General features: G+C 63.3%; 79 protein-coding genes and 4 pseudogenes (1 of these 83 cut by a window edge). 32 read left to right on the forward strand and 51 right to left on the reverse strand.

Annotated features, from left to right (window positions below):
• The 7 genes from NHF53_RS14705 to paaN form a co-directional block, all read right to left on the reverse strand.
• Positions 1-1,146 carry the 5' portion of a 3-hydroxyacyl-CoA dehydrogenase NAD-binding domain-containing protein gene (locus NHF53_RS14705; RefSeq protein ID WP_252834796.1) on the reverse strand. It extends 795 nt beyond the left edge of the window, so only the first 1,146 of its 1,941 coding nucleotides appear in the window; it begins with the start codon at positions 1,144-1,146; its stop codon lies beyond the left edge, outside the window.
• Positions 1,147-1,152: 6 nt separating this feature from the next.
• Positions 1,153-1,854, reverse strand: a complete 702-nt coding sequence (locus NHF53_RS14710; protein WP_252834797.1) for an ABC transporter ATP-binding protein — start codon at positions 1,852-1,854, stop codon at positions 1,153-1,155.
• Entirely contained in the window at positions 1,841-2,626 is a 786-nt protein-coding gene (locus NHF53_RS14715) for an ABC transporter ATP-binding protein (protein ID WP_252834798.1), read from the reverse strand. Before NHF53_RS14715 ends, NHF53_RS14710 begins: the two co-directional genes overlap by 14 nt.
• Positions 2,623-3,579 carry a branched-chain amino acid ABC transporter permease gene (locus NHF53_RS14720; RefSeq protein ID WP_252834799.1) on the reverse strand — a complete coding sequence of 319 codons (957 nt, stop codon included), beginning with the start codon at positions 3,577-3,579 and terminating at the stop codon, positions 2,623-2,625. Before NHF53_RS14720 ends, NHF53_RS14715 begins: the two co-directional genes overlap by 4 nt.
• 2 nt (positions 3,580-3,581) lie before the next feature.
• Positions 3,582-4,454 carry a branched-chain amino acid ABC transporter permease gene (locus NHF53_RS14725; RefSeq protein WP_252834800.1) on the reverse strand — a complete coding sequence of 291 codons (873 nt, stop codon included), beginning with the start codon at positions 4,452-4,454 and terminating at the stop codon, positions 3,582-3,584.
• Positions 4,455-4,554: 100 nt separating this feature from the next.
• Positions 4,555-5,691, reverse strand: a complete 1,137-nt coding sequence (locus NHF53_RS14730; RefSeq protein ID WP_252834801.1) for an ABC transporter substrate-binding protein — start codon at positions 5,689-5,691, stop codon at positions 4,555-4,557.
• A 36-nt stretch (positions 5,692-5,727) separates the two neighbouring features.
• The gene (gene paaN, locus NHF53_RS14735) at positions 5,728-7,380 is read right to left on the reverse strand and encodes a phenylacetic acid degradation protein PaaN (RefSeq protein WP_252834802.1); all 1,653 of its coding nucleotides are present in this window, start codon (positions 7,378-7,380) and stop codon (positions 5,728-5,730) included.
• Between the two features lie 101 nt (positions 7,381-7,481).
• Between paaN and paaG the strand changes: the two genes are divergently transcribed.
• The 5 genes and pseudogenes from paaG to NHF53_RS14760 all read left to right on the forward strand — a co-directional run bounded on the left by paaG (position 7,482) and on the right by NHF53_RS14760 (position 11,675).
• Positions 7,482-8,276 carry a 2-(1,2-epoxy-1,2-dihydrophenyl)acetyl-CoA isomerase PaaG gene (paaG, locus tag NHF53_RS14740; RefSeq protein WP_252834803.1) on the forward strand — a complete coding sequence of 265 codons (795 nt, stop codon included), beginning with the start codon at positions 7,482-7,484 and terminating at the stop codon, positions 8,274-8,276.
• A complete protein-coding gene (gene paaI / locus NHF53_RS14745; RefSeq protein WP_252834804.1) occupies positions 8,273-8,710 on the forward strand; it encodes a hydroxyphenylacetyl-CoA thioesterase PaaI in 438 nt (145 codons plus the stop codon). The genes paaG and paaI overlap by 4 nt, the downstream gene beginning before the upstream one ends.
• 25 nt (positions 8,711-8,735) lie before the next feature.
• Positions 8,736-10,046 (forward strand): phenylacetate--CoA ligase PaaK, encoded by a 1,311-nt coding sequence (gene paaK, locus NHF53_RS14750; RefSeq protein ID WP_252834805.1) that lies wholly within the window; start codon positions 8,736-8,738, stop codon positions 10,044-10,046.
• Between the two features lie 97 nt (positions 10,047-10,143).
• Entirely contained in the window at positions 10,144-10,743 is a 600-nt protein-coding gene (locus NHF53_RS14755) for a TetR/AcrR family transcriptional regulator (protein WP_252834806.1), read from the forward strand.
• 187 nt (positions 10,744-10,930) lie between these two features.
• Positions 10,931-11,675, forward strand: a pseudogene (locus tag NHF53_RS14760) (IS6 family transposase).
• A 55-nt stretch (positions 11,676-11,730) separates the two neighbouring features.
• On the opposite strand, the gene NHF53_RS14765 reads toward NHF53_RS14760, so the two are convergent.
• The 20 genes from NHF53_RS14765 to NHF53_RS14850 all read right to left on the reverse strand — a co-directional run bounded on the left by NHF53_RS14765 (position 11,731) and on the right by NHF53_RS14850 (position 35,029).
• Positions 11,731-12,315 carry a DUF2478 domain-containing protein gene (locus tag NHF53_RS14765; RefSeq protein ID WP_252834807.1) on the reverse strand — a complete coding sequence of 195 codons (585 nt, stop codon included), beginning with the start codon at positions 12,313-12,315 and terminating at the stop codon, positions 11,731-11,733.
• A gap of 61 nt (positions 12,316-12,376) precedes the next feature.
• Positions 12,377-14,914 (reverse strand): arsenate reductase (azurin) large subunit, encoded by a 2,538-nt coding sequence (locus NHF53_RS14770; protein ID WP_252834808.1) that lies wholly within the window; start codon positions 14,912-14,914, stop codon positions 12,377-12,379.
• Positions 14,915-14,926: 12 nt separating this feature from the next.
• Positions 14,927-15,451, reverse strand: coding sequence for an arsenate reductase (azurin) small subunit (locus tag NHF53_RS14775; RefSeq protein ID WP_114364096.1), 525 nt, complete (start codon positions 15,449-15,451; stop codon positions 14,927-14,929).
• Positions 15,452-15,612: 161 nt separating this feature from the next.
• The gene (locus NHF53_RS14780; protein ID WP_252834809.1) at positions 15,613-16,965 is read right to left on the reverse strand and encodes a sigma-54 dependent transcriptional regulator; all 1,353 of its coding nucleotides are present in this window, start codon (positions 16,963-16,965) and stop codon (positions 15,613-15,615) included.
• A complete protein-coding gene (locus tag NHF53_RS14785; protein ID WP_252834810.1) occupies positions 16,955-18,394 on the reverse strand; it encodes a HAMP domain-containing sensor histidine kinase in 1,440 nt (479 codons plus the stop codon). Before NHF53_RS14785 ends, NHF53_RS14780 begins: the two co-directional genes overlap by 11 nt.
• Positions 18,391-19,260: a PhnD/SsuA/transferrin family substrate-binding protein gene (locus tag NHF53_RS14790; protein ID WP_252834811.1), complete on the reverse strand. Its 870-nt coding sequence runs from the start codon at positions 19,258-19,260 to the stop codon at positions 18,391-18,393. Before NHF53_RS14790 ends, NHF53_RS14785 begins: the two co-directional genes overlap by 4 nt.
• Positions 19,261-19,456: 196 nt before the next feature.
• Positions 19,457-20,677: an arsenite efflux MFS transporter ArsK gene (arsK, locus tag NHF53_RS14795; protein WP_252834812.1), complete on the reverse strand. Its 1,221-nt coding sequence runs from the start codon at positions 20,675-20,677 to the stop codon at positions 19,457-19,459.
• A gap of 2 nt (positions 20,678-20,679) precedes the next feature.
• A complete protein-coding gene (locus NHF53_RS14800) occupies positions 20,680-22,083 on the reverse strand; it encodes an NAD(P)-binding domain-containing protein (RefSeq protein ID WP_252834813.1) in 1,404 nt (467 codons plus the stop codon).
• 59 nt (positions 22,084-22,142) lie between these two features.
• Positions 22,143-22,463: a helix-turn-helix transcriptional regulator gene (locus NHF53_RS14805; protein ID WP_252834814.1), complete on the reverse strand. Its 321-nt coding sequence runs from the start codon at positions 22,461-22,463 to the stop codon at positions 22,143-22,145.
• A gap of 99 nt (positions 22,464-22,562) precedes the next feature.
• The gene (locus NHF53_RS24095; RefSeq protein ID WP_256481257.1) at positions 22,563-22,685 is read right to left on the reverse strand and encodes a hypothetical protein; all 123 of its coding nucleotides are present in this window, start codon (positions 22,683-22,685) and stop codon (positions 22,563-22,565) included.
• Positions 22,686-22,853: 168 nt separating this feature from the next.
• Positions 22,854-23,057 (reverse strand): CopG family transcriptional regulator, encoded by a 204-nt coding sequence (locus tag NHF53_RS24185; RefSeq protein WP_374591126.1) that lies wholly within the window; start codon positions 23,055-23,057, stop codon positions 22,854-22,856.
• Between the two features lie 217 nt (positions 23,058-23,274).
• The gene (gene paaZ, locus NHF53_RS14810) at positions 23,275-25,344 is read right to left on the reverse strand and encodes a phenylacetic acid degradation bifunctional protein PaaZ (protein WP_252834815.1); all 2,070 of its coding nucleotides are present in this window, start codon (positions 25,342-25,344) and stop codon (positions 23,275-23,277) included.
• Between the two features lie 71 nt (positions 25,345-25,415).
• A complete protein-coding gene (gene paaE, locus NHF53_RS14815; protein WP_252834816.1) occupies positions 25,416-26,492 on the reverse strand; it encodes a 1,2-phenylacetyl-CoA epoxidase subunit PaaE in 1,077 nt (358 codons plus the stop codon).
• A gap of 20 nt (positions 26,493-26,512) precedes the next feature.
• Positions 26,513-27,034 (reverse strand): 1,2-phenylacetyl-CoA epoxidase subunit PaaD, encoded by a 522-nt coding sequence (gene paaD, locus NHF53_RS14820; protein WP_252834817.1) that lies wholly within the window; start codon positions 27,032-27,034, stop codon positions 26,513-26,515.
• 10 nt (positions 27,035-27,044) lie between these two features.
• Positions 27,045-27,821, reverse strand: a complete 777-nt coding sequence (gene paaC / locus NHF53_RS14825; RefSeq protein ID WP_252834818.1) for a 1,2-phenylacetyl-CoA epoxidase subunit PaaC — start codon at positions 27,819-27,821, stop codon at positions 27,045-27,047.
• A complete protein-coding gene (gene paaB / locus NHF53_RS14830; RefSeq protein ID WP_028737551.1) occupies positions 27,821-28,105 on the reverse strand; it encodes a 1,2-phenylacetyl-CoA epoxidase subunit PaaB in 285 nt (94 codons plus the stop codon). Before paaB ends, paaC begins: the two co-directional genes overlap by 1 nt.
• A gap of 63 nt (positions 28,106-28,168) precedes the next feature.
• On the reverse strand, positions 28,169-29,167 hold the full coding sequence (paaA, locus tag NHF53_RS14835; RefSeq protein WP_252834819.1) for a 1,2-phenylacetyl-CoA epoxidase subunit PaaA: 999 nt from the start codon (positions 29,165-29,167) through the stop codon (positions 28,169-28,171).
• 17 nt (positions 29,168-29,184) lie between these two features.
• Positions 29,185-30,390: a 3-oxoadipyl-CoA thiolase gene (gene pcaF / locus NHF53_RS14840; protein WP_252834820.1), complete on the reverse strand. Its 1,206-nt coding sequence runs from the start codon at positions 30,388-30,390 to the stop codon at positions 29,185-29,187.
• Between the two features lie 171 nt (positions 30,391-30,561).
• Positions 30,562-31,425, reverse strand: a complete 864-nt coding sequence (locus NHF53_RS14845) for a PaaX family transcriptional regulator C-terminal domain-containing protein (protein WP_252834821.1) — start codon at positions 31,423-31,425, stop codon at positions 30,562-30,564.
• A 157-nt stretch (positions 31,426-31,582) separates the two neighbouring features.
• A complete protein-coding gene (locus NHF53_RS14850) occupies positions 31,583-35,029 on the reverse strand; it encodes an indolepyruvate ferredoxin oxidoreductase family protein (RefSeq protein WP_252834822.1) in 3,447 nt (1,148 codons plus the stop codon).
• A 110-nt stretch (positions 35,030-35,139) separates the two neighbouring features.
• Here NHF53_RS14850 and NHF53_RS14855 point away from each other — a divergent pair, with 110 nt between their 5' ends.
• From NHF53_RS14855 to NHF53_RS14900, 10 genes are all read left to right on the forward strand, one after another.
• Entirely contained in the window at positions 35,140-35,634 is a 495-nt protein-coding gene (locus tag NHF53_RS14855; protein WP_252834823.1) for an Lrp/AsnC family transcriptional regulator, read from the forward strand.
• 218 nt (positions 35,635-35,852) lie between these two features.
• Complete coding sequence (gene atpD, locus NHF53_RS14860) at positions 35,853-37,286, forward strand: F0F1 ATP synthase subunit beta (protein ID WP_252834824.1); 1,434 nt, start codon at positions 35,853-35,855, stop codon at positions 37,284-37,286.
• On the forward strand, positions 37,283-37,735 hold the full coding sequence (locus NHF53_RS14865) for a F0F1 ATP synthase subunit epsilon (RefSeq protein ID WP_114364063.1): 453 nt from the start codon (positions 37,283-37,285) through the stop codon (positions 37,733-37,735). The genes atpD and NHF53_RS14865 overlap by 4 nt, the downstream gene beginning before the upstream one ends.
• Positions 37,732-38,022 (forward strand): AtpZ/AtpI family protein, encoded by a 291-nt coding sequence (locus NHF53_RS14870; protein WP_252834825.1) that lies wholly within the window; start codon positions 37,732-37,734, stop codon positions 38,020-38,022. Before NHF53_RS14865 ends, NHF53_RS14870 begins: the two co-directional genes overlap by 4 nt.
• Positions 38,019-38,315: an ATP synthase subunit I gene (locus NHF53_RS14875; protein ID WP_252834826.1), complete on the forward strand. Its 297-nt coding sequence runs from the start codon at positions 38,019-38,021 to the stop codon at positions 38,313-38,315. Before NHF53_RS14870 ends, NHF53_RS14875 begins: the two co-directional genes overlap by 4 nt.
• Entirely contained in the window at positions 38,312-39,010 is a 699-nt protein-coding gene (locus tag NHF53_RS14880) for a F0F1 ATP synthase subunit A (RefSeq protein WP_252834827.1), read from the forward strand. Before NHF53_RS14875 ends, NHF53_RS14880 begins: the two co-directional genes overlap by 4 nt.
• Complete coding sequence (locus tag NHF53_RS14885; RefSeq protein WP_114364070.1) at positions 39,007-39,252, forward strand: F0F1 ATP synthase subunit C; 246 nt, start codon at positions 39,007-39,009, stop codon at positions 39,250-39,252. Before NHF53_RS14880 ends, NHF53_RS14885 begins: the two co-directional genes overlap by 4 nt.
• 13 nt (positions 39,253-39,265) lie before the next feature.
• Positions 39,266-39,997, forward strand: coding sequence for a F0F1 ATP synthase subunit delta (locus NHF53_RS14890; RefSeq protein ID WP_252834828.1), 732 nt, complete (start codon positions 39,266-39,268; stop codon positions 39,995-39,997).
• Positions 39,994-41,532: a F0F1 ATP synthase subunit alpha gene (locus NHF53_RS14895; protein WP_252834829.1), complete on the forward strand. Its 1,539-nt coding sequence runs from the start codon at positions 39,994-39,996 to the stop codon at positions 41,530-41,532. Before NHF53_RS14890 ends, NHF53_RS14895 begins: the two co-directional genes overlap by 4 nt.
• A gap of 3 nt (positions 41,533-41,535) precedes the next feature.
• Entirely contained in the window at positions 41,536-42,459 is a 924-nt protein-coding gene (locus NHF53_RS14900) for a F0F1 ATP synthase subunit gamma (RefSeq protein WP_252834830.1), read from the forward strand.
• A gap of 32 nt (positions 42,460-42,491) precedes the next feature.
• Here the strand turns inward: NHF53_RS14900 and NHF53_RS14905 are convergent, their stop codons facing one another.
• Complete coding sequence (locus tag NHF53_RS14905) at positions 42,492-43,166, reverse strand: GntR family transcriptional regulator (protein ID WP_252834831.1); 675 nt, start codon at positions 43,164-43,166, stop codon at positions 42,492-42,494.
• Positions 43,167-43,292: 126 nt separating this feature from the next.
• On the opposite strand from NHF53_RS14905, the gene dctP reads away from it, so the two are divergent.
• The 5 genes from dctP to NHF53_RS14930 all read left to right on the forward strand — a co-directional run bounded on the left by dctP (position 43,293) and on the right by NHF53_RS14930 (position 49,209).
• Positions 43,293-44,297 (forward strand): TRAP transporter substrate-binding protein DctP, encoded by a 1,005-nt coding sequence (gene dctP, locus NHF53_RS14910; protein ID WP_252834832.1) that lies wholly within the window; start codon positions 43,293-43,295, stop codon positions 44,295-44,297.
• Between the two features lie 67 nt (positions 44,298-44,364).
• Complete coding sequence (locus tag NHF53_RS14915) at positions 44,365-44,928, forward strand: TRAP transporter small permease subunit (protein ID WP_252834833.1); 564 nt, start codon at positions 44,365-44,367, stop codon at positions 44,926-44,928.
• Complete coding sequence (locus NHF53_RS14920; RefSeq protein WP_252834834.1) at positions 44,925-46,241, forward strand: TRAP transporter large permease; 1,317 nt, start codon at positions 44,925-44,927, stop codon at positions 46,239-46,241. Before NHF53_RS14915 ends, NHF53_RS14920 begins: the two co-directional genes overlap by 4 nt.
• On the forward strand, positions 46,238-47,680 hold the full coding sequence (locus NHF53_RS14925) for a malonyl-CoA decarboxylase (RefSeq protein ID WP_252834835.1): 1,443 nt from the start codon (positions 46,238-46,240) through the stop codon (positions 47,678-47,680). The genes NHF53_RS14920 and NHF53_RS14925 overlap by 4 nt, the downstream gene beginning before the upstream one ends.
• Positions 47,677-49,209, forward strand: coding sequence for a malonyl-CoA synthase (locus NHF53_RS14930; protein ID WP_252834836.1), 1,533 nt, complete (start codon positions 47,677-47,679; stop codon positions 49,207-49,209). The genes NHF53_RS14925 and NHF53_RS14930 overlap by 4 nt, the downstream gene beginning before the upstream one ends.
• A 541-nt stretch (positions 49,210-49,750) precedes the next feature.
• On the opposite strand, the gene NHF53_RS14935 is transcribed toward NHF53_RS14930, so the two are convergent.
• The 6 genes and pseudogenes from NHF53_RS14935 to NHF53_RS14960 all read right to left on the reverse strand — a co-directional run bounded on the left by NHF53_RS14935 (position 49,751) and on the right by NHF53_RS14960 (position 55,552).
• A complete protein-coding gene (locus NHF53_RS14935) occupies positions 49,751-50,794 on the reverse strand; it encodes a GlxA family transcriptional regulator (protein WP_252834837.1) in 1,044 nt (347 codons plus the stop codon).
• Positions 50,795-51,001: 207 nt separating this feature from the next.
• Positions 51,002-51,234, reverse strand: a pseudogene (locus NHF53_RS14940) (hypothetical protein); the annotation flags it as partial.
• 24 nt (positions 51,235-51,258) lie between these two features.
• Complete coding sequence (locus tag NHF53_RS14945) at positions 51,259-52,326, reverse strand: glycine betaine/L-proline ABC transporter ATP-binding protein (RefSeq protein WP_252834838.1); 1,068 nt, start codon at positions 52,324-52,326, stop codon at positions 51,259-51,261.
• Positions 52,319-53,206 (reverse strand): proline/glycine betaine ABC transporter permease, encoded by an 888-nt coding sequence (locus NHF53_RS14950; RefSeq protein ID WP_252834839.1) that lies wholly within the window; start codon positions 53,204-53,206, stop codon positions 52,319-52,321. Before NHF53_RS14950 ends, NHF53_RS14945 begins: the two co-directional genes overlap by 8 nt.
• 152 nt (positions 53,207-53,358) lie before the next feature.
• Positions 53,359-54,357: an ABC transporter substrate-binding protein gene (locus NHF53_RS14955; RefSeq protein ID WP_252834840.1), complete on the reverse strand. Its 999-nt coding sequence runs from the start codon at positions 54,355-54,357 to the stop codon at positions 53,359-53,361.
• A 550-nt stretch (positions 54,358-54,907) separates the two neighbouring features.
• Complete coding sequence (locus tag NHF53_RS14960) at positions 54,908-55,552, reverse strand: TetR/AcrR family transcriptional regulator (protein ID WP_252834841.1); 645 nt, start codon at positions 55,550-55,552, stop codon at positions 54,908-54,910.
• Between the two features lie 104 nt (positions 55,553-55,656).
• On the opposite strand from NHF53_RS14960, the gene NHF53_RS14965 reads away from it, so the two are divergent.
• The 4 genes from NHF53_RS14965 (at position 55,657) to NHF53_RS14980 (ending at position 62,153) form a co-directional block, all read left to right on the forward strand.
• The gene (locus NHF53_RS14965; RefSeq protein WP_252834842.1) at positions 55,657-56,784 is read left to right on the forward strand and encodes an efflux RND transporter periplasmic adaptor subunit; all 1,128 of its coding nucleotides are present in this window, start codon (positions 55,657-55,659) and stop codon (positions 56,782-56,784) included.
• A complete protein-coding gene (locus tag NHF53_RS14970) occupies positions 56,781-57,854 on the forward strand; it encodes an efflux RND transporter periplasmic adaptor subunit (protein WP_252834843.1) in 1,074 nt (357 codons plus the stop codon). Before NHF53_RS14965 ends, NHF53_RS14970 begins: the two co-directional genes overlap by 4 nt.
• Entirely contained in the window at positions 57,851-60,919 is a 3,069-nt protein-coding gene (locus NHF53_RS14975; RefSeq protein WP_252834844.1) for an efflux RND transporter permease subunit, read from the forward strand. The genes NHF53_RS14970 and NHF53_RS14975 overlap by 4 nt, the downstream gene beginning before the upstream one ends.
• 130 nt (positions 60,920-61,049) lie before the next feature.
• The gene (locus NHF53_RS14980) at positions 61,050-62,153 is read left to right on the forward strand and encodes an alpha/beta hydrolase (RefSeq protein ID WP_252834845.1); all 1,104 of its coding nucleotides are present in this window, start codon (positions 61,050-61,052) and stop codon (positions 62,151-62,153) included.
• Between the two features lie 174 nt (positions 62,154-62,327).
• On the opposite strand, the gene NHF53_RS14985 is transcribed toward NHF53_RS14980, so the two are convergent.
• The 6 genes from NHF53_RS14985 to NHF53_RS15010 form a co-directional block, all read right to left on the reverse strand.
• Positions 62,328-63,236, reverse strand: coding sequence for a homocysteine S-methyltransferase family protein (locus tag NHF53_RS14985; RefSeq protein WP_256481278.1), 909 nt, complete (start codon positions 63,234-63,236; stop codon positions 62,328-62,330).
• A gap of 21 nt (positions 63,237-63,257) precedes the next feature.
• The gene (locus NHF53_RS14990) at positions 63,258-64,475 is read right to left on the reverse strand and encodes a PLP-dependent aspartate aminotransferase family protein (protein ID WP_252834847.1); all 1,218 of its coding nucleotides are present in this window, start codon (positions 64,473-64,475) and stop codon (positions 63,258-63,260) included.
• Between the two features lie 134 nt (positions 64,476-64,609).
• On the reverse strand, positions 64,610-65,299 hold the full coding sequence (locus tag NHF53_RS14995) for an ABC transporter permease (protein ID WP_252834848.1): 690 nt from the start codon (positions 65,297-65,299) through the stop codon (positions 64,610-64,612).
• Positions 65,296-66,027, reverse strand: coding sequence for an ABC transporter permease (locus NHF53_RS15000; protein ID WP_252834849.1), 732 nt, complete (start codon positions 66,025-66,027; stop codon positions 65,296-65,298). The genes NHF53_RS14995 and NHF53_RS15000 overlap by 4 nt, the downstream gene beginning before the upstream one ends.
• 74 nt (positions 66,028-66,101) lie before the next feature.
• A complete protein-coding gene (locus NHF53_RS15005; RefSeq protein WP_252834850.1) occupies positions 66,102-66,872 on the reverse strand; it encodes a transporter substrate-binding domain-containing protein in 771 nt (256 codons plus the stop codon).
• Between the two features lie 29 nt (positions 66,873-66,901).
• Complete coding sequence (locus NHF53_RS15010) at positions 66,902-67,681, reverse strand: ABC transporter ATP-binding protein (RefSeq protein ID WP_114364119.1); 780 nt, start codon at positions 67,679-67,681, stop codon at positions 66,902-66,904.
• Positions 67,682-67,879: 198 nt separating this feature from the next.
• Here NHF53_RS15010 and NHF53_RS15015 point away from each other — a divergent pair, with 198 nt between their 5' ends.
• Positions 67,880-68,350, forward strand: a complete 471-nt coding sequence (locus tag NHF53_RS15015; protein WP_112687557.1) for an Lrp/AsnC family transcriptional regulator — start codon at positions 67,880-67,882, stop codon at positions 68,348-68,350.
• Between the two features lie 34 nt (positions 68,351-68,384).
• Here NHF53_RS15015 and NHF53_RS15020 read toward each other — a convergent pair.
• From NHF53_RS15020 to NHF53_RS15050, 7 genes and pseudogenes are all read right to left on the reverse strand, one after another.
• Positions 68,385-68,504 (reverse strand): annotated as a pseudogene (locus tag NHF53_RS15020) (GntR family transcriptional regulator); the annotation flags it as partial.
• Positions 68,505-68,517: 13 nt separating this feature from the next.
• On the reverse strand, positions 68,518-69,825 hold the full coding sequence (glnT, locus tag NHF53_RS15025; protein WP_252834851.1) for a type III glutamate--ammonia ligase: 1,308 nt from the start codon (positions 69,823-69,825) through the stop codon (positions 68,518-68,520).
• Positions 69,826-69,912: 87 nt separating this feature from the next.
• Positions 69,913-71,241, reverse strand: a complete 1,329-nt coding sequence (locus NHF53_RS15030; protein ID WP_252834852.1) for an FMN-binding glutamate synthase family protein — start codon at positions 71,239-71,241, stop codon at positions 69,913-69,915.
• Positions 71,242-71,261: 20 nt separating this feature from the next.
• On the reverse strand, positions 71,262-71,948 hold the full coding sequence (locus tag NHF53_RS15035) for a GXGXG domain-containing protein (protein ID WP_252834853.1): 687 nt from the start codon (positions 71,946-71,948) through the stop codon (positions 71,262-71,264).
• Positions 71,949-71,965: 17 nt separating this feature from the next.
• Complete coding sequence (locus tag NHF53_RS15040; protein ID WP_252834854.1) at positions 71,966-72,871, reverse strand: glutamine amidotransferase family protein; 906 nt, start codon at positions 72,869-72,871, stop codon at positions 71,966-71,968.
• 94 nt (positions 72,872-72,965) lie between these two features.
• Complete coding sequence (locus NHF53_RS15045) at positions 72,966-73,619, reverse strand: helix-turn-helix domain-containing protein (protein ID WP_112691800.1); 654 nt, start codon at positions 73,617-73,619, stop codon at positions 72,966-72,968.
• Positions 73,603-74,637, reverse strand: a complete 1,035-nt coding sequence (locus NHF53_RS15050) for a GlxA family transcriptional regulator (RefSeq protein ID WP_252834855.1) — start codon at positions 74,635-74,637, stop codon at positions 73,603-73,605. The genes NHF53_RS15045 and NHF53_RS15050 overlap by 17 nt, the downstream gene beginning before the upstream one ends.
• Positions 74,638-74,729: 92 nt before the next feature.
• Here NHF53_RS15050 and NHF53_RS15055 point away from each other — a divergent pair, with 92 nt between their 5' ends.
• Genes NHF53_RS15055 through NHF53_RS15070 form a run of 4 tightly spaced genes read left to right on the forward strand, consistent with a single transcriptional unit; the run spans position 74,730 to position 79,778 of the window.
• Positions 74,730-75,980 (forward strand): sarcosine oxidase subunit beta family protein, encoded by a 1,251-nt coding sequence (locus NHF53_RS15055; protein ID WP_252834856.1) that lies wholly within the window; start codon positions 74,730-74,732, stop codon positions 75,978-75,980.
• Positions 75,981-75,998: 18 nt separating this feature from the next.
• Positions 75,999-76,271 (forward strand): sarcosine oxidase subunit delta, encoded by a 273-nt coding sequence (locus NHF53_RS15060; RefSeq protein ID WP_252834857.1) that lies wholly within the window; start codon positions 75,999-76,001, stop codon positions 76,269-76,271.
• Positions 76,268-79,237 (forward strand): sarcosine oxidase subunit alpha family protein, encoded by a 2,970-nt coding sequence (locus NHF53_RS15065; RefSeq protein WP_252834858.1) that lies wholly within the window; start codon positions 76,268-76,270, stop codon positions 79,235-79,237. The genes NHF53_RS15060 and NHF53_RS15065 overlap by 4 nt, the downstream gene beginning before the upstream one ends.
• Before the next feature lie 7 nt (positions 79,238-79,244).
• Positions 79,245-79,778, forward strand: coding sequence for a sarcosine oxidase subunit gamma family protein (locus tag NHF53_RS15070; protein ID WP_252834859.1), 534 nt, complete (start codon positions 79,245-79,247; stop codon positions 79,776-79,778).
• A 42-nt stretch (positions 79,779-79,820) separates the two neighbouring features.
• Here the strand turns inward: NHF53_RS15070 and NHF53_RS15075 are convergent, their stop codons facing one another.
• Positions 79,821-80,525: an SMC-Scp complex subunit ScpB gene (locus tag NHF53_RS15075; protein ID WP_252834860.1), complete on the reverse strand. Its 705-nt coding sequence runs from the start codon at positions 80,523-80,525 to the stop codon at positions 79,821-79,823.
• Positions 80,526-80,527: 2 nt separating this feature from the next.
• On the reverse strand, positions 80,528-81,481 hold the full coding sequence (locus tag NHF53_RS15080; protein ID WP_252834861.1) for a DUF1403 family protein: 954 nt from the start codon (positions 81,479-81,481) through the stop codon (positions 80,528-80,530).
• Positions 81,482-81,640: 159 nt separating this feature from the next.
• On the opposite strand from NHF53_RS15080, the gene NHF53_RS15085 reads away from it, so the two are divergent.
• The 3 genes from NHF53_RS15085 (at position 81,641) to NHF53_RS15095 (ending at position 83,842) form a co-directional block, all read left to right on the forward strand.
• Positions 81,641-82,597 carry an integrase gene (locus tag NHF53_RS15085; RefSeq protein ID WP_252834862.1) on the forward strand — a complete coding sequence of 319 codons (957 nt, stop codon included), beginning with the start codon at positions 81,641-81,643 and terminating at the stop codon, positions 82,595-82,597.
• A gap of 217 nt (positions 82,598-82,814) precedes the next feature.
• Positions 82,815-82,958 (forward strand): hypothetical protein, encoded by a 144-nt coding sequence (locus NHF53_RS15090; protein ID WP_252834863.1) that lies wholly within the window; start codon positions 82,815-82,817, stop codon positions 82,956-82,958.
• Positions 82,959-83,101: 143 nt separating this feature from the next.
• A complete protein-coding gene (locus tag NHF53_RS15095) occupies positions 83,102-83,842 on the forward strand; it encodes a YoaK family protein (RefSeq protein WP_252834864.1) in 741 nt (246 codons plus the stop codon).
• Positions 83,843-83,920: 78 nt separating this feature from the next.
• Here the strand turns inward: NHF53_RS15095 and repC are convergent.
• Positions 83,921-85,090 (reverse strand): annotated as a pseudogene (gene repC / locus NHF53_RS15100) (plasmid replication protein RepC); the annotation flags it as partial.
• 153 nt (positions 85,091-85,243) lie between these two features.
• On the reverse strand, positions 85,244-86,230 hold the full coding sequence (gene repB, locus NHF53_RS15105; RefSeq protein ID WP_252834865.1) for a plasmid partitioning protein RepB: 987 nt from the start codon (positions 86,228-86,230) through the stop codon (positions 85,244-85,246).
• Between the last annotated feature and the right edge of the window lie 174 nt (positions 86,231-86,404).

The following is an 86,404-nucleotide window of genomic DNA, read 5'->3' on the forward strand; positions in this document are numbered from 1 at the left end:
CTTAACGGAAAGCTCCTCGAAGACCGCCTCGATCACGAGGTCGCAATCGGCGAGCGCGGCATAGTCGGTCGAACCTATGACCCCGGCAAGCCGAGCCTCGGCGGCCACTTCGGTCAGTCGCCCGCGCTTGACCGCCCCGTCGAAGATCGCCTTCAGGTTGGCAAGACCGCGCTCGACGGCCGCATCGTCCCGCTCGATCAGGATGACCGGGAGACCTGCGTCGCGGAACGCCGCAGCAATCCCCGCCCCCATCGTGCCGCCACCGATCACGGCGGCGTTGCGCAGCGGACGGGTCTCGATGCCTGCAAGGGGCGCCGGCCGTGGGGCTGCCCGTTCGGCGAAAAAGACATGGCGGAGCGCGGCAGCCTGTTTAGAGGCACGCAGGTTCAGGAAAGTGGTCCGCTCGAACGCCATCGCGGAGGCAAAATCGACCTCGGTTGCCCGGCGCAGGCACGCGAGAGCGCGAAGCGGCGCTATCTCACCTCTCACACGTTTGGCAATGGCGCCTTCGGCGTTCTCCCAGAAGGTCTCCGGCATTGACGGCGCCGCTCGTAGAGAGAGTGGAACGGGCAGCTCGTCGGCAAGATTCTCTGCAAAGGTGACGGCACCGGAACGAAGATCGCCCTCGACGATCCGGTCGATGAGCCCGAGTTCGATTGCCCGCAGTGCTCGCACCGGCTTGCCGGTGGTCACCAGATCCACCGCGACCTCGACACCCGCGAGACGCACGGTGCGCACCGTCCCGCCGGCGCCGGGGACGATGCCGAGGGTCACCTCCGGCAGGCCGACCGAGGCCTCCCGCGCAGCCAACCGGAAGCGGCAGCCGAGCGCAACCTCGAAACCACCGCCGAGCGCCGAACCGTGGATTGCTGCAATCCATGGCTTTGCCGCCATTTCGATCGCAGAAATGGCGTCAGGCAGATGCGGCGGTTGCGGCGGCTTGCCGAATTCATTGACGTCGGCGCCGGCGATGAAGGTTCGCCCGGCACAGGTGAGCACCACCGCCGCCACGCCGGGATCAGCGTCGAGGGCGGCGACCGCTTCGCAAAGACCCTGGCGAACGGCCTGGCTCAACGCATTCACGGGCGGATTGTCGACGGTGACGACGGCGATCTTGCCCTCGCGGGCGATGGTGACGACAGTCATATGCTCTCAAATTCCCAGATAAGCTTCTCGAACGCGAGGATCGGCGAGCAGCTCGCCGGCCGGCCCCTCCATGGTGATCCTGCCGGTTTCCATGACGTAGCCCCGATCGGCGACCGACAGCGCGCCGAAGGCGTTTTGCTCGACGAGCAGAACAGTGACCTTCAGGTCCCGCATGCTCCTGACCACATCGAAGATCTGCTGAACCAGAATGGGCGCAAGTCCCATGGAGGGTTCATCGAGCAGCAGGCAGGACGGTCGTCCCATCAGGGCGCGGGCGATCGCGAGCATCTGCTGCTGGCCTCCCGACAGGCCGCCGGCGGCGAGATTGCGCTTCTCCTTCAGGATCGGGAACATCTCGAAGGCATTCTCCATATCCCGATCGACCCGGTCGTCGGTGAAGAGGAAGGCCCCGAGACGCAGGTTTTCTTCGACCGTCAGGTTGGTGAAGATCTGCCGACCCTCGGGAGACTGGGCGAGCCCGCGCTCCAGGCGTTTGAAGGCCGGTGTCGTGGTGAGTGCCTCGCCGCGGAAGATGATCTCGCCGCCGCTCACCGGCTGCAGGCCGGACAGGCAGCGCAAAAGCGTGGTCTTGCCGGCGCCGTTTGCGCCGACGATGGTGACGATCTCGCCGGAATCGATGTGCAGGTCGATGCCGTGCAGCGCTTCGATGCGCCCATAGCGTGATCTCAGTCCCTCAACCGTGAGCATGGGACGGCTCCTGTGCCTTCGTTCCGAGATAGGCCGCAATCACGTTCGGGTCGCGCGAAACGGCGGCAGGCTCGCCCTCGGCGATCTTGACGCCGTGATCGAGGACGACGATGTGGTTGGAGATCCGCATCACCATCTTCATGTCGTGCTCGACAAGAAGAATGGCGACGCCCGAGGCCGCCACCTCGGCGATCAGGTGATCGATCTCCTCTGTTTCTACGGCATTGCAGCCGGCCGCCGGCTCATCGAGCAGCAGGACCTTGGTATCGAGCGCAAGAGCGCGGGCGATTTCGAGCCTCTTCAACGCACCGTAGGAGAGACTGCCGGCCTCGAGTTCGGCCGCATTGGCAAGACCGACGCGCGCCAGGAGTTCGCGCGCACCGGCCTGCGCTTCGCGGGAGCGGCGCCTTGACCCCGGCAGCCCGAGGAGATCGGCAAATACCGAACCTCTTTCCTGCAAATGAAACCCGGCAATGGCGTTTTCCAGCACCGTCATGTTCTGGAAGATCTGCAGGTTCTGGAAGGTGCGCGACATGCCGCGGCGCGCCAGCAGATGCGGCGAGAAGCCGGTCACGTCCTCACCGTTCAGTCTCACCCTCCCCGACCTCGGCATGTAGACGCCCGAGATCATGTTGAACAAGGTGGTCTTGCCGGCACCGTTCGGTCCAATGACGGAGACAATTTCCCCGGAATTGACCGAGAAGCTCACATCATCGACGGCTTTCAGGCCCCCGAAAGCGATTCCCAGTCCTTCGACGCTGAGAAGGCTCATGCTCCCCTCCCAGTGAATTGACGCATCAGCGATGGCAGCAGGCCCTCGCGCAGGAAGATCATCACCAGCATCATCACCAGCCCGAGCACGACCTGCTCGTATTCGGCAAATACGGTCAGCACCTGCGGCAGGAGGGTGAGAATGCCCGCACCGAAGATCGCTCCGAGCACCGATCCGGCGCCACCCAGCACCGCCATGGTGACCAGCTCGATCGAATGCATGTAGCCCGCGACATCCGGCGTGATGAACTTGTTCTGCAGGGCGAGCAGGGAACCCGAGGCCGAGGCATAGACCGCCGAGATGACGAAGGCCTGAAGCTTCGCCCGGGGCACATCGACACCGACCGTGCTCGCGGCGATTTCCGACCCGTGGAGCGCCCGAAGCGCGCGGCCGGTCGGGCTATCGTGCAGATTGAGCGCCAGCCACGCACCGACCAGCAGGCAGAGGCCACAGAAGAAATACCAGAACTCCGGCGCCGAGAGCTCGAGGCCGAGCTTCTTGAGCGCTTGGCGAAGTCCGAGGTCCGCAACCGCAATGCCATCCGGGCCACCGGTCAGCCAGGCCTCGTTCGAGAGCACCATGGAGACCAGGATCCCGAAGCCGAGTGATGCGACGGCGAGATAGTACCCCTTGAGCCGCAGGATCGGCCGGCCGACGACATAGGCGATCACCGCGGAAAGCACGCCACCGAGGATCGCGGCCAAGGCCGGATGAAGGCCGAGATGCACAGGTGCCAACGCCGAGGCATAGGCGCCGATACCGGCAAAACCGGCATGGCCGAGGCTGATCTGTCCGGCGAAGCCGGTCAGGATGACGATGCCGAGCACCGCCACGCCGTTGACGAACACAAGCGAACCGATACGGAAGTAGAATGCGGACGGGAAGAAGAAGGGCGTGGCCGCAATGAGCAGCGCCAGAACGAGAAGTGTGGTCTGTTTTGTCGTGAGCCGCATCGTCACACCCGATTGACCGTGTTGCGCCCGAAGAGGCCTTGCGGCATCGCGAAGAGGACCGCGAGAATGACGATGAAGGCGACCGCGTCCTTATACTGCGAACTGATGAAGCCGGCAGTCAGCGCTTCGAAGAGGCCGAGCAGCAGGCCGCCGACCAGGGCGCCCTTCGGATTGCCCATGCCGCCGAGCATGGCCGCGGCAAAGCCTTTCAGGGCGAGTGCGATGCCGAGATCGTAGCTCGTCAGCGTGATCGGGGTGACGAGCACCCCGGCGAGCGCGCCGATCGCCGCCGACAGTGCGAAGGACAGTGTCATGACCCACTTGGTGTTGATGCCGACGAGCTGGGCTGCCAGGCGATTGTTCGAGGTGGCGAGCACCGCCTTGCCGGTCAGGGTGCGGGTAAAGAAGAGCCAGAGCGCTACGAACACGACAACGGCGCCGGCGATGACCCAAAGGCTCTGCGGCAGGATCGTCGCGGCGAGAATCCTGATCGGCTCGTCGCCGGTGAAAGCCGGGAAGCGGTGCAGCTGCTTGTCGAAGATGAGCTGCGTCACGCCGCGAATGAAGATCGACGCGCCGATGGTGATGATGATCAGCGACACGACGGGGGCGCCACGCGCCGGCTCGATGGCGAGCTTGTTCAGGGCGACGCCGATGGCTGCGGTCGCGGCGATCGCAATCAGCGCCGCCAACGGCAGCGGCAGGCCCGCTTCAAAGGCGAACACCGTGATCATGCCACCCAGCATGACAAATTCGCCCTGGGCGAAATTCACGACATCGGAGGCGTTGTAGATGATGGTGAAGCCCAGCGCCACGAGCGCATAGACCGCACCGACCGTCACGCCGGAAAGGAGAAACTGCATCAGTTCTGGCATCGAAGACCCCGTTGTGGCCGCTTGTTTGCGACGTGGGGCCTGCAGGTGACCTGCGGGCTCCACGCCAGTGCCATGTCCCGCGAGGGGACGGTTCGGGTGCTTACTCGATGATGGTCCAGCCACCGTCCTTGATTTCCAGCATGCGGAATGCCGAGAGATCGAGGCCGAGGTGATTGTCCGCCGACATCGTCACCACGCCGGTGGTACCGACGAGGCCGGACGTGCCTTCGATCGCATCGCGGATCGCTTCGGGTTCTGCCGAACCGGCACGTCCGATGGCATCGACGAGGATGCGCAGGGCGTCGTGGGCATAGCCGCCGAAGGTCGAGACGGCAGAACCCGTCTTCTTCTCGTAGGCTGCCTTGTACTCCGTCACCACGGCCTTCTGGGAATCGCCGTCGGCGAGGATGCCGGCAACCAGCAGCGCGGTGCCTGGAAGGCGAACGCCCTCGGCGGCCTTCGCGCCGGCAAGCTCGATGAAGCCGTCGGAGGCGACACCGTGCGACTGATAGAGCGGCAGGCCGACGGCCAACTGCGAGTAGTTGCGGGTGACGATCGACGGACCCTGTCCGAAGCCTGCATTCAGCACGGCCTGTACGCCGGCCGTGCCCTTGATGTTGGTCAACTGGGGCGTCATGTCGGCATCCTGCGGGCCATAGGTCTCGTCGGCTGCGATTTCGATGCCGTAGTCGCCGGCAACGGCGACGCACTGCTTGTGCATCGAGGCGCCGAAGCCATCGGTGCCGGAAATGACGCCGATCTTGCTGATCGCGTTCTTCTTCATGTCTTCGAAGATCTTCTGGCAGGCCATGCGATCGGTATGGGGGGTCTTGAAGACCCAGTGCTTGACCGGATCGATGATCTCAATGGCGCCGGCGAGCGAGATGAACGGCACCTCGGCGTCCTCGGCGACGGGAATGATCGACATGGTCGTGCCCGTCGTCGTGCCGCCGATGATGGCCACCACCTCGTCGTCCTCGACGAGACGGGTTGCGAAGGTGCGCGCCTTGTTCGGATCGCCGCCATCGTCGTAGAGAACGAGCTTGAGCTGTTCGCCGTTGACCCCGCCCTTCGCATTGATCTCCTCGACCAGCATTTCCAGCGTCTTGGCCTCGGGGTCGCCGAGGAACGAAGCGGGTCCGGTCGCCGATACGGTGGCGCCGATCCTGATCTCGGCCTCGGCCGCCCCTGCGAAACCCATTGCCATCAGTGTGACGAGTGCTGTCGTCGTCTTCATTTGTGTCTCCTCCCTGAGAACATTGAAAGAAAGGCGTTACGCCGCCTTGGGGCGGCGCCACATCGCCAGCCGGAACCGGTTGGCGACGAAGGCGGTGTCAGTCAGGCTGGCATTTCCGGCCGGGTTGGCACCGGTGACGTGAAAATCCGAAAACGCCGCAGACTGGTTGACGAAAATGTTGCCGGTGAGATTGATCGACAGATTGACGCCGGCGCGGGCAAAGACCTTCACCGCGTATGCAATGCGCGCCTCGTCAGTGTCGTAAAGTGCGGCAGTGATCGCGCCCTTGCTGCGGGCGAGGCCGGCCGCCAGGTCGATCGCGGCCTCTGCGCTATCCGCGGCGACGATGAAGGCGATCGGGCCGAAGCACTCTTCCTCATGTGCCTTCGTCCCGCCCGCATCGACGGCAATGATCAACGGGGTTGCGCTGCGACCGCTCGCCAGTGGGGCGGAGTCGCGGATGATGCGTCCGAGACTCCGCGCCTCGTCAAGCCGCGCCAGCGTCGCGGGATTGGCAATTGCACCGCAAACGCCGGAGGCGCGCGCCGGATCGCTCAGAAGCGCGTCGACGGCGGCGGCGATTGCAGTGGCGACCTCATCAAAGCTCTTGTGACCTTCGTTGGTCTCGACGCCGGCGCGCGGAACGAAGATGTCCTGCGGGGCGGTACACATCTGGCCCGAATAGAGCGAGATCGAGAAGGCGATATTGGCGCACATTCCGGCAAAGTCGTCGGTCGCGGCAATCACGATCGAATTGACGCCTGCTTCCTCGGTAAACACCTGAGCCGAACCGGCATTGTCGCGCACCCATTCCCCAAACGCGCTGGAGCCGGTGTAGTCGATGATGGCGATGTCCGGGTGAGTAACGAGATTCTTCGTGATTTCCGCGCCCGCCTCATCGACCGCCAACAGGACGACGTCCGCCGGGAAGCCGGCTTCGACGAGAACCTCGCGCGCCACTCTCACAGTCAGCGCAAGTGGCAGGATCGCGCCGGGATGCGGCTTGACGATCACCGTATTGCCGGTGGCAAGGCTCGCAAAGATGCCGGGATAGCTGTTCCAGGTGGGGAAGGTCTGGCAACCGATCGCAAGAGCAATGCCGCGCGGCACGACCTGCCAGTTCTTTTCGAGGATGATCGCCGGGGCCTTGCCCTGCGGCTTCTCCCAGGTGGCCTGACCCGGCGTGCGGGTCATCTCCACCCAGGCGGTTGCAACCGCTTCGAGGCCGCGGTCCTGTGCATGCGGGCCGCCGGCCTGGAAGGCCATGGGAAAGGCCTGGCCGGTCGTGTGCATGACGGCATTGGCCATCTCGAAGCTCATGCGGTTGAGACGCGTCAGGATTTCGAGACAGACGCCGACCCGTGTCTCCGGCGATGCATCTGCCCAAACTTCACCGGCTGCTTTCGAGGCGGCGACGAGCGTCGCGACATCGCTTGACGGGTAGAGGATGTTCAGATCGAACCCCCAGGGCGAGTTCTCCGACCCGAGCCGTTTGCTCTCCGGATGATCCGGCAGGTCAAACCGGTCGCCAACGAGCGACCGGAAGGCAGCTTCGCCGTCGTCCTTGGCGGTCTCACCATAGATCTTGCCGCTCGGGACTTCCGGAAAGGGTGACCAGAAACCGCGTTCGGACAGGGCCTTGACGGCTGTTTCCAAGAGATCACGATGACGGTTGAACAGGTCAGACATGACAAAATTCTCCTCTGCTGTCGTTTATAATTGACCGTCCGGTCGGTTTATGCAAGAGCTTTTTACGGCCCCGGATTTGGAGTGGGGCAAGGGAGACAGCGATGCACCAATCCGACACTGTTCTGGTGGCGATGGATGGCGGCGTTCTGCGGTTGACGCTGAACCGCCCGGAAAAACTCAATTCGTTCAACGAAGAGATGCACATCGCCTTGCGCGCGGCATTGCAGCGCGCCCACGATGATGCCACCGTGCGGGCGGTGCTGCTGACCGGCGCCGGCCGGGGCTTTTCCGCCGGCCAGGATCTCGGCGATCGCGACCCACGCAAGGGCGAGCCTGCCCCTGATCTCGGGCACACGCTCGAAACCTTCTACAATCCGACACTGCGGTTGATCCGTTCGCTGGAGAAGCCGGTCGTCTGCGCGGTCAACGGGGTCGCCGCAGGGGCCGGCGCCAACATCGCGTTTGCCTGCGATATCGTGCTTGCCGCCCGTTCGGCGAAATTCATCCAGGCCTTTTCCAAGATCGGGCTCATCCCTGATGCCGGCGGCAGCTGGAGCCTCGCCCGCATTCTTGGCGAACCGCGCGCCAAGGCACTCGCCATGACCGCCGAACCGCTGATGGCGGAGCGTGCGGCCGATTGGGGTCTGATCTGGAAGGCGGTCGAAGACGACCAGCTGATGATGGAAGCGGAAACGCTCGCCCGGTCGCTGGCCGAGGGCGCAACCCGCGGGCTCGGCCTCACCAAGCGGCTCATCCAGGCGGCGGCCACCAACAGCCTCGACCAGCAGCTCGACATGGAGCGCGACTGCCAGCGGGAAGCCGGCCGCACAGCGGACTATGCCGAGGGGGTTACCGCCTTCCTCGAAAAGCGCAAGCCGGAGTTTTCGGGCAAATGACCATGAACGCACAGCAAATGGCCGAAGCCTGCGCCGAGGCCATGTGGAAGCTCGACAAGGCGTCGCAGCACCTCGGCATGCGTATCGAGCACATCGCGCCGGGTCAGGCGACACTCTCAATGGCCATCACCGAGGTCATGTCCAACGGCCATGGCAACTGCCATGGCGGCTACATCTTCACCCTCGCCGACAGCGCCTTTGCCTTCGCCTGCAACGGCTACAACCAGGTGACCGTCGCGCAGAACTGCACGATCACCTATATCAGTCCCGGGAGAATAGGCGACCGGTTGATAGCCGAAGCCCGCGAGATATCGCGCAAGGGCCGGTCCGGAATCTACGACATTCGCATTTCAAATCAGAGTGGCGACCTCGTCGCCGAGTTTCGCGGCCTGTCGCGGACGGTGAAGGGCACCCACCTGCCCGATCCCGCCTGAACCAGCGCATTCCAGGGAGGAAATCATGCTCGACTTTGTAACCCGCCCCCAGGATCTGGATCCGATCGAAATCGCCTCGCGTGACGAAATCTCGGCGCTCCAGTTTCACCGGATGAAGCGCTCGCTCAAACATTGCTACGAGAACTCGCCCTTCTATCGGAAACGTTTCGACGAGCACGGCGTGCATCCGGAAGACCTGAAGACCCTATCGGATCTGTCGAAGTTCCCGTTCACCACAAAGACCGATCTGCGCGACACCTATCCCTTCGGCATGTTCGCCGTTCCCCGGGAAAAGCTGGTGCGCATCCACGGATCGTCCGGCACCACCGGCAAGCCGACGGTCGTCGGCTACACCAAGCACGACATCGACGTCTGGGCCGACGTCGTCGCCCGCTCGATCCGGGCGTCCGGCGGCCGTCCGGGCGACATCGTGCATATCGCCTATGGCTACGGCCTGTTCACGGGCGGGCTCGGCGCACATTACGGTGCCGAACGTCTCGGCTGCACAGTCGTACCGATCTCGGGCGGCATGACCGAGCGCCAGGTCACCTTGATGAATGACTTCAAACCGCGCGTCATCATGGTGACGCCTTCCTACATGCTATCGATCCTCGACGAGTTCCGCCGCCAGGGCATCGACCCGCGCGAAAGCCCGATCGAGGTCGGCATCTTCGGCGCCGAGCCCTGGACGAACGCCATGCGAACCGAGATCGAGCAGGCATTCAACATGCATGCGGTCGACATTTACGGTCTCTCCGAGGTCATGGGTCCAGGCGTCGCCAACGAATGCGTGGAAACCAAGGATGGCCTGCACGTCTGGGAGGATCACTTCTATCCGGAGATCATCGATCCGACGACAGGCGAAGTGCTGCCCGACGGAGAGCTCGGCGAACTCGTGTTCACGACACTGACCAAGGAAGGGCTGCCGATGGTGCGCTACCGCACCCGCGACCTCACCCGACTGCTGCCCGGCACGGCGCGCTCGATGCGGCGTATCGAAAAAATCACCGGGCGCAGCGACGACATGATCATCCTGCGCGGCGTCAACGTCTTCCCGACCCAGATCGAGGAGCAGATCCTGAAATGCGGCGGCCTTGCTCCGCACTTCCAGATCGAGCTGACACGTGTCGGCCGTATGGACAACATGACCGTGCATGTCGAATGCGCGGCCGATTACACCGACGCGGCGGCCCGCGCGCAATCAGCCAAGGAACTGGCGCATCACATCAAGAGTGTCGTCGGAATCAGCACCAGGATCGAGGTAAGAGATCCCACCTCGATCGCGCGTTCGGAGGGCAAGGCCAAGCGGGTGGTGGACAACCGCCCGAAGAGCTGACCGGGTACCCGTGACAGTTCAAGGACAATTGTTGTAATGAGGCGGGGGCATAAGTGCCCCCCTTTTGCAGGTGTTCTGCAAGCAGGAAAGCGAAATCATGGCTCGTACCCGGGCAACCGACTTTGAGGAAAAGCGCCGCGGCATTCTGGACCATGCCGCAGCCGTATTTGCCGAACAGGGCATGGAGAAGGCTTCCATGTCCCAGATCGCAACCCATTCGGGCGTCTCTAAGGCTCTGCTCTATCACTACTATCCGAGCAAGGACGCGCTGATCTACGCGATCATTGTCACCCATCTGGACGAGCTCGACCAGGCGATCCAGGCAGCCGATGCTGCGGATGAGCCGGCGGAAAAGCGCTTGCGCCGGCTGGTCGGGGCGGTGCTCGAGAACTATCGTGGCGCCGACAACCAGCACAAGGTGCAGCTCAACGCGACCTCAGCCCTTTCCGATGAGCAGAAGGCGGGGATAACCGAGATCGAACGACGGATCGTCCGCCGCTTCTCCAACCTGCTTCGCGAAATCAACCCCGAACTCGACAGCAAGGAACGGCCGCTGCTGATGCCAGTCACCATGTCACTGTTCGGCATGATGAACTGGGTCTACATGTGGTTTCGCGATGGCGGCCGCATCACGCGGGAAGACTATGCGGATGTCGCCACCACACTGATCCTCGAAGGGATCAAGGCGGTTCACTGAGGTTTCGCTTACCCGAAGTTGCACGACAGTCAGAAGCTTCCCTCGACCCTGTGGGCGAGAGAGCCAACCGAGACGCAGCGTCAGATGTGCCTCGGATCTGCAGGGGGCTTGTCGCAAATTTTCGTAGTTAACGAGCTGTTGACCAAGCCTGGAGAGATTGCCGCTCCCAATGTCGTGGAGCATGCCGATACTTCTGAATGCTATTGCCGAGAAGCTGAGGCGCCAGTCGAAGGACGATTTCAAAGGGCGGCATTTCGAGGCATGGCTCATCGTACAGGCGGTGACCTGGTATCTGCGTTATCCGCTCAGCTACCGAGACTTGGAAGAGATGTTCCGGGAACGCGGCTTCGAGGTCGACCACAGTACCATCAATCGCTGGGTTCTCGCCTATGCACCGATGATGGAGAAGCGGCTGCGACAGTTCCGCAAACCGCATTGCGGATCGGTCCGGATCGATGAGACCTACGTCAAGATCCGCGGCAAATGGCGCTATCTGGACCGAGCCATCGACAAGCATGGCAATCCGGTGGATTTCCTGCTTACCGCAAAGCGCGACCTCGACACCGCCAAGCGCTTCTTCCGCAAAACGCTCAAGGACGAGCCGCTGCTCTCGCCGGGGAAGATCGGCACCGATGGTGCCAACACCTTTCCCTCAACGATCAAGGCGGCGGTCGATGACGGGCACCTGCATCCGGAACCGGTTCACTATGTTACCAAGCATCTCCAGCAAGGCATCGAGAGTGATCATTTCCGAGTGAAGAAGAATATGCCCAAGATCGGCGGCTTCCAATCCTTCAATACGGCGCGCCGAACGATTGCGTTTCGAAGCAATGCTCTGGCTGAGAAAGGGTTTCGGTGGCGAGTGGACCGTCAATGATCAGAATGATCTGCTCGCGCGCCTTTTCGGACTTCAAAAGGTTAACAAAGCGTGAAGTGCACCCCATTCAAGGGCAAACTGCGTGCCGGACCTGACTTTGCGACAAGCCCTCATCGCGCGATCTCGCACGCGATCCCCTGTATCTGTTTCAGCTCGGGGACACTTGCGATCTCCGGCAAATGAGACAGCAGCCAGGCTCTCGCCGGCGTGATCTCCGCCGGTGCGACCTCGACGAGGGGCCCCGCAAAGTCCAGAAGCGAACCCAGGGAAAGCCTCCCCACACTCATGAAAACCGGAATGTCGGCTTCCGTCGCCATGGCGATCGCCTGCCGCATGCCGCCGCCCTCCTCCTCGGCCTTGCCGAACTTGTTCAGCACGAGAAGCTGCGGTGTACCGGTCATGAGGGCCTGTTCGACGTCCAGTGCCGCCCGGGCGATCAGGTCGCGGTCGAGACGGCAGCCGGCCGAGAACTTTCCCCGGTCCTCGGAAATCCTGTACTCGTTGCAACTGTCGATCGAGACCAGATGCATATCGTTGTGCACACGGTCCGTCCGGCGAATGTTCTTTTGGACTACCCCGGTAACGAGGATGCCGAGACTTCTGGCGAAGTCGAGCATGTCCGCGACGATATGATCTGCAGCCTCCGGATCATCGCGCCTGATCGCGTAGATCGGCGTATGCGTTGCCTGCTTCATGACGTTCCTCCTCCCCCAAGACCGACGGGACGCGGGGCTTGCGCGCCCCGCGTCCCCTCGCTCAGACCCGATACTCCATGTCCTTGAAGCTCAGGCCTTTCACGTTGGCCGGGGCCGACGATATCTTGCGGATATCGGCCCAGGTATGCTTGTAGTTCGGGATGACGAGTTCGTTGACGCCTGCGTTGATGACGTTGCCCTGGACGCCCGTCGGATAGCCGAACAACATGAAGGTGTGCTTCCGCTTGGCGGTTGCCGTCGGATAGACGATCGCCTGGGTCGCGCCGGCGTCGTTGTAGATCTCGACGAGATCGCCTTCCGCAAGCGAGAGTTCCTTCATGTCTTCCGGATTCATCTGGAGGACGGGATAGGGCATCCGGTCCATGACGAAGTCGTTCGCCTGATCCATGAACGCGTTCTGCCAAACGATGTTGGCGCGGCCGTTGTTGATCAGGAAGGAATACTTCGCCTGCTGTTCCGCCTTGCCCGGTGCCGCCCAGCCGCGCCAGGGAGCGGCCAGGAACCGCGCCTTGCCGTCGTCGGTTGAGAACTTGCCGTCGGTATAGAGCCGTTTGGTTCCGACGATCTGGCCGTTCTCAAATCCGGTCGCGGGTTCGTGGAAGCCGTTGTTGCCCATGGCCCGCAGGCGGTCGTAGGTCACGAACTCCCCGCCGCCGGCATGCTGCATGTAGCCGTCCTTGAACGCATCCTCCTCTGTCGCCCAGTCGAAGCCCTTGAACTGGTCGGCATAGCCGGCTTTCCCGCTTTCGCGGAACACCCGTTCGAGATTCTGGGCCAGACCGGCCGCGATGAGACAGTCGGGCTTTGCCTGCCCCGGCGGGTCCATATAGCGCTCGGTGAGACGCATACGGCGCTCGCCGTTCATCGAAGTCAGGTTCATTTCGCCTGAAATCGCTGCCGGCAGCCAGACATGGCTTGCCTGCCCGATCTGGCTCGGGACGATATCGATGTCGACGGAGAAGAGGCCGCCCTGGCGGATGGCCTGAACGATCGCCGCAACCATCGCCTCCCGGTCCCCATAGGGAACCGAGTTCATGGCATCTTTCACCATGTCGGTCCGCCGCTTGTAGACCTGCTTGAACTTCATCGCGTTCAGCGTGGTCTTGTAGTGGTCGCAGGCCCAGATGTAGTGAACGCCGCCCCTGCCCTCGATCAACAGCTTGTCGACATAGGCCGCCGGACGTCCGACATGGGCGTCAGACGGCCGCACATAGCCTTCCTGATGCCCGCCGAGGCGGACGACGCCGCCGCCCGGCTGGCCGACATTGCCCGTCGCCAGCGCGATGTTCACCAGCGCACCATTGGTCCGGTAGTTGTCGTTGCCCCAGATGAGGCCCTTTTCATAGCCGATCATGGTCCGGCGGCGCTTGCCACCTTCCTTGGGGCTGGCAATCCATTCTGCCGCCTTGACGATGTCTGCCTCGGCAAGCCCGGTGATCTTCGCCCCTTCGGCAAGCGAAACGCGGTTGGCCTCGAGGGTCTCCTTGAAGCCCGTCAGGGCGTGATCCTTGTCGGCCTCGGCGCTTCCCGGGCGCGCGATAAGTGCCGGACCTTCAGCCGACTCCTGATGCGTGTGGGCGTCGATGAACGCCTTGTCCACCCAGCCCTTGTCGGCGATGTAGGTGAAGAGCGTGTTGAACAGCACCAGGTCGGTGCCCGGCTCGATCGCCAGATGCAGCACGCGGTCCTTGCCCGCCTCCGCCTCGCACGCCGCAACGGTCACCGTCCGTCGTGGATCGACGATGATGATCCGGCCCTGCTCGACGGGTTCGCCCGGGAACTCCTTCTGCTTCTTGTCCACCGTGGTACCGCGCAGGTTCGGTATCCAGTGGTTGAGGAAGTAGTTGGTCTGGGCTTCCAGCGGGTTGGCACCGACGACCATGATCGTGTCGGCGAGCTCTGCGTCCTCATAGCAGTTGTTGAGCTCGCCGACGCCCATGTCGCGCGTCGCATGGACCTCCGAGTTGTAGGCCGGGCGATTGTGGATACGAACGTTCTTGATCTTCATCGCCCCGAAATAGAGCTTGCCCGTGCCCCAGGTGTTTTCATAGCCGCCCGCCGATCCGCCGTGGTCGAACATGGAGACGAACACCCCATCCTCGCCCTGCTCGTCGATCACGGCAGCGGTCACGCGGGCGACGAGATCGAGCGCGTCGTCCCAGCTCGTCGGCTGCATTTCGCCGTAACGCCAGACCATCGGCTCGGTAAGGCGCTGTTGTTGCGTGTTGCGGGCCTGCGACGGATGGTTCTCCGCCATGCGGGCACCGCGGATCGACCCGAGCCCGGAATTGACGTCGCAGGCTCTATCGGGCTTGATCACCAGATGAACGTCGCGGCCGTTCTGCTTGACGATGTTGTACATCGACGGGGCATACCAGGCTTCGGTCTCCGCTTCCTGCTGGCTCGCGAGGTCGACGCCGAACTTGTTCTGCTTCGGGTCGGTGCCGCCCTGACGGTTGATGTCCCAGGTCAGGGCCTTGTAGCCGCATCCGACGATGCAGTAGTGGCAGGTGACGTTGTGCTCCTTGGCATCCACCGGGACGATGGGGAGACGGTCGATTTGACGTTTGAATGTCATGGCTGTTTCTCCTCAGAGCACGTTCGACAGACGGCCGTAGATCAGCTCGTCCACGCCCTCGGCGTAGATGTCGCCCTTGTCGTCGACGCGCAGCGTGAACTGCGGCAGGTTCTGCGTGGCGTGGCCCCACACCTGCTGGCCCGCCTTTTCACAGTCGAAGCGGGAATAGTGTCCCGGACAATTCAGGGTCTTGTCTTCGGCGGAGTAGCTCAGGAAGAACCCCTTGTGCGGGCAGAGCGACGAAAACGCGACAATGTCGCCGTCGGGGCCGACGCCCCCTTCGACCTGCGTGCCGAGCTTCAGCAAGACACCGGGGGAATTCTCGTCGGGATAGGAAATATCCAAGGGCTCGCCGGAAGCGAGATCCTTGACGTTGGCGAGCTTCGCGGACGGATAGTCCACGCGCGCTCCGGGCGTCCCGCCCTTTGCCTCAGCCGGCGCAGGTACGGCAGCACTCGCTGCCGCGGTGGCGGCCGCAACGCCGGCTCCCCGGAGAAACTGACGCCGCCCCATCTGAATGATGTTGTCGCAAACCATGAAATCCTCCTCCTGATGCGATGAGAAGAGGATTGCAAAGGCCGTGCCAGCCCATGCCGGGCTCTAATATGCCGGATTTGCAGGGGTGAGGACCGGTTACCGAGGACTCGTGTCCGAAATCCCGAACATGCCCGGGCCACGGGCGTCCCGGTTTCCGAACATCATACCGCGCGCTCGGTCTCCGGGGCGTCGATATTAAGGCGCCGCATCTTCTCCCACATCGTCGTGCGCGATATGCGCAGCAGCCTGGCTGCAGGCGTGATGGCACCGCCGGTTGCTTCCAGCGCCCGCAGGATGTGGCTTCGCTCCGCCTCGTCTCGCGCCACATCCAGCGGCTCGAAGTCCGCTCCGCCCTGCGGCCACTCGGTCCCGCCTGCCGTTGCAAGCTCGGGAAAGAGGTCTCCCGGCATGATCCAGGGGCCAAGCGCAAGGAGCGTGGCGCGTTCTATGCGATTGCGAAGCTCGCGAACATTGCCGGGCCAGGTGTGCCTCTTCAATGCCCGTGCAGCGAGCTCCGACAGACCGGCGGGACTTTGCTCCTGCTGATCCGCCATCTCGGAAAGGAACTGCTCGGCAAGCCAGATCACGTCGTCCGGGCGGGCGCGGAGCGGTGGGACTTCGACGGCAACGACATTTATCCGATAGAACAGGTCGTCGCGGAACCTGCCGGCCCTGACCGCTTCGCGAAGATCGACGTTGGTGGCGCACAGAAGCCGCCCCTCGAACTGGATCGTGGCCTCGCCGCCGACGCGACTGAAGGTCCGGCTGTCGATCAGGCGAAGCAGTTTCGACTGGAGGCGCGGCGAGAGCTCGCCGATCTCGTCCAGAAACAGCGTGCCACCCTTGGCCCTTTCCGCATAGCCGAGGTGGCGGTTCACCGCACCGGAGAACGCGCCTTTCTCGTGTCCGAATAGCTCGCTTTCCAGAAGCTCTTCCGGGATCGCAGCGCAATTGACCGCGACGAAAGGTCCTTCTGCCACCGCCGAGTTTCGATGCAGGTAGCGGGCGCAGACCTCTTTGCCGACGCCCGTCTCGCCCGTGATCAGGACGTTCGAAGACGACCGCGATATCCGCAGGAGCAGGGTCTCGAGGGATGCCATGGCGGCCGAGACGCCGAGCGTCGGCTGCTGCATGCCGGTCCTGGTTCCGATCAGCCGCATCACACGATCGAGGAAATCGGTCATGTCGAACGGCTTCACCAGATAGTCACCGGCGCCCGAGCGAATGAGCCTCACAGCCTGATCCACATCGGCATATCCCGTCATGAAGAGGAAAGGAGGAGGATTGGTCGCCTCGGCGGCCCCGATAAAGACATCCTCGCCGCAGCCGTCTGGAAGGCGGATATCGCAGATGATCACGTCCTTTGGCGCGCCTTTCTCAATTGCCCGTCTCGCCGCGCCGACCGACCGCCACCACTCGACCGTCGCACCCTCGATCTCGAGCCGCTGGACCAGCGACTCGCCCATCACCGGGTCGTCCTCGATCAAGCCCAGGCTAATTTTCTCAAGCAGCATCTCTTCGTTCCTTCGAGGTAGTCTGAGGCAGGAAGACCGTCACGCGCGTCCCGTCGGCACTCGTGTCGACGCCGACATTGCCCCCCAGTTCGTCGACCAGCCGGCGCGTCGTCCAGAGCCCGAGCCCGTGGCCGCTTGCGAATGGACTCGGAGCAGCGGCGAAATCGACCAGGGTCCTGACCGCGTAGTCCGGCATTCCGGGACCTTCGTCGATGACCTCAACGACGAGGCCCGTTTCCGACAGGCGAACGCGCAGGGTCACACGGCCGCCGGTCTCCGAGGCGCGGCACGCGTTCAGCAGCAAGTTCAGGACGATCTGACGGACCTCGGAAGCGGGAATGTCCACAGTTCCGTCCAATTGCACGTCCCAGTCCAGTTCGAGATCACGATGGCGGCTGTCTGGCCCGGCGAGGATACGCAGATCTTCGAAGTCCTGGATTTCGAGTGGGCGGCTCTCGCGATTGACCTGCCAGGTCATCAGCGTCGACCGGACGACGTCCCGTATTCCCTTCAGTCCGCGCTCGATGAGGGAGAGCGACTTGAGCTGTACCTCGGGCCTGTCGCCGTGATGCTTGAGCGTGTCCAGCGCGTTGAATATGCCACCGAGAGGATTGTTGATCTCGTGCGCCATGCTGGACGCCAGACGGCCGAGGCTCGCAAGGCGCTCCTCTTCGGCGATCTTTCGCTCGAGCTGGTCCCGTTCGTCGAGGCCGGCAACCATCGCGTTATACGCCCGAAACAGACGCCGAAACTCCGAGCCGGCGCGCTTGATCTCGGCATCGGCGATCGGTTCGTGCGTCGGCGAGGCACTGTCCTCCAGATGCCCCGTCAGCACATCGACCGGCCGCATCATGCGCCGGACCGTCAGCCAGGCCACGACGACGGCGATGAGCGTCAGTACCGCGTTCGTCGCGACCAGTGCCGTCAGCACCCGCATTCTGTCGGCGAGCAGTGCGGCAATGTCGAGCTTTGCGAGCACCGTGCCGATCACCTGCCCGTTATAGACAATGTCACGCCGCGCAAAGGCTCGCGCGGATGCTTCGTCCATCAGGAAGCGTTCGGGGTTATCGATGACGCGCCGGTAGTCGGTCGGGATCGTTGCGCCGGTCGAAAGTGCTTTCGGGTCACTCGCGGCGATGACCCTGCCCTCCGTATTGGCGACGACGGTCTCGAGGGCCTTCACCCCCTTCATTCCCTGTCGCGAGCGATCGAGGATCGCAAACGCTTCCCAGACGTCCTCACGCAGGACCGCGTCCGACAATGCCGAGGTCAACCCGTCCAGATGCACGGTCGCCAGGGTTCTCAGGTGCTCGGACTGGATCGTTTCGAGCCTGGCAAGGACCTGCTGCGAGATGAACACGGACACGACAATCAGAAACGCGGCGGCGACCGCGGGCACCTTGAGCGACAGAGGCAAGGCCCGGTTCATCCCCGCGATACCCCCAGGCTTCGCATGAGCTCGGCAATCGGCGCGTAGAGCGTAGCCGGCTCCTCGCGGAAACCGTCGAGCCGCAGCATGGCGAGGACGGCTCGCCCATCCGGATCGTCGGGCATTCCGGCGAGGGCATCGCGCAGCGCCATCGTCACGGGAGCGCGATCGAGGGACGCGGGACAGGCGATCGGCGGAAAGCCGAGCCAGGTGGACTTTCTCACCACCTCCGTCCCGGCCACGAGGTCAGGCTCGGTCTCCTTGAGGACTTCGTAGATGTACCCGTCGACACTGCCGCTGGCAGCCAAGCCGGTGTCCACCGCTCTCACGACGTTCCTGTGACCGTAGGTAAAGAAGGCCCGGCTGAAGAAGCGGTCGGGGCTTGTTCCGAGCGCCGCCATCTCTGCGGCAGTCACGAGGTAGCCCGAGTTCGAGTCCGGGTCGGAGAAGGCATGGATGTCGCCCTTGAGCTCGTTCAGCGAGCGGGCATTCCTGCCTTTGCCGGCAATGAGATAGGACTGGTAAAGCGGTCTGCCTCGCCAGATAGGCACCGCGACCAGAGCCAGTTGCTCGGCATTTGCCACGAAAGGATAGCCGCAGATCCAGGCAGCGTCCAACTCCCGCGAGATCAGCATCGACGTGATCTCCTGGTAGGTTCTGCGGGTAATCATCTTCACCCGCCGGCCCGTTGCCCTTTCCAAGTATATCTTCAGTCTTGAAAGCAGCTCGAGGTCAGACGTCAGGAAGACCGGCGTCAGGCCGAACCGGAGTTCGTCCGCTTCCGCGAAACCCAGGTCGGGCGCGAGCGCACCCGCACATGCGGCGCAACCGCGCAAGAAAGCGCGCCGAGCAAGCGTCGGTTTCATCCTGTTCCTCCCAGCCCCGCCGCTCCCACGGCGGGACATCTACGAGGCTACCACAATGGAATGCTATTTCAAAAGCGTCTGATGGCCGGGCTTGTCCTCCACCGATGGACGCACGGGCGTAGAAAGGGGCTCCACCCCGACAGGAGGGGGCACAGCAGGCAGCGAACCCAAGCCTTGCTGTGATCGTCAAACGAGGTCAGGGATTGGATCGCGACGGAACATTCGCCGGCCCGGCCGATGCCCTGAAGACCAAGGGAATCAATGCGAACGCGCCTGCACCCGCCAGCCCCGCCGCCGTGACGACCCAAAGCGCCCCGCGCACGCCGATCCCCGCCATGGATATCGACATCATGACGGGCGCGACGGCGGACGTCAGTTGCTTGGCCGTCGTGCACCATCCCATTCTGCTGCCGTAGCCCTGGCGTCCGAAGAGTTCGAGTGGCAAGGTTCCGCCGACGATGCTCGTCAGTCCGGAACCCAGTCCCATGCAGATGGCGACGGTCACCGCCCCCGCGAACCATGGCTTCGTGGAAAGGAGTATCACAATCCCGATCGGCATCAACACCGCCGCAATGACCGCGAGCCGGGTCTGTGAGAGGCCACCGCCGAACAACAGGTTTATCAAGCGGCTGGCGACCTGCGCGGGGCCGAACAGGGAGGCGATCAGAAGCCCTGCCGTGCCGAGACCCAGCGCCTGCGTCAGCGGCACCATGTGAACCAGCATGGCCGAGAGCGCGTATCCTTCGATGGCGAAGCCCAGGAGCATCAGGAGAAAAATCAGCGTGCCGTTCCCTGTTGAGCGGACGGCCTCGTCAGGGAGAGCCGTGCGCGCCGCAAAGACGGCCCCGGAGGTAAGGCGGGCAATGCCGACGTGTACAGGAAGGCACACTAGGACATGCATTGCCGCGTACAGCAGCAAGACCTCCCGCCAGGATATCGAGGCACGCAGCCATGTCGTGAGCGGCCAGAAAAGGGATGACGCGAATCCCGCTATCAACGTGAGATGGACGATGGATGTCTGCGCCCTCCTTCCTCCCGCCTGCACGATCGCCGTGAAAGCCATCGAATAGAGGACGCCTGCAGAGATCACCTGCATCATCGTCAGCGCGAGCGCGAAGCTCGTGGGCCCACTCGAAAGCCCAGCCAGGACCAGGGTGAGCGCCGATCCAACCGATCCGTCAGCCATCACCGTTCCCGCACCCGATCGGTCCGCGAGCTTGCCGAACATCGGAGCAGCAAAGGCTCCGATGAGCAGCGCGACGGAGAACATCCCGTAGACCCTTTGCTCCGACACCGCGAGATCGCGCGCGATGTCGGGAACAAGAATGCTGAGGCAATAGTAGAGCGTGCCGTAGCCGACGACCTGCGTGGTGCCGAGTCCGGCGAGCGCCCAGATCGGCAGTTTTCCATCGGACATCTTCACAGGCTCTCGACCACCTTCTCCGCCGAAGGCTTCGAGCCGCAGCCGCAGCCTGTCTTGCCTTCATCCTTCGCCAGCGCATCTGCGGCGCAACACGCGTCCTCACGCGTTTTCGACGGCCCGCCGCAGCAGCCGGAAGAACCCACCGTCTTGACGTCGGCGGAACAGACGCCCGTTTCAGGAAGCACCAATTCTACCCGCCGCGCAGCCTCGCGGTCGCCCGCGATCTCAGCGACGATTGAACGGACCTGCTCGTATCCGGTCTTCATCAGGAACGTCGGCGCGCGTCCGTAAGACTTCATGCCGACAATGTAGAAGTCCTTCTCCGGATGGGTAAGCTCCTCCACGCCATGCGGAGGAACAGTGCCGCACGAATGGAGGTTCGGATCGATGAGCGGAGCCAGCGCGGGTGGCGCCTCGAGCGCGGGATCTATCTCGATGCGGAGTTCGCGAAGGAAGTCGAAGGCCGGCCGGAATCCGGTCGCCACCACGATGTTGTCCACGGCTAGCTGAACCTCCCGGGCCCCGGTTGCTGCAAGCACTGTCACGTGATCACCGTCATCGCGGATGCTACGGGCGGCAAATCCCGTCAACATGTTGAGCCTGCCCTCGTCCATGGCCTTCTTGGCGGCGAGCCCGAGCGCACCGCGCTCGGGGAGCTGGTCGTTCAAGCCACCGCCGAGCAATCGATCGACGCCATCTTGACGAAGCGCCCAGAAGATTTCCGTGTTCGGGTCGACTTGCTGGAGGTCCATGAGAGCGAGTGCCGTGTTGATCGCCGAATGGCCGCTCCCGACGACGAGGGTCCGCCTGCCGGCAAACTCGTTGCGACGCGTCCCCATGACGTCCGGGATGCCGTATGAAATCCTGGTCGACTCTCGCTCTCCCGGAATTGGGAGTCCGTCTACGCCCATCGGGTTCGGCTGGTTCCACGTGCCGGAGGCATCGATAACCGCGCGGACGACGACCTCCCGCTGGACACGCCCATCGGAGTATCGCACGACGAACGCGGCGGCGTCACGCCCGCGTGAGGTCACCTTGTCCAATCCCTTCCGGGTTATTGCCGTCACCGTCATACCCAGCCTGAGCCCCCGGTGAATGGCAGTGACTCTGGACAGAGGGACCAGATACTCCTCGACGATCTCCTTTCCATTCGGCAAACGGTCCTGATCGGGGGCTTTCCAGCCTTCATGTTCGAGAAGGCGGCGGGCGGCATCATCAACATTGTATCGCCACGGGGAGAAAACCCGAACATGGCCCCATTCCAGCAGGCAAGCGCCAACCGAGCCGCCCTTCTCGAAAACGATCGGTTCAATTCCTCGTTCGACAAGGCGCGCGGCCGCCGCAAGCCCGACGGGCCCCGCACCTATTACCGCAACAGGAAGCCCTGATTTGTCAGACATCTCGCTCTCCATTTTATATTTCTAGAAGGATCGAATTATCGAGGCAAAAAAAAGAGGCGTCACACCGTCTCTTTCTTTGACGCTTCGCGACATTGCTCGTCCGCACAGCATTCGTCGACGAGGAAGCCGATCAGCGACTGCATGGTCGGATAGTCCGCCCGGCAGATCAACGTCGTCGCCTGTCTCTCCTGCGAAGCCAGGCCGGCATCCACCAACCGTTTGAGGTGGTGGGACAAAGTCGACGCCGGGATACCGACGCGCTCCTGGAGATGGCCCACGGCGATGCCGTCGCGCCCCGTTCTAACGAGTGTCCGGTAGATATTCAGCCGGGATGGATTGCCCAGCGCTTCCAGTTGCGATGCTGCTTTTTCGATTATCATGGAAATAAGCTACGTCGGCCAAGAGAGCCTGTCAATGACTATTTCGATAATTGTCGAAATATATAATCTTGCCACCACAGACTATGCTCGCCCACCTCATCACCGCTGCTCGTCCGGGTCGAAACTGCGGTTTTCGCGGCACTGCCAGACGCGCAGGATGGAGGTGGTCCTACTCGCGATCTGGTAACGCATCTCGTAGTTGCCAACGATGATCTGTCGCACCTCGCGCGGCTCCTACCCTTCGAATTTCTCGCCGATCCTCGGATAATCAAGCAGCCGATCTGGCGGGTGAATGTGCTGCTGAACAAGGCCCCCTGCCTCGGTGAGACGGGACTTAAATACTCGAAAAAACGCACAAGTCCGACGACCCCTTGCCGGTCCACTGGATCTTCATCTGGCCGGAGGAAAAAGAGGTTCGTCCGTTCCGAGACTGTCGGCCCATGCCCGAATCACATGACGATCGATCACCCGGCTGGCGCGGACGTCCTCCAGGGCTTGGAGCGTCATTCCATGGCGCTCCTCCTCCTCCTGATCAACCCAAGCCGCGAGTGCGAGAGGGACATGTGCGGTCAATACTCTCGTCTTGGTGGCCATATTTGTCATCCGCTGTCAGATTGATGAAAATGCAATCTAAGCATGCGAGAAGGCAAGTTCAGTAGAAGAAATTGGCGCCTCCTTGCGAGACCGCAACACTCCGCTTCGCTTCGACTGAGCCCTTACCGCAATAGCCCGTGCCGGTCACGATCAGCATGGCGTGTCTCGACGCAGAACGCCACCGGACTTCCACGATCGAGCGAGGAAAGCCACTTCACTACACCTTGGCCGTTTTCCACGTCTTGGCGACCATGGTCAGGACGTCGTATTGCGCCACGACCGCACCGTTCTGGTTGGTCACCTGGCAGTCCCATCGCACTTCGCCGTGGTCGGCATTGGCGCGCGGATTGATCTCCTTGCAGGTGAGCCGGACCTGCAGCGTATCGTCTGGATTGACGGGGGTCAGGAAGCGCAGGTTGTCGACGCCGTAATTGGCAAGGACCGGACCGGGTTCCGGATCGACGAACAGGCCAGCCGCGAAAGAAACGATCAGATAGCCGTGAGCCACGCGTCCGTCGAAGAGCGGATTGGCCTTGGCCGCGGCCTCGTCCATATGGGCATAGAAGGTGTCGCCGGTGAAATGGGCGAAGTGCTCGATGTCCTCGAGCGTCACCGTCCGCTTGGCCGTGACGATCTGGTCGCCGATCTTCAGTTCGGCGAGCGACTTGCGGAACGGATGGACGCTCATGTCGCCGGCGCCGGCGCCCTCCATCCAGCGGCCGGTGACGGCCGAGAGGAGCCGCGGCGTACCCTGGACGGCCGTGCGCTGCATGTAGTGCTTGACGCCGCGCATGCCGCCGAGCTCCTCGCCGCCACCGGCGCGACCCGGACCGCCATGCACCAGGCCCGCCAGCGGCGAGCCATGACCGGTCGAGGTCTTGGCGGAGGCGCGGTTGCCGATCAGGATACGGCCGTGACAGGGCGCCATGCCGATCGCCATTTCCTCGGCGACCCTGGGATCGTTGGTGAAGACGGAGGCCGCGAGCGACCCCTTGCCCTTGTGGGCGAGCGCAATCGCTTCCTCGATGCCGTCATAGGGCATCACGGTGGAGACCGGTCCGAATGCCTCGACATCATGGACGGCGGAGGCGGAGAAGGGCTTGTCACAATAGAGAAGCACCGGATTGAGGAAGGCGCCCTTTTCGGCGTCGCCGGAGAAGACGCGGACATTGTCGGGATCGCCGGAGACGATCTCGGCATCGGCAGTCAGGTCGCGGATGCGCTCGCGAACCTCGTCGCGCTGGGCAAGGCTTGCGAGCGGTCCCATGCGCACGCCCTCGTCGGAAGGATTGCCGAGGGTGGTCTTGGCAAGACGATCGCCGAGTGCTTCGACCAGCGCCTGGACATGCGCCCGCGGCACGATCACGCGGCGGATGGCCGTGCATTTCTGCCCGGCCTTCGACGTCATCTCGCGGGCCACTTCCTTGACGAAGAGGTCGAATTCCTCGGTGCCCGGGCCGGCATCGGGGCCGAGCACCGAGGCGTTGAGGCTGTCGGCTTCCATGGTGAAGCGTACCGAATTGGCGACGACCGCCGGGTGCGACTTCAGCTTGCGCCCGGTCCAGGCCGAACCGGTGAAGGTCACGGCGTCTTGGCCTTCGACATGGTCGAGCAGATCGCCGACCGAACCGGACACCAGCTGCAGTGCGCCTTCCGGCAGGATGCCGGTCTCAATGATCCGGCGAACCACGAGTTCGGTCAGATAAGCAGTCTGGCTCGCCGGCTTGACCAGCGAGGGCACGCCGGCGATCAGCGTCGGGGCGACCTTTTCGAGCATGCCCCAGACGGGGAAGTTGAAGGCGTTGATGTGGACCGCGATCCCGTGCAGCGGGGTGAGGATATGCTGGGCGGAAAAGCTGTTGTCCTTGGACAGCAGTTCGACGTCGCCGTCGACCAGCACCCGCGTATTCGGCAGCTCGCGGCGGGCCTTCGACGAATAGGACAGCATCGTGCCGATGCCGCCTTCGATGTCGACCCAGCCATCGGCGCGGGTCGCACCCGTCAGGGCGCTTTCGGCATAGAACTCCTCCTTCAGGTCCATCAGGACTTGGCCGAGGGATTTCAGCATCTGCGCCCGCTCGTGGAACGAGAGCGCACGCAGGTTCGGACCGCCGACTTCGCGGCCATAGGCGAGCGCGGCGGCGAAATCGACACCCGTCGAATCGATGAATGCGACTGCGGCACCCGTCGAGGCATCGAGGAGCGGAACGCCCTGCTTGTCGCCGGGGGTCCAGCGGCCACAGACATAGCTTTCGAGGCGGCGCGGAACGCGAGCCGAAACATTCATGAAGTCATCCTTCCTGGATCGGTTTCTTCAGTGCGGTCGGCGGGGCGCTCTCGGCCCCGCCCGTCCAGAGGTTATTCGTCGTAGGAGAGCACGACCTTCTCGGTCAGCGGGTGACACTGGCAGGTGAGCACGTATCCGGCTTCGACCTCGTAATCTTCGAGCGCATGGTTGGTGTCCATCTCGACCTCGCCTTCGAGAACCTTCGCCCGGCAGGTGGAGCAGACGCCCGCCTTGCAGGAGAAGGGCGCGTCCATGCTCTGGGCGATCGCTGCCTCGAGAAGACTGACGCCGTGCTTCGGCATGTTGAAAGTCCGGGTCGTGCCGTCGAGGGTGACGGTCGTCTCCACCACGGCCGCGGCTTCTTCGGCGCTCACCGACGCGACACGGTTCCTGGCGCGGCCCGGCTGGCCGGAAGCAAAAAGCTCGAACTTGATCTGTTCGTCCTTCAGCCCGTGCTCCTTGAGGCTGGCGACGATCGTCAGCATCATCGGCTCCGGGCCGCAGATGAAGGCGGCGTCGACGGACTTCGGATCGATCCAGGTGCGGAACAGGGCGGCCAGCTTGTTCTCGTCCAGCCGGCCGGTGAAGAGATCGATCTCCTGAGCTTCGCTTTCGAGGATGTGCAGCACCGAGAAACGGCCGAGATAGGTGTTCTTCAGATCCTCGAGTTCCTCGCGGAACATGATCGAGTTGATCTGGCGGTTGGCATAGACGAGCGTGAAGCGTGCCTTCGGTTCGCGGGCGAGCACCGTCTTGATGATCGAGAGAACCGGTGTGATGCCGGAGCCGCCAGCAAAGCCGAGATAGTGTTTGTCGGTCGTCGGATCGATGTCCATGAAGAAGCGGCCCATGGGCGGCATGGCCTCGATGACGTCGCCGGGCGCCAGGTTGGCGTTGGCCCAGTTGCTGAAGGCGCCGCCGTCGACGCGCTTGATGCCGACGCGCAGGATACCCTCGTCCTTGCCGGCGCAGATCGAATAGGACCGACGCAATTCCTCGCCGTCGAAATCGCGACGGAAGGTCAGGTACTGGCCTTGCGTGAACTCGAAGGCCGCACGATCCTCCTCGCGCGGCTTGAGCGTCACAACGACCGCGTCACGGGTCTCGTGGCGGATATCAGTCACGGTCAGGGAATGAAAACGTGCCATGAGTTATGTCCTCCGCATCCTCAGATGCACTTGAAATAGTCAAAGGGTTCCAAACAGTCCGAGCAACGGTAGCTCGCCTTGCACGGCGTCGAGCCGAACTGGCTCACCTTCTCGGTCCTCGTCGAGCCGCAACGGGGGCAGGCGACGGCGAGGTTCGTACCGGCAAGGCGGCTGGCTCGCGCCATCAATCGCCCGTCAGCCGCGGTCCCGTCGATCGGCGGGGCAATGCCGTAAGCGCGAAGCTTTTCGCGCCCGGCTTCGCTGATCCAGTCGGTCGTCCAGGGCGGCGACAGGCGCCGCTCCAGACGCAGCTTCTCGATCCCGCGGCCCTTGAGTGCCGTCTCGATGTCGAGATTGATCACCGTGGTCGCCGGGCAGCCCGAATAGGTCGGGGTCACGGCGACGACGAGAGTATCGCCGTCCCAGGCGACGTCCCGGATGATGCCGAGATCGGTCAGGCTGATGACCGGGATCTCCGGATCGGGAACCTCGTCCAGCCAGCGCCAGACCTCTTCCGGTTCAGGCAATGTCCTGGCGTCCATGGCACAAACCTCACCAGACCGAATTCGGATAGGCCCGCTGCAGGAACTGCATGTCGGCGAGAATGTAGCCGAGGTGCTCGGTGTGGACGCCGCGCTTGCCGCCCTTGTGCTGGTAGGTGCCTTCCGGAAGAACCAGCGTCGCCTCGGTGAGCACTTCCGCCACCGACTTGTCCCAGGCCGCCCTGAGCGCCGAGGGCAGCGGCGCGATCCCGGCTGCAGCCACCGCTTCGTCGGCGGAATCGTCGAGGAACATTTCGGCTGTATAGGGCCAGAGGTCATCGAGCGCCTTCTGCATGCGGCGGTGGCTCTCCTCGGTGCCGTCGCCGAGACGGATGACGAGGTCGGCCGAGCGTTCGAAGTGGTAGGAAACCTCCTTCAGCGCCTTGCCGGCGATCTCCGCCACGCGCGGATCGTTGGAAGAGACCAGCGCACGCAGCATTTCGAGGTGATAGGCGTCGAACAGGAACTGGCGCATCAGCGTCTTGCCGAAGTCGCCATTCGGACGTTCGACGAGCAGGACGTTACGGAAGGCCGCCGCGTCACGCAGATAGGCGAGATTGTCGGCGGTACGGCCCTTGCCCTCGACCTCGCCGGCCAGGCCGAGCCAGAACTGGGTCTGACCGATCAGGTCGAGCGCCGTGTTGGCGAGCGCGATATCCTCTTCGAGGACCGGCGAATGGCCGCACCATTCGGACACGCGGTGGCCGAGGATCAGCGTATTGTCGCCCATACGCAGGAGCCATTCGAAATATGCGGCCTGATCGACCGCCGGGGTCGCGGTCGCCATCACATGTGCCCCACTTCAGCCGGAATGTCGAAGAAGGTCGGATGACGATAGACCTTGGAGTTCGACGGTTCGAACAGCGGACCCTTTTCCGACGGCGAGGATGCAGTGATGTCGACCGACTTCACCACCCAGATCGAAACGCCCTCGTTGCGGCGGGTATAGACGTCACGGGCGTTACGGATTGCCATTTCGGCGTCCGGAGCATGCAGGCTGCCGACATGACGGTGATTGAGGCCATGCTGGCCGCGGATAAAGACTTCCCAAAGGGGCCATTCGCTGGACATTGCTATTCCTCCCAAGTTCAGGTGACGGAGGGGAGCGGGCGGGCCGCTCCCGAATTGGATTGCTCAGGCAGCCCTGCGGCCGGCGCGGCGCGCCTCTTGCTTTTCGGCATGGGCCATAAGGCCGTCGCGGAACCACGCGCCTTCTTCCCAGGCGGTGACGCGGGCACCGAGGCGCTCGGCATTGCAGGGGCCGTTGCCGGCGATGACGTTGAAGAACTCTTCCCAGTCCGGCTCGGAGAAGTCGTGACAGCCCTTCTCGTCGTTCCAGCGCAGGTTCTCGTCGGGAATGGTCAGGCCGAGATACTTGGCCTGCGGCACCGTCTGGTCGACGAATTTCTGGCGCAGCTCGTCGTTGGTGTTGATCTTGATCTTCCACTGCATCGACTGGGCCGAATGGACCGAATCCTTGTCGGACGGACCGAACATCATCAGGGCCGGGTACCAGAAGCGGTTCAGCGCATCTTGCGCCATCGCCTTCTGCTCCTCGGAGCCGAAGGCCATCTTCATCATGATGTCGTAGCCTTGGCGCTGGTGGAAGCTCTCCTCCTTGCAGATGCGGATCATCGCCCGGCTATAGGGGCCGTAGGACGTCTTCTGCAGCTGGACCTGGTTCATGATCGCCGCGCCGTCGACCAGCCAGCCAACCGCGCCGATGTCCGCCCAGTTGAGCGTCGGATAGTTGAAGATCGAGGAATATTTCATCTTGCCGGAATGCAGGAGCGCCAGAAGCTCGTCGCGGCTGACGCCGAGCGTTTCGGCGGCGGAATAGAGGTAGAGACCGTGTCCCGCCTCGTCCTGCACCTTGGCGAGCAGGATCGCCTTGCGCTCGAGCGTCGGCGCGCGAGTGATCCAGTTGCCCTCCGGCAGCTGGCCGACGATCTCCGAATGGGCATGCTGGCCGATCTGGCGGATCAGCGTCTTACGGTAGTTCTCGGGCATCCACTCCTTGGGCTCGATCTTCTCGCCCCGGTCGATGCGATCCTGAAAGGCCCGTTCCTCCGCGGACATTTCGTTCAGCGACTTCACCCGATCGCTGTCGGTCTTGACCATTTGCGCATACATGGTGGGCTCCTCCCTGCTCAGATCCGTTCAATGATGATGGCGATGCCCTGCCCGACCCCGATACACATCGTGCAGAGCGCATAGCGCCCGCCGGTGCGGTGGAGCTGGTACATGGCGGTGGTGACGAGGCGCGCGCCGGACATGCCGAGCGGATGGCCGAGCGCGATGGCGCCGCCATTCGGATTGACGTGTGCGGCATCGTCCGGAAGCTTGAGCTCCCGAAGAACGGCGAGCGCCTGTGCGGCAAAGGCCTCGTTGAGTTCGACCACGTCCATTTGCGACAGCGACAGGCCGGCGCGTTCGAGAACCTTGCGAACCGCCGGTACCGGCCCTATGCCCATGATCCGAGGTTCGACGCCGGCTGCCGCCATTGCGACGATCCTTGCCCGCGGCGTGAGCCCCTGCTCCCTGGCCGTCGCCTCGGAAGCGATCACAAGGGCGGCGGCACCATCGTTGACGCCCGAAGCATTGCCGGCAGTGACCGTGAGATCGGGACCGTTGACGCCCTTCAGCCTCGCCAGTTGTTCTGCGGTGGTGCCGGGACGGGGATGCTCGTCGACCGAGACGACCAGCGGCTCACCCTTCTTCTGTGGGATCGTGACGGGGACGATCTCGTCGGCGAAGACGCCGGCGGTCTGGGCGGCCGCCCAGCGTGCCTGGCTGCGGGCGGCAAACGCGTCCTGGTCGGCACGGCTGACATTGTACTGCTCGGCGACATTGTCCGCCGTCTCCGGCATGGAATGGGTGCCGAACTTCTTCTTCAGTTCCGGATTGGGAAAGCGCCAGCCGATCGTGGTGTCGTAGACCGCGTTGGATCGGGAAAAGGCCGTTTCCGCCTTCGGCATGACGAAGGGTGCACGCGTCATGCTCTCGACGCCACCCGCAATCACCAGATCGCAATCGCCGCCGCGGATCGCCCGCGCGGCCATCCCGACGGCGTCCATGCCCGAACCGCAGAGGCGGTTGACGGTGGTCGCGGGCACGTTGATCGGCATGCCCGACAGGAGAACGGCCATGCGGGCAACATTACGGTTGTCTTCGCCGGCCTGGTTTGCGCAGCCGAAAATGAGATCATCGACCTTGGACCAGTCGACACCGGGATTGCGCTCCATCAGCGCGACGAGCGGCAATGCAGCGAGATCATCTGCCCGAACGGATGCGAGGGCCCCGCCATAGCGACCAATGGGCGTACGCACCGCGTCACAGATAAAGGCTTGCTGCATGACTTCACTCCTCCTCGAGCACACTTACGGCCAACGCCAGCTCACATTAACCAACCGACCGGTCAATCTATAGCCTTAAAGCATCACATTTCAAAGGCTTTTTGTGTCTTTCGTGTGATGTTTTGGCGTAAATCTACGCTGTCACACGCAATTTCATTTTATTTCAGAGACTTAGATGACCGCTTCAGGTTCCAGCGACCGCAGCCGGGTGAGGACCTCGTCCGTTCGGGTAGGCAGACGGCCGTCGCGCCCCTCGAAATGAGCGCCGATGTAGTCGTCCGCCAACGGCGATATCTCCCGATAAAGCGCGCTGAACAGCCGACGGGCCGCATGCCCCGGCCAGTCCTTCGGGAGCGCCTCGTCCGGGAGACGCGGATCCCGAAGGAGCACCGCGCGGTAGGCCTGCACCAGCAGGAGCCGCGCACTGATCGCATCGGCGGGAGGCAGGTCCGCCCCCTGTTTCAATAGCTCCGCCAGCGGCGAAAAGAGGTCAATGACCGTCCTGTACCCGTCAGCAAAGGACTGCAGGTTCCAGAGCGTTGCCGCGTAGTCGGACAGCAGGGCCACCTCCTTCACCACTTCGGCGCGGAAGGTAAGTCCCGGTATCGGCGCGTTCTCAGGATGATCGGCGCGCAAATAGAGATCCGGTCCCATGCGTCCGAGCCCGGCACGACGGACCGTTTCGTCATCGACGCCCGGGGCGTGATGGATCAAGAAGCCACTTGCGGAGGATTGCGGTCCGTAGAGCAGCCTTGCAGCCGCCGCAAATTCGGTCTGCGCGCCCGCTGCCAGGCCGTAATAGGAGCGACGCCCGTCACGCTCACCCACCAGTTGGCCGGCGGCGACGAGGCGCGAAACTGCAGTACGCACAAGGGTTTCACTGATCCCGAGCCGCGCGCAAATCTCGACAAGGGTGCCCATCCACAGCACGCCACCACGCGGCACGACGATGTCACCGTAAATCGTGACGATCATCGCCGGAGCTCGCACTGCAAGGCGCGCCTGAATGTCCGAAAGTATTTCGGTTACCCGCATTGCCGAGGAATTCCGCCTCTCAACATACGCTGCCCAGATCCTGGCGCGCATCGGTAGGCGCGCGATCCGTGAATGTCAAATCGCCACGGTCCGCAATGTCGCTCGGCCGCCCACGCGAGACAAAATCAGTTCCTCCGCCTGACGAAGGCGCCTATCGTCAGGCCGCCCTTCCGGGTGCGCCGGCCGTCTGCCGGTCGGTCAGGGCACGAAGTTCAAGACGATACCTGTCGATCGCGCCTGCCTTCACATGACCGAAACCGCGGATCATGTCGGCGAGTCCGGCAGCTTCCACGGCATCGTGATGAGACGCCGCGGAGAGCCCGGGCAACAGATCTTCCACGAAGTGCCTGTACTCGGAAACCAGCCGGCGTTCCTCGCGTCGCTCCCGCGTGAATCCGAAGGGATCAAACACCGTGCCGCGCAAGGGTCGCATGAGGCGCAACAGCCTCAGCACGGGCAGAGCGATCCGCCCCGGGATCGCAATCTTGCGCGGCTTTCCGTCCGTCGATCGGATGAATGAAAGGAGCGGCGGCGCCATGTGGAAACTGACCTTCGCACCGGGTGTGAAGCGCTGCCTTGCATTCGCAAGCGCCGGGCTTTCGAGATGAAGCCTCGCCACTTCATACTCGTCCTTGTAGGCCATCAGGCGGGAAAGATTGCTTGCGACGGTTCGGGCGAGTTCGTCGGCCCCGAGCGGCGCCTCCGCCCGACGGACCTTTTCGATGAACGCCGTGAAATCTGCCGCATAAGCGGTATCCTGGTAATCGGTCAGAAATGCAGCCCGCGAAGCGATGAGTTCGTCCAGGCTTTCCGCCACCGGCTCGGTTCTGCCCCTTTCATCCTCGAACGCCTCAGGCATTTCGGCGTGCAAGCGCCCGAGCTTGAAGGCATCGAGATTGGCGCCCACCGCCTGCCCATTGAGTTCGATCGCGCGTTCCACCGCCTGGAGGGAGAGAGGCAAAAGGCCCTTCTGCCATGCATAGCCCGCCAACAGCATGTTGGCGTAGACGCTATCGCCGAAGAGTCTCACCGCAACCGTGTTTGCCCGGATTTCGTGAAGCGATCGGGACTTTCCCCGGAGCGCCTTCAGGCGCTTCCCTTCTTCGAAGTCAAAAATCCCCTGACTCACGAAATCTCCTGTCGGGGTCACGTTCGTGCTGACGACGGTGCAGGTGCGATGTTCAGAGAGAATAGCGAATACATCGGGCATGGTGGCGACGATCATGTCACTGGCGATAAGCGCGCTCGCACTCCCCTGCCCGACCCTTGCCGGACGGCTCTGCATTCGCGTCTTGGCGACCTTGAGGTGGCTGACGACGGCGCCGCCCTTTTGTGCAAATCCCGTGAAGTCGAGGAGCGTGCTCCCCTTGCCCTCCAGGTGGGCGGCCATCGCCAGCACCGCACCGATCGTCACGACCCCCGTGCCACCGATGCCGCAAATCACGACTTCGCCGGTTTCCGGGACCGCCGGAACGGGCAGTCGCTCGGCGCGAGCCAGCAACGCCGTCCGACGTTTGCTGTCACCGGCTTCTTTCAGTTCCACTCCGGACACGGTGACGAAACTGGGACAGAAGCCGTCGGCGCAGGAGAAATCCTTGTTGCAGGAGGATTGATCAATCTGCCGCTGGACACCCCAGGCCGTCTTCACCGGCACGATCGAAACGCAGTTCGATTTGGCCGAACAGTCGCCGCATCCCTCGCACACGGCTTCGTTGATGAAGACGCGCTTGCCCGGATCGGCAATCATCGCACGCTTTCGCTTGCGCCGCTTCTCGGCGGCACACCCCTGGTCATAGATGATGGCGGTGACACCAGTGGTCGACTGTAGTTCGTTCTGGATGGCCATCAATTCATCGCGCGGGCTGAGTGTGACCCCCGACATTCCTCTGAACGCCTTGCCGAAGCGAGAGGGATTTTCGGACACCACCGCGATGCGGCGAACGCCTTCGCCGCGCAACTGCGTGACGATGTCCTCGACGCTGAGGCTGCCGTCGATCGGCTGGCCACCGGTCATCGCCACCGCGTCGTTGTAGAGGATCTTGTAGGTGATGTTGACACCCGCGGCGACAGCCGCGCGGATCGCCATCAGGCCGGAGTGAAAATAGGTCCCATCCCCGAGATTCTGGAACATATGCTCCCGACCGGAATAGAGACTCCGGCCGATCCAGTTCACACCCTCGCCGCCCATCTGCACGAGTCCGGTCGTGTTGCGCGGCATCCAGTTTGCCATGAAGTGGCAGCCGATCCCCGCAAAAGCCTCCGCTCCCTCCGGGACTTTGGTCGACCGGTTGTGAGGACAGCCGGAGCAGAAGAACGGCGCACGCTTCTGCACGACAAGTTCCGGCAGCTGCGCCGTTGCGGCTCGAGTGTTGTCCGTTTTGGAAACCAGGGCATTGAGCCCAAAGGCGCTGATCAGTGCTTCTGCTACTAGCGCCGGACGCAGCTCCCCTGCCTCCGGCAGCAAGGCGCCCCTCGATGCATCCCGTTTTCCCATCATTTGCAGCGGCTTTTCCCGCCCGAACAACAGAGCCCGCAGCTGGGTTTCCACGAGATCGCGTTTTTCCTCCACGACCAGAACCTTCTTGGCCTTCACCAGGAAGGCCGAGAACCCCGAAGGTTCAATCGGCCAGGCCAGTCCGACTTTGTAGACGCCAAGCCCCAGGCGGATAGCATTGGCTTCGGGGATGCCCAAGCCTGCGAGTGCATCCATGACGTCGAGAAAGGCTTTCCCGACCGCGATGATCGCCAGTTGCGGTTCCGGCGCTCCAAATGCGTGCCGATCGATCGGATTGGCTTTGGCAAATGCCCGGAAGGCGTCCAGGCGCTCCAGCATGCGCCGCTCCATGACCGGCCCGAAACACTTTGTTGGATCATAACCAAGTCCACTGCGTGGAAACCGGTAGTCTGCCGGCACTTTGAAGGAGACATCACGATCCACCGTGACTGTCGCCCCGCTTTCCAGTACCTCGGAGATTGTCTTCATACCCACCCAGGCGCCGGAGAAGCGCGAGGCGGCGATGGCGAACAGGCCGAATGGAATGTAGTCGCCGACCATCGCCGGATGAATGACCGGCATCATGAAGCTTGCAAGCGCGTGGTCCGACTGATGCGGCATACTGGAAGAAACGCATCCGTGGTCATCACCGAGAAGTGCCAGAACACCGCCTTTCTCGGATGCACCAAAGGCATTCCCGTGTTTCAGCGCATCCCCTGCCCTGTCCACACCCGGACCCTTGCCGTACCAGATGCCGAAGACGCCATCCCTGGTCCGCTGAGGATCGGTGGAGACTTCCTGAGTGCCGAAGAGAGCGGTCGCGGCGAGGTCTTCGTTCACGGCGGGTTTGAAGGTGACCCCGGCTTGCTGCAGCCTCTTGTGTGCGGACATCAGCGCACTGTCGTAGGCGGCCAAAGGCGACCCACGATAGCCGGTGATGAAGCCGGCGGTATTCAGTCCGGCAGCCCTGTCGAGCCGCGCCTGCTCCAGCGGCAGGCGCACGAGCGCCTGTGTTCCGGTCAGGAACACATCCTGCCCGTCATAACAGTCGTCCAGCTTGTATTCCCTGTTGATGTCGCTGGCGGTCGGCAGCGCGGTGACGACGTTCATAGGCTCCTCCATTTGTGAAGAGCCTAGACCTTCTCGTTTGACAGATCTGACCAGAATTGCGTAGCTATGTCGAAGAAAATGAAATGCATGTGTCAAGCAAGAGCACTTACATGGATAAATCGTTCGAACTTCTGGCGCTCGACCGCAGGATTCTCGACGTCCTGCAGGACGATGCCCGCCTGTCGAGCCAGGATATCGCCCAACGGGTCAACAGTTCGCCGTCGTCGGTCTGGCGGCGCATTCGGGCGATGGAGGATGCCGGTGTGATCAATGGTTTCCGCATAACGGTGGACGCGGAAAAATTGGGCATGCGCGAGACAATCCTGGTCAATGTCAGTCTTGATCGACATACCCCGGAGACGACGGCGGCCTTTGCGGAGTTCGTGCGAAATTCACCACAGGTGCTCGAGTGTTATGTGGGAACCGGCGGACACGACTACACGCTGAAGGTCGTAGCCGCGGACATGAGAAGCCATTTCGATTTTCTCCAGAAAGGCATGATCCAGCTCGGCTTCATCGGCAAGACGGACTCGACGGTCGTGATGAGCAAGATCAAGGAGACGTCCAAGATCGCCAGCGAGATCATCCCGCGCCGGCTGCGATAATACCCGAGCGAAGAGCTTCCGAGATATCGCGGATCACGGCCTACGGATCTCCGAACCGCACCGCCATGGTCAGGTGACGCACCATTTTGCCTTGCCAGCAGCAGCGCGCGGCTGTCTACTTCGCAGGGAAGGGACGACCTGAAAATTGACCGAGGTCAAGGTCAGTGTCCCGGACGCGTGTTCTCCTGCGAAGCCGATCCAGGAAGGACGGAAGCCGCATGACCACCAGCGTGACCATCGAAGGCAGGGTGATTGCCATTCGCGGCGCGGTCGTCGACGTCGCCTTTTCGAGCCATGCGTTGCCGGCGATCGAAGACGCCCTGCTCATCACCGACAGCGCCACGAGAACGGTTATCGCGGAGGTCCAGGCTCATCTCGATACGGAGACGGTACGCGCCATCGCCCTACAGGCGACAACGGGCTTGCGGCGCGGAGATCGCGTTCTCGGCACCGGTCGGCCAATCACCGTTCCGGTCGGCGAAGCGGTTCTGGGCCGGCTCCTTGACGCGACAGGCAAGACCGGCGACGACGGCAAGGCATTGCCGGACGACACGCCGCGGAGGCCGATCCATCGCGCGCCGCCAGATCTTGCCCGGCTGGCCGGCTCCTCGACGATCTTTGCCACCGGCATCAAGGTCATCGACCTGCTGACGCCGCTTGCCCGCGGCGGCAAGGCCGCCATGTTCGGCGGAGCCGGTGTCGGCAAGACGGTACTGGTCATGGAACTGATCCACGCGATGGTGGAGAGTTACAAGGGGATTTCGGTCTTCGCCGGGGTCGGTGAACGGTCGCGCGAAGGTCATGAGATGCTGCTCGACATGACGAGCTCCGGCGTTCTCGCGCGCACGGCGCTCGTCTACGGCCAGATGAACGAACCGCCAGGTGCGCGATGGCGCGTGCCGATGACGGCGCTCACGATCGCGGAATATTTCCGCGACGAGCGGCACCAGAATGTGCTGCTCCTCATGGACAACGTGTTCCGCTTCGTACAGGCCGGCGCCGAGGTTTCCGGTCTGCTCGGTCGGCTGCCCTCCCGTGTCGGCTACCAGCCGACGCTCGCAAGCGAGGTCGCCGCGCTGCAGGAAAGGATTGCCTCGGTCGGCGACGCCTCCATCACTGCGATCGAAGCCGTCTACGTGCCGGCCGACGACTTCACCGATCCCGCAGTCACGACGATCGCCACCCATGTCGACAGCATGGTGGTGCTTTCGCGCGACATGGCCGCCGAAGGGATTTATCCCGCCGTCGATCCGATCGCCTCCTCCTCCATCCTTCTCGACCCCATGGTGGTCGGGCAGGAACATGCCGATATCGCCATGGAGGTCCGCAAGACGATCGAGCACTATCGCGAACTGCAGGACGTCATCTCGCTTCTCGGCGTCGAGGAACTCGGTAGCGACGATCGCCGCATCGTCGAGCGGGCACGGCGGCTTCAGCGTTTCCTGACCCAGCCCTTCGCCGTGACGGAGGGCTTCACCGGCGTCCCCGGCCGTTCCGTGGCGGTCGCCGACACGATCGACGGCTGTCGCGCCATCCTGTCCGGAGCCTGCGACGACTGGCAGGAGAGTTCGCTCTACATGGTCGGCACGCTCGCCGAAGCACAGGAGAAGGAAATGGCGGTTCGCAGGACGAGCGGAGAAGCCGCGAAATGACAACAGGCCTTCATCTCGTCATCAGCACCCCCGCGACCGTCCTCGTCGATCTCGATGCCGTCAGATCGGTGCGTGCCGAGGACGAAAGCGGCAGTTTCGGCATTCTGGCAGGTCATGCGGATCTGCTGACGGTCCTGCCGGCATCCGTCGTGCGGTGGCGGGACCACGAGCAGCGCATGCATTACTGCGCGCAGAGCGGCGGCGTGTTTACAATCTCCGGCGGCCGCGAGGTGCGCATTGCCTGCCGGCGGGCGACAGTCGGCGATGATCTTTCGCGATTGGAGGCGGAAGTGGAGGCGATGCGTTCGGCGCTTGTCGATACCGGTCGTCAATCGCGCGTCCAACACATGCGCCTGCACGCCAACGCGGTTCGCCAGCTCGCTCGGCTTCTCGGCGCCGACGCGGGCAGCGCCAACAGGTTCAACCCGTCCCGAGAGGAGGCGCCATGACATCGCCGCACGAACCTCCTCGCGACGAACGGCTCGCCGGCGCTGCCCGTCGAGCCGCCCAGCGGCAACAGCAGGGTGCCGAGGATCCGGAACCGTCGCTCGGGACGAGGCTCGGCCAGATCGGGATCCTCGGCTGGAGCATCGTCGTGCCGACCCTGCTGGCGCTGCTTCTCGGCCGTTGGCTCGACCGAACCTTTTCGACGGGCGTCTTCTTCTCCGCACCGATGATCATGATCGGGGCGGCGCTCGGTTTCCGCTCCGCCTGGAAATGGATGCATCGCCAATGATCGACATGTTTCTCTCCGCCCTCGACGGCATGTTTCTTCTCAAGGCGGCATTGGGTCTCACGCTCGGCGGCCTCCTCGGCCTCGCCCATTTCAGCCTCCTCGGCTGGAATACGCGCTTCTTCGCTTCCGGGGACGTCGCACGCGCCTTCTTCCTCCAGGCGGCTCGTTTCGCCGTCCTGGCGGCGGCACTCTTCGGCATTTCTCGCCTCGGAGCCACCGCACTCCTGAGTGCTGCGGCCGGCATCGTGATCGGCCGGGGCCTGATCCTCAGGCGCGCGCGGAGCATGTCATGAAGTCGCCACTCGTTCTCGAACCGCTGTTCTTCGTCGGTCCGGTGCCCCTGACCCAGCCGGTCCTCGTCACCTGGGCGATCATGGCGGCGCTCGGCCTGCTGTTCTTCTTCGCCACGCGCAGGCTTTCGGTGAAGCCGTCACGGATGCAGGCCGCACTCGAAATCCTGGTTGAGGCGATCGACGGCCAGATCCGTGACACGATGCAGGTCGATCCCCGCCCCTACCGTCCCCTGATCGGCACCCTGTTCCTCTACGTGCTGGTCGCCAACTGGTCGTCGCTGGTTCCCGGCATTGAGCCGCCGACGGCGCATATCGAGACCGATGCCGCGCTCGCGCTCATCGTTCTCGCCGCCACCATCGGCTACGGGATCGGCGCACGGGGGATCGCCGGCTACCTCAAGACCTTCGCCGAACCGAGCTGGGTGATGATCCCGCTCAATGTCGTCGAGCAGATCACCCGGACCTTCTCGCTGATCGTGCGCCTCTTCGGCAACATCATGAGCGGCGTTTTCGTCATCGGCATCGTGCTGTCGCTCGCGGGCCTCATCGTGCCCATCCCGTTGATGGCACTCGATCTGCTGACGGGCGCAGTACAAGCCTACATCTTCGCGGTTCTCGCAACCGTCTTCATCGGCGCGGCCGTCGGGGAGCGCCGGCCCCCATCCTCATCCCTGAAGGAGGAAAAAAGCCCATGAACGTCATCGGAATCGTCAGTATCATCGCCGCAGCACTCGCCGTTTCCTTCGGTGCGATCGGTCCGGCACTTGCGGAAGGACGTGCCGTGGCTGCCGCCATGGACGCCATCGCCCGCCAGCCGGAAGCGGCCGGAACCCTTTCCCGCACCCTGTTCGTTGGCCTGGCGATGATCGAGACCATGGCGATCTACTGCCTCGTCATCGCCCTGCTCGTGCTGTTCGCCAATCCCTACGCCGCCTGAGGGGCATCCGGTCATGCACATCGACTGGTGGACACTCGGGCTGCAGACCATCAACGTCCTGATCCTCGTCTGGCTCCTGCAGCGCTTCCTGCTGAAGCCCGTCACCGCGATCATCGAGGCGAGACGCGCCGAGGCCGCAAGCGTGATGAGCCTGGCAGAACAGGCGCGCGCCGACGCCGAGGCGGAGCGGCAGAAGGCTGCCGAGGAGGTGCAACGGATCACCGAAAGCCGAGGAGAGGCTCTGAAAGCCGCGGCGGCCGACGCCGAGGTGGCGAAGGCGAAGCTCCTTGCGCAGGCGCGTGACGAGGCCGAGACGCTGAGACGCACCGCCGACGCCGAAATCGACCGGAAGCGCCGAGAGGCCGCGGCCTCCGATGCCGAGCACGCAAAGGCGCTCGCCGTCGAGATCGCCCGCAAGCTCTTCACCCGCCTCCCGGACGAGGCAAAGGTCTCCGGCTTCATCGACGGCCTTGTCGACGCCATCGTCGCACTCCCCGAAGAGAGCCGGTCCGACATCGGCAAGGGCACGCCGCTGACCCTCAAGACCGCACGACCGCTCACTGCCGGCGAAGACGAGACCCTGCACACCAGGCTTTCCAGCGCACTCGGCCGTCCGGTCGATCTCACCGTCGTTTGCGACACCGATCTCATCGCCGGCCTGGAGATCGACACGCCGCATGCTTTGGTGCGCAACAGTTTTCGCGGCGATCTCGACCGCATAGCCCGGGAGCTGGCGCACGAATGACGGAGAACGGGAAGAAGAGATCGGACTGGTTCGCCGAAAGCAGCACCGAGATCGTGCAGTTGCAGCTCGGTCCTTCCGCCGAAGCTGTGGGCCGGGTCGAGCATGTCGCCGACAATGTCGCGGCCGTTTCGGGCCTGCCCGACGTCCGCCTGAACGAATTGCTGCTCTTCGAGGGCGGACGCACCGGTTTTGCGCTCACGCTGGACGAGGATACCATCAGCGCCGTCCTGCTCGACGACGGGGCGGCGATCCAGTCCGGCTCCCGTGTGCGGGGCACCGGCGAAGTGGTGCGGGTTCCTGTCGGACGCGCGCTCCTCGGCCGGATCGTCGATCCCCTCGGCCGACCACTCGACGGCGGGCCGCCCATTGCCGCAGAGGCACAAGAACCCATTGAACGGCCGGCTCCAGCCATCATTGACCGCGACCTCGTCTCGCGCCCCGTCGAAACCGGCATTCTCGTTGTCGACGCATTGTTTGCCCTCGGCCGTGGTCAGCGCGAACTGATCATCGGCGACCGGGCGACGGGAAAGACCTCGATCGCTGTCGACACGATTATCAACCAGAAGGACGCCGACATCATCAGCGTCTATGTGGCCGTCGGACAGCGGGCGACCGCCGTCGAGCGCGTCATTGAAGCCATCCGCAATCACGGCGCCATGGACCGGTGCATCTTCGTGGTCGCGTCCGCCGCGGCTTCGCCGGGACTGCAGTGGATCGCGCCGTTCACCGGCTTCACCATGGCGGAATATTTCCGCGACCGGGGCGAGCATGCACTGATCGTGATCGATGATCTCAGCAAGCACGCCGCGACGCATCGCGAACTGGCGCTTTTGACGCGCGAACCGCCGGGTCGGGAAGCTTATCCCGGTGACGTCTTCTACTTGCATGCGCGCCTCTTGGAGCGCGCGGCAAAGCTCTCCGGCAAACTCGGAGGGGGGTCTCTCACGGCGTTGCCGATCGCCGAAACGGATGCGGGCAATCTGTCGGCCTATATTCCGACGAACCTGATCTCGATCACGGACGGACAGATCGTCCTCAATTCGCACCTTTTCACCGCCGACCAACGGCCGGCCGTCGATGTCGGCCTCAGCGTCAGCCGCGTGGGCGGCAAGGCGCAGCATCCGGCTCTGCGACAGGTGTCCGGCGAGGTTCGCCTGCAGTATTCGCAGTTCCAGGAGCTCGAAATGTTCACCCGCTTCGGCGGCATTTCCGACAACCGCGTCAAGGCGCAGATGTCGCGCGGGAGGCACATCCGCGCCCTGCTCTCGCAGCAGCGCTTCGCGACCTTGCGGATGATCGACCAGATCGCCCTGCTTGCCGCCCTGAACGCCGGGACGCTCGACGCGCTTTCGCCGGAAGACCTCGCGACGTTGCGCACACGCGTCGCCGCTTTCCTCGACGCGAACCCGACATCCGCGACAGCGGCTATCGCAGAAGGAAAGCGGCTCGACGAGAGCCAGCTCGCCGATCTCGTGGCCGTGGTCGCGAGGCTTGCAGCGGAGCTCGCCTCCACTGCGGCAAACGCGGAGTCGTGAACGATGGTCGAGCGGCTCAGCGGCGTCGAGGCGAGAATAGGCTCCGTCCGGCAGCTATCCACGATCGTGACCGCCATGCGCGGCATCGCCGTCGCCCATTCGCGGGAGGCACGCCAGCACCTCGCCGGTGTGCGAACCTACGCCGATGCGATCGGCGTCGCGATCGGTGAGGCTCTCTCGCTGCTGCCGGCCTCACCGGCCACCGTCAACGCCTCCGGTGGCGAGGCGGTCGTCGCGTTCTGCACGGAACAGGGCTTTGCCGGTACGTTCAACGAGAGAGTGCTGGATGCAGTGGAGGCCTTCAGCAATGAGCGCGCCGGACATCCGCCGGCGCTGCTTCTCGTCGGCGACCGCGGACTGATGATCGCCGGCGAGCGGGGGCTTGCGGTCGAGTGGTCGGCGCCGATGATCGCCCATGTCGACGAGGCGGCACAGCTTGCCGAACGGATCATCGACGCGCTCTACGATCGCCTGGAAGCGGGTGCGATATCCGAGGTCACCGTCATCCACACGGCGCTCGCGCCTGCCGGCCGGATCGACATTGTCACAAAGCGCCTGATACCCTTCGACTACCAAAGGTTTCAGCTTGCGCGGCTGACGGAGGCGCCCTTGATCACGCTTCCGCCACAGCGCCTCCTCGAGGGGCTCGCCCAGGAATACGTGTTTGCCGAGTTGTGCGAGGCGGTCATCATCTCCTTCGCAGCGGAGAACGAGGCGCGCACACGCGCCATGATCGCGGCAAAGGACAATGTCTCCAGGAAGCTCGACGACCTGACGGCCCTTGCCCGCCAGCTTCGTCAGGAGGAGATCACCAACGAGGTCATCGAGCTGGCCGACCAGGCGGATGATCCCGCCGGACCGACCGGCGCGCGGGCCTCGTCCGGGCGTAGCCGGAGAACAGCGCAGGATCGCGCTGGCCCGGAGTAGTCGGAGGCGCTCGGCGGCCGAGGTTCGACGCCCTATCCAACCCGGCCGGTGTGCCTCTCGCGGTTGGCGAGGTTTGCAACAAGATCGCCGAAACGGTCGCCTTGAACCGCCACGTGGCTGCGCAGACGCTCTCGCGCTGCGTTTGCATCGCCGGCAAGAATGGCCTCGACGATTTCCCCATGCTCGCTGAACGAGGTCTTCATGCGGTTGCGCACCCTGAGCTGGAGACGACGATAAGGGCGAAGGCGGCGATGCAGCGCGATGCACTGCTCCTCCAGGAAGCCGCTGTGGCTTGCTGCGTAGATCGCCTGATGAAAGCTCTCGTTTTCGTAGTAGTAGCGGTCAGGGTCTTCGCTCGCAGCGGCCTCCTTGCACTTCTCGTGGGCGGAGAGAAGGGCGGCGCCATCTTCCCTGGTATGCCGGCGCGCGGCAAGCGCCCCCGCCATGGCTTCCAGTTCGGCCATCACCTCGAACATTTCAAAGACGCGCTGCGGCCCAGGATCAACCACGACGGCACCCCGCCGCGGCCTGATTTCGACGAGCCCGATCGCGCTCAATTGCAGCAAGGCTTCCCGGATCGGAGTGCGGGAAACCCCGAAGCGGGTTGCAAGCTGGGTTTCATCAAGGCGCTCTCCCGGCGCGAACTCGCCGGTCACGATGCCGTTCTCGATGCTGTCGCGCAGCTTGTAGAAGATATTCTCGCTCATTCCCTGCCCATTTCACCCCAGATATACACTGCCTTGCTTCTTGTATACAATATTGTTGACATTGTGCGCAAGATAGCTTCATTCTTATACCACCGGCGGGAGGGCCGGAATACCAGGGAGGAAGAGATGAGCATTTTTCTACGGACGCTGATGGCATCCGCAGTCGTCGCCGTCGGCAGCCTGGCCGTGACCTCGGCCGATGCCCAAACGGTGCTGAAGGCTTCGCACCAGTTCCCCGGGGGCAAGGGCGACATCCGCGACGAGATGGTCCAGCTGATCGCCAAGGAGGTGGCGGCAGCCAATGTCGGCCTCGAGATCCAGGTCTTTCCGGGATCCTCGCTCTACAAGGCGAATGACCAGTGGAACGCCGTCACTCGCGGTCTCCTCGACATGACGTCGTTTCCCCTGGACTATGCCTCGGGCCGCCATCCGGAATTCTCCGCGACGTTGATGCCCGGGCTTGTCGGAAACTTCGACCGCGCAATGCGGCTCAACGATTCCGAGTTCATGCAGGACATCAAGAAGATCATCGAGGACGCCGGTGCGATCGTGATCTCCGACGCCTGGCTTTCCGGCGCGTTCGCGTCGAAGAAGAGCTGCATCACCTCACCCGACACGATCAAGGGCCAGGTCATCCGTGCAGCCGGGCCGGCTTTCGAGGAAATGCTCGTGGACGCGGGTGCCTCGATCGCGTCCATGCCGTCTTCGGAGATATACTCCGGCATGCAGACCGGTGTGCTCGATGCGGCGAACACGTCGTCTGCGAGCTTCGTCTCCTATCGCCTGTTCGAACAGGCCAAGTGCCTGACGGCGCCCGGTGAAAACGCTCTCTGGTTCATGTACGAGCCGGTGCTGGTGTCGAAGCGCGTCTTCGAAGGCCTGACGGAAGAACAGCAAAAGGCGATCCTTGCGGCCGGAGAAAAGGCAGAGGCCTATTTCAACGAGGAGGTTCGCAAGGGAGACCAGGTGATGATCGACACCTACAAGAAGGCGGGTGTCGAAGTCGTCCAGATGTCGAAGGACGATTTCGACGCCTGGCTCGAGGTCGCCAAGAAGTCGTCCTACAAGAACTTCGCCGCCAACGTGCCCGGCGGTGACAAGCTGATCGAAAAGGCCCTTGCCGTGAAGTGAGAAAGGTGACTGAGGGGCGCGCGACAGCGCGCCCTCCCGCTGCTTCTCGCAACTCGAGGATAATCGCATGCTCAAGGCCTATGTAACGGCTGTCGGCAACGCTTCGCGCGGGCTCGCGATCGTTGCGACGGCTCTGGTCATCACGTCCATGCTGGTAATTTGCCAGATGATTGCGATGCGCTACGTGCTGCGCCAGCCGACGATCTGGCAGACGGATTTCGTCGTCTTCTCCGCAACGGCGGCAATGTTCCTCGGCGCGCCTTACGTCTTGTTGAAGGGCGGACATGTCGGTGTCGACGTCGTCGAGATGATGGTCGGCAACCGCATCCGGGCGGTGCTGCGGGTCATGGCGAGCCTGCTCGGTCTCCTCTTCTGCGTCATCATGCTCATTGCGACCTGGATCCAGTTCCACGACGCATGGGCGGGCAACTGGAGACATTCGAGCGTCTGGGCGCCGCCACTCTGGGTACCACTTGCCGCCCTGCCGGCGAGCTTCGCCATGCTGTGCCTGCAATATGTCGCCCAGATCATGACGCTCGTCTCCGCGCTCGCGGCACCGGTAGCGAACGGCCGTCGCAGCGTCGAGCGGAAGCCCGATACCAATCCGCATCCCCGGGAGATCGCCCAATGAGCCCCACCGTCTCCGGCCTGATGATCGTCGGCTGCCTGTTCGCACTGCTCGCGACAGGCATGCCGATCGCCTTCGCCCTCGGCCTTGCAGCCTTTGCGGCGCTCTACGCGCAAAGCGGCGGCGCCATCTTCTACGTGCTCGGCGACACGATGTTCTCCGGCATCGCCAATCTCGCCTACGTATCCATTCCGATGTTCGTCCTCATGGGGGCGGCGGTCGCCTCGTCTCCGGCGGGATCGGACCTCTATACTTCGCTCGACCGCTGGCTGAACCGCATTCCGGGCGGACTCATCCTTTCGAATATCGGAGCTTGTGCGATCTTTTCCGGCATGACCGGCTCCTCGCCGGCGACTTGCGCGGCAATCGGCAAGATGGGCATTCCGGAGATGCTGAAGCGTGGATACCCGACCTCGGTGGCGAGCGGCTCGATCGCCGCCGGTGGCACGCTCGGGATTCTCATTCCCCCGTCGGTGACGCTGATCGTCTACGGGATTGCGACCGAAACATCGATCGGTCGCCTGTTCATGGCAGGCGTCGTTCCAGGGCTCCTGCTGACGGTCATGTTCATGACCTGGGCGATCATCGACTGCAAGCGCAAGGGCTACGAATTCGATGCACGCCTCGTCCGCTATTCGATGAGGGAAAGGCTGACCGGCCTGCCGCGCATCCTGCCATTCCTGCTGATCATCGCCGGAACGCTCTACGTGCTCTACGGCGGGATCGCCACGCCGTCGGAAGCGGCCGGGGCCGGTGCGCTGCTCACATTGCTGGTGGTGATCATCGCCTACCGCTTGTTCCGTTTCCGATCCGTCGCCGGCATCTTCGGTTCGGCGATGAAAGAAAGCGTCATGATCATGATGATCATGGCCGCCGCCGAGCTCTTCGCCTTCGCACTGTCTTCTTTGTTCATTACGCAGACCGTCGCCGCCGCCATCGCCGACATGGAAGTGAACCGGTGGGTGCTGATGGTGGTCATCAACGTCTTCCTGTTGATCTGCGGCATGTTTCTGCCGCCGGTCGCCGTGATCGTGATGACGGCGCCGATGCTTTTTCCGATCGTCACCCAGGCGGGCTTCGACCCCTACTGGTTCGCGATCGTGCTGACGATCAACATGGAGGTGGGGCTGATTACCCCACCCATCGGCCTCAATCTCTTCGTCATCAACGCCATCGCACCGCAGATTCAGACACGGGACATCCTCTGGGGTTCGCTGCCTTACGTGCTCGTCATGTTCCTGGCGATCCTCATCCTTTGCATCTTCCCGGGAATCGCAACCTGGTTGCCGAACCACATGCTGGGGACGATCCAATGAACACGACGTCATTCTTCAGCGACATGCTGCAGAGCATCACCGATCGCGGTCGCCGTTTCTTGTCGCTCGGTGCCGCCCAGGACGACGAAGCCGATGCCATCGGCACGACGGAAGAGCTCTGCGAAACCTTGCTGTCCAGTCGGGGCGAAGCCTCCGGCATGGCCCTCGCCAAGAGCATTCTCGACCGCTGGCAGGGTTTCGACCAGCAGAGGCGGCGCGACTTCATGTTTGCGCTGCTCTCGCGCTTCGGCCCGAACATCGAGCGGCTCGAGCGGGCGATCGCGGCCTATCGTACCGACCCCAGCCCGAAGGCACTGCTCGAGTTGAGCGAGGCGGCGGAGCCGCGCCGGCAGGAACTCATCCGCAGGCTCAATCTCGCGCCGAACGGTACGGCCACGCTCGTCGGGATGCGGGAGGTCCTGCTCGCCCTCAAGGGCGACAACCCCGACCTCGAGGCGGTCGATGCTGACTTTGCCCATCTCTTCGGGTCATGGTTCAATCGCGGCTTTCTCGTGCTCCGGCCGATCAGCTGGTCCACACCGGCGGACATCCTGGAGAAGATCATCCGCTACGAGGCTGTCCATCATATCGGCGGCTGGGACGAGTTGCGGCGACGCCTGGCGCCGGAGGACCGGCGCTGCTTCGCCTTCTTCCATCCGCAACTCGTCGACGACCCGCTGATCTTCGTGGAGGTGGCGTTGACGCGCGAAATGCCCTCGACCATCTCCGATCTCTTGAGGGAGGATCGCGCAACGATCCGTGCTGCGGACGCGACGACAGCGGTCTTCTATTCCATCTCGAACTGTCAGGAAGGGCTGCGGGGCATCTCGTTCGGCAATTTTCTGATCAAGCAGGTGGTGGAGGATCTGCGGCGCGAACTTCCCCGACTCGACACCTTCGCGACCCTGTCACCGGTGCCCGGTTTTGCCGACTGGCTGTCGCGCGAACGCGCGGCGGAAGTCTCCGACGCCCTTACCCCCGCCGATCGCGCCGGGCTCGCCGTGCTCGCCGTGCTCGACGAGCCGGACTGGGCCGATCGACCGGAGGCGGCGGCAAGTGCCCAATCCGCCATGACTGCCGCGGCCGCGTGGTACTTCCTCAGAGCCCGCAACAGAAGCGGCAAACCCCTCGATCCGGTCGCGCGATTCCACCTCGGAAACGGCGCACGACTCGAGCGCATCAATTTCCTCGCCGACCGTTCCGAGCGCGCGATGCGGCAGGCCCACGGGCTCATGGTCAACTATCTCTACAAGCTCGAAGACATCGAAACAAATCACGAGGCGTTCGCGAGCCGCGGCGAGGTCGTTGCCGCGCCCGCCGTCCGGCGCCTGGTTCCGACCGACAGAGGCCCCCGCGCCACCGCAGCGGGCAGGCTCCCGCCGAAGGGCGAGCCGCACGACGCAGCAAAGAAGCATGACAGCAAGGAGTTCACCTCATGAGCAATCACCTGTTCGACGCGATCCGCCATGCCGCACGCCCGGAAGCCACCTTCATTCTGACGACCGACGGCCGTTCCTGGACCTACGGGGATATGCTGGCCCATTCGGGCCGCATCGCATCGGCGCTTGATACGCTCGGCGTGAGGCCCGGCGACCGGGTGGCCGTGCAGGTGGAGAAGAGCCCGGAAGCGCTGATGCTCTATCTCGCCTGCGTTCGCGTCGGCGCGGTCTACCTTCCGCTCAACACCGCCTATACCCTTGCGGAACTCGACTATTTCATCGGTGATGCCGAGCCGCGGGTGGTGGTCTGCGCGCCGGCGGCGAAGGAGGGCGTCGCGAAGCTCGCGGCCGGTCACGGCGCCCATGTGGAAACCCTTGATGACAAAGGCGGAGGCTCCCTGATCGAGCTTGCCAACGGGGAAACATCCGATTTTTCCGACGCGCATCGCGGGCCGGACGACCTCGCCGCAATCCTCTACACTTCGGGCACGACAGGCCGCTCCAAGGGAGCCATGCTGACGCACGACAACCTTCTGTCGAACGCCGCGACGCTTCGCGACTACTGGCACTTCACCGCCGACGACCGGCTCATTCACGCGCTGCCGATCTTCCATACGCACGGCCTTTTCGTCGCATCGAACGTCACGCTCCTCGCCGGCGCCTCGATGTACTTCCTCCCCAAGTTCGATGCGGACGAGGTTCTGCGGCTCATGCCTCAGGCGACGGTGATGATGGGCGTTCCCACCTTCTACGTCCGGCTGATCCAGCATCCGGGGCTGACGCGCGAGGCGACGGCCAACATGCGTCTCTTCGTGTCCGGTTCGGCCCCCCTGCTTGCCGAGACCCACAGGACGTTCCACGCCTTGACCGGTCATGCGATCCTCGAGCGATACGGCATGACCGAGACCAACATGAACACCTCGAACCCCCATGACGGCGAGCGCATCGCTGGAACCGTGGGCTACCCCCTTCCTGGCGTTTCGCTGCGCGTGACCGACCCCGAAAGCGGAAAGCCACTTCCCGACGGTGAGACCGGCATGATCGAGGTGAAAGGTCCCAACGTCTTCAAGGGTTACTGGCGCATGCCCGAGAAGACGCAGGCCGAGTTCCGCACCGACGGCTTCTTCATCACCGGCGATCTCGGCAAGATCGACGAACGAGGCTACGTGCATATCGTCGGCCGCGGCAAGGATCTCGTGATCTCCGGCGGGTACAACATCTATCCGAAAGAGGTGGAGACCGAGATCGACCAGATGCCGGGCGTCGTCGAAACCGCCGTCATCGGCGTACCGCATCCGGATTTCGGCGAGGGCGTGACCGCGGTCGTCGTGCGGAAGGCGGGCGCAACGATCGATGAGCGCGCCGTTCTCGACGGATTGAAGGACCGCCTGGCGCGCTACAAGCAACCCAAGCGCGTGATCTTCGTGGACGACCTGCCGCGCAACACGATGGGCAAGGTCCAGAAGAACGTGCTTCGCGAGAGATATGCCGGGATCTACGCGCCGGCGGGTGCGTCGGCAAACGGTTAGGACTCAATCGGTCGAACCGCGCAAGCAACCCATCGGAGCCAATGCCCGCCCACCTCGTCCGGATTGTCGGCATCTCCATCTTCGTAGTGCGGATGCTGAAATCGGCTGGTCAGCCGACGAGACGAACAGGCGTCGCCCTGAAACGAGGGCGACAGACGGACGTGGGTAACGTTGGCCGGTATCCAAAATCGAGGCGCTGAAACTTCAATCTGACGCTATCGCCCAACCGCTTACGCAAGGTCGATGGAGTCCTCGAACAAAGGGGCGTGGATGCTGCACGACGGTTCATCTCGACAGCGATGGTCCTTGAACACGCTATCATCATCTGGGCTCGCTTGGGCAAGGCAGGCGTCACATAGCTCGGTCTGTGGCTTTGTAAGGCGTATGTCGGTTAGGTATTCGGCTCCGCGACCCTCGTGGGCGCCCCCCAACACACCTCTGCTCCTACTGATTGGACTCGAGGTGTTCCTCCTTTCCTCGGAACCGTATCTCGGCCCTAGCCGCCGTGGGATATGGACACGCTCTCGGCACGAGCCTGGCCTCACCGGCGAGCTGCAGTCTTGCTCATCTCTCTCCGCTCGCGGGCGGCAGAATCCCGGACTTCAGCGGGTGTTCGATCAAAGGTCCGCCGAAATTCCCTCGTGAAATGGGAGGTGCTCGCAAAGCCGACGTCCAAGGCGACTTCGATGATGGGCTTCTCGCTGGCAAGCAGGATCTGTCGCGCACGCTCCATGCGAAGACGGCGGAATGCCATAGCGGGCGACATCTTCGCCTTCTCCTGGAACACGCGCTCGAGTTGCCGTCTGGAAAGACCGACCGATGCCGCGAGTTTCTCAATCGCGATCCCCGCCTCGATGTGCTGCTCCATGGTTATCAGGACGGCCGCGACGCGCGGATCACTGATATGCTCGCGCAGCGGCTGCCGCGTCTGGATGTCGAACTGGGTGCGGGCTTTCTCGATCTGCAGGACCTCGAGCGCATTGCGCTCCGCATCCCGGCTGATGTGCCGCCTCACAAGGGCGGCAGCGAGGTCGGCGGCGCTGCTTCCTCCCGCACACGAGCCGCGCCTGCGGTCCAGGTTGAACAACCGGTCCGCCCGGACCTCGAGATCGGGGAAACGTTCGCGGAATTCCTGGTAGTGAAGCCAGCTCACGCAGGTCGGATGTCCCTTCATCAGGCCGGCATCCGCCAGGATGAAGGTTCCCGTGCAGAGACCGATCAACGGCACCCGCTTTGCCGCGGCGTTCTTGAGAAACTGCACGGTCTCGTTGTCGACCGGTTGTTTGACGCTCAAAAGCCCGCCCACCACCGCGATATAGTCGAATTGACGCGGGTCGACGAAGTCGGAGGTGGGAGCGACCTGAATTCCGCAACTCGAGCTGATCAGGTGCCGCGTGCTGCCGAGAACCTGCCAGTCCGCCAGAACCCTGCCCGACCGGTCGAGCTGATCGCTCGCCAGTCGAAGGGTGTCGACAAAGAGTGCAAAGGCCGACAGGGTGAACGACCTCGCGAGAACAAAGCCAATTCTCAGGCGCGGCACCGGCGATGCCCTGTCCGACGCGCGGAGCTGACCGGTCTGTCCCATCACATCTTCTCTTGCTGGCGATGCGTGCGGAGGAGCAGTGATCAATGGTTCGTTCCGTCCTTCAAATCCAGCTTTTCCGTTCATCGCTCACCGCCTCCCAAATCCATGCGCCCGGAGATGGCGGTCGTCAATACGGACGGCGCCGGGGTCGGAGGACATCCAAGCAGTCAACCAGCCGTTCATCGCAGCATCGCTCCCGGATCGACCTCAGAAATTCTTGGCAAGGCGTAGCCCATCGTAGATCGCGGCATGGGTGTTGCGGGCCGCAATCGCATCGCCGATCCGGAAGAGCCGGTAGCTGCCCACGGGGTTCCGCTCGACGGTCTGGGACGCTCCGGGGTCATGATCTCGGCCTTGCCGCCAGCCTTGGCAATGATCTCTGCAGCCTGCAGGCCGGCATGATCGCCGGCATCGTCATAGACGAGTACGTTGGTGCCCGGCGTGCCGGCGCACCCCGGGCGCCATCAGGAACACGATGGTCCCTGAGCGGAGCCGGAAGGACTGACCATCGCACTGGCAAGCTGGCGCAGACTGACGGAGCCGAGCGCCTCCCCGCCCACGCCGACCACCACGGCCACGTCACTTTCGGAAGTTGTGGCAATCAGGCGGACAGCCTCCTCGACGGTGGTGCCGGCCGGGATCATCGTTCCGTTCGGCGCCTGACCCGGCGGCAGCGTCGTCATGACGGCCTCAACGGTCACGACCCGCCCCCGATTGACCTCCTTGACGAAGTTCGCGACATACTCGTCGGCCGGCGAGAGCACGATGTCCTGGCGCGTGCCCTGCTGAATGACTTCCCCGTCGCGAAGGATCGCGATCTGGTCTCCGAGCCGGAGCGCTTCGTCGAGATCGTGCGTGATAAAGACGATCGTCTTCTTGATCTCCTTTTGCAGGTCCAGGAGAACCGTCTGCATGTCGGTGCGGATTAGGGGATCGAGCGCCGAATACGCCTCGTCCATGAGCAGTACCGGGGCGTCGTTCGAAAGGGCGCGCGCCAGACCGACACGCTGCTGCATGCCGCCGGAGAGCTGGTTCGGATACTTGCTTTCGAAGCCCTTGAGGCCGACGCGGTCGATCCATCGCATGGCGATGTCGACCGCCTTGGAGCGGGCAACACCCTGCACTTCGAGCCCGTAGAGCGTATTGTCGAGGACGTTACGATGCGGAAGCAGTGCGAATTTCTGAAACACCATCGCCGTCTGGTGCCGGCGAAACTCCCGCAGCTCCCGGTCGTTCATCTTCACGACGTCGATGCCGTTCACCAGCAACTCACCGGCGGTCGGGTCGATCAGACGGTTGATATGCCGGATCAGGGTCGACTTTCCCGAGCCGGACAGGCCCATGATGACCTGTATGCAGCCGGAGGGCATCTCGATATTGATGTCCTTGAGGCCCAGCACATGGCCGAACTTCTCGTTCAGCTCGGACTTGGAGAGGCCATTGCGGACGGCCTCGACGTGCGTCGCGGCATTGGGCCCGAAGATCTTGTAAAGGTGGCGGATCTTGATGCCGTCGAAATGATGATCAGCCATGGACAACCTCCAGGTGCTGCTGGAGCCGTTTGCCGAAAGCCTGGCTGACGCGATCGAAGATGATCGCGATACCGACGATCGCCAGCCCGTTGAAAATGCCGAGCGTGAAGTACTGGTTGGAGATCGCCTTCAGGACCGGCTGCCCGAGGCCCTGCACGCCGATCATCGACGCGATGACGACCATGGCAAGCGCCATCATGATCGTCTGGTTGATCCCGGCCATGATGGTTGGAAGCGCCAGCGGCATCTGAACCTTCTTCAACTTCTGCCAGCTTGATGACCCGAAGGCGTCGGCGGCCTCCAGCACATCCTTGTCGACGAGGCGTATGCCGAGATTCGTGAGGCGGATCATCGGCGGAATGGCGTAGATGACCACCGCGATGAGGCCCGGCACCTTGCCGATACCGAGCAGCATGACGACGGGGATCAGGTAGACGAAGCTCGGCATCGTCTGCATGACGTCGAGGACCGGGTTCACGGCGTTCTGCACACGGTCCGACCGTGACATGAGGATACCGATCGGAATGCCGATCACGATGGAGAGGACCGTACAGACGAAAATCATCGAGACCGTCTTCATCGTATCGTCCCACATGTCGAAATAGCCGATCACGAGAAGGGTGGCGACGGTCCCGGCGACGATCTTCCAGTTGCGGCTGGCAAACCAGGCAAAGACGGCGATGAGCAGGAGGATGATCGGCCACGGCGTACGCGTCATGAAACGCTCCGACCAGATCAGAAAGTGTTGCAGCGGTTCGAAGACGGATTCGATGCCGTCGCCATAGGCGCGGGTGAAACTGCGAAATCCCTCGTCGATTGCCTTCTTGAGGTCACGCAGTGAATCCGGGTTCATTGCCGGAAACTTGTTGAACCATTCCATGTCGATCCCCTTCCAGCCTCTGCCGATCTAGCGCCGGCTTTCGGGCTCAAAACGTCAATCCCGCCGCGAACGTTCTTTGCGGCGTATCTCGAGACAGACGAGAAGGACGGCACGTCGCAGGACGTGCCGTCCTCTCCCGTAGATCGGGGCGGTCAGAGCGCCGCCTTGACCTTCTCCGCGACCTCCGGCGAGACCCATTCCTTCCAGAGAGCTTCGTTCTCTTTGAGGAAGTGCTTCGCGCCGTCGTCACCGCTCGATTGGTTGTCGGTCATCCAGGCCATCAGCTTGTTGACCGTGTCGTTGCTCCAGGCGCGCGTGTTGAGATAGCCCATCACGTCCTCGCCCGCCCGCTCGGCGAAGGCTTTGGTCACCAGCGTCTGGACCTTGTCCTTCGGCCAGTCGTTCTTCTTCGGATCCGGGCAATCGGCAACGGTGTTGCAGCGCTTCCATTCCGCCGCGTCATAGGGAACGCCATGCTCGAGCTTCACCATCTCGTACTTGCCGAGCAAGGCCGTCGGAGCCCAGTAATAGCCGAGCCAGCCTTCCTTGCGTTCGTAGGCCTTGGCAATCGAACCGTCGAGACCGGCCGCCGAGCCAGTGTCGACCAGCGTAAAGTTTGCGGCTTCCCCACCATAGGCCTTGTAGAGCTGACTGGTCACGACGGTGCCACCCCAACCCTGCGGGCCATTGTGAACGGCACCCTTGCTCTTGTCTTCCGGATCCGGGAACAATTCGGGATGCTTGAAGGCGTCGTCGATCGTCTTGATGTCCGGGTTGGCATCGGCGACATATTTCGGCATCCACCAGCCCTGGACGGCGGCGTCGGAAAGCGCGACGGCGGCGCCAACGAGCTTGCCTTCCTCGAGTCCTCGGTTGACGACGTCCGGCAACAGATCGACCCAGCCTTCGGGAGCCAGATCCGGATCGCCCTTTTCCACCATCGAGGTGATGGTCGGCACAGTATCACCGACGATGACTTCGGCGTTGCAACCGTAACCCTCCGTCAGGATGAACTTGTCGACCGCAGCAAGCACCTCGGCGCTCTGCCAGTTCATGCTGGCAATGGTCACGTCGCCGCATTCGGCGCGCGCCGCTCCCGTCATGGCCAACAAGCCCGCGACAAGGCAGGTGGAAGCAAGAAGATGTTTCATGTCCGTTCCCTCTTTATTGCGGCATTTGTTTCGCAACGGGGTGCCGCCTGGACCCGCTGCTCTGCACGCGCGCAAACTACAACTCTCGGCTCGTCTGCAGCCGCGGGTCGTGTTTTGCGGGTGACCAGTGCACCACCATTGACAGGAGGTTTCAAGAGAATGGCGTCGGTCACAGATGACCGCGCATGTGGCTTGCAGGACGAGCTCCGGGTCCGGCACATTTCCCGGCCGAGGCGTACATGCGCCGACCGGGAGAGGGGATATATCTGCTCAACGCGTGCCTGTTCCAGATAAGGAGCTCCGAAAATAGGAAATCCCAGGCAGTCCTCCACCTGGTCGGTAGCAGCAGGACCCAAGATCCCGCCCCGGAAACGTCATCTTGTTCGAAATTCCGATTTGTCGGTTGCCTCTGATCGTCGTTTGAGGGGTGGAATTGCGACGCCCCCTCCCCCGGGAAAAGCAGGAGGTACCAGCCTGCATTCGCGCTGATCGCGCGGGCTGTTCGAGCGTCGGCCAAGCTCGCTGCCAGTCCACAACCGCGCAGCGCCCGTCAGAGCAGCCGACGCATCAGAACGGCCAACTGCGCGAACAGTTGCTGGTCGCCACTTGAGGACGGCATCAGCCGCCGAAAGAAGCTCTGCGTCGAGATGACTGCGCCGATCATGGACATTGCCGCAATCAGCGAGAGGCCCATATCGACGTCCGCGGGGCCTTCATCCGGCCCCCGGATCGTCCTGACGCACCCGAGGAGCAGATCAAAAACGGGTCGGGCGAGCCGCTCTTCGATCAGCGCTTTTCGCTCGCTGTCCGCGTTCGTCATGATTTCGCTGATCAGGAGCTGCGCGAAGAGCGGGCGGGCGCCGACGAGATCGACCATCTCCCTGCAGAGACGCTCCATCTGTTCATTCGGCGGAAGTCCGCGACAGAGTTCCTGCGACTCACGGATGCGGGTGATGGCCTCCTCTGCGACGGCATCGACCACTGCCGTCCAAAGCCCCAGTTTCGAGCCATAGCGGTAGGAAATCAGCGCGACATCGACGCCGGCCTGTCCGGCGATCTTTCTGAGCGACGCGCGTTCGAAACCCCATTCCGCGAAATTGGCGACCGCAGCGTCGAACAGCGCAGCAACGTCCAGTTCCTTGCCCTTCTTCGGCCGACCGCGCCTGCGTTCCGAAGGTTTCTGCCCATCTGTCAATGCTCTCTCCTCTTGATGCTTGACAAGGATAGCGCATTCACGGATTATATTCAACAATTGATGAATAAAATATCCTTCACCCCCAGTCCTCCCGGGAAACAGACATGCCACAGACGTCACCCAAGGCGCCGGAACGCGCCAGATGGCACCGTAGATTCGCAGCGGCATCGATCCTCGCCGCGCTCTCGGTTCTTGCACTCACCGCTTGCGACGCAAAAGACAAGCAGACGGCGACCAATGCCTCCCATGTGAGGGTCGAGGCCGCGGCGATGACGAGTGATGTCGTCCGCGCTTCGGCGACGGGCGAGATCAAGGCGCGCGTCGAAGGCGACCTCTCCTTCAAGATCAGCGGCCGCGTCATCTCCCGCACCGCCGGCGTCGGTGACCATGTAAGAGCTGGCCAGGTGCTGGCGACGCTCGATCCAACCGAGCAGAAGGCCGATCTGGAGTCGGCGCAGGCAGCAGTCGCTTCGCAGGAGGCCACGCTGCGCATGACAAGCTCGGTTCTCGCCCGCCGCAAGGCGTTGACCCGGACCGGTGCCATGTCACAGCAGAATCTCGACAGCGCCCTGCAGGAGTACCAATCTGCGGAGAAGGACCTGGTTGCTGCGCGTGCCGAGCTCGAGACCGCGATGGAAGCCCTGCAGCAGACCGAGTTGCGCGCCGACGCCGATGGCACCATCACTGCCCGGGACGTCGAGACCGGCCAAGTGGTCCAGGCCTCCACCACCGTCTTCACCCTGGCTCACGACGGTGAGCGCGATGCCATCTTCAACGTGCAGGAATCGGCCCTCAGTGGCAAGACGGCGCCGCTCTCACTCGAGGTCGCGCTTGTCTCGAACCCGACGGTCAGGGCACTCGCGAGGCCGCGCGAGGTCAGTCCCGCTCTCGACACCTCACTCGGCACGGTACGCGTGAAGCTTTCCATCATCGATCCACCGCCGGAAATGACACTCGGCTCGGCCATTATCGCCGATGTGGTCCTAGACCGGCGGGAGCGCGTTTCCATTCCGTGGCAATCGATGTTCTCCAAGGCAGGCAGGCCGGCGGTCTGGGTCGTGGATCCGGAGACGAAGACCGCCCGGATGAAGCCGGTTGTCATCGAGCGGTATGATGCCTCGAAGGTCGTGCTCGCCGACGGTCTGCAAGACGGCGAACTGATCGTTGTCGACGGCGGCCAGTTCCTCCGCGAGAACCAGTCCGTTTCCTATTCCGAGGAGTCGACCCGATGACGTTCAAGTTCCTCCTTCCTCTCGTTCTGTTGTCGGCCGGCCTCAGCGCTTGCTCGGATGAAAAGGCGCCGGAAGCGCCGGTGCGCCCCGTGCTCTCCATGCTGGCCAAGCCGCGCGAGGCAACCGCCTTCGGCTTTGCCGGAACGGTCGAGGCGAAGTTCAGTACGGATCTCGGTTTCCAGGTCTTGGGCCGCATCGTCTCGCGCGACGTCAGCATCGGCGATCTCGTGCACAAGGGGCAGGAACTCGCCCGCGTGGATGCCACCAGCCTCGAGCTGGCTGTCAAGCAGGCGGAGGCCGACATCGCCTCCTCCGATGCCAAGCTTGATCTGGCCCGCGTGAACGAGCAGCGCCAACTGACGCTCCTTGCCTCCAACGCCACGACGCGAGAACAGCTTGAAGAGGCTGTCCAGTCACGCGAGGCAGCGGAAGCAACCATGCAGCAGTTGCGGGCCAGCCTGACGAAGGCACGTGAACAGCTGGACTATGCAGTCCTGAATGCGGAATCGGACGGGGTCGTCTCATCCCTCTCGGCGGAAGTCGGGCAGGTGGTGACGGCAGGCCAGACCGTACTGACGATCGCGCGCCTGGAGGCACGCGATGCCGTGGTGGACATTCCCGACAGCTACGGTCAGTTGACGACGATCGGCACACCCTTCGAGGTCATCCTGCAGGCCAACCCGGAGGTGAAGGTCACGGGCACGGTGCGCGAGGTATCACCGCAGGCGGACGCCGCCACACGCAGCCGCCGCACCAAGATCGCCCTGGAGAACCCGCCGGACAGCTTCAGGCTCGGAAGCACGATCACCGCGACACCCGTCGCACCGAGCGAAGGCCACCTCTGGCTGCCGGAAACTGCGATCGGTGGCAATGATGGCGACCGTTTCGTCTGGGTGGTCGATCCGGCCGCCAGGAAGGTTCAGCGCCGCACCGTCACGACCCGGCCATCCGCAGCCGGCGGCGTCGACGTTCTCAGCGGCCTTAGCGAAGGAGAGCGTGTCGTGACGGCGGGTGTCAATTCACTCGCCGATGATCAACCTGTCAGAATTCCAGACGAGATGCCGCAATGAACACGAAATTCAATCTTTCCGAATGGGCGCTCCAGCACAAGTCGCTCGTCTGGTATTTCATGATCCTCGCCAGTGTCGCGGGCATCCTGTCCTACATCAATCTCGGTCGCGAGGAGGATCCGGACTTTACCATCAAGACCATGTTGATCCAGGCCTCCTGGCCTGGCGCCTCCGTGGACGAGATGACGAGCCAGGTCACCGACCGGATCGAGAAGAAGCTGCAGGAACTTGAATCGCTCGACTACACGAAGAGCATCAACACGCCCGGGCAGGCGACGATCTACGTCAACCTGCGGGAGAACACCAAGGCTGCGGACGTGAAGCCGACCTGGGTCAAGGTCCGCAACATGATCGGTGACATCACGCCCAACCTGCCTCAGGGTGTCCAGGGTCCCTATTTCGTCGACAGTTTCGGAGACGTCTACGGCAATATCTACGCATTCACTGCCGACGGGCTGAGCCAGCGCCAGCTGCGCGATTATCTCGAGGCTGCCCGCCAGGAGATCCTGTCCGTGCCGAATGTCGGCAAGGTGGACCTGATCGGTGCGCAGGACGAGGTTGTCTATCTCGAATTCTCGACCAAGCAGATGGCGGCACTCGGCCTCAGCCAGAGTGACATCATCGATACGCTTCAGAACCAGAACGCCGTCGTCGCCTCAGGCACGTTGCGCACCGGTGCGGAAAGCATCAACCTGCGCGTCTCCGGCCAGTTCGCCACCGAAGATGCGCTGCGTGACATCAACCTGCGCGTCAACGACCGCTTCTTCCGATTGAGCGACGTCGCCAAGATCACGCGCGGCTATTCCGATCCCGAGCAGGCGCTTTTCCGTGTCAACGGCAAGCCCGCCATCGGACTGGCGATCGGGATGAAGCCCGGCGCCAACCTGCTGAACTTCGGCGAGGCGCTGTCGGAAAAGATGGAAAAGGTCGTCGCCGGCATGCCCATCGGCATCGGCGTGCATCACGTGGCAGACCAGGCGGTCGTCGTGGATGAGGCCGTCGGCGGATTCACCAAGGCCCTCTTCGAAGCCATCGCCATCGTTCTCGTCGTCAGCTTCCTCAGCCTTGGCATGCGCGCCGGCCTGGTCGTCGCCGTCTCGATCCCGCTGGTTCTGGCGATCACCTTCGTCTTCATGGGATATCTCGGCATCTCGCTGCAGCGTATTTCCCTCGGCGCACTCATCATCGCACTCGGCCTGCTGGTGGATGACGCCATGATCGCGATTGAGATGATGGTGTCCAAGCTGGAACACGGCCAACCCCTGTCCAAGGCGGCAACGGCCGTGTGGACCTCGACCGCCTTTCCGATGCTCACCGGCACGCTCGTGACCGTCGCAAGCTTCATACCCGTCGGCCTCAACGACAGTGCGGCGGGTGAATTCACCTTCTCGCTCTTTGTGGTCATCGCGATCTCGCTGATCGTCTCGTGGATCGTCGCGGTCTTGTTTGCGCCCCTGCTCGGCGTGTTGATGCTGCCGAAGACGATGAAGGCGCATCACGAACAGAAGAGCCTGCTGGCGCGCGTGTTTTCGAGGATTCTCGCCACCTGCATGCAATGGCCCAAGACAACGATCCTGGCCACCGTGGCGATGTTCGGTCTCTCCGTCTACGGCATGGGCTTCGTGCAGCAGCAGTTCTTCCCGGCGTCCGACCGGCCTGAGCTGATCATCGACTGGACGGCCCGCCAGAACTATACCATCGCCCAGACCAAGGCGGATATGGATGCCTTCGAGGCCAAGCATATCGCCGGCGACCCCGACGTCGACCATTGGACCTCCTATGTCGGGCAGGGCGCCAAGCGCTTCGTGCTTTCATTCGACGTCCAGCCTTCGACGAACAATTTCGGACAAATGGTCGTCGTCGCGAAGGATATCGACGCGCGTGACCGCCTGATGGCCAAGCTGAAGACCGCCGCCGAAGAGGAATATCCGGGAACGGACGTCTTCGTGAAGCAGATGGAACTCGGGCCCCCGGTCGGTCGTCCCGTCCAGTATCGCGTGGGGGGGGCCGACCCGCAGATGGTGCGCACCTATGCCCAGGAATTGGCCGGCATCATGGGCCAGGACCCGCGCCTCACCAGTATCGTCTTCGACTGGAACGAGCCGGCCCGCGTGGTGAAGGTGGATGTCCTGCAGGACAAGGCCCGCCAGCTCGGCGTCAGCTCATCCGACATCGCGACGTCGCTCAACAACATAACGGGCGGTTCGACCATCACCCAGATCCGCGACAGCATCTATCTGGTCAATGTGGTGGCTCGCGCCACGAAGGATGAGCGGGAGTCGATCGAAACGCTGCGCAACCTGCAACTGCCCGGCAGCAACGGCCAATCGGTTCCGCTCGCCTCGATCGCCAACTTCCGCTACGAACTGGAGCAACCGGTGATCTGGCGCCGTGACCGCATCCCGACGATCACGGTCAAGGCGGCGATTACGGACGAAACCCAGCCGGCCACCATCGACCAGCGACTGAAGCCCTCCATCGACGCCTTCGCGGCCAAGCTGCCGAGCGGCTACAGCGTGGAGACCGGCGGCTCCGTCGAAAGCAGCGCAACGAGCCAGGCGCCGATCGCCGCCGTCGTCCCGCTGATGCTGCTCACGATGGCGACGATCCTGATGTTCCAGCTGCAAAGCTTCCAGCGTCTGTTGATGGTGGTGATCGTCGCCCCTCTCGGTCTGATCGGCGTTGTGGGCGCGCTGCTGCCGAGCCATGCACCCCTGGGGTTCGTCGCGATCCTCGGCGTGCTGGCACTGATCGGCATTCTGATCCGCAACTCGGTCATTCTGGTGGTCGAGATCGACACGCTGCGCAAATCCGGCAGACATGCCTGGGACGCGGTCCGCGAAGCCGCCGAACACCGCATGCGTCCGATCATGCTGACGGCCGCCGCCGCCTCTCTCGCGCTCATCCCGATTGCCCGCGAGATCTTCTGGGGGCCGATGGCCTACGCGATGATGGGCGGCATCATCGTCGGGACGGTGCTGACGCTGCTCTTCCTGCCGGCGCTCTATGTCGTCTGGTTCCGCATTCGCAAGCCCGACGAGGCGCCCGGCGAGGTCACTCCGTGAGAGGACGCCCGGGTACGACCTGGGCGTTCCGTATTCCTGTACCCCACACAAGACCCGCACCCCGCGAAAAGGCCCGCAGATGCTAAGTTTCCGCCCCGAAGCCTGGCGACTCCTTTTGGTCGCGACATTGATGCTGCTGGTCACGGGATGCGTCTCCCGTCCCTCGGAGGAAGTCCTGACGCCACGCGTGCTCAAGCAGCCGCCGGCTCAAGAAGTCACGGTCCTTGCTGCGACAAACCGGAAATTGAAGTCAAAGGACGACGGTCCACTGGGCCGGAGATCAGACAATCTGAGCTTTGAGCGGTATCGGTTTTCGGTTCCCGCGAACCGACCCGCCGCCAGCCTCGTTTATCCCACGGTTCCCGCCGATCCGCGACGACAATTCGTCGTCACGGATCACCGTGATCTGACACCGTCGCAGTTCTCGGCCGAGATCGAGCGCACCGTTGACGACGACGGGACTGTTGCCGTCTTTGTGCATGGTTACAACTACAGCCATCAGGAGGCGCTTTTTCGTACCGCCCAGCTTGGCGCCGACGCCGAGACGCTACCACCGCCGATCCTTTTTTCCTGGCCGTCGCAGGCAAGCCTCACCGGCTATGTCGCAGACAAGGACGAAGCACTGGCTTCACGGACGGAGCTCACCAGGTTGCTCGTCCTGATCAGTCGCACGCGTGGCGTCAAACACATCGTTCTCTTCGCCCACAGCATGGGGTCATTGCTGGCCATCGAGGCGGTGCGCCAGCTGGAACTCGAGAACCAGTCTAGCACCACCCGAAAACTCGATATCGTTCTGGCAGCGGCAGATATCGACGTTGATCTCTTCCTTTCCCAGTTGAACGACATCAGCCGGCTGCCTCACCCCATTACCTTGCTGGTCTCGAAACAGGACAGGGTACTCGGCGTATCGAGCTTCCTCGGTCGCGAGCGTCCGCGGGTCGGGATGTCCGATGTCGACGATGCAAGAGTCGTCGCGGTGGCAAAAGCTCATAACCTTCGGCTGGTCGACATCACCGACATCAGTGACAATGACGGCCTCGGGCACGACAGGTATGTGAATCTCGCCAAATCCGCCGGCGAGATCAAGAGAGAGTACGAGTCGCACTCCGAAACTCCGGACAACGCCAGCATCCTCGTCTTCGACGCCGTCGGTCATCTCCTCACGAGACCTCCGGGCGCGACGGCAGCCCCCTATCTCGCCACCACCGAGGTGAATACCGCAACTTACCGCTGAATCTCAGGCCCTCGGAGCGCCCCCTTGTCGTTGACAAGGGGGCGAGATCGGGTCGGCCGCGTGCCCCCTATGACGTGCTTTCCGCTCCCGACTCGCCGCCTGCCGCCATCGGCTCCTTCGACCTGCTGAACGCCGTTCCGGTACTGGTCGAGACGCTCGTCCGCCTGGTCGGGCTCAGCGGTTCAGGCCGCGGGCCAGATGGTGAATGTGCGCCGCACCGATTCCGCAGCAGCCGCCGACCATCGTCGCGCCCGCCTCCGCCCAGTCACAGGCGAAGCGCAGATAGCGGTCGGAGGTCAGGTCCTGCCGCGTCTCGTTCAGCGACTCGTTGGCGGCCTCCTCGTCGGCCTCGGTCTCGAAGGCATTGGCATAGACGCCGATCTCCGTGTCGCTGCCGTTCCGCTCGAACACGGCGCGCGCCGTCCGCACGGCCGCCTCCATCACCTCCGGGCGGCTGCAATTGAAGAGAAGCGCCCGTGCACCGGACCCGACTGCCCATTCCGCGGCCGCTTCCACCGTCTCGCCGGAGCGGAGCCTCGGCACATCGCCCTCGCCCGAAGCATCGTCGGCGAGCGTGAAGGATATCCAGAAGGGCTTGCCGGTTGCGGCAACGGCGCGGCGCACCGCCTCGCCCTCGGCGATCAGGCTGAGGGTTTCGCCGAGCCACACGTCGACGAACGGGGCGAGCCCCTCGACCAGCACGCCGAGATAATCCTGCACGCGGGTGGGGTCGAAATTCTCAGGTTCATAGGAGCCGAAGATCGGTGGCAGCGAGCCTGCAACCGTCACGTCACGCTCCACGGCATCGGCCGCCTGCCGCGCAAGCTGCCCGGCAAGGCGGATGAGCGAAGGGCCTTCGGCGCGGAAGCGCTCCTCTCCGATATGGAAAGGCACCAGCGCGTAACTGTTGGTCGTCACCACATCCGCACCGGCGGCGATGAACTCCGCATGCACCTGCCGCACGATGTCCGGGCTTTCCATCAGGGCGAGCGCCGACCATTCCGGCTGGCGCAGTGGGGCACCCAGCCGGGCCAGTTCGCGGCTCATGCCGCCGTCGAGGATCAAGACATGTTTCACGGACAGGTTCCTTTTTCCATTAGGTCGTTAGCCCCCGAGGGCCTGGTCGATATCCGCCATGATGTCCGGCACCGCCTCCAGTCCGACAGACAGGCGGAAGATGCCGTCGCCGGCAAAGGCGCGGTAGTCGTCGAGTTGCGCCCCTTCGAGACGATAGGTGGATTGCATCATGTCCGCGGTGTCGAGGAGAACGACGATGCTGCGCTGGTGTCCGAGCGAGAAGGCGTAGTGGACCACCTTGAGCCGCTCGGCGAGCCTCTTGGCCACCGCCTGCGGATCGCGGACCTGAAACGTCACCATGCCGCCGGCGATCGCCATCTGGCGCCGGACGAGATCGTGTTGGGGATGCGTCTCAAGCCCCGGATAGGTGACGGCCGTCACGGCGGGATGGCCTGCGAGGAAACGGGCAACCTCGAGCGCAGCGGCGGAGATGATCTGCATACGGGGAAAGATCGTGTCCAGCCCGCGCATGATGAGCCAGGCGTTCTGAGCCGAGAGCGTGGCGCCGAGATAGACGCCGGCCCTGCTGCGGATCGCCTCCACCAGGTTCTTGCGGCCGCAGACGGCTCCGCCCAACGCATCGCCATGACCGTTCATGAACTTGGTGAGCGAATGGATGACGAGATCGACCCCGAGCGAGAGCGGCCGGGTAGCGACGGGCGTCGCGAACGTGGAATCGACCGAGACCAGCGCGCCATGGGCATGGGCGAGAGCGGCCACGGCTTCGAGGTCCGTCAGCCGCAGGATCGGATTGCAGGGGCTCTCGCAGTGGACGAGGCGGGTATTGGGTCGCAGCGCCGCGGCAACGTCATCGAGGCGCGACATGTTCACCGCGCTCACTTCGATGCCGTAGTCCGGCAGAATGCGCCGTGCCAGCTCGTTGGCGCCAGCGTAGCAGACGTCGCTGACCACCAGATGGTCGCCCTGCCGCAGGAAGGTGAAAAAGGTGGCGGCAATGGCAGCAAGGCCGGTAGCGGTCGCCAACGCGTCATCGCCAGCCTCAAGCGCGGCGATCCGCTGCTCGAGCTGCCGTACGGTCGGATTGGTCCAGCGGGCGTAGAGGAAGGGAAGAGCCGTCAGGTCCCCGGCGCCATCGGCCGAAAAGGGCCCGCCCCCCGGTACCAGAGCGTTGTTGACCGACATGGAAATGTTGGGCGCAATCGCCCTCGTCACCGGATCGACAACCAACCCGCCGTCAAGTGCGAGCGTCTGTGGATGAAGATACCCGTCTTTTCCATCCTGCATGACCTACCCCTCGCGATGATCGTCGCCACAAGCTAGCCCGGCCGCCGCACGGAGCGGCCGCGTTCTTCTGTCCACCGCGCCTTGAAGTGACGTCGCAGCGGACATCCGCGCGAAAAAGCCGCGAGACATCCCGCTCATCGCCGGATCGGCACCTGCGCCTCGACCACGCGGAAGGCGCGCACGATGAGCATGGTCACCAGAACGTAGAAGACGGTCACGACTATGAGAGGCTCGTAGACCAGCAACGTGTCCTGCCGGACCTTGTAGGCCACGGCGTAGAGATCCATGACCGTGACGGTGAAGGCGAGCGGCGTCGCCTTCAGCTGCAGCACGACCTCGCCGGCGATCGTCGGCAAGGCGATGCGGATCGCGCGCGGCAGCCAGATACGCCGGAAGAGCTTGCCGGGTGACATGCCGAAGGCTCGGCCGGCCTCCAGCTCTCCCTTCGGCACGGACAGAAGCGCGCCACGCAGCACCTCGGCCTCGTATGCGGCATAGTTCAGCGTGAAGCTGACGGCCGCGAAGAAGAAGCCTTCGCGCAGTACGGGCCAGAGGAAGCTGCCGCGCAGGCCGGGGATCATCGGCATCAGCGAGCCGACGCCGTAATAGAAAAGCCAGAGCTGGATAAGCAGTGGCGTGCCGCGCAGGAAGGTGCAGAAAATCTTGGCCGGCCAGGCCAGCCAGCGTGGGCCGCTGACCTGTGCCCGCGCGAGCCCGACGGCGAGAATGAACCCGAAGACGACCGAAATCACCAGCAGCAGCACGGTCTGCACGGCACCGGCGACGAGAAGCGGCCAATAGGCGGCGATCCAGCCGAAGTTCATCGCGCATCACTCCGGACTGCTTGCCCGCGCCGGAAATGCCGTTCGACCAGTGCAAAGAAGGCGTTCGAAACCAGCGTGATTGCCAGATAGATCAGACAGGCGGCGAAGAAGAAGAGGAAATAGTGCTTGGTATTGCCGGCGGCGAGCCGGGTGGCAAGCGCCAGTTCCTGATAGCCGAGTACGGCAATCAGCGCACTGTCCTTGGTCACCGACATCCACAGGTTGGCCAGCCCCGGCAGGGCGTTGGGAACGAGTGCCGGCAGCACGATCCGGCGAAAGCGCAGCCACGGCCCCATGCCGAAGGCGCAGGCCGCCTCGATCTGGCCGATCGGAACCGCGAGGATGGCCCCGCGCAGGATCTCCGTCGCGTAGGCTCCCTGGACGATGCCGAGAACGAGGATCGCCGCCACATAGGCGTTGATCTCAACGCCGGGCAAACCGACTGCACCGAGCAGGTGGTTCAACCCGTCCGTGCCGGCATAGAAGAGACCGATGATGAGGATGAGCTCGGGGACGGCGCGGATAGCCGTCGTATAGAGGTCGAGGACGGCGCGGATGACCCGGTCGCCTTTCAGCTTGGCCGCCGCGCCAAGAAGACCGATGCCGATGCCGACGAGATAGGCCCCGAGCGAAATCGCCAGCGTGGAGACGGCCCCCGACAACAGGACACCGCCCCAGCCCGGCGGGCTCGGCGAAAGCAGTTCCAGAAGCGAGGGACCGGTGGCCATGGCGAGAGTTCCCGAGGGAGCTGTCTGCGGCGGTCGTCACGGTCTTGCCCGACGACCGCCGCAGAACCGTCCGATCAGTTGCCGTAAGGATCGAAGTCGAAGTACTTCTTCGAGATCTCGGCATATTTGCCGCTGGCGCGGACCGCTGCGATGGCCTTGTTCAGCTTCTCGCGCAAATCGTCCTCGCCCTTTCGAACGCCGCCGGCAACGCCGTAGCCGAGGATCGCCGGATCGTTCGCCACGTCGCCGCGGTCCTCGCAGCAATCTTTGCCGAAATCGGACTTGAGGAATTCGGCAAGCGGCATCGAGTCGGCAAAGACGTAGTCGACGCGGCCGGCAGCGAGATCCTGCAGCGCTTCGTCAAGCGTCTGGTAGGTCTTTTCGGAGGCCTTCTCGGCAAAGTACTTCTTGTAATACTCGGACTGGACCGTGGAGACCTGGATGCCGATGGTTGTTCCGGCTACGTCGTCCGGACCGGCGCCGGTCTTGCCCTCCTTGGGTCCGATCAGCTTGCTCGGCGTGTTGTAGTATTTATCCGTAAAATCGATGGTCTTGCTGCGCTCGTCGGTGATCGACATGGAGGACCAGATGACGTCGAACTTCTTCGCCTGCAGGGCAGGAATGAGGCCGTCCCACGACATCTCGACGATGCTGCAGCTTTCGTGCATCTCGGCGCAGACGGCGTCCATCATGTCGATCTCCCAGCCTTCCCATTTGCCTGAAGCATCCTTGGCAAAGAAAGGCTGGTAGGATTCGTTCATGATGCCGAAGCGGACCTCGGCCTGGGCGGCAGCGCCGGAAAGGGCCAGAACGGCTCCGGCAAGGGCAATGGACAGCACTTTCATTACGGTTTCCTTCTCCTGAAAATACGGGCTCAATGGCGTAGCGAGGCGGTGAATTCCCGGCAGCGGGCGCTCGAAGGGGTACCGAACACCTGTTCTGGCGGTCCCTCTTCCTCCACCCGCCCGTCGTGCAGGAACATCACGTGGCTGGACACATCGCGGGCGAACTTCATCTCGTGGGTGACGAGCAGCATGGTGCGGCCTTCTTCCGCCAGATCGCGGATTACCTTCAGCACTTCGCCCACCAGTTCCGGGTCGAGCGCCGAGGTCGGCTCGTCGAACAGCATGACCGTGGGATTGACGCACAGTGCCCGGGCGATCGCCGCGCGCTGCTGTTGGCCACCGGACAGAAAAGCGGGATAGGCGTCGCGCTTGTCGTAGAGGCCGACCTTAGCAAGCAGAGCCTCGGCCCGTTCCACGGCCTCCTTGCGCTTCATGCCGAACACATGGACCGGCGCCTCGATGACATTGCCCAGCACTGTCATGTGTGCCCAGAGGTTGAAGCTCTGGAAGACCATGGCAACGCCGCTGCGGATGCGCTCCACCTGCCGTCGGTCGGCCGGACGGACGCGGCCGTCGCGACCCGTCCTCATGGCGATCTCCTCGCCATTGACGACGATGCGGCCGCGGTCGGGGATCTCCAGAAGGTTGATGCAGCGCAGGAAGGTACTCTTGCCGGAGCCGGAGGAGCCTATCAGCGAAATGACGTCGCCCTTGTGGGCCGTCAGCGAAATGCCCTTGAGAACCTCATGCGCACCAAAGCTCTTGTGCACGTCTTCCACCTGCAGGGCGGCAGGACCATTCTCCGTCATACTTTCCCGTTTCCGTGGCGCCTCAAGGGTTTATCGATGAAATCTATCGGCAACCGGCGCAGCTTTTCCGCGCAATGGACATGTCTATCGCGGTTTTCCCGCAGGAATTTACAAAAAATGCAGCCGGCCCTACTCCTATTGACAAGTGAGAGGAAACCGGCGAACGCCCCGGAAGGGCCAGAAACAGGAACGAGGGACATGGTAGACGGGCTGGACGACTTCGACCGGAGCATCCTCGACATCGTGCAACGCGATTGCCAGATGAAAGCCGAGGCGATCGGCCACACGGTCGGCCTGTCGGCTTCCGCCGTGCAACGCCGGCTGAAGCGAATGCGCGAGCAGGGCATTATCAAGGCGGAAATCGCGGTGGTGGACCGGCGTGTCACCGGCAATCCCATGACCTTTATCACCGGCATGGAGATCGAACGCGACAATTACGATGCGCTCGCCAAGTTCCGTGCCTGGGTGGACAGGCAGGACCATATCCAACAGGTCTATTACGTCACGGGAGCGGTCGACATCATCGCGATCGTCACGGCACACGACGTCGGCCAATACGACGAGCTGATGGCCCAGCTCATGTCGCAGAACCCGCAAATCAGGCGCATGCATACCAATGTCGTGCTCAAGGACCTGAAGCTCGGCATGATGGTTCCGGTACAGTCCTGAACGCACCAGCACTTCTCGATGATGCGCTTTCCGCCTTCTGGGCGGCAAGGACGGCCTCCGCGACAGCACTCGCTGCGGTCACGTGGTCAAGTGCTGCCTTGGCGGCAGCCTCGCCGTCACCGCGACGGATGGCATCGACGATCCGTGCCATCTCACAGATCCGGGTTTCATATGTCGAGGGTCGTCTCATGCTCCCACGACGTGAACTGGGAGCAATAGGCGTTCCACTCACCGCGCTTCAGCTTGATGTAGGCAGTTGAAAATTCGCCGCCGAGCGCCTCCTGCAGGGCTGTGTCCTTCTCGTACTCGCGAAGCGCGTCGAGGAGGTTGAGCGGAAGCCTCGGAGCATCCTTCACCGTGTGACCGTCGCGATACATGTCGATGTCGTAGTGTGGTCCCGGGTCGGCATTGCCGCGCATGCCGGAAAGACCGGCCGCGATGATGATCGCCTGCAGCAGATAGGGGTTGGCCGCGCCGTCCGGCAGGCGAAGCTCGAAACGGCCCGGTCCCGGCACGCGCACCATATGGGTGCGGTTGTTGCCGGTCCACGTGACGGTATCCGGCGCCCAGGTCGCGCCCGAAACGGTGCGGGGCGCATTGATGCGCTTGTAGGAATTGACGGTCGGGTTGGTGATCGCGGCGAGTGCTGCGGCGTGCCGCATGATACCGCCGAGAAAGGTCTTGCCCTGCGCAGACAAGCCGAACGGCATGTCGGCATCGGCAAAGGCGTTCACCTTTCCGTCCAGATCCCAGACGGAGATATGCGCGTGGCAACCGTTGCCCGTCAGTCCCTTAAATGGCTTCGGCATGAAAGTGGCGCGCAACCCGTGCTTCTCGGCGACGGACTTGACCATGAACTTGAAGAAGGAGTGTTTGTCGGCGGTATTGAGGGCGTCGTCGTATTCCCAGTTCATCTCGAACTGGCCGTTCGCGTCCTCGTGGTCGTTCTGGTACGGCTTCCAGCCGAGTTCGAGCATATAATCGCAAATCTCGGCGATCACGTCGTAACGGCGCATGAGCGCCTGCTGGTCGTAGCAGGGCTTTTCCGCCGTATCGAACACGTCGGAAATCGCCGATCCCTCGGCCGAGATAAGAAAGAACTCTGGCTCCACACCGGTCTTGACGCGCAAACCCTGCTTGGCCGCCTCGCCCACCAGCTTCTTGAGCACGACGCGCGGCGCCTGGGCCACCGGCTTGTCGTCCATGGCGCAGTCGGCGGCAACCCACGCCACCTCCTTCTTCCAGGGCAGCTGGATCACCGAGGACGGATCCGGCATGGCGAAAAGATCGGGATGCGCGGGCGTCAGGTCGAGCCAGGTCGCAAAGCCGGCGAAGCCTGCACCGCCCTCCTGCATCTCGGCGATCGCCTCGGTCGGCACGAGCTTGGCACGCTGGACGCCGAACAGGTCTGTGTAGCTGGTCATGAAATATCGGATGCCCCGCTCCGCAGCGAAGCTTGCAAGATCCTGTGTCACGTCGTTCCCCTATTTTTATGGATTGAGACACATTCGTTGAAAGAAGAATGGCCGTATCCGTGGGAGTCGGATGCGGCCATTCGGGTTTTAGAAACCGCCCTTGCCCGGGTACCAGTTCGTTCCGGCAAGCGGCACCTGCGCCATGGCGGCCGCCTCCATCGTCAGGGCGACGAGATCTTCCGGTTCCAGGTTGTGGACATGGTTCTTGCCGCAGGCGCGGGCGATCGTCTGGGCTTCGAGGGTCATCACTTTGAGGTAGTTCGCCAGCCTGCGGCCGGCGACCACCGGGTCAAGGCGCTGCATCAGGTCCGGGTCTTGCGTCGTGATGCCGGCCGGGTCCTTGCCCTCGTGCCAGTCGTCATAGGCGCCGGCGGTGGTGCCTAGCTTCTGATATTCCTCTTCCCACTTCGGATCGTTGTCGCCGATCGCAACCAGCGCCGCCGTGCCGATCGCAACGGCATCGGCTCCGAGGGCGAGCGCCTTGGCGACATCGGCGCCCGAACGGATGCCGCCCGAGACAATCAATTGAACCTTGCGATGCATGCCGAGATCCTGCAGCGCCTGAACCGCCGGGCGAATGCAGGCGAGCGTCGGCATCCCGACATGTTCGATGAAGACGTCCTGCGTTGCGGCCGTACCGCCCTGCATGCCGTCGAGCACCACGACGTCGGCGCCCGCCTTCACCGCGAGCGCCGTATCGTAATAGGGGCGCGCGCCGCCCACCTTCACATAGATCGGCTTTTCCCAGTCGGTGATCTCGCGAAGCTCCAGGATCTTGATTTCCAGATCGTCGGGACCGGTCCAGTCCGGGTGGCGGCAGGCGGACCGCTGGTCGATGCCCTTCGGCAGATTGCGCATTTCGGCGACGCGGTCGGAAATCTTCTGGCCGAGCAGCATGCCCCCACCGCCGGGTTTGGCGCCCTGCCCAACCACGACCTCAATCGCGTCGGCCCGGCGCAGATCCTTCGGGTTCATGCCGTATCGCGACGGCAGGTACTGGTAGACGAGCGTCTGCGAATGGCCGCGTTCCTCGTCGGTCATGCCGCCGTCGCCGGTGGTCGTCGAGGTTCCCGCCGCCGTCGCACCCCGCCCCAGTGCTTCCTTGGCGCTGCCGGAAAGCGCACCAAAGCTCATCCCGGCGATGGTGATCGGGATCTTCAGCTCGATCGGCTTCCTGGCGAAGCGCGTGCCGAGCACGACGGAGGTGTCGCAACGCTCGCGATACCCCTCGAGCGGGTAGCGGGAGATCGAGGCTCCGAGGAAGAGAAGGTCGTCGAAGTGGGGCACCTTGCGCTTGGTGCCGCCACCACGGATGTCGTAGATGCCGGTCGACGCAGCACGGCGGATTTCGGCGAGCGTGTAGTCGTCGAAGGTGGCGGACTTGCGCGGCGGGGTATGGGGATTGTGATAGCTCATCTGTCTTGCCCTTCGCCGGATCAGTACGCGTCAGCGTTGTCGATGTTGAAATTGTAGAGCTTGCGGGCAGAGCCGTAGCGTTTGAACTCCTCCGGCTTGACGCCGGTGACGTCCGCTTTTTCTAGGAGTTCCGCCAGCGCTTCGAGATGCTCGGGACGCATCTCCTTCTCGATGCAATCGGCGCCGAGGCTCTTGACCTTGCCACGCACGAAGAGCTTCGCCTCGTAGAGGCTGTCGCCCAGCGCGTCGCCGGCATCGCCACAGACCACCAGATGACCCGACTGCGCCATGAAGGCCGACATGTGTCCGATATTGCCGTGCACGACGATATCGATCCCCTTCATGGAGATGCCGCAGCGCGAAGCGGCATTGCCCTTGATGACGAGAAGACCGCCGCGGCCGGTCGCACCGGCATATTGCGAGGCGTCACCTTCGATGACGACGGTGCCGGACATCATGTTCTCGGCGACGCCGGGGCCGGCCGAACCATGGACGGTGACCGCACCGCCGTCATTCATGCCGGCGCAGTAGTATCCGACCGAGCCCTTCACCTCGACGGTGACGGGAGCATCGATGCCGACGGCAACCGCGTGGCTGCCGCGCGGATTGACCACCTCGAAAACGTTGTCGTTGGCGCCTGCACCGAGGTTGTGCAGTGCTTGATTGAGCTCCCGGAGCGGCTGGATGGAGAGATCGAACGTGGGCATCGTGTTTCCTCGATTGGTCAGGCAGCCTGGCTGTGGTCCCAGAAGTAGACGGTCGCCGGCTCCGGCTCCCAGACGCGGGCGTTCTCGATGCCCGGAAGATTGACGAGAGCCCGGTATTCGGAGCCGAAGGCAACGTACTGGTCGGTCTCGGCCATGACGGCGGGCTTGCAGGCGATCGGATCCCGCACCACGCCGAAGCCCGATCTGGTGCCGACGACGAAGGTGAAGAAGCCGTCGAGGTCGTCGAGCGCGCTGGTCAGCGCCTCTCCGAGGTCCTTGCCGCCGGCCATCTCCGCCGTCAGGTAGGCGGCGGCAACCTCGGAGTCGTTCTGCGTCTCGAAGGTCATGCCGACCCTTGTCAGTTCACGGCGCAGGTTATTGTGGTTGGAGAGCGAGCCGTTGTGCACGAGGCACTGGTCGGGTCCGGTGGAAAAGGGATGGGCGCCGAGCGTCGTTACCGCGCTTTCCGTCGCCATGCGGGTGTGCCCGATGCCGTGCGTGCCACCCATGGAGCGCACGCCGAAGCGCGCAACGACATCCTTCGGAAGACCCGTTTCCTTGTAGATCTCGACGCTTTCGCCCGCTCCCATCACGCGAACCGCGGGGCGAACCGACGCAAGGACGCCGCGGATGTCGGCAAGCCTCTCCGCCGGTATGTCGATGACGGCGTGGGTACTCTTGACCTGGACTTTTGCCGCGACGCCGGACGTCACCAGGTCCTTTTCGAGCCCGGCGAAATCGATCGCCGGGTCGGCCGACTGTACGGTCACCTTCGCCCGGCCGGGCTCGAGCGTTCCGTAGATCGCGATACCGGCGGAATCGGGACCGCGATCGGTCATCGTGATCAACATGTCCGACAGCAGCGCACCCAGCTGCGGTTCGAGACCCGGATCCTTCAGGAACAGTCCAACAATGCCGCACATGACGACCACCTCTCCGTTCAGGTTACGGCGGTAGAGCTATCACACGGCTATTTGGACATCAACACGCAGGAATATTTTTTTCCTTACATTAAATTTATCCTTCCGACCCGGGTCGGTTCTGCGGGTAGGAAATGATCGACAGATAACGCGCCGGCAATGTCACGAGTTCTTCGGGTCCGTGCGGTGCGTCGGCATCGAAGAACAGGCTGTCGCCCGGTTGCATCCGGTAGAGCTGCTCCCCGTGTCGATAGACGACCTCGCCTTCCAGCATGTAGAGAAACTCCATGCCTTCGTGCTGGAAAGTCGGAAAGACGTCAGAATCCTTGGTCAGCGTGATCAGATAGGGTTCGACCATCACCCCGCTGGTATTGTTCTCGATATGGCCGAGGAGACTGTACTGATGGCCGGCGCGAGTGCCGCGGCGCTCCATGCTGACCCCCTCGCCTGCCTTGACGAAGGTCGCGCTGCGGGGTTCCTCGAAACGGCGAAAGAAGGCGGTGATCGGCACACCGAGCGCCCGCGACAGGGTCTGCAGCGTCGTCAGCGAAGGCGACGTATTGCCGGTCTCGATCTTCGACAACATGCCGATCGACATGCCCGTCGATGCCGCGAGATCGGCAACGGTAATGCCGAGCTTCTTGCGAAAGGTCCTGACCTCATGGCCGATGGCCATTTCGAGGTTGTTTTCCCGCGGCTCGCGAACCGCATGGGGATCCTGCGAAAGGACGCGCTTATCTTCTCTCGTCATGCTTCTTCCTCCGCTTGTCCTCTGTCTGGCAGGACAGCGTATCTTGAACTCTATGAACGTTCCGCCGCAAGGCAGCCGGCGTGGTGCCGAATAATATCTTGAACGCGTTGGAGAAATGGCCGGCGCTCGAAAAACCCGAGGCAAACGCCACCTCCGAGATGGACAAGGGGCTCTGTTCAACGAGACGACGCGCGTGGGTCAGCCGGATCCGGCGATAGGTGTCCAGAAAACCTTCTTCCATGTGCGCGGCAAACAACCGGTCGAGATGGCGCACGCTCGTTCCGGCAAAACGCGCCATGGCGGCCCGACCGAGCGGCTGCTCGATGCTCGCCTCCATCTTCTCCAGGACGGCGAGCAGAACCGGATGGTGGGTCCCGAACCGCTCGGCGGACGAACCGCGCTGGGGCGCTTCCGGTTCCGCGACGGCCGTGTGCAGGTACCAGTCGGACACGCGGCGAGCGAAATGGGATCCCATGCGCTCGCCGATCAGGGCGTGCATCATGTCGAGGGGTGCGATCCCGCCGGCGCAGGTGATCCGGTCTCCATCGATGACGTAGCGCGCATGGCGGGGGGTGAGATGGCCGAAAGCCTCGCGCAGCACCGGCGCGTGTTCCCAGTGGATGGTGAAGTCGCGATTGTCGAGCAGGCCGGCCGCCGCCAGCACGTAGGCACCGCTCGAAATGCCGCCGACGCGGATGCCCAGACGGGGCAAGCGCCGCAGCCTTCCGAAGTCCGCCTCAGACAGCGCCCAGTCCCGGGGACCGCCACCGGCAACGACGAAGACCGTGTTGCAGGTCCCGCCGGCCTTCCCGAGAGGTTGACACTCGAAAGCCGTCCCCGACGAACTCGTCACCGGTCGCCCGTCCGTCGACAGCGCCACGACCTCGTAAAGATCGACGCCGCTGATCAGGTTCGCCGCACGCAAGGGCTCGGTCGCCGAGGCGAAAGACATCAGCGCAAAATTCGGGATGAGGAGAAAACCGATCCTCTGACTGCCGCGCGGTTCGGAATGAGCCATGGCCCGTTCCTACATCATTATGTCCCCTTGACGCAATGTAACCCGGCGCGCCCGGTCTAAGCTCCCGTCACATCGGAAGGGTTCCAGACGCCATGCGCTATTCAGCTTTCTCAATTCTGCTCAACGGATTGCGCGGCAATGCATCGTGGAAGCCGGCCTGGCGGAAGCCAGCGCCCAAGCCGCATTACGATGTCGTGATCGTCGGCGGTGGCGGCCATGGTCTGGCGACGGCCTATTACCTTGCCAAGACCTTCGGCATCCGCAACGTCGCGGTTCTTGAGAAGAGCTATGTCGGCTCGGGCAATGTCGGCCGCAACACGACGATCATCCGGTCGAACTACCTGCTGCCGGGCAACAACCCGTTCTACGAGCTTTCGATGAAGCTGTGGGAGGGCCTGGAACAGGACTTCAACTTCAATGCCATGGTCTCGCAGCGCGGCGTGTTGAACCTCTTCCATTCCGACGCACAGCGTGACGCCTATACCCGGCGCGGCAACGCCATGCGCCTGCACGGGGTCGATGCGGACCTGCTCGACAGGGCGCAAGTGCGGGCAATGCTGCCCTTCCTCGATTTCGACAATGCCCGTTTCCCGATAAAAGGCGGCCTCCTTCAGCGCCGTGGCGGCACGGTGCGGCACGACGGCGTCGCCTGGGGTTACGCGCGCGGCGCCGACGCCATGGGTGTCGACATCATCCAGAATTGCGAGGTGACCGCGATCCGCCGCGACAACGGCAGGGTGACGGGGGTCGAGACCTCCAGGGGCTTCATCGGCTGCGGCAAGCTCGCGGTGGCGGTCGCCGGCAATTCCTCCCGCGTTGCCGAGATGGTGGACATGAAGCTGCCAATCGAAAGTCATGTCCTCCAGGCCTTCGTGTCGGAGGGACTGAAGCCCTTCATCGATTGCGTCGTCACCTTCGGCGCGGGCCACTTCTATGTTTCGCAGTCGGACAAGGGCGGCCTCGTCTTCGGCGGCGATATCGACGGCTACAACTCCTACGCACAGCGCGGTAATCTTGCGACCGTGGAACATGTGGTCGAAGCCGGCAAGGCGATGATCCCTGCCCTTTCCCGCGTGCGGGTGCTTCGTGCCTGGGGCGGCATCATGGACATGAGCATGGACGGCACGCCGATCATCGACCGCACACCCATCGACAATCTCTATCTCAACGCCGGCTGGTGCTACGGCGGCTTCAAGGCGACGCCTGGCTCCGGCTTCTGCTTCGCCCATCTGATCGCGAAAGACGAACCGCACCAGGTGACGCGCGAGATGCGTCTCGATCGCTTCGCGCGCGGCTACCTCGTCGACGAGAAGGGCCAGGGCGCCCAGCCGAACCTCCATTGATTTTCCGGGAGAACGACGATGGCAAGCCTCATCCCCTGCCCCCACTGCGGCCAGAGACCGAAGGAAGAATTCACGGTGAAGGGCGCCGCGCTCGCCCGCCCCACTCCGGATGCGGGCACCGACGCATGGTTCGACTACGTCTATCTCCGGGAGAACCCACGCGGCCGTTATGACGAATACTGGCACCACACCTCCGGCTGCCGGCGCTGGCTGGTCGTGACCCGCGATACCGCCACCCACGAGATCGAAGGCGCGCGAGACGCCGCCCAGAAACAGGACGCAGCGGAATGACCTCTTATCGTCTCGCAAAGGGTGGTCTCATCGACCGCCTAACGCCGCTCTCCTTCACCTTCGACGGCAAGCCCTACACCGGGTTCGAAGGGGACAGCCTCGCCTCGGCGCTGCTCGCCAATGGCCGAATGCTGATGGGACGCTCGTTCAAGTATCATCGTCCGCGCGGTGTCTTGACGGCAGGTGCTGCCGAACCCAACGCGCTGATGACCATCGGAGAGGGTGGCCGCACCGAGTCCAACACGCGCGCCACCATGCAGGAGCTCTACCAGGGTCTCGTTGCGCAGAGCCAGAACCGCTGGCCCTCGCTCGATTTCGACATCGGCTCTTTCAACGGCCTGCTCTCACCCTTTCTCTCCGCCGGGTTCTACTACAAGACCTTCATGTGGCCGGCAGCGCTCTGGGAAAGGCTCTACGAGCCCTTCATCCGCAAGGCGGCGGGCCTCGGCAAGGCGACCTACGAGGCCGACCCGGACCTCTATGAGAAGCAGTGGGCCCATTGCGACCTGCTCGTCATCGGCGGCGGCGCGACCGGCCTCGCGGCGGCGCTGACCGCCGGCCGTGCCGGTGCTCGCGTGATCCTTCTCGACGAGAGCGCCCGCATCGGCGGCGGCCTGCTGGCCGAAACCGCGACAATCGGCGGAACACTGGCGGCCGACTTCGTCGCCGCGACGCTCGCCGAACTGGAAAGCCTGCCCAATGTCGTCGTGCTTGCCCGGACGACAGCCTTCGGCTGGTACGACGGCAGTGTTTTCGGCGCGGTCGAGCGCGTGCAGAAGCACGTCGCCGACCCGAAGCCCAATCTCCCGGTCGAGCGGCTGTGGCGCATCGTGGCGAAGGAAGCGATCCTTGCTACCGGCGCGGAGGAGCGGCCGCTCGTCTTCGGCGGCAACGACACTCCCGGCGTCATGATGGCGGGCGCCGCCCGCACCTACCTCAACTGTTACGGTGTCGCGCCGGGCCGGAGGGTCGCGATCTTCACGACCAATGACAGCGGCTATGCCCTGGCACGGGATCTCGAAGCGGCAGGCGTCACGCTCGCCGCCATCATCGACAGCCGCCCCGTTGGGGCTGCGTCGGACACCTATTCCGGCCCGGCCCGCGTCGTGCACGGCGGTTACGTTTCGGATGCGCAAGGCGGCAAGGCGCTCTCCTCCATCACCATCTTCAAGGATGGCCGGACGGAAAAGCTCTCCGTCGATGCGCTCGCGATGTCCGGCAGCTTCAACCCGGTCATCCACCTCGCCTGCCAGCGTGGCGGCAAGCCGGAATGGTCGGATGAGAGTGGCGCCTTCATCGTGCCCGGCGACAAGAAGGGCCTCGCGCTCGCCGGCGCCGCGGCGACGGTCACCGGCCTTTCCGCCTGCCTCGCCTGCGGCGCGGCCAAGGCGACGGCCCTCCTCGACGGTCTCGGCTTCAAGGCAGAGAAGGCAACGTTCGGCGTGGTCGAGGGCGATATCGCCGCCGCACCGACGAAGCCGGTCTGGAGCATTCCCGGCGTCAAGGGCAAGGCCTTCATCGACTACCAGAACGACGTGCACCGCAAGGATATCGGCCTCGCCGTGCGCGAGGGCTACGGGCATGTCGAGCTTGCCAAGCGCTACACCACCAACGGCATGGCGACGGACCAGGGCAAGCTCTCCAATGTGAACGCCATCGGCCTTCTCGCCGAGGCGCGCGGCATTTCGCCGGGCGATGTCGGTACCACGACCTTCCGCCCCTTCTATACGCCGGTCTCCTTCGGGGCGCTTGCCGGCACATCGCACGGAAGGCATTTCCAGCCGGTGCGCCAGTCGCCGCTGCATGACTGGGCGAGGAAAAACGGCGCGCAATTCGTCGAGACCGGCCTCTGGTACCGATCGAGCTGGTTCCCCCGCGCCGGCGAGACGACGTGGCGCGAAAGCGTCGACCGCGAGGTGAAGACCGTACGATCCAATGCCGGGCTCTGTGACGTCTCGATGCTCGGCAAGATCGAGATCACAGGCAACGACGCCGCGAAATTCCTGACCCGTGTCTATTCCAATTCCGTTCTGAACCTGCCCGCCGGCAAGGCGCGCTACGGTCTGATGCTGCGCGAGGACGGCTTCATCTACGATGACGGGACGGTGAGCCGGCTCGAGGAATGCCGCTTCTTTGTGACGACGACCACCGCCTATGCCGCGGGCGCGATGAACCATCTCGAATTCTGCGCCCAGGTGCTGTGGCCGGAACTCGACGTCCGGCTCGCCTCAGTCACCGACCAGTGGGCACAAATGGCGATCGCCGGACCGAAGTCGCGCCTCATCCTTCAGTCGATCGTCGACGAGGATATTTCCAACGACGCCTTCCCCTTCTTGGCTGTCCGGGAAGTCTCCCTCTTCGGCGGCAGGCTTTCCGGCCGTCTCTTCCGTATCTCGTTCTCGGGCGAGCTGGCCTACGAGCTGGCGGTACCGGCCGGCTACGGCGAGAGCACCGCAGACGCTCTGATGGAAGCGGGCAAGGAACACGGCATCTGTGCGTACGGCGTCGAAGCGCTCGGCGTGCTCCGCATCGAGAAGGGACACGTCACCCACAACGAGATCAACGGCACCGTGGTGCCGGCCGACCTCGGTTTCGGCAAGATGGTCTCGGCCGGCAAGGCCGATTTCATCGGCAAGCACATGCTCAGGCGCGAGGGGCTGAACGATCCGGACCGGCCGCAACTGGTGGGCGTCGCGCCGCTCGACCCCGCCACCACTTTCCGCAGCGGCTCGCATATCCTCAACAAGGACGCGGCCGCCACGCTGGAAAACGACCAGGGCTATGTCAGTTCCAGCTGCTTCTCGCCCCATGTCGGCTCGACCATCGGCCTTGCCCTCGTCAAGCGCGGCGCCTCGCGCCACGGCGAAGAGGTCCTCGTCTGGAACGGACTGCGCGACGAATACACTCCCGCCCGCCTTTGTAATCCGGTCTTCTTCGATCCGGCTAACGAACGCTTGAAAGTCTGAGGTTCCGATGCGCGATTTCCCGCTCCAATATCGCAGCGCGCTTGGCGGCAAGCAGATCTCGAGACGCACGGGCGTGACGCTCCGGGTTCTCCCTGAAGGCTGCGTCCTGCACATCCTCGGCAAGGCTTCTGACGGCGATATCTCCGCCGCGATCAGAGCGGCTCTCGGCAGTCAAGCCCATGCCGTGCGGTTCGTTGCGCCGGGCCAGTGGTTCGTGGTTGGCGACAGACCACTTTCAACGGCCGACCTCTCCGAAGTCGCTGCGACGCTCGCTCCGTTCGGCGATGTCGTCGAGCAGAGTCACGGCCGCGTCCGCATCGAGATCGTCGGCGAAAATGCGACCGCCGTCCTCGCCAAGGGCACCGCGGTGGATCTCTCGCTCACCGCCTTCCCGATCGGTAACGCGACATCCACGCTCGTCGGCCACATCAATGGCCACCTGACACGCACGGGCGCAGACGCCTTCGAAGTCCTGGTACTGCGCAGCTTCGCGGAAAGCCTCTGGGAACAGCTCGAAGCGATGAGCGCCGAGTTCAGCTGAATCGACCCGACATCGGTCTGTACCGGCGACGTCCTCGTGCCGTCAGACTTCCTCGTCCTCGATCAGGTCCTCACCGTCCCGGGCGTCCATGCCTCGGTCGGTGTCAACCTCCGCATACCGGTTGAGAAGTCCGGCATCTTCGAGTGCTTCCATATCGGGCAGGTCCCTCAGCGTCTCGAAGCCGAAGGCCGAGAGAAAATGCTTGGTCGTCACATAGGTGTAAGGAGCGCCGGGCGTCGGACTTCGCGGGCCGGAAGCGAGAAAGCCCGCCGCCTTCAGGCTGGCGATCGTATCCCGGGAGATCTCCTTGCCGAAGATCTTCGACAGCTCACCACGCGTCACCGGCTGGAAGTAGCCGACTGCCATGATCACCGCCGCCTCATACTGGGAGAGCGCGGCGCTGGCGGAACGGGTAGGAACGGCTGCAGCGCGGATCGCCGGCCCATAGCTCACCCTCGTACGGTGTTGAAAGCCACCGGCAACGGATACGATCTCATACGGTCGATCACGCAGTTCCTCGCGCAGATCGTCGATCAGCAGGTCGACGCTGCACTCATCGCCGACCACGCGCGCCAGCGTCTCGCGACTGACCGGATCGGTGGAAGCGAAGATGACAGCCTCAACCCGCATCATCCATTCGCGCCAACGCGCCGCCGGCGTGGCATGCGTGAGCTCGCGGTCAAGGGGGCCCGCGTCGCCGCTCTTGCGTCGGCTGGTCGTTCGTTCGGCTGTTGTTGCGTCGGCCATCGTCACAACCCGTAGATCCGGAAGGTTGGACGACCGGAAAGCTCCCGGATGGCTCCAAACGCCTCGAGCCTTTCGAAGAGCCGACGGCCTGCCCAGCGGGAAAGCCCGGTTCCCGGTAGCGAGGCAGCGATGGCATCGTCCGAAAGCAGTCTCTCAACGACGCCGTCCCGACCCTTCGTCCGAAGCTTCGGAGCAACATCGATCAAGTTGCTGGCTCGACGCTCGATCTCCGTTGCAAGCCGCAGCGCATCCGGTACCTGCAAGGCAAGCGCCAGACAGACGGCACGGGCGAAACCCTCGTCACCCGGTCGGCTGCGGCCGCTGCCGCCTGCAGTGCGGAATGCTGCCCCGTAGCGTGCCTGTGTAAAGAGCGGAATTGGCAGTCCCAGATGGACGAGCCGCGCAAGCATCCAGTCCGCCAGCCACCACGCCAGAACCTCGGCATCCGGCCGCATCGCGACGACTCGCTCAACGAGTTCGGCGATGACGAACGGCACGGCCCGACGCGACTGCAACAGGTCGTCGACGAGACCGGGAACGCCGGCGAGCGCCTCGTCCCAGCGAATGGCGAGAAGATCCGCGACTTCCCGGATCAGCACATCGGTCATCACGGGTTTGCGTGATGCCAGTCTCCTGTAGGCGACAAGGACCCGTCCCGCCGGCCCGGGATTTCCCCCCGGAGGGCAGAGAAACACCGCATCGCGGAGTGCCGCTTCGTCCTCCTTTCCGCCCATCAGGCGGACGGCTGCCTGCGCCGAGGCGAGCGCCAGCCGTTTGCGCCAACACCCGGCCCAGACGGGCGGTTCCCGGACACGCTCGTAAAGTGTCGTCAGTGCCGAGCCGGCCATGAAGGCTGCATCCGCCTCGCTTTCGACGGTCCCGCGCGGCTGTGCCCATGCCGGCACGACGGCGGCGCGAGCGGAAGTATTGATCGACGAATCAGCGAGCGAATCCATGGAACGCAGCATAGCTCAGATGTGCGCTTTTCAACACCGCTTCCACTAAAAGCGCACAGCTTGCCGTCGCCAATTTACGAACGATAATCTGATGCCGTTACTTGTTCGTCCGTCATGACGGATATATCGTCATGGCAACGGAGACCGATGACAGCAAAAATGCCTGACAAAGACACCAGCGCGAAGAAACATAGGCCAACCGAGCACGCAGGTCTACGGAATGCCTCGGCATTTGATCCGAATGCGACCTCACGGGCCACGGGGTCGGCTGCCACGCCGAGCGGCCTCGGCGATCAGACGTCCTCCCACACACGTCGCGCTTATGCATCCGACTGGAAGCATTTTGCCGCGTGGTGTCGCCGGGAGGGCCTCTCTCCCCTCCCCGCCGATCCGCAGGTTGTCGGCAGCTACATCCGCGCCTGCGCTTCCGGCGCTGGGCGCGCAGACGGCAGGCCCAATTCGATTTCGACGATCGAGCGGAGGCTCTCCTCGCTCTCATGGAACTACGCACGACGCGGGTTCGCGCTTGCCCGCCAGGATCAGGTGATCACCGAGGCGCTCGCCGATGCCCGCCGCGCCGCCGGCTCATCCGCGCCGCGCAAACAGGCACTGGCGCCGGCCGATCTTGCATTGATGCTGGAGACGCTCGACCGCGGGAGCCTCAAGGGATTGCGCGACAGAGCGATCCTGCTCCTCGGCTTTGCCGGTCGGCTCACTCGGAGCGAGATCACTGGGCTGGATGCCGGACCGGACGAGAGCGAAGACGCCCGTGGCTGGATCGCTCTTGGGCCCCGCGGACTGATGGTTAGCTTGTACGGCAGAACCGGCCAGCGCGAAGTAGAGATCGCGCGACAGCCGAACGAGCTGTCCTGTGCGGTGGCGGCCCTCGAGGCCTGGATCCGGCTCGGCAGGATCACGAAAGGACCAATTTTCCGCCGAGTTCTCCGTGGCGGCAAGACAGTCGGCAAGGCTCGCCTGCACGACCAGGAGGTCGCACGCCTTGTCAAACGCGCCGCGTTGGCCGCGGGCTTGCGAGGCGATCGTGTGGAAGCACCAACGGCCGACCGGTTTTCGAGCCGCTCACTACACGTGAAGGTGACGTCCGGAAGCAGCTGACGACGACCGCACATTGGCCATGCTTATGCCGAACTGATCTGCCACGAGCGACGCGGCGGTCACCACGCCCTCTCGTCGGAACGTGGCAGCGGAGGAGATTTGTCGCTGATGTCGAAGGTCGGTGAGGCTGACTGTGACTGTTCACACCAGCAATCGTAAACCCTTTTGGGGTATAGGGGATCGCTCGCCCAAACGAAGCGTCAATGAAGGAATGGCCATGTCCAACGTCATCGAGTTCAAACGACCGCCGAAGCCGAAGGAAAAGAAGAAGCTGCAGCCGTTTGCCCGGAGGGCCTTGTTGTCTGCCGGCGTCTGTCTGGCCTTTGCTCTCATCTGGGCGTACTACGCCTATCTAGCCTGACGGTGCGATCGGTGGTCGCAGTCGTCGAAAGCCCTTCCCTGCTCTTGCCGGACACCCCATCTACGCGGATGGTAGCGCTTGCAAGTCTTGCAGCTGGCCAATAGCTTCTCATCTGTCCCTCGAGCCCGCCGCAGTTCAACTCCATGCAAGCCTACATAAGAAGTCTCGCCGATCGTCACCGGACCGAAGCCAGTGACCGCCATCTCGCTTTCTATCTGACCTTTGTTGCGGGCGCGGCCAATGCCGGCGGCTTCATGGCCGTCCAACAATACACGTCGCACATGTCCGGCATGGTTTCGTCGATGGCCGACAACCTCATTCTCGGAAACGTAGGGCTATTTCTCGGCGGCGTCTCCGCGCTCCTGGCCTTCATTTTCGGCGCCGCCACGTCGGCAATCCTGATCAACTGGGCAAAGCGCAAGGATCTTCATTCCCAGTATGCCTTGCCGCTCGCCTTCGAAGCTGTGGCCATGGCCGCCTTCGGGCTTTCAGGTCTGCTTGACGGAGTTCTGACAGCCGTTACCGTCGCCCTCCTCTGCTTCATCATGGGTCTACAGAACGCCATGATCACCAAGCTCTCCGGTGCGCGTATCCGAACAACCCACGTGACCGGTCTCGTGACGGACGTTGGGATCGAGATCGGCAAGCTCTTCTATCGAAACAGCGCGGCCGTCCTTGGACGTCCCCCGGTGATGGCAGACCGCGACAAACTCGGCCTGCTTTCGACCCTGATCAGCCTCTTTTTCATCGGCGGCATCTGCGGCGCAGTGCTCTTCAAGACGTTCGGCATCCCTGCGGCGATGGTTCTCGCGTTGCCGCTCATGCTCTTTGCCGCCTTTCCGCTGGTCAGCGATCTCCAATCGATCCGACAGCGCTGGACCTGACCCTCTCGTTCGGTCGTCTCGCGACGGAGACATGTGATCCGCCGTGCAATTGGCATCACCCCTCGCCGTCATAAGTGCTGACAGCATCGGGCCGACCGAAAAGACGCCACGACGTGCTTTTGCGGTCAGGTCCCTCAGATAGCCGCCGGCGGTATTGATATGCCCGGCGCGTTCGAGGATGCAGGCCATGACGGTTGCGGCATTCTCGTGCCCCATGGCCTCGCAGGCCTCCTGATAGGCTGAGGGACTGACGCCGAGCATCGATCGGACAACGATTGCTGCGGAGATGAGATCCCGCCAGCTGCGGATCGTGCCTCCCGGGCCGTACATCGTGATGTCGGGGCAGGCCCTGAGCACCAGACCGAGAGGAAAGATGGCTTGTCGGGCTCGAAGCTCGGTCAAGTGACTTGGCGATTTTTCCCCAGGCGGCGTTTCCAGAGCCTGTTCAGATTCATTGATGGAATCGGATTCTGGATTCTCTATGTGGCGCTCATTCTGGCGGTCATTGGTGCTCGAATTTTCGGGATTCAGATGGATTTCCAGCAGTTTGACGAGATAGATGCGAAATTCGTCGAGTGCATGGACCGTGACCTCCAGTTCGGGAACGGCGGAAGCACGTCCGATCGCGGTGGAGAGCTCCAGATAACGCTGCTCGAGTGTTTGCCAATCACCGGGAGTTCCAGCGGCAATGGCGGCGGACATCAGTTTGGCGATGTCCCTGCGTGCGAGCGAAAACCGCTCCCGCAGGAGACGGAGGCGCTGGCGTTCCGCGACGACGCGTTGGGCCATTTGCGCGAACTCCTCGGCCCTGGCGACGAGCGGCGCGAGGCTGAAGCCGTAGGCCTGCTCGATTGCACCGCTTCTGTCCTTTCGGGCGAAGCGCTTTCCATTCGGGCTGTCCTTGCGGATGACGATCCCTGCATCGACAAGGGCAGCGAGATGCCGGCGCAGCGTGGAACCGGCGATACCGTGGGCTCTGATGCTCAGCTGGGCATTCGAAGGGAATACGACGAGGCGTCCGCCCTCGCTGAGCTGTTGCTCGGGGTAAAAGGAAAGCAACGCATGGAGAACCGCGAGCGCTCTGTCGCCGAGACCCAGCAAGGCGCGTGCCTCGCTGATGTCACGAAAGACATGCCACTTGTCGACTGCATTCTGGTTTGAAGATCTTGCAATATCGAGCTGACCTTTGAGCAAGGCAAGCGTCATCGGCCGCCGGCCGAAAGGCGTCGTCACACTTCCACGTTCCATTTCTTTCACCTTTGATCAGGCAAAAGACGTCCGCTCACCAAAATCGGTGCCAAAGACTCTTGACTATGAATCGTGGAAATGAGAATCTCAGCTTGCTACACCTGAGAAGGGCTTCCACGACGGCAACGTTTGGGGGCCTTTTTCTTTTGCGCACTAATCTCCTTCGTTCGTCATTTCGTCCATGAACTCGGCATAGAACCGGTCCAGGTTATCCGACAGGTACTTGCCGAAGCGCGAGGCGTTCTTCGCCTTCATCGCGAGCGTGAACGCTTTGCCGGTATTCGATATCTGCGCAGAAACACCCTTGTCGGACGGCTGCCAGAGCAGCTTCGCGGCGGGCATCTCCGTCTTCTTGACGGCTTTGCCGGAGCGGTTGAGGGCCGAAAACAGGGCGTTGAACCGTTCATCACTGTCGAGCTTCGCGAAGTCTGCGTCCTGCGTCAGGGCTTGCACCTTCTCGCCGTTCGATGCCTTCCCGACCAGAAGCGAGAGTTCGACCCAGCGCTCGCGTCCGACGGACGGGGCAGGGCCGATACGCTCGACAACATCGGCCGGGATGCGATCGGTGACAGACATCATCTTCGATACGGTCGCCTGATTGGCCGCCAGCGCCGAGCAGATGACGCTGCGGTCGTAGCCGAGATCGAAGAGGCGGCGCGCAAAGAGCGCACGCTCGATGAACGTCAAATTCGCCCGGGCCGAGTTTTCCTGACCTTGGGCGATGACATGGGACTTGTCGTCCAGTTGCTTGATGACGGCCCTGACGGGACGGCCGAGCTCGCGGGCTGCGCGCACACGACGGTGGCCGAAGACCACCTGGTAGTGACCGGAGAGGGTAGGGTGCGGCCGCAGAAGAACAGGCGTATCCTGCCCCCGCTCCGCAATCGCCTGCTTCAGTTCCTCGAACTGTTCGGACGCATCCTCGAGGCGATCGGAGACGAAGGATCCCTCGATCAGCTTGGGATCGATCTCGACAACGGCTTCCCCTTCCAGGAACTTATCGGCCTGTTTTGCCAACTCGTCCAGCGACCGGATCATGTTCTTGGAAGCACCGCGCATGGGGTAGGCGGTGTTGGCAGATTGCGGGCTTGGTGCGCTCTCGGGCGCAACCAGTCCAGCCAAAAGATTCTTGCGTGCCATCTATTCTCTCCGCTTCTCGCGCATCATTCTGAAAACAAACGCGAAAACCTTGTTTTTGTCAGCTGACAACTCAGCGTCCCCACGATTTGTGGATCAGATCGCAGATTTCGCTGTTCACCCCTTCGAGCGATTCCATCGCCCTTTCATAGGTGGAACGAGTCATCTGATTCTTGT

Origin of the sequence: Ciceribacter sp. RN22 (assembly GCF_024054295.1) — a bacterium.
In the GTDB taxonomy this organism is placed as follows: Bacteria; Pseudomonadota; Alphaproteobacteria; order Rhizobiales; family Rhizobiaceae; genus Allorhizobium; species Allorhizobium lividum.

Excerpts from the sequence above, each read along its gene's own strand:
- NHF53_RS14850 (WP_252834822.1), bottom strand. The coding sequence starts at position 35,029 with ATGAACGTCGTCACCGCGCTGCCGACCGCCAGCGACATCAACAGGGAA.
- NHF53_RS14725 (WP_252834800.1), bottom strand. The coding sequence starts at position 4,454 with ATGCCAGAACTGATGCAGTTTCTCCTTTCCGGCGTGACGGTCGGTGCG.
- NHF53_RS15060 (WP_252834857.1), top strand. The coding sequence starts at position 75,999 with ATGGCAAGCCTCATCCCCTGCCCCCACTGCGGCCAGAGACCGAAGGAA.
- NHF53_RS14855 (WP_252834823.1), top strand. The coding sequence starts at position 35,140 with ATGGATAAATCGTTCGAACTTCTGGCGCTCGACCGCAGGATTCTCGAC.
- paaB (WP_028737551.1), bottom strand. The coding sequence starts at position 28,105 with ATGTCCAGCGAATGGCCCCTTTGGGAAGTCTTTATCCGCGGCCAGCAT.
- NHF53_RS14990 (WP_252834847.1), bottom strand. The coding sequence starts at position 64,475 with ATGCAGGATGGAAAAGACGGGTATCTTCATCCACAGACGCTCGCACTT.
- NHF53_RS15035 (WP_252834853.1), bottom strand. The coding sequence starts at position 71,948 with ATGCCCACGTTCGATCTCTCCATCCAGCCGCTCCGGGAGCTCAATCAA.
- atpD (WP_252834824.1), top strand. The coding sequence starts at position 35,853 with ATGACCACCAGCGTGACCATCGAAGGCAGGGTGATTGCCATTCGCGGC.
- paaZ (WP_252834815.1), bottom strand. The coding sequence starts at position 25,344 with ATGAATGTTTCGGCTCGCGTTCCGCGCCGCCTCGAAAGCTATGTCTGT.
- NHF53_RS14955 (WP_252834840.1), bottom strand. The coding sequence starts at position 54,357 with ATGAAACATCTTCTTGCTTCCACCTGCCTTGTCGCGGGCTTGTTGGCC.
- NHF53_RS15085 (WP_252834862.1), top strand. The coding sequence starts at position 81,641 with ATGCCTGACAAAGACACCAGCGCGAAGAAACATAGGCCAACCGAGCAC.
- NHF53_RS14805 (WP_252834814.1), bottom strand. The coding sequence starts at position 22,463 with ATGATAATCGAAAAAGCAGCATCGCAACTGGAAGCGCTGGGCAATCCA.
- paaE (WP_252834816.1), bottom strand. The coding sequence starts at position 26,492 with ATGGCACGTTTTCATTCCCTGACCGTGACTGATATCCGCCACGAGACC.
- paaK (WP_252834805.1), top strand. The coding sequence starts at position 8,736 with ATGCTCGACTTTGTAACCCGCCCCCAGGATCTGGATCCGATCGAAATC.
- NHF53_RS14845 (WP_252834821.1), bottom strand. The coding sequence starts at position 31,425 with ATGCGGGTAACCGAAATACTTTCGGACATTCAGGCGCGCCTTGCAGTG.
- NHF53_RS15015 (WP_112687557.1), top strand. The coding sequence starts at position 67,880 with ATGGTAGACGGGCTGGACGACTTCGACCGGAGCATCCTCGACATCGTG.
- NHF53_RS15030 (WP_252834852.1), bottom strand. The coding sequence starts at position 71,241 with ATGAGCTATCACAATCCCCATACCCCGCCGCGCAAGTCCGCCACCTTC.
- NHF53_RS15095 (WP_252834864.1), top strand. The coding sequence starts at position 83,102 with ATGCAAGCCTACATAAGAAGTCTCGCCGATCGTCACCGGACCGAAGCC.
- NHF53_RS15005 (WP_252834850.1), bottom strand. The coding sequence starts at position 66,872 with ATGAAAGTGCTGTCCATTGCCCTTGCCGGAGCCGTTCTGGCCCTTTCC.
- NHF53_RS14935 (WP_252834837.1), bottom strand. The coding sequence starts at position 50,794 with ATGGGACAGACCGGTCAGCTCCGCGCGTCGGACAGGGCATCGCCGGTG.
- paaN (WP_252834802.1), bottom strand. The coding sequence starts at position 7,380 with ATGTCTGACCTGTTCAACCGTCATCGTGATCTCTTGGAAACAGCCGTC.
- NHF53_RS14730 (WP_252834801.1), bottom strand. The coding sequence starts at position 5,691 with ATGAAGACGACGACAGCACTCGTCACACTGATGGCAATGGGTTTCGCA.
- NHF53_RS14875 (WP_252834826.1), top strand. The coding sequence starts at position 38,019 with ATGATCGACATGTTTCTCTCCGCCCTCGACGGCATGTTTCTTCTCAAG.
- NHF53_RS15080 (WP_252834861.1), bottom strand. The coding sequence starts at position 81,481 with ATGGATTCGCTCGCTGATTCGTCGATCAATACTTCCGCTCGCGCCGCC.
- NHF53_RS14920 (WP_252834834.1), top strand. The coding sequence starts at position 44,925 with ATGAGCCCCACCGTCTCCGGCCTGATGATCGTCGGCTGCCTGTTCGCA.
- NHF53_RS15000 (WP_252834849.1), bottom strand. The coding sequence starts at position 66,027 with ATGGCCACCGGTCCCTCGCTTCTGGAACTGCTTTCGCCGAGCCCGCCG.
- pcaF (WP_252834820.1), bottom strand. The coding sequence starts at position 30,390 with ATGCAGCAAGCCTTTATCTGTGACGCGGTGCGTACGCCCATTGGTCGC.
- paaD (WP_252834817.1), bottom strand. The coding sequence starts at position 27,034 with ATGGACGCCAGGACATTGCCTGAACCGGAAGAGGTCTGGCGCTGGCTG.
- NHF53_RS14720 (WP_252834799.1), bottom strand. The coding sequence starts at position 3,579 with ATGCGGCTCACGACAAAACAGACCACACTTCTCGTTCTGGCGCTGCTC.
- NHF53_RS14930 (WP_252834836.1), top strand. The coding sequence starts at position 47,677 with ATGAGCAATCACCTGTTCGACGCGATCCGCCATGCCGCACGCCCGGAA.
- NHF53_RS14970 (WP_252834843.1), top strand. The coding sequence starts at position 56,781 with ATGACGTTCAAGTTCCTCCTTCCTCTCGTTCTGTTGTCGGCCGGCCTC.
- NHF53_RS15070 (WP_252834859.1), top strand. The coding sequence starts at position 79,245 with ATGCGCGATTTCCCGCTCCAATATCGCAGCGCGCTTGGCGGCAAGCAG.
- NHF53_RS14950 (WP_252834839.1), bottom strand. The coding sequence starts at position 53,206 with ATGGAATGGTTCAACAAGTTTCCGGCAATGAACCCGGATTCACTGCGT.
- NHF53_RS14780 (WP_252834809.1), bottom strand. The coding sequence starts at position 16,965 with ATGCTGCTTGAGAAAATTAGCCTGGGCTTGATCGAGGACGACCCGGTG.
- NHF53_RS15010 (WP_114364119.1), bottom strand. The coding sequence starts at position 67,681 with ATGACGGAGAATGGTCCTGCCGCCCTGCAGGTGGAAGACGTGCACAAG.
- repB (WP_252834865.1), bottom strand. The coding sequence starts at position 86,230 with ATGGCACGCAAGAATCTTTTGGCTGGACTGGTTGCGCCCGAGAGCGCA.
- NHF53_RS14880 (WP_252834827.1), top strand. The coding sequence starts at position 38,312 with ATGAAGTCGCCACTCGTTCTCGAACCGCTGTTCTTCGTCGGTCCGGTG.
- NHF53_RS14900 (WP_252834830.1), top strand. The coding sequence starts at position 41,536 with ATGGTCGAGCGGCTCAGCGGCGTCGAGGCGAGAATAGGCTCCGTCCGG.
- arsK (WP_252834812.1), bottom strand. The coding sequence starts at position 20,677 with ATGTCCGATGGAAAACTGCCGATCTGGGCGCTCGCCGGACTCGGCACC.
- paaI (WP_252834804.1), top strand. The coding sequence starts at position 8,273 with ATGACCATGAACGCACAGCAAATGGCCGAAGCCTGCGCCGAGGCCATG.
- paaA (WP_252834819.1), bottom strand. The coding sequence starts at position 29,167 with ATGTATGCGCAAATGGTCAAGACCGACAGCGATCGGGTGAAGTCGCTG.
- NHF53_RS14870 (WP_252834825.1), top strand. The coding sequence starts at position 37,732 with ATGACATCGCCGCACGAACCTCCTCGCGACGAACGGCTCGCCGGCGCT.
- NHF53_RS14865 (WP_114364063.1), top strand. The coding sequence starts at position 37,283 with ATGACAACAGGCCTTCATCTCGTCATCAGCACCCCCGCGACCGTCCTC.
- NHF53_RS15090 (WP_252834863.1), top strand. The coding sequence starts at position 82,815 with ATGTCCAACGTCATCGAGTTCAAACGACCGCCGAAGCCGAAGGAAAAG.
- NHF53_RS14965 (WP_252834842.1), top strand. The coding sequence starts at position 55,657 with ATGCCACAGACGTCACCCAAGGCGCCGGAACGCGCCAGATGGCACCGT.
- NHF53_RS15050 (WP_252834855.1), bottom strand. The coding sequence starts at position 74,637 with ATGGCTCATTCCGAACCGCGCGGCAGTCAGAGGATCGGTTTTCTCCTC.
- NHF53_RS14765 (WP_252834807.1), bottom strand. The coding sequence starts at position 12,315 with ATGAAGCAGGCAACGCATACGCCGATCTACGCGATCAGGCGCGATGAT.
- NHF53_RS14790 (WP_252834811.1), bottom strand. The coding sequence starts at position 19,260 with ATGAAACCGACGCTTGCTCGGCGCGCTTTCTTGCGCGGTTGCGCCGCA.
- NHF53_RS14785 (WP_252834810.1), bottom strand. The coding sequence starts at position 18,394 with ATGAACCGGGCCTTGCCTCTGTCGCTCAAGGTGCCCGCGGTCGCCGCC.
- NHF53_RS14975 (WP_252834844.1), top strand. The coding sequence starts at position 57,851 with ATGAACACGAAATTCAATCTTTCCGAATGGGCGCTCCAGCACAAGTCG.
- NHF53_RS14885 (WP_114364070.1), top strand. The coding sequence starts at position 39,007 with ATGAACGTCATCGGAATCGTCAGTATCATCGCCGCAGCACTCGCCGTT.
- NHF53_RS15065 (WP_252834858.1), top strand. The coding sequence starts at position 76,268 with ATGACCTCTTATCGTCTCGCAAAGGGTGGTCTCATCGACCGCCTAACG.
- NHF53_RS15075 (WP_252834860.1), bottom strand. The coding sequence starts at position 80,525 with ATGGCCGACGCAACAACAGCCGAACGAACGACCAGCCGACGCAAGAGC.
- NHF53_RS14775 (WP_114364096.1), bottom strand. The coding sequence starts at position 15,451 with ATGGTTTGCGACAACATCATTCAGATGGGGCGGCGTCAGTTTCTCCGG.
- dctP (WP_252834832.1), top strand. The coding sequence starts at position 43,293 with ATGAGCATTTTTCTACGGACGCTGATGGCATCCGCAGTCGTCGCCGTC.
- NHF53_RS15055 (WP_252834856.1), top strand. The coding sequence starts at position 74,730 with ATGCGCTATTCAGCTTTCTCAATTCTGCTCAACGGATTGCGCGGCAAT.
- NHF53_RS15045 (WP_112691800.1), bottom strand. The coding sequence starts at position 73,619 with ATGACGAGAGAAGATAAGCGCGTCCTTTCGCAGGATCCCCATGCGGTT.
- NHF53_RS14925 (WP_252834835.1), top strand. The coding sequence starts at position 46,238 with ATGAACACGACGTCATTCTTCAGCGACATGCTGCAGAGCATCACCGAT.
- NHF53_RS14710 (WP_252834797.1), bottom strand. The coding sequence starts at position 1,854 with ATGCTCACGGTTGAGGGACTGAGATCACGCTATGGGCGCATCGAAGCG.
- NHF53_RS15040 (WP_252834854.1), bottom strand. The coding sequence starts at position 72,871 with ATGTGCGGCATTGTTGGACTGTTCCTGAAGGATCCGGGTCTCGAACCG.
- NHF53_RS14980 (WP_252834845.1), top strand. The coding sequence starts at position 61,050 with ATGCTGCTGGTCACGGGATGCGTCTCCCGTCCCTCGGAGGAAGTCCTG.
- NHF53_RS14905 (WP_252834831.1), bottom strand. The coding sequence starts at position 43,166 with ATGAGCGAGAATATCTTCTACAAGCTGCGCGACAGCATCGAGAACGGC.
- NHF53_RS14770 (WP_252834808.1), bottom strand. The coding sequence starts at position 14,914 with ATGACATTCAAACGTCAAATCGACCGTCTCCCCATCGTCCCGGTGGAT.
- NHF53_RS14895 (WP_252834829.1), top strand. The coding sequence starts at position 39,994 with ATGACGGAGAACGGGAAGAAGAGATCGGACTGGTTCGCCGAAAGCAGC.
- NHF53_RS14715 (WP_252834798.1), bottom strand. The coding sequence starts at position 2,626 with ATGAGCCTTCTCAGCGTCGAAGGACTGGGAATCGCTTTCGGGGGCCTG.
- NHF53_RS14995 (WP_252834848.1), bottom strand. The coding sequence starts at position 65,299 with ATGAACTTCGGCTGGATCGCCGCCTATTGGCCGCTTCTCGTCGCCGGT.
- paaG (WP_252834803.1), top strand. The coding sequence starts at position 7,482 with ATGCACCAATCCGACACTGTTCTGGTGGCGATGGATGGCGGCGTTCTG.
- NHF53_RS24185 (WP_374591126.1), bottom strand. The coding sequence starts at position 23,057 with ATGGCCACCAAGACGAGAGTATTGACCGCACATGTCCCTCTCGCACTC.
- NHF53_RS14945 (WP_252834838.1), bottom strand. The coding sequence starts at position 52,326 with ATGGCTGATCATCATTTCGACGGCATCAAGATCCGCCACCTTTACAAG.
- NHF53_RS14755 (WP_252834806.1), top strand. The coding sequence starts at position 10,144 with ATGGCTCGTACCCGGGCAACCGACTTTGAGGAAAAGCGCCGCGGCATT.
- NHF53_RS14915 (WP_252834833.1), top strand. The coding sequence starts at position 44,365 with ATGCTCAAGGCCTATGTAACGGCTGTCGGCAACGCTTCGCGCGGGCTC.
- paaC (WP_252834818.1), bottom strand. The coding sequence starts at position 27,821 with ATGGCGACCGCGACCCCGGCGGTCGATCAGGCCGCATATTTCGAATGG.
- NHF53_RS14800 (WP_252834813.1), bottom strand. The coding sequence starts at position 22,083 with ATGTCTGACAAATCAGGGCTTCCTGTTGCGGTAATAGGTGCGGGGCCC.
- NHF53_RS14890 (WP_252834828.1), top strand. The coding sequence starts at position 39,266 with ATGCACATCGACTGGTGGACACTCGGGCTGCAGACCATCAACGTCCTG.